This window comes from Cytobacillus gottheilii, assembly GCF_001636345.1.
Lineage (GTDB): Bacteria > Bacillota > Bacilli > Bacillales > Cytobacillaceae > Cytobacillus > Cytobacillus gottheilii.
In genome coordinates this window covers 2681025-2796367 of record NZ_KV440945.1, presented here as the reverse complement: position 1 = coordinate 2796367, position 115343 = coordinate 2681025, and the positions used below count along the sequence as shown (strand labels likewise).

General features: G+C 39.7%; 107 protein-coding genes (2 of these 107 cut by a window edge). 93 read left to right on the top strand and 14 right to left on the bottom strand.

The window, feature by feature from the left end:
• The 35 genes from flhA to A6754_RS13355 form a co-directional block, all read left to right on the top strand.
• Nucleotides 1-973, top strand: partial view of a flagellar biosynthesis protein FlhA gene (gene flhA / locus A6754_RS13525; RefSeq protein WP_066446562.1) — the final stretch only. Its footprint begins 1064 nt before the window's first position; 973 of the gene's 2037 nt are visible here — the last part of the coding sequence; its start codon lies beyond the left edge, outside the window; the stop codon is at nt 971-973.
• On the top strand, nt 970-2124 hold the full coding sequence (flhF, locus tag A6754_RS13520; RefSeq protein ID WP_066446558.1) for a flagellar biosynthesis GTPase FlhF: 1155 nt from the start codon (nt 970-972) through the stop codon (nt 2122-2124). The genes flhA and flhF overlap by 4 nt, the downstream gene beginning before the upstream one ends.
• Nucleotides 2117-2983, top strand: a complete 867-nt coding sequence (locus tag A6754_RS13515; protein WP_066446556.1) for a MinD/ParA family protein — start codon at nt 2117-2119, stop codon at nt 2981-2983. The genes flhF and A6754_RS13515 overlap by 8 nt, the downstream gene beginning before the upstream one ends.
• A gap of 8 nt (nt 2984-2991) precedes the next feature.
• A complete protein-coding gene (locus A6754_RS13510) occupies nt 2992-4092 on the top strand; it encodes a protein-glutamate methylesterase/protein-glutamine glutaminase (protein WP_066446554.1) in 1101 nt (366 codons plus the stop codon).
• 19 nt (nt 4093-4111) lie between these two features.
• Nucleotides 4112-6169, top strand: a complete 2058-nt coding sequence (locus tag A6754_RS13505; protein WP_066446550.1) for a chemotaxis protein CheA — start codon at nt 4112-4114, stop codon at nt 6167-6169.
• A gap of 202 nt (nt 6170-6371) precedes the next feature.
• Nucleotides 6372-6845, top strand: coding sequence for a chemotaxis protein CheW (locus A6754_RS13500; RefSeq protein WP_066446548.1), 474 nt, complete (start codon nt 6372-6374; stop codon nt 6843-6845).
• On the top strand, nt 6845-7486 hold the full coding sequence (locus A6754_RS13495) for a chemotaxis protein CheC (protein ID WP_066451639.1): 642 nt from the start codon (nt 6845-6847) through the stop codon (nt 7484-7486). Before A6754_RS13500 ends, A6754_RS13495 begins: the two co-directional genes overlap by 1 nt.
• Entirely contained in the window at nt 7479-7976 is a 498-nt protein-coding gene (locus A6754_RS13490; protein ID WP_066446547.1) for a chemotaxis protein CheD, read from the top strand. Before A6754_RS13495 ends, A6754_RS13490 begins: the two co-directional genes overlap by 8 nt.
• A gap of 82 nt (nt 7977-8058) precedes the next feature.
• The gene (locus A6754_RS13485; protein ID WP_082851690.1) at nt 8059-8814 is read left to right on the top strand and encodes a FliA/WhiG family RNA polymerase sigma factor; all 756 of its coding nucleotides are present in this window, start codon (nt 8059-8061) and stop codon (nt 8812-8814) included.
• Between the two features lie 197 nt (nt 8815-9011).
• Entirely contained in the window at nt 9012-9320 is a 309-nt protein-coding gene (locus tag A6754_RS13480; protein ID WP_066446545.1) for a hypothetical protein, read from the top strand.
• Nucleotides 9321-9332: 12 nt separating this feature from the next.
• Complete coding sequence (locus A6754_RS13475; protein WP_066446542.1) at nt 9333-9986, top strand: hypothetical protein; 654 nt, start codon at nt 9333-9335, stop codon at nt 9984-9986.
• Nucleotides 9987-10136: 150 nt separating this feature from the next.
• Nucleotides 10137-10838: a 30S ribosomal protein S2 gene (gene rpsB / locus A6754_RS13470; protein WP_066446540.1), complete on the top strand. Its 702-nt coding sequence runs from the start codon at nt 10137-10139 to the stop codon at nt 10836-10838.
• Between the two features lie 289 nt (nt 10839-11127).
• Nucleotides 11128-12009 (top strand): translation elongation factor Ts, encoded by an 882-nt coding sequence (gene tsf / locus A6754_RS13465; protein WP_066446537.1) that lies wholly within the window; start codon nt 11128-11130, stop codon nt 12007-12009.
• Nucleotides 12010-12121: 112 nt separating this feature from the next.
• Nucleotides 12122-12847 carry a UMP kinase gene (gene pyrH, locus A6754_RS13460; RefSeq protein ID WP_066446535.1) on the top strand — a complete coding sequence of 242 codons (726 nt, stop codon included), beginning with the start codon at nt 12122-12124 and terminating at the stop codon, nt 12845-12847.
• Complete coding sequence (gene frr, locus A6754_RS13455) at nt 12847-13404, top strand: ribosome recycling factor (RefSeq protein WP_066446533.1); 558 nt, start codon at nt 12847-12849, stop codon at nt 13402-13404. The genes pyrH and frr overlap by 1 nt, the downstream gene beginning before the upstream one ends.
• 419 nt (nt 13405-13823) lie before the next feature.
• Nucleotides 13824-14600, top strand: coding sequence for an undecaprenyl pyrophosphate synthase (gene uppS / locus A6754_RS13450; protein ID WP_066446530.1), 777 nt, complete (start codon nt 13824-13826; stop codon nt 14598-14600).
• 20 nt (nt 14601-14620) lie between these two features.
• Nucleotides 14621-15415: a phosphatidate cytidylyltransferase gene (locus A6754_RS13445; protein ID WP_066446528.1), complete on the top strand. Its 795-nt coding sequence runs from the start codon at nt 14621-14623 to the stop codon at nt 15413-15415.
• Nucleotides 15416-15447: 32 nt separating this feature from the next.
• Nucleotides 15448-16590, top strand: coding sequence for a 1-deoxy-D-xylulose-5-phosphate reductoisomerase (gene dxr, locus A6754_RS13440; RefSeq protein ID WP_066446525.1), 1143 nt, complete (start codon nt 15448-15450; stop codon nt 16588-16590).
• A gap of 50 nt (nt 16591-16640) precedes the next feature.
• Entirely contained in the window at nt 16641-17903 is a 1263-nt protein-coding gene (rseP, locus tag A6754_RS13435; RefSeq protein WP_066446524.1) for an RIP metalloprotease RseP, read from the top strand.
• A gap of 136 nt (nt 17904-18039) precedes the next feature.
• Nucleotides 18040-19749: a proline--tRNA ligase gene (locus A6754_RS13430; RefSeq protein ID WP_066446521.1), complete on the top strand. Its 1710-nt coding sequence runs from the start codon at nt 18040-18042 to the stop codon at nt 19747-19749.
• 191 nt (nt 19750-19940) lie between these two features.
• Nucleotides 19941-24263: a PolC-type DNA polymerase III gene (locus A6754_RS13425; protein ID WP_082851689.1), complete on the top strand. Its 4323-nt coding sequence runs from the start codon at nt 19941-19943 to the stop codon at nt 24261-24263.
• A gap of 169 nt (nt 24264-24432) precedes the next feature.
• Nucleotides 24433-25245 carry a hypothetical protein gene (locus tag A6754_RS13420; RefSeq protein ID WP_066446520.1) on the top strand — a complete coding sequence of 271 codons (813 nt, stop codon included), beginning with the start codon at nt 24433-24435 and terminating at the stop codon, nt 25243-25245.
• A gap of 522 nt (nt 25246-25767) precedes the next feature.
• Nucleotides 25768-26238, top strand: a complete 471-nt coding sequence (gene rimP, locus A6754_RS13415; protein ID WP_066446516.1) for a ribosome maturation factor RimP — start codon at nt 25768-25770, stop codon at nt 26236-26238.
• Between the two features lie 65 nt (nt 26239-26303).
• On the top strand, nt 26304-27434 hold the full coding sequence (gene nusA / locus A6754_RS13410) for a transcription termination factor NusA (protein WP_066446513.1): 1131 nt from the start codon (nt 26304-26306) through the stop codon (nt 27432-27434).
• A gap of 16 nt (nt 27435-27450) precedes the next feature.
• Entirely contained in the window at nt 27451-27732 is a 282-nt protein-coding gene (gene rnpM, locus A6754_RS13405; protein ID WP_066446509.1) for an RNase P modulator RnpM, read from the top strand.
• Entirely contained in the window at nt 27732-28034 is a 303-nt protein-coding gene (locus A6754_RS13400) for a YlxQ family RNA-binding protein (protein WP_066446506.1), read from the top strand. The genes rnpM and A6754_RS13400 overlap by 1 nt, the downstream gene beginning before the upstream one ends.
• A gap of 19 nt (nt 28035-28053) precedes the next feature.
• Nucleotides 28054-30228, top strand: coding sequence for a translation initiation factor IF-2 (infB, locus tag A6754_RS13395; RefSeq protein WP_066446503.1), 2175 nt, complete (start codon nt 28054-28056; stop codon nt 30226-30228).
• Complete coding sequence (locus tag A6754_RS13390) at nt 30225-30506, top strand: DUF503 domain-containing protein (protein ID WP_066446500.1); 282 nt, start codon at nt 30225-30227, stop codon at nt 30504-30506. Before infB ends, A6754_RS13390 begins: the two co-directional genes overlap by 4 nt.
• 112 nt (nt 30507-30618) lie before the next feature.
• Complete coding sequence (gene rbfA, locus A6754_RS13385; protein WP_066446496.1) at nt 30619-30981, top strand: 30S ribosome-binding factor RbfA; 363 nt, start codon at nt 30619-30621, stop codon at nt 30979-30981.
• Nucleotides 30982-31058: 77 nt separating this feature from the next.
• A complete protein-coding gene (gene truB, locus A6754_RS13380) occupies nt 31059-31973 on the top strand; it encodes a tRNA pseudouridine(55) synthase TruB (RefSeq protein WP_066446493.1) in 915 nt (304 codons plus the stop codon).
• A gap of 35 nt (nt 31974-32008) precedes the next feature.
• Nucleotides 32009-32956 (top strand): bifunctional riboflavin kinase/FAD synthetase, encoded by a 948-nt coding sequence (gene ribF, locus A6754_RS13375; protein WP_066446490.1) that lies wholly within the window; start codon nt 32009-32011, stop codon nt 32954-32956.
• Between the two features lie 195 nt (nt 32957-33151).
• Nucleotides 33152-33421: a 30S ribosomal protein S15 gene (gene rpsO / locus A6754_RS13370; protein WP_066446488.1), complete on the top strand. Its 270-nt coding sequence runs from the start codon at nt 33152-33154 to the stop codon at nt 33419-33421.
• 427 nt (nt 33422-33848) lie between these two features.
• The gene (gene pnp / locus A6754_RS13365; protein WP_066446486.1) at nt 33849-35969 is read left to right on the top strand and encodes a polyribonucleotide nucleotidyltransferase; all 2121 of its coding nucleotides are present in this window, start codon (nt 33849-33851) and stop codon (nt 35967-35969) included.
• Nucleotides 35970-36256: 287 nt separating this feature from the next.
• Complete coding sequence (locus A6754_RS13360) at nt 36257-37222, top strand: polysaccharide deacetylase family protein (protein WP_066446484.1); 966 nt, start codon at nt 36257-36259, stop codon at nt 37220-37222.
• A 223-nt stretch (nt 37223-37445) separates the two neighbouring features.
• A complete protein-coding gene (locus A6754_RS13355; RefSeq protein WP_066446482.1) occupies nt 37446-38681 on the top strand; it encodes a M16 family metallopeptidase in 1236 nt (411 codons plus the stop codon).
• 812 nt (nt 38682-39493) lie between these two features.
• Here A6754_RS13355 and A6754_RS13345 read toward each other — a convergent pair.
• Nucleotides 39494-40741 (bottom strand): IS4 family transposase, encoded by a 1248-nt coding sequence (locus A6754_RS13345; protein ID WP_066446477.1) that lies wholly within the window; start codon nt 40739-40741, stop codon nt 39494-39496.
• Between the two features lie 341 nt (nt 40742-41082).
• Between A6754_RS13345 and A6754_RS13340 the strand changes: the two genes are divergently transcribed.
• The 30 genes from A6754_RS13340 (at nt 41083) to A6754_RS13195 (ending at nt 75786) form a co-directional block, all read left to right on the top strand.
• A complete protein-coding gene (locus tag A6754_RS13340; RefSeq protein WP_066446474.1) occupies nt 41083-41328 on the top strand; it encodes a YlmC/YmxH family sporulation protein in 246 nt (81 codons plus the stop codon).
• A gap of 140 nt (nt 41329-41468) precedes the next feature.
• The gene (gene dpaA, locus A6754_RS13335) at nt 41469-42371 is read left to right on the top strand and encodes a dipicolinic acid synthetase subunit A (protein ID WP_066446471.1); all 903 of its coding nucleotides are present in this window, start codon (nt 41469-41471) and stop codon (nt 42369-42371) included.
• Nucleotides 42368-42961, top strand: coding sequence for a dipicolinate synthase subunit B (gene dpaB, locus A6754_RS13330; RefSeq protein WP_066446465.1), 594 nt, complete (start codon nt 42368-42370; stop codon nt 42959-42961). Before dpaA ends, dpaB begins: the two co-directional genes overlap by 4 nt.
• A 387-nt stretch (nt 42962-43348) precedes the next feature.
• On the top strand, nt 43349-44398 hold the full coding sequence (asd, locus tag A6754_RS13325) for an aspartate-semialdehyde dehydrogenase (RefSeq protein ID WP_066446463.1): 1050 nt from the start codon (nt 43349-43351) through the stop codon (nt 44396-44398).
• A gap of 37 nt (nt 44399-44435) precedes the next feature.
• A complete protein-coding gene (gene dapG, locus A6754_RS13320) occupies nt 44436-45680 on the top strand; it encodes an aspartate kinase (protein ID WP_066446462.1) in 1245 nt (414 codons plus the stop codon).
• Nucleotides 45681-45704: 24 nt separating this feature from the next.
• Nucleotides 45705-46568: a 4-hydroxy-tetrahydrodipicolinate synthase gene (gene dapA / locus A6754_RS13315; protein WP_066446459.1), complete on the top strand. Its 864-nt coding sequence runs from the start codon at nt 45705-45707 to the stop codon at nt 46566-46568.
• A gap of 380 nt (nt 46569-46948) precedes the next feature.
• Complete coding sequence (locus A6754_RS13310; RefSeq protein WP_066446457.1) at nt 46949-48613, top strand: ribonuclease J; 1665 nt, start codon at nt 46949-46951, stop codon at nt 48611-48613.
• A gap of 172 nt (nt 48614-48785) precedes the next feature.
• Nucleotides 48786-49523 (top strand): ClpP family protease, encoded by a 738-nt coding sequence (locus A6754_RS13305; RefSeq protein ID WP_082851688.1) that lies wholly within the window; start codon nt 48786-48788, stop codon nt 49521-49523.
• Nucleotides 49520-49732: a YlzJ-like family protein gene (locus tag A6754_RS13300; protein WP_066446447.1), complete on the top strand. Its 213-nt coding sequence runs from the start codon at nt 49520-49522 to the stop codon at nt 49730-49732. The genes A6754_RS13305 and A6754_RS13300 overlap by 4 nt, the downstream gene beginning before the upstream one ends.
• 175 nt (nt 49733-49907) lie before the next feature.
• A complete protein-coding gene (locus tag A6754_RS13295; protein ID WP_066446444.1) occupies nt 49908-52247 on the top strand; it encodes a DNA translocase FtsK in 2340 nt (779 codons plus the stop codon).
• Between the two features lie 558 nt (nt 52248-52805).
• Nucleotides 52806-53531, top strand: coding sequence for a GntR family transcriptional regulator (locus tag A6754_RS13290; protein WP_066446441.1), 726 nt, complete (start codon nt 52806-52808; stop codon nt 53529-53531).
• An 80-nt stretch (nt 53532-53611) separates the two neighbouring features.
• Nucleotides 53612-54727, top strand: coding sequence for a BMP family lipoprotein (locus A6754_RS13285; RefSeq protein WP_066446438.1), 1116 nt, complete (start codon nt 53612-53614; stop codon nt 54725-54727).
• A 261-nt stretch (nt 54728-54988) separates the two neighbouring features.
• Nucleotides 54989-56527 carry an ABC transporter ATP-binding protein gene (locus A6754_RS13280; RefSeq protein WP_066446435.1) on the top strand — a complete coding sequence of 513 codons (1539 nt, stop codon included), beginning with the start codon at nt 54989-54991 and terminating at the stop codon, nt 56525-56527.
• The gene (locus tag A6754_RS13275) at nt 56520-57566 is read left to right on the top strand and encodes an ABC transporter permease (RefSeq protein WP_066451634.1); all 1047 of its coding nucleotides are present in this window, start codon (nt 56520-56522) and stop codon (nt 57564-57566) included. Before A6754_RS13280 ends, A6754_RS13275 begins: the two co-directional genes overlap by 8 nt.
• 9 nt (nt 57567-57575) lie before the next feature.
• Nucleotides 57576-58526: an ABC transporter permease gene (locus A6754_RS13270; protein WP_082851823.1), complete on the top strand. Its 951-nt coding sequence runs from the start codon at nt 57576-57578 to the stop codon at nt 58524-58526.
• A gap of 770 nt (nt 58527-59296) precedes the next feature.
• Nucleotides 59297-60580: an EF-P 5-aminopentanol modification-associated protein YfmF gene (yfmF, locus tag A6754_RS13265; RefSeq protein ID WP_066446430.1), complete on the top strand. Its 1284-nt coding sequence runs from the start codon at nt 59297-59299 to the stop codon at nt 60578-60580.
• Nucleotides 60580-61869 carry an EF-P 5-aminopentanol modification-associated protein YfmH gene (yfmH, locus tag A6754_RS13260; RefSeq protein ID WP_066446428.1) on the top strand — a complete coding sequence of 430 codons (1290 nt, stop codon included), beginning with the start codon at nt 60580-60582 and terminating at the stop codon, nt 61867-61869. The genes yfmF and yfmH overlap by 1 nt, the downstream gene beginning before the upstream one ends.
• Before the next feature lie 207 nt (nt 61870-62076).
• A complete protein-coding gene (ymfI, locus tag A6754_RS13255; protein ID WP_066446421.1) occupies nt 62077-62799 on the top strand; it encodes an elongation factor P 5-aminopentanone reductase in 723 nt (240 codons plus the stop codon).
• A 115-nt stretch (nt 62800-62914) separates the two neighbouring features.
• The gene (locus tag A6754_RS13250; RefSeq protein ID WP_066446418.1) at nt 62915-63172 is read left to right on the top strand and encodes a DUF3243 domain-containing protein; all 258 of its coding nucleotides are present in this window, start codon (nt 62915-62917) and stop codon (nt 63170-63172) included.
• Nucleotides 63173-63392: 220 nt separating this feature from the next.
• Complete coding sequence (locus tag A6754_RS13245) at nt 63393-64184, top strand: DUF3388 domain-containing protein (protein ID WP_066446417.1); 792 nt, start codon at nt 63393-63395, stop codon at nt 64182-64184.
• A 20-nt stretch (nt 64185-64204) separates the two neighbouring features.
• Nucleotides 64205-65125: a helix-turn-helix domain-containing protein gene (locus tag A6754_RS13240; RefSeq protein ID WP_066446416.1), complete on the top strand. Its 921-nt coding sequence runs from the start codon at nt 64205-64207 to the stop codon at nt 65123-65125.
• A 66-nt stretch (nt 65126-65191) separates the two neighbouring features.
• Nucleotides 65192-65773: a CDP-diacylglycerol--glycerol-3-phosphate 3-phosphatidyltransferase gene (pgsA, locus tag A6754_RS13235; protein ID WP_066446413.1), complete on the top strand. Its 582-nt coding sequence runs from the start codon at nt 65192-65194 to the stop codon at nt 65771-65773.
• Nucleotides 65774-65794: 21 nt separating this feature from the next.
• Nucleotides 65795-67033, top strand: a complete 1239-nt coding sequence (locus tag A6754_RS13230) for a competence/damage-inducible protein A (RefSeq protein WP_066446411.1) — start codon at nt 65795-65797, stop codon at nt 67031-67033.
• A 308-nt stretch (nt 67034-67341) separates the two neighbouring features.
• Nucleotides 67342-68379, top strand: a complete 1038-nt coding sequence (recA, locus tag A6754_RS13225) for a recombinase RecA (protein ID WP_066446409.1) — start codon at nt 67342-67344, stop codon at nt 68377-68379.
• A 388-nt stretch (nt 68380-68767) separates the two neighbouring features.
• Nucleotides 68768-70327 carry a ribonuclease Y gene (gene rny / locus A6754_RS13220; RefSeq protein ID WP_066446406.1) on the top strand — a complete coding sequence of 520 codons (1560 nt, stop codon included), beginning with the start codon at nt 68768-68770 and terminating at the stop codon, nt 70325-70327.
• 196 nt (nt 70328-70523) lie between these two features.
• Nucleotides 70524-71321 carry a TIGR00282 family metallophosphoesterase gene (locus A6754_RS13215; RefSeq protein WP_066446404.1) on the top strand — a complete coding sequence of 266 codons (798 nt, stop codon included), beginning with the start codon at nt 70524-70526 and terminating at the stop codon, nt 71319-71321.
• A gap of 234 nt (nt 71322-71555) precedes the next feature.
• Entirely contained in the window at nt 71556-71816 is a 261-nt protein-coding gene (gene spoVS, locus A6754_RS13210; RefSeq protein WP_066446403.1) for a stage V sporulation protein SpoVS, read from the top strand.
• Between the two features lie 164 nt (nt 71817-71980).
• On the top strand, nt 71981-72904 hold the full coding sequence (locus A6754_RS13205) for a dipeptidase (RefSeq protein ID WP_066446397.1): 924 nt from the start codon (nt 71981-71983) through the stop codon (nt 72902-72904).
• Nucleotides 72905-73182: 278 nt separating this feature from the next.
• On the top strand, nt 73183-74919 hold the full coding sequence (locus A6754_RS13200) for a 2-oxoacid:acceptor oxidoreductase subunit alpha (protein WP_066446394.1): 1737 nt from the start codon (nt 73183-73185) through the stop codon (nt 74917-74919).
• Nucleotides 74920-75786: a 2-oxoacid:ferredoxin oxidoreductase subunit beta gene (locus A6754_RS13195; RefSeq protein WP_066446391.1), complete on the top strand. Its 867-nt coding sequence runs from the start codon at nt 74920-74922 to the stop codon at nt 75784-75786.
• A 37-nt stretch (nt 75787-75823) separates the two neighbouring features.
• Here A6754_RS13195 and A6754_RS13190 read toward each other — a convergent pair whose 3' ends face one another.
• Nucleotides 75824-76951, bottom strand: coding sequence for an MFS transporter (locus A6754_RS13190; RefSeq protein WP_066446389.1), 1128 nt, complete (start codon nt 76949-76951; stop codon nt 75824-75826).
• Nucleotides 76952-77182: 231 nt separating this feature from the next.
• Between A6754_RS13190 and miaB the strand changes: the two genes are divergently transcribed.
• A complete protein-coding gene (gene miaB, locus A6754_RS13185) occupies nt 77183-78727 on the top strand; it encodes a tRNA (N6-isopentenyl adenosine(37)-C2)-methylthiotransferase MiaB (protein WP_066446382.1) in 1545 nt (514 codons plus the stop codon).
• Between the two features lies 1 nt (nt 78728).
• A complete protein-coding gene (locus tag A6754_RS13180; RefSeq protein WP_066446379.1) occupies nt 78729-79157 on the top strand; it encodes a YlbF/YmcA family competence regulator in 429 nt (142 codons plus the stop codon).
• Between the two features lie 345 nt (nt 79158-79502).
• On the opposite strand, the gene A6754_RS13175 is transcribed toward A6754_RS13180, so the two are convergent.
• From A6754_RS13175 to A6754_RS13165, 3 genes are read right to left on the bottom strand one after another with little or no spacing between them, the layout of a single operon-like run.
• Nucleotides 79503-79880 (bottom strand): hypothetical protein, encoded by a 378-nt coding sequence (locus A6754_RS13175; RefSeq protein WP_066446371.1) that lies wholly within the window; start codon nt 79878-79880, stop codon nt 79503-79505.
• A 47-nt stretch (nt 79881-79927) separates the two neighbouring features.
• Complete coding sequence (locus A6754_RS13170) at nt 79928-80236, bottom strand: hypothetical protein (protein WP_066446370.1); 309 nt, start codon at nt 80234-80236, stop codon at nt 79928-79930.
• Nucleotides 80237-80259: 23 nt separating this feature from the next.
• On the bottom strand, nt 80260-80673 hold the full coding sequence (locus A6754_RS13165) for a hypothetical protein (RefSeq protein WP_066446364.1): 414 nt from the start codon (nt 80671-80673) through the stop codon (nt 80260-80262).
• Between the two features lie 275 nt (nt 80674-80948).
• On the opposite strand from A6754_RS13165, the gene A6754_RS13160 reads away from it, so the two are divergent.
• The 5 genes from A6754_RS13160 (at nt 80949) to mutL (ending at nt 88515) form a co-directional block, all read left to right on the top strand.
• Nucleotides 80949-81494, top strand: a complete 546-nt coding sequence (locus tag A6754_RS13160) for an outer spore coat protein CotE (protein WP_066446363.1) — start codon at nt 80949-80951, stop codon at nt 81492-81494.
• A gap of 120 nt (nt 81495-81614) precedes the next feature.
• The gene (locus A6754_RS23355) at nt 81615-82691 is read left to right on the top strand and encodes a VOC family protein (RefSeq protein WP_306806926.1); all 1077 of its coding nucleotides are present in this window, start codon (nt 81615-81617) and stop codon (nt 82689-82691) included.
• 75 nt (nt 82692-82766) lie between these two features.
• Nucleotides 82767-83384 (top strand): PH domain-containing protein, encoded by a 618-nt coding sequence (locus tag A6754_RS13150; protein WP_066446362.1) that lies wholly within the window; start codon nt 82767-82769, stop codon nt 83382-83384.
• 609 nt (nt 83385-83993) lie between these two features.
• Nucleotides 83994-86612: a DNA mismatch repair protein MutS gene (gene mutS, locus A6754_RS13145; RefSeq protein WP_066446359.1), complete on the top strand. Its 2619-nt coding sequence runs from the start codon at nt 83994-83996 to the stop codon at nt 86610-86612.
• 13 nt (nt 86613-86625) lie between these two features.
• Complete coding sequence (mutL, locus tag A6754_RS13140) at nt 86626-88515, top strand: DNA mismatch repair endonuclease MutL (RefSeq protein ID WP_066446357.1); 1890 nt, start codon at nt 86626-86628, stop codon at nt 88513-88515.
• 479 nt (nt 88516-88994) lie between these two features.
• On the opposite strand, the gene mreBH is transcribed toward mutL, so the two are convergent.
• Nucleotides 88995-90002 (bottom strand): rod-share determining protein MreBH, encoded by a 1008-nt coding sequence (mreBH, locus tag A6754_RS13135; RefSeq protein WP_066446356.1) that lies wholly within the window; start codon nt 90000-90002, stop codon nt 88995-88997.
• A gap of 304 nt (nt 90003-90306) precedes the next feature.
• Here mreBH and miaA point away from each other — a divergent pair, with 304 nt between their 5' ends.
• The 3 genes from miaA to spoVK all read left to right on the top strand — a co-directional run bounded on the left by miaA (nt 90307) and on the right by spoVK (nt 92834).
• Complete coding sequence (miaA, locus tag A6754_RS13130) at nt 90307-91275, top strand: tRNA (adenosine(37)-N6)-dimethylallyltransferase MiaA (RefSeq protein WP_066446353.1); 969 nt, start codon at nt 90307-90309, stop codon at nt 91273-91275.
• A 22-nt stretch (nt 91276-91297) separates the two neighbouring features.
• The gene (gene hfq / locus A6754_RS13125; RefSeq protein ID WP_066446348.1) at nt 91298-91531 is read left to right on the top strand and encodes an RNA chaperone Hfq; all 234 of its coding nucleotides are present in this window, start codon (nt 91298-91300) and stop codon (nt 91529-91531) included.
• Between the two features lie 352 nt (nt 91532-91883).
• Nucleotides 91884-92834 (top strand): stage V sporulation protein K, encoded by a 951-nt coding sequence (spoVK, locus tag A6754_RS13120; protein WP_066446346.1) that lies wholly within the window; start codon nt 91884-91886, stop codon nt 92832-92834.
• Between the two features lie 361 nt (nt 92835-93195).
• Here spoVK and A6754_RS13115 read toward each other — a convergent pair whose 3' ends face one another.
• On the bottom strand, nt 93196-93798 hold the full coding sequence (locus A6754_RS13115; RefSeq protein WP_066446344.1) for a trimeric intracellular cation channel family protein: 603 nt from the start codon (nt 93796-93798) through the stop codon (nt 93196-93198).
• 243 nt (nt 93799-94041) lie between these two features.
• Here A6754_RS13115 and hflX point away from each other — a divergent pair, with 243 nt between their 5' ends.
• The 6 genes from hflX (at nt 94042) to A6754_RS13085 (ending at nt 100719) form a co-directional block, all read left to right on the top strand.
• Entirely contained in the window at nt 94042-95298 is a 1257-nt protein-coding gene (hflX, locus tag A6754_RS13110) for a GTPase HflX (protein ID WP_066446335.1), read from the top strand.
• Between the two features lie 11 nt (nt 95299-95309).
• Nucleotides 95310-96578, top strand: a complete 1269-nt coding sequence (locus A6754_RS13105) for a methionine gamma-lyase family protein (protein ID WP_066446332.1) — start codon at nt 95310-95312, stop codon at nt 96576-96578.
• 611 nt (nt 96579-97189) lie between these two features.
• Nucleotides 97190-97597, top strand: a complete 408-nt coding sequence (locus A6754_RS13100; RefSeq protein ID WP_066446328.1) for a MerR family transcriptional regulator — start codon at nt 97190-97192, stop codon at nt 97595-97597.
• 38 nt (nt 97598-97635) lie between these two features.
• A complete protein-coding gene (glnA, locus tag A6754_RS13095) occupies nt 97636-98970 on the top strand; it encodes a type I glutamate--ammonia ligase (RefSeq protein WP_066446325.1) in 1335 nt (444 codons plus the stop codon).
• A 539-nt stretch (nt 98971-99509) separates the two neighbouring features.
• A complete protein-coding gene (locus A6754_RS13090) occupies nt 99510-99848 on the top strand; it encodes a hypothetical protein (RefSeq protein ID WP_156495797.1) in 339 nt (112 codons plus the stop codon).
• A 511-nt stretch (nt 99849-100359) separates the two neighbouring features.
• Entirely contained in the window at nt 100360-100719 is a 360-nt protein-coding gene (locus A6754_RS13085; RefSeq protein WP_180320225.1) for a DUF3139 domain-containing protein, read from the top strand.
• An 87-nt stretch (nt 100720-100806) separates the two neighbouring features.
• On the opposite strand, the gene A6754_RS13080 is transcribed toward A6754_RS13085, so the two are convergent.
• The 3 genes from A6754_RS13080 to ytvA form a co-directional block, all read right to left on the bottom strand.
• On the bottom strand, nt 100807-101277 hold the full coding sequence (locus A6754_RS13080) for a hypothetical protein (RefSeq protein WP_066446317.1): 471 nt from the start codon (nt 101275-101277) through the stop codon (nt 100807-100809).
• A 131-nt stretch (nt 101278-101408) separates the two neighbouring features.
• The gene (locus A6754_RS13075) at nt 101409-101642 is read right to left on the bottom strand and encodes a DUF378 domain-containing protein (protein WP_066446315.1); all 234 of its coding nucleotides are present in this window, start codon (nt 101640-101642) and stop codon (nt 101409-101411) included.
• A 77-nt stretch (nt 101643-101719) separates the two neighbouring features.
• Nucleotides 101720-102502: a YtvA family blue-light photoreceptor gene (gene ytvA, locus A6754_RS13070; RefSeq protein WP_180320224.1), complete on the bottom strand. Its 783-nt coding sequence runs from the start codon at nt 102500-102502 to the stop codon at nt 101720-101722.
• A 224-nt stretch (nt 102503-102726) separates the two neighbouring features.
• On the opposite strand from ytvA, the gene A6754_RS13065 reads away from it, so the two are divergent.
• Complete coding sequence (locus tag A6754_RS13065; RefSeq protein WP_066446313.1) at nt 102727-103311, top strand: histidine phosphatase family protein; 585 nt, start codon at nt 102727-102729, stop codon at nt 103309-103311.
• Nucleotides 103311-103622, top strand: a complete 312-nt coding sequence (locus A6754_RS13060; protein ID WP_066446311.1) for a hypothetical protein — start codon at nt 103311-103313, stop codon at nt 103620-103622. The genes A6754_RS13065 and A6754_RS13060 overlap by 1 nt, the downstream gene beginning before the upstream one ends.
• Before the next feature lie 51 nt (nt 103623-103673).
• On the opposite strand, the gene A6754_RS13055 is transcribed toward A6754_RS13060, so the two are convergent.
• Nucleotides 103674-104039 (bottom strand): carboxymuconolactone decarboxylase family protein, encoded by a 366-nt coding sequence (locus A6754_RS13055; protein ID WP_066446304.1) that lies wholly within the window; start codon nt 104037-104039, stop codon nt 103674-103676.
• A 161-nt stretch (nt 104040-104200) separates the two neighbouring features.
• Between A6754_RS13055 and A6754_RS13050 the strand changes: the two genes are divergently transcribed.
• The 3 genes from A6754_RS13050 (at nt 104201) to A6754_RS13040 (ending at nt 105744) form a co-directional block, all read left to right on the top strand.
• The gene (locus A6754_RS13050; RefSeq protein ID WP_066446301.1) at nt 104201-104479 is read left to right on the top strand and encodes a transcriptional regulator SplA domain-containing protein; all 279 of its coding nucleotides are present in this window, start codon (nt 104201-104203) and stop codon (nt 104477-104479) included.
• Complete coding sequence (gene splB / locus A6754_RS13045) at nt 104463-105491, top strand: spore photoproduct lyase (protein WP_066446299.1); 1029 nt, start codon at nt 104463-104465, stop codon at nt 105489-105491. Before A6754_RS13050 ends, splB begins: the two co-directional genes overlap by 17 nt.
• A 79-nt stretch (nt 105492-105570) precedes the next feature.
• Nucleotides 105571-105744 (top strand): asparagine synthase, encoded by a 174-nt coding sequence (locus A6754_RS13040; RefSeq protein WP_066446296.1) that lies wholly within the window; start codon nt 105571-105573, stop codon nt 105742-105744.
• Nucleotides 105745-105775: 31 nt separating this feature from the next.
• Here the strand turns inward: A6754_RS13040 and A6754_RS13035 are convergent, their stop codons facing one another.
• Nucleotides 105776-106063, bottom strand: a complete 288-nt coding sequence (locus A6754_RS13035) for a DUF4257 domain-containing protein (protein ID WP_066446293.1) — start codon at nt 106061-106063, stop codon at nt 105776-105778.
• Between the two features lie 325 nt (nt 106064-106388).
• A complete protein-coding gene (gene lexA, locus A6754_RS13030) occupies nt 106389-107006 on the bottom strand; it encodes a transcriptional repressor LexA (protein WP_066446291.1) in 618 nt (205 codons plus the stop codon).
• Between the two features lie 158 nt (nt 107007-107164).
• Here lexA and yneA point away from each other — a divergent pair, with 158 nt between their 5' ends.
• From yneA to A6754_RS13000, 6 genes are all read left to right on the top strand, one after another.
• Nucleotides 107165-107485, top strand: a complete 321-nt coding sequence (yneA, locus tag A6754_RS13025; RefSeq protein WP_066446289.1) for a cell division suppressor protein YneA — start codon at nt 107165-107167, stop codon at nt 107483-107485.
• Nucleotides 107486-107516: 31 nt separating this feature from the next.
• Entirely contained in the window at nt 107517-108170 is a 654-nt protein-coding gene (locus A6754_RS13020) for a YneB family resolvase-like protein (protein ID WP_066446285.1), read from the top strand.
• Nucleotides 108171-108369: 199 nt separating this feature from the next.
• Complete coding sequence (locus A6754_RS13015; RefSeq protein ID WP_066446282.1) at nt 108370-108603, top strand: DUF896 domain-containing protein; 234 nt, start codon at nt 108370-108372, stop codon at nt 108601-108603.
• Between the two features lie 571 nt (nt 108604-109174).
• Complete coding sequence (tkt, locus tag A6754_RS13010) at nt 109175-111181, top strand: transketolase (RefSeq protein ID WP_066446280.1); 2007 nt, start codon at nt 109175-109177, stop codon at nt 111179-111181.
• Between the two features lie 189 nt (nt 111182-111370).
• Nucleotides 111371-111808 carry a sporulation inhibitor of replication protein SirA gene (sirA, locus tag A6754_RS13005; protein WP_066446277.1) on the top strand — a complete coding sequence of 146 codons (438 nt, stop codon included), beginning with the start codon at nt 111371-111373 and terminating at the stop codon, nt 111806-111808.
• An 85-nt stretch (nt 111809-111893) separates the two neighbouring features.
• Nucleotides 111894-112115 carry a YneF family protein gene (locus A6754_RS13000; protein ID WP_066446275.1) on the top strand — a complete coding sequence of 74 codons (222 nt, stop codon included), beginning with the start codon at nt 111894-111896 and terminating at the stop codon, nt 112113-112115.
• An 889-nt stretch (nt 112116-113004) separates the two neighbouring features.
• Here A6754_RS13000 and A6754_RS12985 read toward each other — a convergent pair.
• The gene (locus A6754_RS12985) at nt 113005-113448 is read right to left on the bottom strand and encodes a DUF6376 family protein (protein ID WP_066446261.1); all 444 of its coding nucleotides are present in this window, start codon (nt 113446-113448) and stop codon (nt 113005-113007) included.
• A 172-nt stretch (nt 113449-113620) separates the two neighbouring features.
• On the opposite strand from A6754_RS12985, the gene A6754_RS12980 reads away from it, so the two are divergent.
• Nucleotides 113621-115343: the 5' portion of an ABC transporter transmembrane domain-containing protein gene (locus A6754_RS12980; RefSeq protein ID WP_066446260.1), read on the top strand. Its footprint extends 26 nt past the window's final position; 1723 of the gene's 1749 nt are visible here — the first part of the coding sequence; its start codon is at nt 113621-113623; its stop codon lies off the right edge, out of view.

The window sequence follows — 115343 nt, the reverse complement described above, 5'->3', positions numbered from 1 at the left end:
GGCAGATGCGAATCAGGGCGGTGATTTGCTCGATCGGATTGTCATGATTAGAAGACAGCTGGCTATTGAGTTAGGGCTTGTAATTCCTGTTGTACGTATACGTGACAACATACAGCTGCAGCCAAACGAATATCGCTTAAAAATAAAAGGCAATGAGATGGCACGCGGCGAACTGCTGCTCGATCACTATTTGGCCATGAGCCCAGGCATTGAAGATGACTCTATTGAGGGAATTGATACAGTCGAGCCTTCATTTGGTTTGCCGGCTAAATGGATTACAGAACAAATGAAGGAACAGGCTGAAATATTTGGCTATACGGTAGTCGATCCTCCTTCAGTTGTCTCTACACATATTACTGAAATGATTAAAATGAATGCACATGATCTGTTAGGCAGACAAGAAACAAAGCAGCTAATCGATCATTTAAAAGAAAGCTATCCGATTCTTGTTGAAGAAGTGTCACCAAGTCCTTTATCGGTAGGAGAAGTTCAAAAGGTATTAGCAAAGTTACTAAAAGAAAATATTTCAATCCGCAATTTGCCGATTATATTTGAGACACTTGCCGATTATGCGAAGGCTACAAGTGACACGGATATCCTCGCGGAATATGTGCGCCAGGCGCTGGCCCGCCAAATTACGAGCCAATATTATCAGCCTGGTGAATCCTTAAAGGTTGTTACCCTTTCCGGCAAGGTTGAAAAATTGATTGCTGATGCCGTCCAGCAAACAGAACATGGATCTTTCTTAACATTAGATCCGGGTGTATCGCAATCGATACTTGAATCAATTGCCTCACAAGTGGAACAATTATCTTTGATGGAACAGACGCCGATTGTTCTCTGCTCTCCGGCAGTAAGAATGTATGTGCGTCAGTTGACGGAAAGGTACTTTCCGCAAATTCCAATCCTTTCTTATAATGAACTTGAAGCAAATGCTGAAGTGCAAAGTGTAGGGGTGGTGAATGCTGAGTGAAGGTAAAAAAATATGTTGCAGAGTCCATGCCTGAAGCGATGAAAAAGATCAGAGCTGAGCTGGGTAACGATGCAGTCATCTTAAATTCAAGAGTCATACAGACAGGTGGGTTTTTAGGTTTCTTCAAGAAACAGAATATTGAAGTGCTGGCAGCTGCTGATTCAAAGCCTGAAAAAGAACAAAAACCAATGATCAAAAATAAACAAAGTAATCAAAAGGACATGGCAAAATTCACAATAGAAGGTCAAAAGTTACCAGTGAATGAAAATAATAATGACCCTATTCTTAAAGAATTGAACGATTTGAAAAAGCTGGTTGGAACGATGGGCAAAGAACATAATCAAAACACAGCCCATCTTCCCGCTCCACTGCTTCGCGTACATAACCTGTTACATGAGCAGGAAATTGATCAGCAAGTCATTTTTTCAATTGAACAAAACCTTCTTGAAAAATGGTATGCAAGCGGCGAGAGTGCAGAATCGTCTGTAGAAAAGTGGCTTAAGTCTGAAATGAATGAAAAGTTAACAAACATCCCATTTGGAGGCATTTCTTTTCAGAAAAAATATGTGAATGTAATTGGCCCAACAGGTGTCGGGAAAACCACAACACTTGCAAAGATTGCAGCAGAATGTGTGATGACTCATAAAAAATCAGTAGCTTTTATTACAGCTGACACGTACCGAATTGGAGCAGTTGAGCAGTTGAAAACATATGCGGAAATTTTAAATGTACCACTTGAAGTGTGTTATTCACTCGAAGAATTTAATATTGCTGCTGAAAAGTTCTCACAATATGATCTTGTTTTTATTGATACAGCAGGACGAAATTTTCGTAACAAGAAATATGTTGAAGATCTTAAGCGGACGATCGACTTTGAACATGATATGGAAACATATCTTGTCCTTTCATTAACTTCAAAGCAGCGTGATATGGAGGAAATATATACTCAATTTTCAAATATCCATATCGATAGGCTTGTTTTTACAAAAGCGGATGAAACTTCGAGCTATGGAGCGATGTTTAACCTTATTTATAAGCATCAAAAAGGCGCAGCTTATATTACAAATGGCCAGGATGTACCAGATGATTTGATCTATGCTACACCAGAAGCTATTACTAAAACAATAATCGGGGTAGATTCTAATGTATGATCAGGCTGCCAAGCTTCGTTCTAGAGTTGAAAACAATGGTGAAGGAAGTAAGACGCGTACCATTGCGGTTATGAGTGGAAAAGGCGGAGTAGGAAAATCAAATATATCCTTAAACATGGCTCTTACGCTAAGTGGGAATGGATATAAAGTCCTGCTGATTGATATGGATATTGGAATGGGCAATATTGATATTCTCATGGGAACCTCTCCACCGTACACCATTGCTGATTTTTTTCAAAACAATGTCGGGCTGGAAAGAATCATTGTCTCTGGCCCGCAATCGCTTCATTATATTGCTGGTGGAACGGGTCTTTCACATTTCATTGATTTTGATCCTATGCATATGAGCCGGTTTATGGATGAATTCCAGCAGCTGCTCTATCAATATGATTTTGTTTTTTTCGACATGGGAGCAGGTATTTCAGAGCACTCATCCAAATTTATTCTGTCTGCTGAGGATATAATTGTTGTAACTACGACAGAGCCTCCTTCCATAACAGATGCATACGCAGCAGTTAAGCATGTAAAATTGCTTAATGACCGTATCCCTTTTCATTTTATTGTTAATAGGGTACAAAACGAGAAAGAAGGAAAGGAAACGTTTCAGCGCATAAATGGTGCCCTTAAGAAGTTTTTAGGAATTGAAACGGCCTTTCTTGGTTCGATCCCTGATGATCAAAACATCTCAATGGCGGTAAAAAGACAGATTCCTCTTGTCCTTTATAATGATAGGTCACCGGCAGCAAAGGGAATCAAACAGGTTGCAGACCTGCTTATAAAGCCAATTGATGATATTCAGTCTATGAAAAAGAAAACCAATTTTGTTGCAAACTTAAGGCGTCTTCTCTTTGAAAGGTAGTGTGATTAATGAAGAGAATAAATGTGCTTATTGTTGATGATTCTGCTTTTATGCGAAAATTAATTGCAGATTTTCTCACTGAAGATCCTCGGATCCATATCATCGGTACGGCACGCAATGGAGAAGATGGGCTCAAAAAAACCATCGAGCTTAAACCAGATGTTGTCACGATGGATGTAGAAATGCCCGTATTAAATGGTTTAGATGCATTAAAGCTAATTATGGAAAAAAATCCTGTACCCGTTCTCATGCTTTCCAGTACGACGAAGGAGGGGGCAGAAAATACCATACAGGCAATCGCCTATGGTGCAATTGATTTTATTGCCAAACCATCCGGAGCCATTTCTTTAGATCTGCACAAAATAAAGCAGGAATTAATAGAAAAGGTTGTTTCGGTTAGCAGTGCAAATATAAAGCAGCTGGTGAAATATCCACTGGAAAAGAAAATACCTACTAATTCACCGCAAAATTATAGTAAAATAGAACCAACAAAGATATTAGGGCAAAAGGATGATTTTAAGTCTTCGTGGAAACCAACAGATAGTAAAATTGTCTGTATAGGCACATCCACTGGAGGTCCGCGGGCTTTGCAGGCTGTGCTCACAAGATTACCTTCCGCCATTCCTGCACCTATTGTCATTGTGCAGCATATGCCTGCAGGTTTTACACATTCTCTTGCAAATAGATTAAACCATCTATCTCAAATAACCGTAAAGGAAGCAGAGGATGGAGAGATCTTACAAAAAGGAACTGCCTATATAGCACCAGGAGGCTATCATCTGCAGGTTATGAAGAAAGGAACTTCATTGCAGGCAAAGCTGAATCAGGCAGAAGCCAGGAATGGTCATAGACCATCGGTTGATGTCATGTTTGAATCTGTGAGCATGATTGAGGGATTTGCAAAGGTAGCTGTTATTATGACCGGCATGGGATCTGACGGTTCAAAAGGTTTAATGGCCCTAAAAGAAAAGGGAAATGTAAAAGCCATTGCTGAATCGGAGGAATCATCCATCGTATACGGAATGCCTAAATCCGCAATTGCCACTAATCTAGTTGATGAAGTAAAAAAGGTAGACCTTATAGCTGAAGCTATAATCAAATATGTATAATGCCAAGGAGTGCATTCGCATGGAAATGAGTCAATATTTAGAAGTATTTATTGAAGAAAGTAAAGAACATTTACAAGCATGTAACGAACAACTGCTTGAACTCGAAAAAAATCCCGAAGACCTTAAGATCGTGAATGATATTTTCCGTTCTGCCCATACGTTAAAAGGGATGTCGGCAACAATGGGGTATGAGGATTTAGCTAGTCTGACACATCAAATGGAAAATGTGCTAGATGCCATTCGCAATCAAAAGATAAAAGTAAATTCAGAAATACTGGATGTTGTTTTTTTATCTGTTGACGATCTTGAGGCAATGGTCGAATCGATCGCAGGCGGCGGAGATGGAAAACGTGATGTTTCCTCTGTTGTTGAGAAGCTAAAATTAATTGAGCAAGGGAAAAGCCCTGCTGGAGCTCTGGCAGCTGCTGAAACGGCTGTTGCAATAGCAGAACCTCCACAATTCAGTGCAGCAAAGAGCAGCTATGATGAGTTTGAATTAACAGTGATCGAGCAATCAAATGAGCAAGGGTTTCATGCTTATGAAATTACTGTTCAATTGCGTGAAGACTGCCTTTTAAAGGCTGCACGTGTATTTATGGTATTTGAAGTCTTGGAAACAACGGGTGAAGTAATTAAATCAAGTCCTTCTGCAGATCAGCTTGAAGAAGAACAATTTGATCATGAATTTACCGTAACAATTGTGACGAAAGAATCAATTGATGACATCCAGAAGAAAGTAATGAAAGTTTCAGAGGTAGAAAAAGCAGATGTTCATGCTATTTCCGTAGAAGAACTGAAAAAGCAGGCAGCTGATGTGGAGGACTCCACACAAACAACTGTTGAAGATACTCCTGTCTTAGCTGAAGTTGTAGATATAACTCCACCTGAAGCTCAAAAGGATGATAAAAAAGCGCCAGCGAAGCAATCGAGCAACAAAACCATTCGCGTTAATATTGAACGTTTAGATATTTTGATGAACTTATTTGAAGAGCTTGTAATTGACCGGGGAAGACTTGAGCAGATTTCACGGGATTTAAATAATCAGGAGCTTCAGGAAACAGTTGAACATATGTCCAGAATTTCTGGTGATTTGCAGAATATTATTCTTAACATGCGAATGGTTCCTGTTGAAACAGTTTTCAATCGTTTTCCGCGGATGGTCCGTCAGCTTGCGCGTGATTTAAATAAAAAAATCAATCTGCAGATTATTGGAGCAGAAACTGAATTAGATCGTACAGTTATCGATGAAATTGGTGATCCGCTAGTCCATTTAATCAGAAATGCACTTGATCATGGCGTAGAAACACCAGAGGAAAGAAAAGCAAAAGGGAAAAACGAAGAAGGAAATGTTGTATTAAAAGCATTCCATAGCGGAAATCATGTCTTTATCGAAATTGATGACGATGGAGCAGGCATCAGCAGAGATAAAGTATTGGCAAAAGCTTTGAAAAATGGAATTATCACTGAACAAGCTGGAGCTGCAATGACAGATAAGCAGGTTTTTGAGCTTATTTTCGCATCTGGTTTCTCTACTGCCGATAAAATATCTGATGTATCTGGCCGCGGTGTAGGTCTTGACGTTGTTAAAAACACAATTGAATCTTTAGGCGGATCTGTGACAATCGATTCGAAACTCGGCCAAGGTTCCACTTTTTCAATTCAATTGCCATTAACATTGTCCATTATTTCGGTCATGCTTGTGGAAATTCAAAAAGAGAAGTTTGCTGTTCCTCTATCATCTATTATTGAGACAGCGATTGTAAAAGAATCAGATATTCTCAATGCACACAACCAAAAGGTAATTGATTTTAGAGGCAAGGTTGTACCTCTTTTATTCTTGAAGGATATCTTTGAAGTGCCAGTTTCAGAACAGGGTGATGAATTTTACTCTGTAGTCATTGTTCGAAAAGGAGATAAAATGGCTGGACTAGTTGTTGATTCCTTTATCGGCCAGCAGGAAGTGGTGCTAAAGTCACTTGGCAGCTATTTATCAAATGTTTTTGCCATTTCTGGCGCAACAATCCTTGGAGATGGACAAGTAGCATTAATTGTAGATTGCAATGCACTAATAAAATAAGCATAAAGCTTTAGCGGATGGTGCGTTATTCAAGCGGGAAAATTATTAAAATCGCTAAGGAAACGTACCGTAATCCGCAAAATTTTAAGGATACACCTTATTACTATACGTGCAATAAGTGAATACTGGAAAAGTGCTAAAAGTGCTTTCCCATCATGAATATAAGCTGATGTTAAGGGGTTAATAAGAGGAGTGGACATGCATGGTTGAAGAGATGACAGCTGATTTAAAATTGATCGTTTTTCAGCTAAAAGATAAGGAATATGCAATTCCGGTTAGTCAGGTGCTTTCAATTGAAAAAGTAGAACATATTACAAGAGTTCCGGGTACGGCCAATTATGTAAAAGGTGTTATCAATCTTCGTGGAATTGTAACGCCGATTATTAATCTTAGAAGCCGATTCGATTTAGAGGAAGAAGGCTACAATGATCATACACGCGTCATTATTGTGGCTGTTAATGACATGGAAGTAGGATTAATCGTTGATTCTGCTAATGACGTCATTGATATTTCTGAGGACTCTATTGAACCTTCACCAGAGGTTGTCGGAAATGTGGAAGCTGATTATGTATTAGGAGTTACGAAGATTGAAAAAAGGCTTCTTATTCTAATCGATCTGGAAAAAGTTTTAAATGTAGACGATATACCTGGATTAAGCGGAAACACAGAAGAATGATGAATTACATGAATACTATTTCATCTGTTCATTTGGACATTTTGAAAGAGATTGGTAATATTGGGGCAGGACATGCAGCGACCGCTCTGTCCACCCTTTTGGATAAAAAAATCGACATGACGGTGCCAGATGTCAAGATTGTAACTTTTGATGAAATGATGGATATGGCCGGCGGTCCTGAAAACATTGTTGCTGGCGTATTTCTTCGGATTGAGGGAGAGGCACCAGGGAGCATGTTCTTTTTGCTTCCGATTGAACAGGCTACTGCTTTTATTCAGGATATGCTGGATGACCAGCACTTCGATTTGCAGGAATGGCAAACAAATGAATTAGCACTTTCAGCATTGCAGGAACTCGGAAATATTCTTTCCGGTTCTTATTTATCAAGCCTATCTGATTTTACGAAACTTTCTCTCTACCCATCTGTACCTGCCTTAAGCATCGACATGGTTGGTGCTATCGTCAGCTTTGGACTTGTTGAGCTTTCTCAAGTGAGTGATTATGCGATCGTCATTGATACGGCCTTTAATGAAGAGCAGAAAATGGAAAAACAGGAGGTAAGAGGGCATTTTTTCCTGCTGCCTGATCCAGATTCCTTTTCAATCATCTTTCAAGCATTAGGAGTATCAGATCATGACTAGTACGCTCGAAGTTATTAAAGTTGGAATAGCTGATATGAATACCGTTAAAGCGCCACAAATCATTCGAACATCAGGACTTGGCTCATGTGTCGGTGTCATTATCTATGATGAAATTAAAAAAATTGCAGGTTTAGCACATGTTATGCTGCCGGAATCTTCCTTAGCAAGAGAACAGAAGATTAATAAAGCCAAGTATGCAGACACAGCCATTATTGAACTTTTAGCTCTTTTATTAAAAATGGGAGCGTGCAAAACAAATCTTCGCGCTAAATTAGCCGGCGGAGCACAAATGTTCAAGTTTTCCGGCGGAAGTGATTTAATGCGCATTGGTCCTCGCAATGTCGAGGCGGTCAAGAAAGAGTTAATACGATTAAATATTAGAATTATTTCTGAAGATACAGGTGGAAGCAGCGGCAGGACAATTGAATTCAATCCTGAAACTTCACTTTTAAATATACGTACTGTTAATCAAGGAACAAAAGATATTTAGTATTTCAATCAATGGCGGTTTAGCCGCTTATTATAACAATCACGATCAATAAGAACTGGAAGTGTCCCGAGGAGGGTTTGTTTTGCATCAAACGACTGAGGAGCAAATGTCTTGGCAGAATTGGGTAAATGTCCGTGATCCAGAAGCTGGTGACTATCTTGTAAAGAAATATATGCCGCTTGTCAGTTATCATGTTCAGCGCATATCTGTTACCCTGCCCAAAAGTGTATCAAGAGACGATATTAAAAGCCTTGGGTTAATGGGTCTTTATGATGCCCTGCAGAAATTTGATCCTGCTAGGGATTTAAAATTTGACACTTATGCTTCTTTCCGAATTAGAGGAGCCATTATTGATGGATTAAGAAAAGAAGACTGGCTTCCTCGGAGTACAAGAGAAAAGGCGAAAAAAATAGAGGCCGCCTCCGAAAGGTTAGAGCAGCAGCTAATGCGCAATGCAAGTATCGAAGAAGTGGCTAAAGAGCTGGATATGCCTGTAGAGGATGTTTATTCATCCATCAATGAACAATTCTTTTCGAATCTTTTATCTATTGATGAACAGCCAAGTGATGATGATCATGAAGGCTTTTCCCATATGATTAAAGATGAAAAAGCATTAATACCTGAGCAAAAGGTGTTAAAAGATGAAGCCCTAAACGAAATGACTCAATTAATTACAAACTTGAATGATAAAGAACAGCTTGTGCTGAGTCTGTTTTATAAAGAAGAATTAACATTGACTGAAATTGGCGAAGTAATGAATTTATCGACCTCCCGTATTTCACAAATCCATTCGAAGGCTATTTTTAAGTTGAGAAAAAGCTTGGATAAAGTTATATAAAATGGATATCCAATATACGTCCTAACCTAAAGAGTAAAGCCCATTTTTAAAAGTGGATTTCAAACAAATGCGCTTTTAATAGCATCATTTGCTTGAAATTCACTTTTTTATTTCATTACATAACGAACGAAAAGTACTTATTGGTTAACCTGATCCTTTTTGTAAATGACAATTACAAAAACAAAGGAAGTGAGTCCATGAGTCTTAAAGCAATTGAAATGCAGGTTGCACTTCCTAGAACCCAGGATGCCGGCAAACTGCAGGAACAGCTTCAGCAAAGAGGCCAGGTTATGCAGGATATAGCCTCTCAAGCAGCCTTAAAGGAAGAAGAACGAAAAAGGACCTCAGTAATAGCAAATTCAGATGCGAACAGTGTATCTCTAACGGACAAAGATCAAAAAGGCCAACAGCAGCAGGAACAATCTGAACGCAAGCACCAGAAAAAAGATCAAACAGTTAAAGAATCTCATCCTTATAAAGGGAAACTAATTGATTATAGCGGATAGAGGGTATAAAAGATGACAGTAATGCTATTAGTTATAAGTCTTTTCTTAAATATATTAGCCTTTGTGGCAATCATTAATTTGTATATGAGACAAACGCGGCTGATTGAAAGTGAAAAAAATCAAGCAAAAGCCACAGAGGAAATGGAAGAAATCATCTCCACCTATTTAACGCAAATGAAGGAAGAAAATGATGAGTTTTTACAAAAACTCTCTGATTTGCATACGCCAGATAAAGCTCCTGCCAAAACATCTCCTGAAAAAACAGAGAATAAAAGAGCAGAGCCCCAAAAAGATTTAGAAGATCCTCCAGCCTTTCAAGCTAGAATTGGAAAAGCATCTATGTATCAGGCTGCGAAGGTTTATCAGCAGAATAAAGCAGCAAGCGAGAATAGTAAAGCAGATATTAAAGACGAAGCAGCAAGCGAGAATAGCAAAGCAGCCATAAATGAGGAAACTGCAAATCAGAATGTTGAACCGGATGCTGAAAAGGACATTCATTCAGAAGCCGAAGAGATAAATGATACCACACAAACCCAGCAGCCAACTCTGTTAAGCCAGGCTCTGGTCTTAAAGAATCTAGGACTTACAAACAATGAGATTGCTAAAAAACTTAATAAAGGAAAAACAGAGATACAATTATTGTTGAAATTTCACGAAAAACAATAAGAATAACTTGAATATGTAAAATGATTATGCTATATTAACAAATGGTGTTAATACACACGTTCATTGATTCAGCCGAATGGTGCTGTCAAACAGTTGGCGGCTGAAGATGATATGAGCGGAGGAAATCAAAACCATTAGGAGGAAACACAAATGTCAGTAATTTCAATGAAGCAATTACTTGAGGCTGGTGTACACTTTGGTCACCAAACTCGCCGCTGGAACCCTAAGATGAAAAGATACATTTTCACTGAGCGTAACGGCATCTACATCATCGACCTTCAAAAGACTGTTAAGAAGGTTGAAGAAGCTTACAACTTCGTTAAGGAGCTTGCTGGAAACGGCGGAACAATCCTTTTCGTAGGTACAAAGAAACAAGCTCAAGATTCTGTTAAAGAAGAAGCAATCCGTTCTGGTATGTACTATGTGAACCAGCGCTGGCTTGGTGGTACTTTAACAAACTTTGAAACAATCCAAAAACGTATTGCACGTTTGAAAGATATCGAAAGAATGTCTGAAGATGGAACTTTCGAAGTACTTCCTAAGAAAGAAGTTGTTCAGCTTAATAAAGAGCATGAGCGCTTAGAAAAATTCTTAGGCGGAATTAAAGACATGAAGGCTATTCCTGATGCATTATTCATCATCGACCCTCGTAAAGAGCGCATCGCTGTTGCTGAAGCACATAAATTAAACATCCCAATCGTTGGTATCGTTGATACAAACTGTGATCCGGATGAAATCGATGTTGTTATTCCTGCAAACGATGACGCAATCCGTGCTGTTAAACTATTAACAGGCAAAATGGCAGATGCTATTCTTGAAGCTAAACAAGGCGAAGAAGTTACAACTGCTTAATCAAACACTGTAAACGGCATTCGCCCAGACATGGAGAAAGGTCTTCTGGACAAAAGATTCGTTTTTTGACAGAACGACCTTTTCCCTGAGGCACTGCCGTTATCGGTATGAAAAGTGGATAATCCACTGGATTACATTTAAAAAGGTGATAACAGGGAGCACCCTTTTATCACCTTTTTTTAAAGAGATTCAGCCATCTTTTCTTGCGAATCTTACTAATCTCGTTTCACAGCAAGAATAAATGGAAATGATAAAATTACATACTTCAACTTTTAAGGAGGATTTCATAATGGCAATTACTGCTCAAATGGTAAAAGAACTGCGTGAAAAAACAGGCGCAGGTATGATGGATTGTAAAAAGGCTCTTCAAGAAACTGATGGTGATATGGAAAAAGCTGTCGACTTCCTTCGTGAAAAAGGAATCGCGAAAGCTGCTAAAAAAGGTGACCGTATCGCTGCTGAAGGTTTAACAGCTATTAAAGTTGAAGGAAACGAAGCAGTTCTTCTTGAAGTAAACTCTGAAACTGATTTCGTTGCTAAAAACGAAGGTTTCCAAACTTTAGTACAAGAACTTGCTGACCACCTTCTTGCTAGCAAACCTGCTACAGCTGAAGAGGCAGTAACTCAAACAATGGCAAACGGTGCAACAGTTGAATCACACATCAACTCTGCAATCGCTAAGATTGGTGAAAAGTTATCTCTTCGCCGTTTCTCTGTATTAACAAAAACAGACAATGATGCATTTGGTGCTTACCTTCATATGGGCGGACGCATTGGTGTGTTAACAGTTCTAGAAGGTACTACTGATGAAGATGCTGCGAAAGACGTTTCTATGCACATTGCTGCATTAAACCCTAAGTATGTATCTCGTGATGAAGTATCTGCTGAAGAAGTAGAGCGCGAGCGTCAAGTTCTTACTCAACAAGCGTTAAATGAAGGCAAGCCAGAAAACATCGTAGCTAAAATGGTTGAAGGCCGTTTAAGCAAGTATTTTGAAGATGTTTGTGTAAACGATCAAGCGTTTGTTAAAAACCCAGATCAAAAAGTAGGCAAGTTTGTTGAATCTAAAGGCGGTAAAATCCGTGAATTCGTTCGCTTCGAAGTTGGAGAAGGAATCGAAAAACGTGAAGATAACTTCGCTGAAGAAGTTATGAGCCAAGTGAAAAAATAATTTGCTTATATGCAAATCTTGAAAACTCAGGGAACACTTTGTGTTCCCTGTTTTTCAAGACTTTTTTCTAATAAAGCATAAATTTTAGCGGAAAAAGAATGTGGAGGTTTTTATGAGCGCGCCTAAATATAAACGTGTTGTTTTGAAATTAAGTGGTGAAGCTTTAGCAGGTGAGCAAGGCTTCGGAATAAATCCATCCGTTATTAAATCGGTTGCAGTTCAGGTCAAGGATTTGGCTGAGCTTGGTGTTGAGGTCGCAGTTGTTGTAGGCGGCGGAAATATTTGGCGCGGTAAAATTGGTGAAGAGATGGGCATGGACAGAGCCAATGCAGACTATATGGGAATGCTGGCGACAATCATGAATTCACTTGCTCTTCAAGACAGCCTAGAACAGATGGGAATTGAGACGCGAGTACAAACATCCATTGAAATGAGACAAGTTGCAGAGCCATATATTCGCAGAAGAGCGATTCGTCATCTTGAAAAGAAACGTGTTGTGATCTTTGCTGCAGGCACCGGCAATCCTTATTTCTCCACTGATACTACGGCTGCACTAAGAGCTGCTGAGATTGAAGCAGAGGTAATTCTTATGGCCAAAAATAACGTTGATGGAGTTTATTCAGCAGATCCGCGCGTTGATAAAAATGCAAAGAAATATGATGAACTATCATATCTTGATGTTCTAAAAGAAGGTCTGGCTGTTATGGATTCAACAGCGTCCTCTCTATGTATGGACAATAATATACCACTAATTGTGTTCTCAATCATGGAAGAAGGCAATATTAATCGTGCTGTAATGGGTGAACCAATTGGTACAATTGTAAGGGGGAAATCATAATGACAAAGCAAACCATTGATAATGCTAAAGAGCGTATGACAAAAGCAATTGGGGCTTATACACGTGAATTAGCGGGAATTCGTGCAGGTAAAGCGAATGCTTCCTTGCTTGACCGCGTTACTGTAGATTATTACGGAGCTCCAACTCCAATTAATCAGCTGGCTGGCGTATCAGTTCCAGAAGCTCGTCTTCTTGTTATTCAGCCATATGATAAATCTGTACTTGGAGAAATTGAGAAGGCTATTTTAAAATCTGATCTTGGCTTAACACCTTCAAATGACGGCAGCATTATTCGTTTAGCTATTCCACAGCTAACAGAAGAACGTCGTAAGGAATTAGTGAAAGTTGTTAAGAAAGAAGCTGAAGAAGCTAAAATTGCAGTTCGAAACATCCGTCGCGACAGCAACGATGAGCTTAAAAAGAATGAAAAGAACGGTGAGATTACAGAGGATGATCTTCGCGGTTACTCAGATGATATTCAAAAATTAACTGATGATTACATCAGCAAAATTGACAATATTACAAAAGATAAAGAAAAAGAGATTATGGAAGTTTAATCACTTCTCAAATAGTGTTAAAACCCTCTATTTTTAGGGGGTTTTTTTACACTATGGGGGAAAAGCATGTGTCCTGCCACATCGTTCAATTCATGTGAAAAACGGCTCGGTACTCTAATTTAAAAGCATTTCATGTATTTTTTTAACAATGATGAATAGAAAACTTCATTTAAGCGTAATTTTTAAAGATAAAACGGAAAATTTTTGGTATGATTAGATGAGCTTTGAAATGTTAAGCAGTTTATACATAATTATGATCTCAGCGTTTTTATATATTATTTTATTTGAGAATGAATTTAGCCTATAATAAATAGGATTATTCCTTTCAGAAGTTCAGTAATCATCAATTCCTTTTAGGAAGCATGACCATGGCACAGAGTTCACTGAAGGCAAGTAACCTATTTTAAAGGAGTATATATATGTTCGATAAGATGAAGTTTTGGAAGAATAATATCAGCTCTTCCAGTTTGAGAGAACGGGCAGAAAAAATACAGGAAGGTGCAGTGCCTTCGCATGTCGCCATCATTATGGATGGAAATGGGAGATGGGCTAAAAAAAGAGCACTGCCAAGAGTGGCTGGCCATCATGAAGGAATGAAGGTAGTCCGGAAGATAACCCGTTTTGCAAATCTGCTTGGGATTGATACGCTGACCCTCTATGCTTTTTCAACTGAGAATTGGAAACGTCCTAAGTTAGAAGTAGAATACTTAATGAAATTGCCGGAAGAATTTTTGGGCACCTTCTTGCCGGAATTGATAGAGGAAAATGTGCAAGTGCGTATGATCGGCGATAAACAGTTATTGCCTAAGCATACTTTAAATGCAATTGAAAAGGCTATGAATGAAACAAAAGATAATGACGGTCTCATTTTGAATTTTGCGATGAATTATGGAAGCCGAGCTGAGATCATCAATGCAGTTCAAAATGTCTTAAAAGATATTAAAAGTGGTATAATAGATGAAAATCAGCTGGATGATGAGCTGTTTTCTAAATATTTAATGACGTGTGAACTAAGTGATCCTGATTTGTTAATTAGAACAAGCGGGGAAATTCGCTTGAGCAATTTTATGCTGTGGCAGCTTGCCTATTCAGAATTTTGGTTTACAGATGTATTATGGCCAGATTTTACAGAAGAACATCTTGCCGATGCAATCGAAGCATTCCAAAGTCGTCAAAGACGATTTGGAGGAGTATAATAAAGGATGTTGAATAAACAATGAAGCAAAGAAGTATTTCAGCAGTGGTTTTTGTCGCAATTTTATTGCCTATCGTCATCTTTGGAGGACTTCCTCTTACCGTTTTTACGTATATAATCGCTACAGTTGGTCTTCATGAGCTGTTAAGAATGCGCAATTTACATATCTGGTCTATACCCGGAGTTCTATCGACTTTATTATTATGGACCATCTTATTGCCGGCTGATTATCAATATATCTTAACTGATTGGAATAGCTCCCGCTTTGATATAATCATCTTGTTTCTATTCTTGTTTCTTTCCTATACTGTTGTATCGAAGAACAAGTTTCATTTTGATGATGCGGGGTTTGTGATTTTAACGGTTTTATACATAGGTGTAGGTTTTCATTTCTTTATTGAAACGAGATTTGCTGATAACGGTCTAATTTTTATTTTTTATTCCTTGTTTTTAATGTGGGCAACAGATTCAGGAGCATATCTGATTGGAAAAGCGATCGGGAAGAGAAAACTGTGGCCGGAAATTAGCCCAAACAAAACAATTGAAGGTTCGCTCGGCGGAGTTGCATGTGCGCTTATCGTAGCTATTTTATTCATGATCTTTACAGATATGAATCTATCGCCAGTCCAGTTAATCGTGATGACTATAGTATTATCAATTTTTGGACAAGTTGGAGATTTAGCAGAGTCTGCTTTTAAGCGTCATTATAAGGTGAAGGATTCTGGGAAAATTATGCCCGGACACGGCGGGGTTCTAGACCGCTTTGACAGCTTGCTGTTTGTTTGGCCATTAATTCATTTACTGCATTTTATTTAAATGCCAGCCTGGTTTTGATAGGAGAGGTAAAATTGAAACATATAAGTTTAATGGGAGCTACTGGTTCAATCGGTACTCAAACGCTAGATGTTTTAAAAGAACATCCGGATGAATTTAGATTATCGGCATTTTCTGTCGGTAAGAATTTAGATTTGGCTAGAAAAATCATTGTTGAATTTCAGCCAGAACTAGTCTCAGTTTCAGATAAAAATGATATGGAAGTTCTTAAAAGCGAATTTCCAGGCATATCTTTTACATATGGACAACAAGGGTTAACGGAAGTTGCCGTTTATCATAAAGCAGATGTATTAGTAAATGCAGTCCTTGGGAGCGTTGGTTTAGAACCCACTCTCCAAGCAATCGAAGAGAAAAAGACGATTGCGATAGCTAATAAGGAAACGCTCGTTACAGCGGGGCACCTTGTCATGGAAGCCGCTAAAAAAAATGGTGTGGCTCTGCTTCCGGTGGACAGTGAGCATTCTGCCATTTTTCAGGCATTACAAGGTGAAAAAGAGAAGAATATCGAAAAACTAATATTAACCGCATCTGGAGGCAGCTTCCGCGATAAAACTAGGGAAGAACTTCAGAATGTAACAGTCGAACAAGCATTGAACCACCCAAACTGGTCAATGGGTGCAAAGATCACGATAGACTCTGCTTCTATGATGAATAAAGGACTTGAAGTAATAGAGGCTCATTGGCTGTTTTCGATGCCATATGAAAATATTGATGTTCTGCTTCATAAAGAAAGCATCATCCATTCAATGATTGAATTTCATGACAGCAGTGTGATCGCCCAGCTTGGCACGCCCGACATGAGGGTGCCGATTCAATATGCGCTGACATATCCGGATCGACTGCCTTTGCCTTCAGCCAATCGCCTGAATTTAGCTGAAATAGGAAAGCTGCATTTTACAGCTATGGATTTCAATCGCTTCCGCTGTTTACAGCTTGCCTATGATGCTGGTAAAGCGGGGGGCAGTATGCCAACCGTTTTAAATGCTGCAAATGAAGCAGCTGTGGCCGCCTTTTTAGAAGGGAAAATTTCATTTCTTCAAATTGAGGAGTATATTGAGCGGGCATTACATGCACATCAGCATATTGCTAATCCAGGTCTTGCTGAGATAAAATCAGCTGATGCCGAAGCGAGAAAATATGTATCTTCTCTTATTTAAAATACGTCTCCGCAAGTATTAGTGAGCGTGATAGAAAAGGTGGTTAAATTTTGAGTACAGTTATTGCCTTTATCGTTATTTTTGGTGCATTGGTTTTTTTCCATGAATTAGGCCATTTGATCTTTGCCAAAAGAGCAGGTATCCTTTGCCGTGAATTCGCAATTGGATTTGGACCGAAAGTGTTCACTCATAAAAAAAATGATACGGTATATACCATTCGCCTTTTGCCAATCGGCGGCTTTGTCCGGATGGCTGGCGAAGACCCAGAAATGGTTGAAATTAAACCAGGTTATCGAGTAGGGCTTCTTTTTAATGACAAAAATGAAGTTCAAAAAATTGTTCTTAATAGAAAAGATAAGCATCCGGATGCTCGTATTATCGAGGTTGAAGAAGCTGATTTAGAACATAAACTGTTTATTAAAGGCTATGTCGAAGGTGAGGACGAGGAATTACTGCAAACCTTCTCTATTAATCGAAAAGCTGTCATTATCGAAGATTCGGTTGAAACGTTAATTGCTCCTTATGATCGCCAATTTGCTTCAAAAACCTTGCCGCAGCGTACAATGGCGATTTTTGCAGGACCGATGATGAACTTTGTCCTTGCTTTTGTTGTGTTTGTCATTATTGCCTTATTGCAGGGAATGCCAACGAGTGACCCTGTTTTAGGTAAATTAACGGCTGATGGTGCAGCATATGAAGCTGGCCTGCAGCAAGGAGACGTCGTCCATAGTGTAGATGGCGCAGAAGTATCAACATGGGAAGATATCGTTGAAATTATTCGCGAAAGCCCTAATGAAGAAATTGACTTTCACATTGACCGTAATGGCGAAGAGTTAACCGTTCCTGTTACACCTGCTCTTCAAGAGGACGAGGCAGGATCGCGCGGTGTAATCGGCGTTTATCAGCCTATGGAAAAGTCACCGTTAAAATCGATTGTATATGGTGCACAGGAAACATATAATTGGACAAAGCAAATTTTTGTTATCCTTGGAACAATCCTGACAGGCCAATTCTCAATCGATGATTTATCAGGACCGGTTGGCATTTATGTTTCAGTTGATACGGTTGCTCAAACAGGGGTCTATAACCTTATGAAATGGGCAGGTATTCTAAGTATTAACTTAGGTATTATGAATCTCTTGCCAATCCCTGCATTAGATGGAGGAAGATTATTATTCTTTGCAATTGAAGCAGTCAGAGGAAAACCTTTGGACCGCACAAAAGAAGGAATGGTTCATTTTGTAGGCTTTGCCCTTCTGATGCTGCTGATGATCGTTGTTACATGGAATGATATTCAGAGATTCTTTTTATAAAACGGGGGCATAAGGCCTTCCGGCAATATAAAATTAAGACTGAGATGGGTTAGATTCCTCGCCTTTTTAAGCGTTCAGTTAAGCTTTGGGGAAGGAATTTAACCCTTCTTTATGATAATAAAAGAGGTGCTATTAGATGAAACAGAGTATGACGTTAATTCCAACACTAAGAGAAATTCCAGGAGATGCAGAAATTAAGAGCCATCAGCTTCTTTTAAGAGCAGGTTATATCCGCCAGAATGCAAGCGGCATATACAGCTATTTGCCTTTAGCACGCAAAATGCTGCAAAAGATTGAACAAATTGTCCGTGAAGAGATGGACAATGCAGGCGCGGTTGAATTATTGATGCCGGCCATGCAGCAGGCAGAGCTTTGGCAGGAATCAGGACGCTGGTATACATATGGACCAGAATTAATGCGAATGAAAGATCGTCATGAACGTGATTTTGCATTAGGAGCAACACATGAAGAGGTAATTACAAGCTTGGTAAGAGGTGAAGTGAAATCATATAAAAGATTGCCGCTTGCTCTTTATCAGATTCAAACGAAATTCCGTGATGAAAAACGCCCGCGATTTGGGGTTCTGCGCGGCCGTGAGTTTATTATGAAGGATGCATACTCCTTCCATTCATCCAAAGAAAGCTTGGATGAAATGTACGAGCAGCTTTTTGAAGCCTATAATCGCATTTTCACACGCCTGCAACTGAATTTTAGAGCGGTTATTGCAGATTCAGGAGCAATGGGCGGTAAGGATACACATGAATTTATGGTGTTATCTGAAATCGGAGAAGATACGATTGCTTACTCGAACGAATCAGATTTTGCTGCAAATATCGAGATGGCACCAGTTGCTGCTGTTTATAAAAAGAGTGAAGAAGCAGTACAGCCGCTGGAAAAGGTGAAAACGGAAAATCAAAAAACCATTGAAGAAGTATCTTCCTTCTTATCCGTTTCTCCTGAAAAATGCATTAAAACGCTGCTGTTTAAAGCAGATGATAAATTTGTGGCAGTCCTTGTGCGCGGTGACCATGAAGTAAATGATATTAAGCTGAAAAATGTACTTAATGTCAGTGATGTTGAATTAGCAACAGCTGAAGAATCCGCGAAAGTCTTTAATGCACCAGTTGGTTCTGTTGGTCCTATTGGTCTTAAAGATGTGGAGATCATTGCAGATCAGGCAGTTGAAGTGCTTGTAAATGCGGTTTGTGGTGCAAACGAAGAAGATTACCACTGCAAAAATGTGAATCCTGGCAGGGACTTTGAAGTATCTGCTTATGAAGACATCCGCTTCATCCAAGAGGGAGATCCTTCTCCAGACGGAAAAGGCATCATTCAATTTGCAAAAGGAATTGAAGTTGGACATGTGTTTAAACTGGGAACTCGTTATAGTGAAGCAATGGATGCGATGTATTTAGATGAAAACGGAAGAAACCAGCCAATGATTATGGGCTGCTACGGAATTGGTGTTTCACGCTTAATCGCTGCTGTTGCTGAACAGTATAATGATGAAAAAGGTTTCGTCTGGCCGATGGAAGTAGCTCCATATGATTTACACGTTATCGCAGTAAATACGAAAGATGCTGATCAAGTATCATTGGCAGAAGAACTTTACGCACAGCTGAAAGCAGCTCGCTATGATGTTCTTTTCGATGACCGTGCCGAGCGTGCTGGCGTTAAATTCGCGGACTCAGACTTAATTGGCTTGCCAATTCGAATCACAGTAGGCAAAAAAGCTTCTGAAGGCATCGTAGAAATCAAAGTAAGAAGCACCGGAGACATGTACGAAGTGCACCAATCAGAACTGCTGGCAAAAATTGAAGAAATTGCAAAAGAACTGAAAAAATAAGTATATAAACATAAGAGTAGTCGTAAATAGGTTCCCATTTCTGGGAACCTGTTTTTAATATTCACAGTCAATGAAATCATTTTACCAGTATAAAAAATACATTCAGAATATAGGACATGTGATATAATGAAGACCGTCGAAAAATGTCCGAAGCTAACAGAGACAATCTATTTTGAGAGGAGTGTGAACTGTTGGGAGAGCAAAAATCTAAAAAAGAGCAGTTTCTGCTGTTAATGCAGCAGCTTGAGTTAACAGAAGATGCTCTTTTGCCATATTTCCAAAATGCTGAACTCGAAAAGGTTATTCTTGAGAAAAAGGCACGCAAATGGCATTTTCAATTCGTATTTGAAAACATTCTGCCATGTACTATTTACAGCAGATTATCTGCACAGCTTGCGAAGCATTTTTCTTATATCGCTCATACGTCCTTTTCGATCAAAGCAGTCAATCAGCAATACACAGAACAATTGATTCTTGATTACTGGAACAACTGTGTTCAAGAGCTGGAAGGAATATCTCCGCCTCTTCTGAAATTGCTGAATGAGCAAACTCCCGCCGTTCAGGGCAGCAAAGTAACCATTTCTGTCCGTAATGAAATGGAAGGAATGTCGATTAAAAGCAAGTATGCCGCTTTGCTTTCAAATATTTTTCAATCCTTTGGCTTTCCTTTGCTAACAGTTGATACTGCTGTGCAAGAGTCTGCATCAAATGATGAATATGAAAAATTCCTAGAAGCGAAGCAAAAAGAAGATCAGGAAAGAGGCTTGCAGGCTGCATTGGAAATGCAGAAGAAGGAGCAGGAAGCTGAAAACTCTGACACACCAGTACTTAAAGGTCCGCTTTCGATTGGCTTAACCATCAAAGATGATGCTGATTACCGCAAGCTGATTGATATTATAGATGAAGAAAGAAGAGTAGCAGTAGAAGGGTATGTTTTTGCAGCCGAAACGAAGGAATTACGGAGCGGACGAACACTTTTAACCTTCAAAATTACGGATTATACAAGTTCAATCATGGTTAAAATGTTTTCTCGTGATAAAGAAGACGCAGCGTTATTCCAGCTGGTGCAAAAAGGAATGTGGCTAAAGGTCCGAGGCAGCATTCAAAATGATACCTTTGTTCGTGACCTGGTTATGATTGGCAATGATATCAATGAAATCAAACCAGTACAGCGACAAGATACTGCACCCGAAAACGAAAAACGTGTTGAACTCCATCTGCATTCGCCAATGAGCCAGATGGACGCAGTAACATCAGTAAGCACACTTGTTGCACAGGCGAAAAAATGGGGGCATAAAGCAATTGCAATTACTGATCATGCGGTTGTGCAATCTTTCCCGGAAGCCTTTGGTGCCGGAAAGAAAAACGATATTAAAATATTGTATGGCGTTGAGGTTAATCTTGTAGATGATGGTGTGCCAATTGCCTATAATGATGCACATCGACTGATTGCGGAAGATACGTTTGTGGTATTTGACGTAGAAACAACCGGTCTTTCTGCTGTTTACGATACCATTATCGAGCTCGCAGCTGTGAAGATTCGCGGTGGAGAAATTATTGACCGCTTTGAATCATTCGCAAATCCTCACCATAAATTATCGGCAACAACCATTAATTTAACAGGAATAACCGATGACTTGGTTGAAAATGCGCCAGAAGTGGAAGACGTTTTGAAAAAGTTTTATGAGTGGACTGGGGATGCAGTGCTTGTTGCTCACAATGCGTCCTTTGATATGGGCTTCCTTAATGTCGGCTACAAAAAAATAGGTTTAGGGAAATCTCCTAATCCTGTTATTGATACACTTGAACTGGCAAGATTTCTTTATCCAGATATGAAAAATCATCGTTTAAATACATTAGCGAAAAAATTCGATGTTGAGTTAACACAGCATCACCGTGCTATTTACGATGCTGAGGCGACAGGATACCTGCTGTTAAGAATGTTAAAAGATGCAGCAAATCAAGGCATCGAATATCATGATCAGTTCAATGATAATATGGGAAAAGGAAATGCTTTTCAGAGAGCTCGTCCATACCATTGCACACTGCTCGCTCAAAATGAAACAGGCTTAAAGAACTTGTTTAAGCTAGTGTCCATTTCTCATATTGATTATTTTTATCGTGTGCCTAGATTGCCGCGGTCCCTTCTGCAGAAGTACAGGGAAGGACTATTAGTAGGTTCAGGCTGTGATAAAGGTGAAGTATTTGAAGGCATGATGCAGAAATCGCCAGATGAAGTAGAAGATACTGCACAATTTTATGATTATATAGAGGTTCATCCGAAAGAAGTGTATTCACACCTAATTGAGCTTGAACTTGTCCGCGATGAAAAGGCGTTAAAGGAAATCATCGGCAAGGTAGTTGAACTTGGTGAAAAGCTGAACATTCCAGTAGCAGCAACCGGTAATGTTCACTACTTAAATCCAAATGATAAAATTTACCGCAAAATTCTCGTGAACTCACAGGGCGGTGCCAATCCGCTCAATCGTCATAATCTGCCGGATGTACATTTCAGGACAACAAACGAGATGCTAGATTCTTTTTCCTTCCTGGGAGAAGAAAAGGCGAAAAAAATTGTCGTTGAAAACACAAATGCGATCGCGGATATGATCGATGTAATCAAACCGATTAAAGACGATCTGTATACACCAAAGATCGAAGGCGCCGACGAAGAAATGCGGACCATGAGTTACGATATGGCCAAAAGCATTTACGGAGACGAGCTTCCTGAAATTGTTGAGGCAAGACTTGAAAAAGAACTGAAAAGTATCATTGGTCATGGATTTGCCGTTATTTATCTGATTTCACATAAGCTTGTTAAAAAATCGCTGAATGATGGATACCTGGTAGGTTCAAGGGGATCTGTCGGATCTTCGTTTGTTGCAACCATGACCGAAATTACTGAGGTGAATCCGCTGCCGCCTCATTATGTTTGTCCGAACTGCAAAACCTCAGAGTTCTTTGATGATGGTTCGGTGGGATCAGGCTTTGACCTGCCTGATAAAGATTGCCCAAATTGCGGCGGCGTCTTTAAAAAAGATGGCCATGATATACCGTTTGAAACCTTCCTTGGTTTTAAAGGGGATAAGGTACCCGATATTGATTTGAATTTTTCCGGTGAATATCAGCCTAAAGCACATAACTATACAAAGGTGCTTTTCGGTGATGAATATGTTTACCGTGCAGGTACAATTGGTACGGTTGCAGATAAGACGGCATTTGGATATGTAAAGGCTTATCAATCTGATAATAACCTTACATTAAGGGGAGCGGAGATCGACAGGCTTGCTTCTGGCTGTACTGGTGTAAAACGGACATCCGGTCAGCACCCTGGCGGAATAATCGTTGTTCCGGATTATATGGACATTTATGATTTTACGCCAATTCAGTTTCCCGCTGATGACCGCAACTCGGAATGGAAAACAACGCACTTTGACTTCCATTCCATCCATGACAACTTGCTTAAGCTAGATATATTAGGACACGATGATCCAACGGTAATTCGTATGCTTCAAGATTTAAGCGGAATCGATCCAAAGACGATTCCTACAGATGATCCTGAGGTTATGAAAATATTCAGCGGCACAGAGTCTCTCGGTGTAACAGAAGAGCAGATAATGTGTAAAACCGGAACACTGGGAATACCTGAGTTTGGTACAAGATTCGTTCGTCAAATGCTTGAGGATACGAAGCCGACTACCTTCTCTGAACTCGTACAGATCTCCGGACTTTCTCATGGTACTGATGTTTGGCTCGGCAATGCGCAAGAGCTTATTCACAATGACATCTGTACTCTGAGTGAAGTAATCGGCTGCCGTGATGATATAATGGTTTACTTGATCTATCAAGGCCTTGAGCCTGCTTTCGCTTTCAAAATCATGGAATCCGTCCGTAAAGGAAAAGGGCTCAGTGATGATATGGAAGAAGAAATGCGCAAAAACACTGTGCCTGAATGGTATATAGATTCTTGTAAGAAGATCAAATACATGTTCCCGAAGGCGCATGCTGCTGCCTATGTATTAATGGCAGTGAGAATTGCTTATTTCAAAGTGCATCATCCGCTTTTATATTATGCAGCATATTTTTCTGTGCGTGCCGAAGATTTTGATATCGATGCAATGGTTAAAGGTTCACAGGCAATTCGAGCTAAAATTGACGAAATCAATGCCAAAGGCTTAGATGCTTCAACGAAAGAGAAAAACTTGCTGACTGTTTTAGAGCTGGCTCTTGAAATGAACGAAAGAGGGTTTCATTTTAAGAAAGTAGATTTATACAATTCCAGTGCAAACGAGTTTCTGATCGATGGAAATGCTTTGATTCCGCCGTTTAACTCGATCCCTGGACTTGGAACGAACGCTGCCTTTAATATTGTAAATGCACGCGAGCATGGCGAATTCCTCTCGAAGGAAGACTTACAGCAGCGTGGTAAAGTTTCGAAAACAATCATTGAATATCTAGATAATCATGGCTGCCTGGAAGCTTTGCCTGATCAGAATCAGCTGAGTTTGTTTTAAGGTGATAAATATTATAGAAGAAAGGACCGCTCATCACATTTGGCGGTCCTTTTTGTGTTTTGAAAGGTATCCGTAATAATCTCAGTTTATAGAAAATGAAACTTACTAAGTATCTTGAACGTATAATTGATAAAAGATGAAAAAATGTATAGAAAAGGAGGGTGTTGTTTTGATTTCAGATCTATATAAACGCAGGGAAAAGCTGGGATATGTTATTTTGTTTCTTCTATTATTAGTTTTTATCGGCTGGCTCATTTTCCAGACACCAGAAACGCAGCGTGAATGGCTGGAGTTAGCCTTTTTTCTTCTGCCGCTCGGATTCGCTGTTTCTATTATAATGATCAGCCGCTCTCATTATAATAAAGTTAAAGAAGTTAACATTCTTAATTCTCAGCGAAGGATAACTGAATTAAATCATGTGGTGATAAAAAAGGACGCTGCCATCATTCCGAGATTACTTCTTTTCGAAAAGAACGGAGAGTTTATTGGAATGCTGAAGCCGATTAATACACCATGGTGGCTGTATCCGTTATATATGTTCAGCGAGGAAGCGACTTTAATGTTCCCGCAAAGCTATGGATTTGAATCTTCAGATGGGAAGACCTTATTTACATTCAATAAAAGAGGGTGGCTGAAGCAGGTTAAGCTGTCTATATATGATCCAAATAATATAAAGCTAGGTACATACATACAGGAAGAATTGAAGGCATTATTCAATATAAAAGGAAAGATTATAAACGAAAAGAATGAGAATGTGCTAGTTATTGAAGCCTCAGGATTTTCTGGGGATTTTAAATGGTATGATGTAGAGGGCAAGCAATGGGCCAGATTCTATAATGGTTTATTTCCGCACGAGTATACGAAAATATTTAGAGACTCACAAAACGATATTGTTGAGCTATCAGATCAGCTTGAAGAGAAAGATAAGATACGACTGCTTTCAGTTATTGGTTATCTGTTTATGACTAGAATTAAACAATAAGCAGGTACAAAACCGTACATAAAAGACTTTTGAACTTGGCTCGCTTTAAGCTTGTCGCCCCTGGGCAAGCCCCCTGCGCTTTTCCGAGATCCAGCTCCGGCGGGTAGCCCCTCGAGGTCATAAGCCAATCTGTCCTAAAGGTCAAAGAACGACCTTTATGCCAGCTCGTCTTATGCTTGTCGGGGCTGAGCGACCCGCCTCCGCTTTTCCGAGATCCAGCTCCGGGGGCTAGGGGCTCGAGGTCTTAAGTCAATCCGTCTAGAAGGTTAAAGAACAACCTTCCAGCCGGCTCGCCTTAAGCTTGTCGCCCCTGGGCAAGCCCCCTGCGCTTTTCCAGTCATTTGCATTAATTTTCTGGTTATGGTATAGTTTTATTGGAAATACTACGGATAACTTCGCAAAGGAGAGTGGGGAAACCCACTCTTTCGTGTTGTGTACGCTATTTTTTAGGTAGTATATATTTAATTTCGATTGGGAAATATGACCCGATTTGAGATGTATGTGTTAAAGGAGGGGTAGTGAGTGAGCAAAGTTGCCCAGCAGGTTGAGCAGCTAGTTAATCCTATTTTGGATGAACTTCAATTAGAATTAGTTGATATTGAGTATGTGAAAGAGGGAAAAGATTGGTTTCTCCGTGTTTTCATTGATAAAGAAACAGGTGTTGATATCGAAGAGTGCGGAATGGTCAGTGAGCGACTAAGCGAAAAGCTGGACGAAACAGATCCGATTCCATACAACTATTTTCTTGAAGTTTCTTCACCTGGAGCTGAGCGCCCTCTTAAGAAAGACAAAGATTTTAAAAGAGCGATCGGCAAAAATGTGTACATAAAAACATATGAGCCGATTGACGGAGAAAAAGTTTTTGAAGGCGTTTTAACTCATTATGATGGAAATGTGATAGAAGTAGAAGTAAAAATTAAGACGAGAAAGAAAACGGTACAAATTCCTTTTAATAAGGTAGCAAGTGCACGTTTAGCCGTCGTTTTTTCATAAGACACCAACTTATGATCTATTTAGAAAGTTAGACTGTCATTATATTAAAGGGGGATAAAAATCTCATGAGCAGTGAATTACTAGATGCTCTAACATTGCTGGAAAGAGAGAAAGGTATTTCTCGCGATGTGATTATTGAAGCAATTGAAGCGGCACTTGTGTCAGCATACCGCAGAAATTTTAATCAGGCACAAAATGTTCGGATCGACTTGAATTTGGGTGTTGGCACAATGCGTGTATTTGCCCGAAAAGAAGTGGTAGATGAAGTATTTGACCATAGACTTGAGATCTCTGTTGAAGATGCACAAAAAATCAATCCAAACTACCAGGTTGAAGATATTGTCGAAATGGAAGTAACACCAAAAGACTTTGGCCGAATCGCTGCACAAACAGCGAAACAAGTGGTGACACAGCGTGTCCGTGAAGCAGAGCGTGGCATTATTTACTCTGAATACATCGATCGTGAAGAAGATATCATGACAGGTATTGTCCAGCGACAAGACCCTAAATTTATCTATGTAAGCTTAGGGAAAATTGAAGCAATCCTCCCGGCAAACGAGCAAATGCCGAATGAACATTACAAAGCCCATGACAGAATTAAAGTCTTTCTGACAAAGGTTGAGAAAACGACAAAAGGACCGCAAATCTTCGTTTCAAGAACACATCCTGGTCTTCTAAAGCGTTTATTCGAAATCGAAGTACCGGAAATTTATGATGGCACAGTCGAATTAAAGTCTGTTGCACGTGAAGCGGGAGACCGTTCAAAAATCTCGGTTCATTCTGATAACCCTGAAGTAGATCCAGTTGGTTCGTGCGTAGGGCCAAAAGGTACTCGTGTACAGGCTGTTGTGAACGAGTTAAAAGGCGAGAAAATTGATATCGTAAAATGGTCAGCAGATCCAGTTGTATTTGTTGCTAACGCATTAAGCCCTTCTAAAGTGCTGGATGTTATTGTGAACGAGGAAGAAAAAGCAACAACTGTTGTTGTACCTGATTATCAGTTATCCCTTGCGATCGGAAAACGCGGACAGAATGCAAGGTTAGCTGCAAAGCTGACAGGCTGGAAAATTGATATCAAGTCTGAAACGGATGCCAGAGAAGCGGGGATCTTTCCGCGTGAAGATACTTTACTGAGCTATGATCATGATGACTTCGAAGATGATGACAACTTCAGCTTTGAAGAAGATCAAGATTAATAGAGGTGAATGACCTTTGAATACTCGCAGAAAAGTTCCAATGCGAAAATGTGTTGCAACGGGTGAAATGAGACCGAAAAAAGAGCTCGTTCGCATTGTTCGCTCCAAGGAGGGTGAGGTTTCCATTGATCTGACGGGAAAAAAATCCGGTCGTGGCGCCTACCTTTCAAAAGAAAAAGAAGCTGTAATGCTTGCTAAAAAGAAGAACTCTTTAGCAAATCACTTAGAAGTAACAATTGATGAAGCGCTCTATGATGAGTTATTAAGCATCATCGAGACAGAAAATAGGCAATCCTGATGAGAGAAAATCAGTGGATGTCATTGCTTGGCTTGGCCAATCGGGCACGTAAAATCACATCAGGTGAAGAGCTTGCCATTAAGGAAATCCGCGGTGGCAAAGCAAAGCTTGTATTGCTTTCGGCAGACGCCTCTAGCAACACAGCAAAAAAGGTAACAGACAAATGCAAGACCTATCATGTTCCTGTGCGAATGGTGGAAAACAGGGAGATACTTGGGCATGCAATTGGCAGGGAAGCAAGAGTTGTCGTTGCTGTGCTTGATGCTGGATTTGCGAAAAAACTGTTAACGTTGCTCGATTAATTCTAGCGGGGGTGAAAACATGAGTAAAATGCGTGTTTATGAATATGCAAAACAACATAATCTTTCCAGTAAAGATGTAATTACAAAACTAAAAGATATGAACATCGAGGTCTCAAACCATATGACAACAATTGAAGACGATGCAGTAAAAAAACTAGACGGTATTTTTAATAATAAGCAAGAAAAGCAGGCAAAACCTAGCCAGCCGACCAAACAACAGCCTTCAAATAGTGGCGAAAAAGGCGGCAAACCAGCGGCAAAACCGAATCATGATCAACAAAACCGCGGACCAAAAACGGGTGGGCAAAACAAACCGTTTAACAAAAACAATAATAATAACAACAATAAAAACAATGGCAAAAACAATAAAAATAAAAACCAAAATAAAGGCAAACAGCAGCAGACCCCAGTCGCTCCTGCTCCTAAAAAAGTAAAAGAACTCCCAACGAAAATCACTTACACAGATTCCTTAACAGTAGGAGAACTTGCAAAAAAACTTCACCGGGAACCTTCTGAAATCATTAAAAAATTATTCATGCTTGGAGTAATGGCAACGATTAACCAGGATCTTGATAAAGATTCGATCGAATTGATCGCTGGTGAATTCGGTGTTGAAGTAGAAGAAGAAATTAAAATTGATACAACAGATCTGGAAGTGTATTTCGGAGACGATGAAGCTGCAGAACTAATCGAGCGTCCATCAGTTGTAACAATCATGGGACACGTTGACCATGGTAAAACAACATTGCTTGATTCCATCCGAAACACAAAGGTAACTGCTGGTGAAGCAGGCGGGATCACTCAGCATATTGGTGCTTATCAAGTCGAAGAAAACGGCAAAAAAATTACGTTCCTTGATACACCAGGGCATGCTGCGTTTACAACAATGAGAGCACGCGGTGCGAAAATTACAGACATCACAATCCTAGTAGTAGCAGCTGATGATGGTGTTATGCCGCAAACAGTTGAAGCTATTAACCATGCGAAAGCTGCAGAAGTTCCTATTATTGTTGCTGTCAACAAAATGGACAAAGAAGCAGCAAATCCTGATCGTGTTATGCAAGAATTGACTGAGTATGGACTTGTTGCTGAAGCATGGGGCGGAGATACGATCTTTGTACCGATTTCAGCTATCAAGGGTGAAGGTATTGATTCCTTGCTTGAAATGATCTTACTTGTCAGTGAGGTTGAGGAATACAAAGCAAACCCTGACCGCAATGCAGTTGGAACTGTTATTGAAGCACAGTTAGACAAAGGCCGCGGTTCTGTGGCAACATTGCTTGTTCAAAATGGAACACTAAAGGTTGGAGATCCAATCGTTGTTGGAAATACATTTGGCCGTGTTCGTGCAATGGTGAATGATCTTGGCCGCCGTGTAAAAACAGCTGGTCCATCAACACCAGTTGAAATTACAGGTCTAAATGATGTTCCTCAAGCCGGCGATCGCTTTGTTGTTTTTGATGATGAAAAAACAGCCCGCAGTGTCGGGGAATCACGTGCAACTCAAGCATTGCAGGCGCAGCGCAACGAGAAAACACGTGTTAGTCTTGATAACCTGTTTGAACATATGAAACAAGGGGAAATGAAAGACTTAAACATCGTTGTGAAAGCTGATGTTCAAGGTTCTGCTGAAGCACTTGTGGCTGCATTGCAGAAAATTGATGTTGAAGGTGTTAACGTACGCATTCTTCATACAGGTGCTGGTGCAATCAATGAATCAGATATCACACTTGCTGCAGCATTTAATGCGATTGTAATCGGATTTAACGTACGCCCTGACAATAATGCAAAACGTGCTGCTGATGCTGAAAATGTAGATATTCGTTTACACCGCATTATCTATAAAGTAATCGAAGAAATCGAATTGGCAATGAAAGGTCTTCTTGATCCTGAATTTGAAGAGAAGATCATTGGTCAGGCAGAAGTTCGCCAAACATTTAAAGTGTCTAAGGTTGGAACAATTGCTGGTTCATATGTAACTGATGGAAAAATCACTCGTGATTCCGGCATTCGCCTAATCCGTGATGGCGTAGTTATTTTCGAAGGTGAAATTGACGCTTTAAGACGTTTCAAGGATGATGCGAAGGAAGTAGCTCAAGGCTACGAATGTGGTGTGACGATTAAAAACTTTAATGATGTTAAAGACGGGGATGTCATTGAAGCATTTGTTATGGAAGAAATTGAGCGTAAATGATCATTGGCTTAGCAGCCTGTGAATGTATTATTTACGATGCACATTCCCTTAAAGAGAAAAGAGCCGTTCTGCAAAGGATTATTTCAAGGTTAAAGCAGAAATATAATATATCCGTATCAGAGGTAGATTATCAGGATGTATGGCAGCGGACAAAAATAGCGATTGTAGCAGTATCCTCTGCAAAGAAATATACTGAACTAGAGCTTGATAACGCCCTGAAATACATTGATTCTTTTCCTGAAATAGAACGGACGATTACGGATATAGAATGGCTCTGAAAATACACCTGCACAACAATGAATTTTTTCTGCAGAGTGTTAAATGCTATAGATAGACAGCATGATCACAACGAGTAACTTGATATGCTGTAGGATAAGAGGTGAAAACACGATGAGCCTTAGATCAAACAGAGTTGGGGAACAGATGAAAAAAGAGCTTGGCGAAATCATCGGCCGAAAGATTAAAGATCCGCGCATTGGATTTGTAACGGTAACAGATGTTCAGGTTACAGGTGATCTTCAACAAGCTACTGTTTATATTTCTGTACTTGGCGATGAGGAACAAAGAGAAAACACATTGCGAGGTTTAGCGAAGGCAAAAGGATTTATTCGTTCAGAAATTGGGCAAAGAATCCGTCTCCGCAAAACACCGGAAATTCTTTTTGAATTCGATGAGTCAATTGACTACGGAAATCGCATCGAATCGCTGCTTCATCAAATTCAAGATGAACAACGTTCAGATGATAAGGAATAACATGAGTTAAAAATGGATAGACACTTTTGTCTATCCATTTTTTATGAAAAATTATCCTTTTACTAGGAGGAATTGCAATGGAAGGCATCATTCCCTTATGGAAGCCAAAAGGCATGACATCACATGACTGTGTATTTAAACTGAGAAAAATTCTAAAAATGAAGCGGATAGGTCATACAGGAACACTTGACCCGGATGTAACAGGAGTTTTGCCGATTTGCTTAGGCAGGGCCACAAAAGTGGCAGAATACATAACAGATGCAGGAAAAGCGTATGAGGGTGAAGTGACATTAGGGTTTTCAACAACAACTGAAGATCGTTCAGGTGAAATGGTCGAAACGAAAATAATCACTGAGGAATTTTCTCGCAAGCAAATTTTGACTGTATTAGATGAATTGACAGGAACGATTACGCAGACGCCGCCTATGTATTCGGCTGTAAAAGTGAATGGCAAACGTTTATATGAATATGCACGCAAAGGAATTGAAGTAGAGCGTCCTTCGAGAAAGGTGAATATTTATAGTATTGAGCTATTGGATGATCGGGAGATTTTCACTGGAGAGACAATCTCCTTTCGCTTCCGTGTGTCGTGCGGAAAGGGAACTTATATTAGAACACTTGCTGTGATGATTGGTGAAAAGCTTGGTCTTCCTGCGCATATGTCAGATCTTTCAAGAATCCAGTCAGCAAGCTTTACAGTATCTGATTGCCTGACACTTGCAGAGATTGAAGAAAAAGCCGAAAACGGTACAATCGAAGAGGCTCTCTATCCTCTTGAGACGGGACTTTCTGATTTGCCGAAATATGAAATAAATGATACATTAGCAATGAAAGTGAAAAATGGCGCTGTTCTTGAGACGCCAGAGGAGCTCTTAACGATTGCCGGCCCTATTCTCGTTTCAGATAAAAATGGCAGAGCGTTGGCAATCTATATGAATCATCCCGAAAAGCACGGTCTAATAAAGCCTGCAAAAGTTTTGCGCAATGAATAGTCATTTCGGCGCTTGAATAGAAAAGGTGAGTTTTTGTGAAAGTTATATACATTCATCATCCACATGAATTAAAGCAAAGCGATTTTCCTGAGCTGTCTATAGCATTAGGCTTTTTTGACGGTGTTCATCTTGGCCATCAAAAAGTGATTCTTGAAGCAAAAAAGACAGCAGAAGAAAAGGGAATTAAGAGTGCTGTCATGACTTTTGATCCCCATCCTTCAGTTGTACTGGGAAAAAGCGTACAGCATGTTGAATATATTACCCCGCTGGATGTGAAAATTTCGTTAATTGAACATCTTGGGATTGATTATTTATTTGTTGTGCATTTTACAAAGGAATTTGCGAGTCTCCTGCCCCAGGAATTTGCTGATTCCTATTTAATTGGCTTAAATGTTACCTGCGTAACAGCTGGATTTGATTACTCCTATGGAAAAATGGGCAGAGGAACGATGGAAACACTGCCGTTTCATTCTCGCGGTCAATTTCAGTCAGCGATTGTTCCGAAGCTTGAATGGGAGGAAGGCAAAATCAGCTCCACTAAAATAAGAAGCATGATTGCTGCTGGGAAAACAGCTGAACTGCCTGCTCTGCTTGGCAGGTTCTATACTACATCGGGAACAGTCATTCACGGTGATAAACGCGGCCGGACGATTGGCTTTCCGACAGCAAATGTTGAGCACTCCGAAGATTACTTAATACCGCCAACTGGTGTATATGCCGTTAATATTCAAATAGAGGGCAAATGGCATGAAGGTGTATGCAATATTGGCTATAAGCCAACCTTCCATAATGAAAAAATGAAAAAGCCTTCTGTTGAAGTTCATATATTTGAGTTTAACGAGGATATATATGGGAAGACTGTTACCATTGAATGGCATAAACATCTGCGCAGCGAAAAGAAATTCGCTGGGATCGACGAACTCGTTAAGCAAATTAATCAGGATAAAGAAGAAGCTGCCGTTTATCTGAAAGAATTAAAATAAAGTCATAATATGATTAAAATCTAACTGGCAGAATTCAACCTGAACTCTTTTCGTGACAAAAAACGTCGATTATCCTTGCATTTTAAAAGGAAAAGATGTATTCTTAATAACGTATTAAAAAAGAACCTTTGCTTGGCAAGTCGAGTCACCGACGCTTGCTCAGTAACAGGGGATATCTATTAGGAGGTGAACCGGATGGCAATCACAAAAGAACGTAAAAATGAACTTATCGCTGAGTACAAAACTCATGAAAGTGATACTGGATCTCCAGAAGTTCAAATCGCTGTCCTTACAGAAGAAATCAACAACTTGAACGATCATTTACGTACGCACAAGAAAGACCACCACTCTCGTCGCGGTCTTCTTAAAATGGTAGGTAAGCGCCGTAACTTACTAACTTACCTTCGTAACAAAGACGTTCAGCGTTACCGTGTGTTAATCAACAAGCTTGGTTTACGCCGATAATAAGAATGCTTATAAAGCAGACTTATGTCCGGCTTTATATTCTAATGTCTTATTTCAGAGAAGCGGGATTTTTCCCGCTTTTTTATTAGCAAAAAAAGCTGCTTTTTTTATATTCAATACATAACTGATTACATTTTACAGATTAAAAAAAGTGTGCATACTAGTGAATGTATAATTGTTTTATAAAAGCTGATTTGTGGTTGATTTAAATAGTGTTTAGCTTCAGTGTCTAGTCCTTCTACAGTCATATGCGGGTCACTGACGAAAGGTCAAAGAAACGACCTTCTGTCTGCCTCGTCCTAGGCTTATCAGGGCTGAATTTGGTGCTAACGCTTTCTTTAATGAATGTTAAGCATATTGCTTTTCGATAAATTATGGGTGGAGTTTTCCTCCCTTTGTAAGTGAAATGGCAGAGAGGGGTACAAATATGGGACAAGATAAACATGTCTACAGCCTTGAATGGGCTGGTCGTAAGCTGACTGTTGAAGTTGGCCAGCTTGCAAAGCAAGCAAATGGTGCTGTATTAGTTCGTTATGGCGATACAGCTGTATTAAGCACAGCAACTGCTTCAAAAGAACCGAAAAACTTAGATTTCTTTCCGTTAACGGTTAATTATGAGGAGCGTTTATACGCGGTTGGTAAAATTCCGGGAGGCTTCATTAAGAGAGAAGGCCGTCCGAGTGAAAGAGCAATTCTTGCAAGCCGTCTAATTGACCGTCCGATCCGTCCGCTTTTCGCTGATGGTTTCCGTAATGATGTACAAGTTGTCAGCATGGTTATGAGTGTGGATCAGGACTGCTCTTCCGAAATGGCTGCGATGTTCGGATCATCTTTAGCATTAAGTGTATCTGACATTCCTTTTGGCGGACCTATTGCTGGAGTAACAGTTGGAAGAATCGATGGTAAATTCATCATCAATCCGTCTGTTGCACAAACTGAGCAAAGTGATATTCATTTAGTCGTTGCCGGTACTAAAGACGCGATTAACATGGTTGAAGCTGGTGCGGATGAAGTACCTGAAGAAACAATGCTTGAGGCAATTATGTATGGACATGAAGAAATCAAACGCTTGATTTCTTTCCAGGAAAAAATTGCTGAAGAAATTGGCAAAGACAAAATGGAAGTTGTTCTTTATCAAGTAGATCAAGAGCTTGAAGCTGAAGTTCGCAGCATTTGTGAAGAAAAAATGATTAAAGCGATCCAAGTACAAGAGAAGCATGCACGTGAGGCTGCTATTAAAGAAGTAAAAGTTGAAGTTGTTTCTCAATACGAGGAAAAAGAAGCAGACGAAGATCAGCTTAAGCAAGTAAAACAAATCCTTGATAAAATTGTTAAGGGTGAAGTAAGACGATTAATTACAGAAGACAAAGTCCGTCCGGATGGCCGTGGATTAGAAGTAATCCGCCCGCTTTCTTCTGAAATAGGATTACTTCCGCGTACTCACGGCTCTGGTCTGTTTACTCGCGGGCAAACACAGGCACTTAGCATTTGTACACTTGGAGCGCTTGGTGATGTGCAAATTTTAGATGGATTAGGCATTGAAGAAGAGAAACGCTTCATGCACCACTATAATTTCCCTAATTTCAGTGTTGGTGAAACTGGACCTATTCGTGGACCTGGCCGCCGTGAAATTGGACATGGAGCACTTGGTGAGAGAGCATTAGAACCGATTATTCCATCAGAAAAAGATTTTCCATATACAATTCGTCTTGTTTCTGAAGTATTAGAATCCAATGGTTCAACTTCTCAAGCTAGTATTTGCGCAAGCACTTTAGCTATGATGGATGCAGGTGTGCCAATTAAAGCACCAGTTGCTGGTATTGCAATGGGTCTAATAAAATCAGGTGATCATTATTCCATTTTGACGGATATTCAAGGTATGGAAGATCATCTTGGTGATATGGACTTTAAAGTAGCAGGTACATCAAAAGGTGTTACGGCATTGCAAATGGATATTAAAATTGAAGGCCTATCCCGTGAAATTCTGGAAGAAGCCCTTCAGCAAGCAAAAACAGGCCGCATGCAGATTTTAGATTCTATGTTAAGCACGATTGCAGAGCCAAAACAAGAGCTATCTCAATATGCACCTAAAATTCTTATGCTTAGCATCAATCCGGATAAAATCCGTGATGTAATTGGGCCAAGCGGAAAACAAATCAATAAGATTATTGAAGAAACTGGCGTTAAAATTGATATCGAACAAGATGGAACAGTCTTTATTTCTTCTATTAATGAAGAAATGAACCAAAAGGCTAAATCCATTATTGAAGATATCGTACGCGAAGTAGAAGTAGGACAAATGTATTTAGGAAAAGTTAAACGGATTGAAAAATTCGGTGCATTTGTTGAAATCTTCAATGGCAAGGATGGACTTGTTCATATTTCTGAATTGGCAGAAGAACGTGTTGGCAAAACGGAAGATGTAGTTTCCATTGGTGACGAGATTCTTGTTAAAGTAACAGAAATTGATAAGCAAGGCCGTGTGAACTTATCAAGAAAAGCTGTCCTGCGCGAACAGCGTGAACAACAGGAAAAGGCACAGCAATAAGCTATTTGAACCAATAATTAATATCGTTTAAGAAAGTCAGGGAATTTCCCTGGCTTTTTCCTACATATATTCAAGCGGCAGTTTTGATTTCATCTGGCTCTAGATAGTGTGATCACCCTTACTGGATGGAAAACTTGTCTGGCTGTTGCACGAGATGAAGAGCTGCTTAACACCACTTGGCTATGTAACTGTAAAAAGAGATTATGAGATAAAACTAAATGTATGCACGTATTCTTCGTTCTACCTTGTCCCCTCAAAACATACTTTGTACTGAGGAGGCGTGTGGAATGAAAAAATTAGTAATGCTGATCAGCATTTGTTTTATTTCCTTTCTAATAGTTAATAATTCATTGACGACTACATATGTTGCAAATCTAAAGACAGAAAGCATTGCAGTTACAGGTCAAACAAAACCGCTGCTGGATGAAATTAAAGAGAAAGCAGAGCAATATAATATTGCTCCTGCAGATGCAAAAATTGATCGTGTCTGGAAGGCTTTGCCTGGGTTAAATGGGGTAAAAGTGAATATAGAGGAATCATATAAAAAAATGAAGAAGGATAATGTATTTGACGAGGATAAGCTTGTATATGATCAAATACCGCCTAAAACTCATTTAAGTGATCTTCCTCCATCTCCTGTCTATAAAGGTCATCCTGATAAACCAATGGTGTCGTTTATTATTAATGTCGCATGGGGAAACGAATATCTGCCTGATATGCTTGCAACATTAAAAAAACATCATGTTTCTGCCAGTTTCTTTTTAGAAGGCCGCTGGACGCAGAATAATCCTGATCTCGCTAAAATGATTGCGGCGGCAGGACATGAGATTGGCAACCATTCTTATACACATCCGGATATGAAAAATGTATCTGCTGCAAAAGCACGTGAGGAAATCAAAAAGACAAATGAAGTAATTGAGGCCATTTCTGAAAAAAATACAAAAGTTCGCTGGTTTGCTCCCCCTAGCGGAAGTTATCGGGATGAAATCGTATCAATAGCTGCCAAAGAAGGATTAGGAACGGTTATGTGGACAGTTGATACAATTGATTGGCAGAAACCCGCCCCAGAAGTACTGATTAAAAGGGTAATGGACAAGGTGCATAATGGAGCAATGATCTTAATGCATCCAACGAAGTCAACAGCAGACTCTCTCGATCGTCTTATAAAAGGGCTGAATAGCAAAAATCTCGAAATCGGCACAGTGTCTCAGCTCCTGGACGAGCGCAGAATTTTTGCTGAAGAACAAAAATAATAATCAGCAATTTGGAAAAAGTAACTATAATGATATAAACTAATACCGTATGCACTGTAAATGGTTTGAGGGGGTCAGACCTGTGCGGCAGCAAAAGCTCCAGTTGAATACATAGGACCTTGAAGATTTCCGCACGAAATGCAGCACTGTAATAAAGCGGAAGGTGCCCTCAATTATTTAGCGGTTTGGAGCTAACAGCAAGCAAAGAACAGGAGGAAATATTTTGATAAAAAAATATACTTGTCAAAATGGGGTAAGAGTTGTACTAGAAAATATTCCGACTGTCAGATCCGTCGCAATTGGCGTTTGGATTGGAACAGGTTCAAGAAATGAACATGCTGAAAACAATGGAATCTCGCATTTTTTAGAGCATATGTTTTTTAAAGGTACAAAAACAAGATCAGCCAGAGAAATAGCAGAGTCATTTGACAGCATTGGCGGACAAGTTAATGCCTTTACTTCAAAAGAGTATACTTGCTATTATGCGAAAGTATTAGACACACATGCTAATTTTGCTTTGGACGTATTGTCAGATATGTTCTTCCATTCAACATTCGTTGATGAAGAGTTAAACAAAGAAAAAAATGTAGTTTATGAAGAAATTAAAATGTATGAGGATACGCCGGACGACATTGTACATGATATTTTGAGTCAGGCAATTTATGAAAATCATCCGCTGGGTTATCCTATTTTAGGAACAGAAGGCACACTTGCAACCTTCAATGGAGATACGTTAAAAGAGTATATGTATGAAAACTATACTCCTGAAAATGTGGTTATTTCCGTTGCGGGGAATATAGACGAAAGTTTTATTAATGACGTAGAAAAACTATTTGGTTCCTATGAAGCTTCAAAAAAAGCAAGAACGACGGAGAAGCCTTCCTTCCATCCGAATCGTCTTGCACGGAAAAAAGAAACGGAACAGGCACATCTATGTTTAGGATTTGAAGGCTTGCAGGTTGGCCATGAAGATATGTACAGCCTAATCGTATTAAATAATATTTTAGGCGGAAGCATGAGCAGCAGACTTTTCCAGGATGTAAGAGAGCAAAAAGGGTTAGCATATTCTGTTTTCTCTTATCATTCTGCTTTCCAAGACAGCGGCATTGTAACATTATATGGAGGTACTGGTGCAAATCAGCTTGATGTTCTCTATGATACAATGCAGGAAACACTGGAAAAATTAAAGGCAGAAGGCATTACCGACAAAGAATTAAGCAATAGCAAGGAACAAATGAAGGGAAGCTTAATGCTGAGCCTAGAGAGCACCAACAGCCGCATGAGCCGAAACGGTAAGAATGAATTAATCTTAGGCCGTCACCGCACATTGGATGAAATCGTGGAAGAAATTGATGCCGTGACAAAATCCTCTGTTGATGAAATGGCACAAACCATTTTTAATAATCAGTTCTCAGTCGCGCTGATTAGTCCTGCCGGGGAACTGCCTAAGAATTTATAAGCCCGGGCATTAGTTGTAAGATGCACATTCGATAAATCCACATAACAATAGTATGACTGTATATTCAAAAGCTTAGAGATGAACTTCTCTAAGCTTTTTTCATGCTAAACTCCTGAAAGGGGCTTAGCATGAATAAGCGGAGAAATATAAGCGGAGAAATTCCCCTTATTTATAAAATAACGCTAAAATTAGCTAAAATAGACGGAGAGATTCCGACTATTACCTTAAAATACGAGAAAATCAAGGTTTATATTAGGGATAGTCGGAAAAACTCCCCTTATTTTCCCCGAAAAGAGCTCAATTTTAGATTTAAGCGGAAAATCTCCGCTTATTTTACCCATCGATTTAATGAATAAGGCGGATGCGGATCCTAGCCTGCCGGGGAACTGCCAAATAATGAACCAAACTGAGCCATGCCAGATGCCAGTTTGCAGAATAGTGGATTACAAGCATATCAAATACGATCAAACAGGCTTAGAGATGGTCTTCTCTAAGCTTTTTCACTTCTGAAAGGTGCTTAGCATGAAAAGCGGGCCAAAATATAAGCGGAGAAATTCCCCTTATTTATAAAATAACGCTAAAAACAGCTAAAATAGACGGAGGAATTCCGACTATTACCTCAAAATACGTGAAAATCAAGGTTTTTATAATGAATAGTCGGAAAAACTCCACTAGCATTGTAAAAATATCCACAATGACACGTTAATGTTGATTTATATTACTTTTATGTATGTTTTTACCATTCTGGTTTCTAGGTTCTGAGCCAATAAGTCAGAGGGGGTGTAATCGAACCCAGTCATCCAAAAATTGGATTATTTTCTTTTTTTCTTATATTTTGCCATCGAGCTAGTACTTATCCCCACTGGTTTTACAATGGCCACACCTGCATCATTAAGTTCAATTTCATTTGGTGGGTGGTGGCTCTTTTGCCTTCCTTTCGATGTTCTTTTTGGTATACGGTGTAACTCTTGGAGAAAACTTTTCCATGTCCTATCGGAATGGATGCGGAGTAAGGTAAGTACTTTCCAGGTAGTCTTTTTTGTTTTCTCAACTAGCCGAATATATAAAGTGACACAGTACGCCGTCATCGCAAAGAAAATCTGATTCCAGATTCCTTGTGGTTGGGTACTTTGTAGTTTAACTAAACGTAAATGCTGTTTCATCCACTTGAAAAACAGTTCAATGATCCAACGGTGCCGGTACAATTCGGTTACTTCTTCTGATGTCAAATCCCATCGGTTGGTTACAACACGGTATTCTTTCCCCTCTTCATCCGTAAATTCAACGAGACGAAGGGGTTGTTCCATGGATCTGAAGTTACTCCCCATGACGACTAAGGCGTCTAGCTTAACCCTACCTCCATCGGGTACTTCATAGGATTTTATCACGTTCGCCTTATGCTTAGCTTGGATACGCATCGCGAATGGAATCTGGTTTTCCACCCAATAGTCCATTTTTTTGTAATCCACATAGCCACGGTCCATCACATGGGTCGCATGAGCATCTGTCACGAGCTCAAGCATAACTTCTCGATCATCCACATTACCTGTAGAAGGAATGACCATGTCGGGATAAGCTGTGCCAGGATCCGTTATGACAATCCGAGTATGGAGCTTCACACAATTACTGTGCTTTGTAAAATACGTCCATTTTCCGAGTGTAGGTCCAAGAAGCAGAGAAGAAGAATCTACGAGATGAAGACGCCCCAAAGAAGGGATCCCTTTTCCGTGACTTGTCAGCTTACTCAATTGGCTAACAGCGTCAAGAAATAACTGTCGTGGAAGAATGGAAGGTAAAGTATTGACTCGACGACATAGTTGAGAAGCACTAATACTAGTAAGGCCAAACAGTTCCTCTGTCCCTTCCATGGCACGAATACGTTCTTCTGTTTCCTCGTAGGATTTCCAATTCCCCAATTGCATGGTGACACAAATCTTCATTAAGTTAGCGGTGGTCAGTTTTTTTACACCAATGTCTAAAAATGAACACTTAAATGTTTCAAACGGTAAGAAAGATAGGAATTTACTAAATACATTCTGATCTGATATAATGTTATCCATGAAAGTCTCCTTTAGTAGCAGTCACGGATAACGTGGGTTCAGCTTCTACTTTAGGAGACTTTTTTGTTTTCGTCCATAAAATAGCCTCCTATTTTTTAATTAATAGGGGGTTATTTGTGGCCTGTGGATACATATGCAATGCTAGTGGAAAATGTCCGCTTATTTTATCCATCATTACAACGAAAAAGAGGGCTGCTGTATTAAAAGCACATATTCCACCCTCACGTTTTACCATAACCTATATTTTCTACAATGTGGGTCGTTAAATCACTTCTAAATAGAGAACTTGGTCAATAAAATAGTACAAAGAATACGAAGACTTAATAATTGGAGGCTTCCGCATGCGACTGAGTGAACTTAGCGGCAAAGAGATTGTCGATGTAAAAAAAGCTGAACGGCTTGGTGTACTGGGTCAAACAGACTTAGAGATTAATGAAACCACAGGGCAAATACAGGCATTGCTAATTCCGAATGTTAAATGGTTTGGATTTAAGCGGCAAGGCACGGAGGTGCGTGTACCTTGGAGCCATATACAAAAAATCGGCAATGACATGATCATCATTGATATTCCTGATGGAACTGAATAAGACAAAGAGCGAATAACCGCATGGAGTTATTCGCTCTTTTTATGTTGGAAAACTCACCGAATGATTCTTATGAACATAAGATGTTGAAGTAGTTCAGTAAAAGAGTCTATATGGATTCTTTAAAAGAAGGTGAGTGTTGCATGCTGACAGGATTACAAATCGCAGTTATCGGCGGAGATGCAAGGCAGCTGGAAATTATTCGCAAGCTAACCGAGCTGGATGCAAAGCTATCCTTAATTGGCTTTGAGCAATTGGATCACGCTTTTACCGGAGCGGCAAAGGAAAAACTTGATGAAGTTGATTTTTCGAATATAGATCACATTATTTTGCCTGTTGCAGGAACAAGTCTGGAAGGAAAAGTCGAAACCATCTTTTCAAATGAAAAGGTTTATTTAAATCAAGAAATATTAGACCAGACTCCTTCCCATTGCACGATTTACTCCGGTATTTCGAATGATTATTTAACCGAAATTACGGAAAAGGCAAATCGCAAACTTGTGAAGCTCTTTGAGCGGGATGATGTAGCCATCTATAATTCAATTCCCACTGTTGAAGGAACCATTATGATGGCGATTCAGCATACTGATTTTACCATTCATGGCTCAGAAATTACCGTTTTGGGTCTTGGACGTACAGGTATGAGCACAGCGAGAACATTTCAGGCCTTAGGCGCTAAAGTAAAAGTTGGAGCGAGACAGAGTGCACATATTGCTAGAATTACTGAAATGGGAATGACTCCGTTTCATATGGATGACATTGAAAAAGCTGTTGCAAATACAGATATCTGCATTAATACGATCCCGCATCTTGTCTTAACAGCTTCTGTTATCTCCAAACTGCCTGTTCATACATTAATCATAGATTTGGCTTCAAAGCCGGGCGGTACCGATTTCAGATATGCTGAAAAACGTGGAGTGAAAGCATTGCTGGCTCCAGGTTTACCGGGGATTGTGGCGCCCAAAACAGCAGGGCAGATTTTGGCTAATGTATTAACTCAGTTAATAGGAGAAGAATTACAGACAAGAAAGGAGCAGCAATCATGAGCTTAAAAGGAAAACGCATCGGCTTCGGTCTAACAGGCTCGCATTGTACGTATGATGCAGTCTTTCCTGAAATCGAAAAACTTGTTAATGCTGGCGCGGAAGTTATTCCAGTAGTTACTTTTACGGTGAAAAACACAACAACTAGATTTGGAAAAGGGGAAGACTGGGTAAAGCGCATCGAAGATTTAACAGGCAACAAGGCAATTGACTCGATTGTTGCTGCTGAACCTCTTGGTCCGAAGCTGCCGCTTGATTGTATGGTTGTAGCACCATTAACTGGAAATTCAATGAGCAAATTTGCAAATGCCATGACAGATTCCCCTGTCCTGATGGCGGCTAAAGCGACATTGCGAAATGGCAGCCCTGTCGTTCTTGGCATCTCCACAAATGATGCTTTAGGTTTAAATGGTGTTAATTTAATGAGACTAATGGCAACGAAAAATATTTATTTTATTCCATATGGCCAAGATGATCCAGTGAATAAACCAAATTCTATGGTCGCAAGAATGACTCTAATCTCTGAAACAATTGAATCCGCCATCGAAGGAAGACAGCTTCAGCCTGTGATCGTTGAACGCTATAAAGACTAGTGTAATAAAAAAGGGAGCAAGTCTGCTGCAGAAGGAGCTTGCTCCAGTTCCATTTAAATGTGAAGTACCTCTATAATACAAAAACCCGCAAAACTTTCTCCACATATTCTTATGAAGTTCCGACATTTAAAAGAAGTGGTATAAAAACGTTCAATCCACCATACTGCTGGAGATCCAAAACCACAGAAAACATTGCTAATCCTAACATAATAAAAACTTATTCTTTAATGAGTGAATATGATAAAATGAAGTGGAACTCGATCTCTAGAGTTTAATCAAACCATACAGCTTTTGAATGATGTTTATGCTGTATTGGATTTTCGCGGTTTTTACCCACGATTTATTAAATGAAGATGAAATATATGGAGACGGAAGGGGAAACACGAAGTGAGCGAGAAAAAAGGATTTCATGTAGCTGTTGTAGGTGCTACTGGTGCTGTAGGACAGCAGATGCTGCAAACATTAGAAAAAAGAGATTTTCCAATCAGTAAATTAACACTGTTATCATCTGCACGTTCTGCAGGGAAGACAGTTTCTTTTAAAGGGGTAGAATATAAACTGGAAGAGGCAAAGCCGGAAAGCTTTCAAGGTGTGGATATTGCCTTATTTAGCGCTGGAGGCAGTGTTTCAAAAGAGCTTGCTCCTGCAGCTGTTGAGCATGGTGCAATTGTGGTCGATAATACAAGTGCATTCCGCATGGATGAGAATGTTCCTTTAGTTGTGCCAGAGGTAAATGAACAAGATTTATTGAATCACAAAGGCATCATTGCCAATCCAAACTGCTCGACCATTCAAATGGTTGTAGCACTGCAGCCATTGAAAGAAAAATACGGTCTTAAAAAAGTAATAGTATCAACGTACCAGGCTGTTTCAGGCTCTGGCGCTGCAGCTGTTGAGGAATTAACACAGCAAACACAAGCGATTTTAAATAATGAACCTTTTACACCAGAAATCCTGCCAGTAAAGGGAGACAAGAAGCATTATCAAATAGCTTTTAACGCGATTCCGCAAATCGATAAATTCACAGAGAACGGTTTCACTTTTGAAGAAATGAAAATGATCAACGAAACAAAAAAGATCATGCATAGCGAAGACTTAAAGGTTGCGGCTACATGCGTGCGTTTGCCGGTAGCTACGGGCCATTCTGAGTCCGTTTATGTTGAGCTTGACAGTGCGGATGCTGCTGTTGCTGACATTCAGGCTCTTTTAGAAAAAGCGCCGGGAGTGGTTCTTCAAGATCAGCCGCAGGAACAGATTTATCCTATGCCTGCTAATTGTGTTGGCAGCAATGATGTATTTGTCGGACGTATTCGTCAGGATATAGATGTGCCGGAAGGTTTCCATATGTGGGTTGTATCTGACAACTTATTAAAGGGCGCTGCCTGGAATTCTGTTCAAATAGCAGAAAGCCTGATTAAATTAGGGTTAGTTAAATAAAAACTTCAAAAGCTAAGAGAACATTAGAGGTGTTTAGATGAAAATCGTCGTGCAAAAATTCGGCGGAACATCTGTTAAAGATGAAGAAAGCCGCAGACATGCCTTAAGGCATATAAAAAATGCGATTGCAGATGGCTATAAAGCGGTAGTTGTTGTATCAGCAATGGGCCGTAAGGGAGACCCATATGCAACGGATACGTTGCTGTCGCTTGTTCAGTCAGGTGAAGCATTGATTAATAAAAGAGAAACCGATTTATTATTATCATGCGGTGAAGTCATTTCAAGTGTTGTATTTACAAATATGCTGCGTCAGGAAGGGATCTCAGCTACATCTCTTACAGGTGCCCAAGCTGGATTCCGTACTAACAATGATCATACAAATGCTAAAATTATTGATATGAAATGTGCGCGTCTGCTGAGCGAACTTGAGCATCATGATGCAGTGGTCGTAGCCGGCTTTCAGGGATCAGCTAAGAATGGCGATGTCACAACCATTGGCAGAGGCGGAAGCGATACATCTGCTGCTGCATTGGGTGCTGCATTAAATTCGGAATGGATTGATATTTTTACCGATGTGGAAGGAATCATGACTGCCGATCCGCGTATTGCGGAAAAAGCAAGACCATTATCAGTAGTCACCTATACTGAGGTTTGCAACATGGCCTATCAAGGAGCAAAGGTTATACACCCCCGTGCTGTAGAGATTGCCATGCAGTCTAAAATTCCGATTCGAATCCGCTCGACCTATAGTGATAGCCCCGGAACCCTTGTTACAACGATTAATCGCAACAGCAGGGGAACAGATATTAAAGAGCGTCCGGTAACTGGGATTGCTCACGTTCCAAACGTCACACAAATTAAAGTGGTCGCTAAAAAAGATCAATACAACCTGCAATCAGAAGTATTTAAAGCAATGGCTAATGAAGGAATAAGTGTTGATTTTATTAATATTTATCCTAACGGAGTTACTTACACGGTTACCGAAGAAATGACAGATCGGGCGATTTCCGTTTTGAAAGGTCTTGGTCACGAACCAAATTTTGAAAAAGCCTGTGCAAAGGTATCTGTTGTTGGAGCAGGAATGCAGGGTGTACCGGGAGTGGCTTCAAAAATTGTTACAGCTTTATCAGAGCAGGGTATTAGAATCCTTCAGTCTGCAGATAGCCATACAACCATTTGGGTGCTTGTAAAACAAGCAGATCTGGCAAAAGCGGTGAATGCACTGCACGGTGCCTTCCATCTAGAAAAAGACGCAGCAGAATACGAAAAAAAAGATCAATAAGCAACCGTACGAAGGAGTGGAACAATGATTCAATTTGGAAGAGTTTCTACAGCGATGGTCACACCATTTGACAGCAAAGGCCATGTAGATTTTATAAAAACAACACAGTTAGTCAATCATTTAATAGAGCATGGCACAGATTCTCTTGTTATTGCAGGAACAACAGGGGAATCACCTACGTTAACAAAGGAAGAAAAGCTTGCTTTGTTTCAGCATGTTGTCAAGGTTGTTGATAAGCGTGTTCCAGTCATTGCGGGAACAGGCAGCAACAACACGTACGAATCGATTGATTTAACAAAGAAAGCAGAAAAAATCGGCGTTGATGCTGTTATGATCGTTGCGCCATATTATAATAAACCAAATCAGGAAGGCTTATATCAGCATTTTAAAGCTGTTGCTGAAAGCACTGCACTTCCAGTGATGGTTTATAATATTCCAGGCAGATCAGTTGTTAATATGACACCTGAAACCATTATCCGCCTTTCTAAAATCCCGAATATTACAGCTGTTAAGGAAGCGAGCGGAAATTTAAATGCAATGACAGAAATCATTGCCGGCACAGCCGATGATTTTTCTCTATACAGCGGGGATGATGGCATTACACTTCCAGTACTTGCAATTGGCGGAGCTGGGGTTGTTTCAGTTGCATCTCACATTCTTGGAGATGAAATGCAAGAAATGGTTCATGCGTTCTTAAACAATGAAAACGAAAAAGCAGCAAAAATCCATCAAAAGCTGCTTCCTGTCATGGAAGGTCTTTTTGCAGCCCCTAGTCCGGCTCCAGTAAAAACGGCTTTACAAATGCGCGGACTTGATGTTGGCTCCGTTCGTTTGCCAATGGTTCCATTAACTCAGGAAGAAAGAGCAAAATTAGCAGAACTGATCTAAAACGTGAGAATGAAATGTAAGTCATACTGCCCATGATATACCCGAACAATTAGCAGATATTTTCCAGATAATCTGCTGAATTGTTCGGGTTTTTTATATAATCGAATAATGATTTTATAAGCGATAGAGTGGATCATCTATTTCTAATATCCTATCTAATAACCACTAAGACTGTGAAACAGTATTATGTTAATCAGTTTAATACCTGTAAAAGTGCATAGTGAAATGTACTAATGATGCGGAAATTCTATTATTTTCATAAAATTCAGATCAGTATTCCTAACTATTTGCATAATTCTGGTTGTCATCATTTTCATTGTTCAAGTATAATATGGATAACTGATTACGGTCGGCTAAAGAAATATAGGAGGAAACATACATTGAACAGACAGAATGAAAGCATCAAGATTACACCACTCGGGGGAGTCGGAGAATTAGGCAAAAACATGTATTTAGTGGAAGTGGACGAGGATATTTATGTTCTCGATGCGGGTCTTATGTATCCTGAAAATGAAATGCTGGGGATCGATATCGTGATACCGGATATTTCGTATTTAGAGCAAAACAAAGATCGCGTGGTCGGAATTTTTCTTACGCACGGACATGAAGATCATATCGGGGCATTATCGTATATTTTAAGAGTTCTGCAAGTGCCTGTATATGGAACGAAATTAACGCTGGCTTTAGCACAGGCAAAATTGAAGGAAAATGAATTTAAAGGCAAAGCACAGCTGATTGAAATTCAGGCTGAAACTCATTTGGAATTTGAATCTGCGCAGGTTTCTTTTTTTCGGACAACCCATAGCATACCCGACAGTGTCGGCATAAGTATACATACATCTGAAGGTGCCATTGTTTATACAGGAGACTTTAAATTTGATCAAGCGGCTTCAAGTTTATACAAAGCTGACATCGGCAAGATGGCCAGAATTGGGGAAGAGGGGGTACTATGCCTGCTCTCTGATAGTACCGAGGCAGAAAAACCAGGCTACACAAAGTCTGAGGCGATCGTATTGAAGGAGCTAATCAGCATCTTTGAACAAGCACAAGGCAGGATTGTAGCAGCAACCTTCGCGTCAGATTTAGTTCGCATGCAGCATATATTTGATGCTGCAGCTGAAACAGGAAGAAAAGTGGCAGTAGCCGGCAAAAGCCTGAAGAAAGTCTATCAAATCGCCCTTTCTTTGAATTATCTGCAAGTGGATGAAGATATGATCATTACTTTATCAGAAATCTCAAGTTATGATGATCAGCAGGTTGTTGTAATGACGACAGGTTCTCAAGGTGAACCAATTGAAGTCCTTCAAAAAATGGCCAAGCAATCTCATCGTCATATCAATATAAAAAAAGGTGATACAGTTCTAATTGCTGCATCAGTCGTTCCTGGAACAGAGCTATTTATTTCTAAAACTGTTGATATGCTCTATAGAGCTGGTGCAGATGTTATTTCCGGAAAAGGAACATTTAATACCTCTAGTCATGGCAGTCAAGAAGAATTGAAGTTTATGATTAATATGATGAATCCCAAATTCTTTATGCCTGTACATGGCGAATATAGAATGCTTAAAGCCCATGCTAAGGTTGCGGCAGAATGCGGCGTAGAAAAAAGCAATATCTTTATCCCGGATAAAGGAGAAAGCTTTGAATATAAAAACGGCATGTTCCGTACCGCCGGTAAAATTACTGCAGGGAATGTATTAATCGACGGAAGCGGTGTTGGCGATGTTGGGAACATCGTTTTAAGAGACCGTAAACTGTTATCACAGGATGGTATCCTCCTTGTCGTTGTCACGCTAAACAAAAAGGAAAAAAAGATTGCGGCTGGACCAGAAATCATCACCAGAGGATTTGTTTATGTGAGGGAATCAGAACAGCTGCTGATTGACGCCTCTCAGCTTGTCAAAGAGGTTGTTGAAAAGAAATTGGCTGAATCTTCATTTGACTGGTCATCTATTAAACAGGATATGCGCGACCATCTCTACCAATTCCTATACGATCAGACAAAACGCAGACCTATGATTCTGCCGATCTTAATGGAAGCATAAACGAATAGGAAACCTGGCAGATCTATCTGCCGGGTTTTTTTCTCTTCACTGCTGTTTGTCAGACCTAATCAGCGGCAGTCCCTTTCTGCTCCTAAAGGAATGTCATTATATCAGAATGAAATTCCAAGAACCGCTCATACTATCCATATATTGCTTGAAGGGAGAAATATGGATGGATCACCAAATGCAAAACAATGACGGCCAAGAGCAGCCAAAAGAGGACAGACCATCACCATTAATGGAAAAAATTCAGCAGCTTGGACAAACCAATGTACCGCAGCTGTCTCAAGACTCAAAAATTCACTGCTTAACGATTGTAGGACAAATTGAAGGGCATCTTCAGCTGCCTCCTCAAAATAAAACAACGAAATATGAACACTTAATTCCGCAAATTGTTGCAATTGAGCAAAATCCGAAAATTGAAGGATTACTAGTTATCTTAAACACGGTCGGCGGTGATGTAGAGGCAGGTCTTGCGATATCAGAGATGCTTGCTTCCTTGTCAAAACCTACTGTATCGATTGTATTGGGAGGAGGCCATTCAATTGGGGTTCCGATCGCTGTTTCCTGTGACCATTCATTTATCGCCGAGACGGCAACGATGACAATACATCCTATCCGCCTGACAGGCTTAGTAATTGGAGTACCGCAAACCTTTGAATATCTGGATAAGATGCAGGATCGTGTCATTAATTTCGTAACAAAGCATTCTAATATTGAAGAACAGCAATTTAAAGATTTGATGTTTGCAAAAGGCAATCTGACAAGAGATATTGGAACAAATGTCGTCGGATCTGATGCCGTGCAATATGGGTTAATTGATAGTGTTGGCGGTGTAGGTCCAGCATTGCAAAAATTAAATGAATTAATTGATATGAACAAGGACGAAAGTGAGGGTCTTGTTCAATGATTCTATATACAATGATGCCAGAGGAACTCATTTTCCCATTAGATTCAAGCACATACAATACTCAAAAGGTTGTTACTCATAATGGAATTCCTTTGCTTGTTGAAAAACTTGAGGGACCTGAATGCAGAGTGCTTCGTGTCATGAGCAGCGATCCAAACCATTATATGAACGATGCCTATATGCCTGGTACAAAAATTACGCTAACATAACCTAGCAATTTCTAAATATGCTATAATAGATTGGAAAAACAGAGAGCAGCCTTTATGGCTGCTCTCTCGTTTCATACATAGTGAAATACTTGCTAAGGAAAAAATAATCAAGATTTAGCCTAAAAACTAGCAAAGTGGTTTATCATGGTAATAACTATAAAAATAAGGTGATATGATGGCAAAAAAGAAGAGAAGACGCTCAAAAACAACAGACACGGTAAAAAGAACAATTAAGTTTGAACTGATTGCCCTTGCATTGCTAACGCTTGCTGTCATTTCCATTGCAGGTTTAGGTGCCGTCGGCAAGACCACCGTTCTTTTCTTCCGATTTTTTACGGGAGAATGGTATATGCTTTGCCTGTTAGGGTTAGCTGTTTATGCTGCATACTTAATGTGGAAAAGAGAAACACCCTATTTACTGAATAGAAGACTGATTGGAATCTATTTTATAGTAGCATCACTGCTGCTCTTAAGCCATGTGAAGCTATTTCAGCTTCTATCAAACGGAGGGCAATTTGATAATCCGAGTGTGATTTCAAACACATGGCAATTGTTTTGGATGGAAAGTGCAGGCGAAACAAGCACAGATGAGCTTGGCGGCGGGATGGTCGGGGCGATACTATTTGCACTATTTTATTTTTTATTTGATGAAGCCGGATCAAGAATTATCGCCTTTTTACTGATTATTATCGGTTTTATATTATTAACAGGCAAAACATTCGGCGAAACAGCCGGAAAAATGATGACTTCAATCTTTTCTTTTATAAAAAAACAATGGCTGGCTTTTATTGATGATCTTAAAGAATGGATTGGCGGTCAAAAGGATAAAAGAACGGAAAGAAAGAATCAGAAGCAAGCTGAAAAAAATGAACAGCAGGAAGTTGAAGAAGATCCTGTTATAACGATTAATTCAATGTCTGAGAATATTCAGGAAGACATTAAACCAGAGCCTATGATTTCCAGTTTCGCAGAAAGAGCATATATTCAGGAAGAAGAACCATCTGCAGCTATAACAGAAGAAACTGCTGAAGCAAAAGAGGAAGAAGATCCATTGCCACCGCAAATTACTTTTACGGAAGTGGAGAACAAAGATTATCAGCTTCCGCCGATGCGTTTATTAAAGCTGCCGAATCAAACAGATCAAAGCGGGGAATACGAGCTTATTCATGCAAATGCAGCTAAGCTTGAACGCACCTTCCAGAGCTTTGGTGTTAAGGCCAGGGTCACACAAGTGCATCTCGGACCAGCTGTAACCAAATATGAAGTACATCCGGATGTGGGTGTAAAGGTAAGTAAAATCGTCAGCTTAAATGATGATTTGGCACTTGCACTTGCTGCAAAGGATATTCGAATTGAAGCTCCAATACCAGGGAAATCGGCGATTGGGATTGAAGTGCCTAACTCAGAGGTGGCTATGGTATCGCTCCGTGAAGTCATCGAGACAAAAGGCAAGGACAAACCAGATGCGAAGCTTTTAATTGGCCTTGGAAGAGATATTACGGGTGAAGCGGTGATGGCTGAACTTAATAAAATGCCCCATTTGCTCGTTGCTGGTGCGACTGGAAGCGGAAAAAGTGTGTGTATTAATGGAATCATCACCAGTATATTAATGCGTGCAAAACCTCATGAGGTAAAACTCATGATGATAGATCCCAAGATGGTTGAATTAAATGTATATAATGGTGTACCCCATTTGCTGGCACCTGTTGTCACAGACGCTAAAAAAGCTTCACAGGCACTGAAAAAAGTGGTAAGTGAAATGGAAAGACGCTATGAGTTATTCTCTCATTCCGGAACTCGAAATATTGAAGGATACAACGAGTATGTAAAACGGCATAATGCACAGGAAGATGGACAGCAGCCGCTGCTGCCATATATTGTTGTAATTGTAGACGAGCTTGCCGATTTAATGATGGTCGCCTCCTCAGATGTAGAAGATGCCATTACAAGGCTTGCTCAGATGGCCAGAGCGGCCGGCATACATTTAATTATTGCGACGCAAAGGCCGTCTGTTGATGTTATCACAGGTGTTATTAAGGCAAATATACCTTCTCGAATTGCTTTTGCTGTTTCGTCTATGACTGATTCAAGGACCATACTAGACATGGGTGGCGCAGAGAAATTGCTTGGCCGCGGTGACATGCTGTTCCTGCCTGTTGGTGCTTCAAAGCCTGTTCGTGTACAAGGTGCATTTTTATCAGATGAAGAGGTCGAAGAAATTGTTGATTTTGTCATTGGACAGCAGAAAGCACAATATCAGCAGGAAATGATCCCTGAGGATGTGCCTGAAAAAACAGAAAAAGTGGACGATGAATTATACGATGAAGCAGTGGAGCTTGTCCTTGAAATGCAGACAGCCTCCGTATCAATGCTGCAGCGAAGATTCCGCGTAGGCTATACTAGAGCCGCCCGTCTCATAGATGAAATGGAGGCAAGAGGCATTGTCGGGCCATACGAAGGAAGCAAGCCGCGATCAGTGCTTCTCGGCAAGCCGGGAGAAGAAGCAAGTTCATAGAGCTAAAGAAGAAGGAAGTGTTCGATATGGACACTTCCTTTTTCTTTTGATCAAGATAGAATTAGTTGGAGTGTCGCTTTACATAGGTGTAATAGGGCAGAAGAAGAAACAGCTAGTTTTATGAAGAACGCTTTGTCTTCCTGGTATGCCTTGCAAAAATTCATATTATGCGCCATGTGATAAAAAATAATGAAAAAGTCTTGCGGCTGTAGCGGTCGTCAACATTTGACACCCCCCCTTTACATCCGCTTTACCGCACCTAAATGTGACATACTATTAAAAACGCTTACATTTATATTTATTGCTCAATTCTAAAATCAACAGGCAAAAATGGCTGATATGGGAAATGTAAACGATATCAAAATGGCAACAGTCCCAGTATATTCCTTTGTAAATGTTAGGCAATTTTAACAATTGAAATCTATCTATCTTTTTTCGACATTTTCATGAAATACTATTCCTTTATTGGGTAAAAAGTGTTATAGTATTTTCGATTAGTAGGAATGATTGAACATCAGAGGTCTGATGTCTTGAGAAAATGGGTTGGAGGAACACTGCATGTCTATTAAGTCAGATAACCGGCATTTATACTTGCAAGTCATCGATCGTTTAAAGCAGGACATTGAGGTAGGGTTATATAAAGAAAGAGAAAAACTCCCATCTGAGTTTGACCTTGCAAAACAGCTCGGTGTCAGCAGAGCAACACTGCGTGAGGCGCTAAGAATTCTTGAAGAAGAGAATATCATTATTCGCCGCCATGGAGTAGGAACTTTTGTGAATGCAAAGCCGTTGTTTACATCTGGAATAGAACAGCTGAACAGTGTTACAAACATGATACTGCAAGCTGGCATGAAGCCCGGAACCATTTTTTTAAGCTCAGTCACCCAAGGGCCAACTGAGGAGGATATTCGTCGTTTTTCATGTTCTATTGAGGAAGAAATTGCTGTGATCGAAAGGGTAAGAACCGCCAATGGTGAGCCGGTCGTCTATTGTATAGACAAAGTGCCTGAAAAAATCCTTCCAGATACCTTCTCACATGAGAAGGAGTCATTTTTGGATGTGCTGGGAACAGATGCTGGCCGGAAGATTACATATGCCATTGCACAGATAGAACCCATTGGTTATCACGATAAAGTTTCCCCGATATTAGAATGTGATCCTGAAACTGCACTGCTTGTCTTAAAGCAAATGCATTATGATGAAATGGACGAGCCAATCCTTTACTCGGTCAACTATTTCAGAGCTGACAAGTTTAGCTTTCATGTGCTCAGGAAGCGCATCTGATTTGGGTCTGATTCAATATCATTCATGAGCCTTGGATATACTACTAATATCAAAAACAATTTCTTTAGGGGGTACAAACGTTGAAAAAGCGCAAATTTGGTTTAGCAATGTCGCTAGTCCTAGCAGCAGGTACATTTTTAAGTGCTTGTGGCGGCGGTGAAGGAAACGATGCAGCCGACGGAGATAACGGTGGCGGAGATAGCACTGAAAATAACTTTACAGTTGCAATGGTAACAGATGTCGGTGGTGTTGATGATAAATCATTCAACCAATCAGCTTGGGAAGGTATTCAAGCATTTGGTGAAGAAAACGGCCTTGAAAAAGGGACTGACGGATACAACTACCTGCAATCTCAATCTGATGCAGACTACTCTACAAACCTAAACAACCTTGTTCGCCAAAAGTTTGACTTAGTATTCGGTATTGGTTTCATGATGGAAGGTGCAGTTAATGAAATTGCACAGCAGCAAGCAGATGCACACTTCTCAATCATTGATGCTGTTGTAGATCAGCCTAACGTAGCAAGCGTTCTTTTCAAAGAGCAAGAAGCTTCTTTCTTAGCTGGTGTTGCTGCAGCACTTACAACTGAAACAAACAAAATCGGTTTCATCGGCGGTATGGAATCTGAAGTTATCGAGCGTTTCGAAGCTGGTTTCCGTGCTGGTGTACAAGCTGTAGATCCTGCGATCACAGTTGATGTTCAATATGCTGGTGCATTCGATAAAGCAGAACTAGGACAAACAATTGCTTCAACAATGTATTCTTCTGATATTGATGTAATTTTCCACGCAGCTGGCGGAACTGGTAACGGTTTATTCAAAGAAGCGCGTGACTTAAAAGCTAACGATCCTGAAAGAAAAATTTGGGCTATCGGTGTTGACTCTGACCAAACAGCTGAAGGTGTAGTTGAAGCAGGCGGAGAAGAGCATAATATCGTATTGACTTCTGCTATGAAGCGCGTTGACGTAGCTGTTCAAGACGTTGCTAAACATGCAATGGATGGGGACTTCCCTGGCGGCGAAACAACAACTTACGGTTTAGCTCAAGATGGTGTTGGTCTAGCTCCTCTTAACGAAGAACTAGAAAACAAAGCAGACATCGAAACTGCTGTAAATGAGTGGATCGAAAAAATCAAAGCTGGTGATTTAACAATCCCTGGCACACTTGCTGAATTAGAAACTTTCTCAGCAGAGTAATGATACAACAAAGGAATAAGCGGTAGCCTGTTTTCGCCGCTTATTCCTTTTTTAAGGAAAAAAACGAAGTTGTCCCAATATTTTAACAGTAAAAAGTTAATTGAAGGTCAGAATTCGATCTTTACTCTGCCTTTCACTTAGCTGTTTACAACTAAATGAAATAAGGAAGTAAACTTGGCGCAGGCCAGGTTTTTATATGAGGCGGCAAGGTCTGACCTCTAACTACTAAATGTCCCCTTAATAAAGTGAGGAGTGAAAAAGATGGAATACGTGATCGAGATGCTTAACATCCGAAAAGAGTTTCCAGGCATCGTAGCAAATGATAACATTACGCTGCAGCTGAAACAGGGAGAAATACATGCATTATTAGGTGAAAATGGTGCAGGTAAATCAACGTTAATGAACGTTCTATTCGGTCTTTATCAGCCAGAAAAAGGCGAAATTAAAGTGAATGGAAAGCCTGTTCAAATCACCAACCCTAACATTGCAAATGAATTGGGAATAGGTATGGTGCATCAGCACTTTATGCTTGTCGATAAATTCACTGTAACTGAAAACATTATCTTAGGTAAAGAAACAACATCTGGTGGACGAATTGATATTAAGAAAGCGGAAAAGGATGTACGCGAGATTTCTGAAAAATATGGCCTTGCTGTGGATCCACAGGCATATATTTCTGATATTTCTGTAGGTATGCAGCAAAGGGTAGAGATTTTAAAAACGCTTTACCGCGGCGCAGAAATTTTAATATTTGACGAACCGACAGCTGTATTAACTCCTCAGGAAATTAAAGAGTTAATTCAGATTATGAAAACGCTCATTAAAGAAGGTAAATCTATTATTCTTATTACACACAAACTAAAAGAAATCATGGAAGTTTGTGATCGTGTAACCGTAATCCGAAAAGGTGTAGGGATTGGTACTGTAAATGTAAGTGAAACCAACCCGAATGATCTTGCCAGCTTAATGGTTGGGCGTGAAGTAACCTTTAAAACGGAAAAAACAGAAGCGAAACCAGAACAAGGCGTTCTGGAAATTAAGAGTCTGAATGTAAAAGACTCCCGTGGTCTTCCTGCTGTAAATAACTTGAATTTAGAAGTCAAGGCTGGAGAAATTGTAGGAATTGCCGGAGTAGATGGAAATGGACAATCAGAACTGATCGAAGCGATCACAGGATTAAGAAAGTCTGAAAGCGGTTCAATTAAGCTGAACGGCAAAGAAATTATCAATATGCCGCCAAGAAAAGTAACTGAAGCTGGCACGGGCCATATTCCTCAAGACCGTCATAAACACGGACTTGTCTTAGATTATCCGATTGGTGCAAATATTGCGCTGCAAACGTATTATAAGCGGCCGTTTTCTAAAGGCGGAGTACTGAATTACAAAGAAATTTATAAAAAAGCGAAGAGCTTAATTAAAGAATACGATGTTCGTACACCTAGTGAGTATACACTAGCACGTGCATTATCAGGCGGTAATCAGCAAAAAGCAATTATTGGTCGTGAAATAGACCGTAATCCTGATTTGCTGATCGCTGCTCAACCAACACGCGGTCTTGATGTTGGAGCAATTGAATTTATTCATAAGCGCCTGATTGAACAGCGCGACAATGGAAAAGCTGTTCTGTTAATCTCATTTGAACTTGATGAAATTATAAATGTAAGTGATAAGATTGCTGTTATTTATGAAGGAGAAATTGTCGCTATCGTTGATCCTAAAACAACTACTGAACAAGAATTAGGATTGCTGATGGCTGGTTCGAACCAGAAGAAAGAAGGTGTGCAGCATGCAGATGTCTAATCGCACAAAGAATATTATTGTTCCAATTATCGCTGTATTACTGGGAATACTAGTAGGAACAATTATTATGCTCATTACTGGCTATGATCCAGTTGCAGCCTTTGGAGCTTTATGGAATGGTGCTTTTGGTGATTCTTACTTTACAGGGGAGACAATCAGACAAATCACACCATACATTTTAGCCGGTCTAGCCGTTGCATTTGCTTTTAGAACAGGCCTATTTAACATAGGGGTTGAAGGGCAATTAATTGTCGGCTGGCTTGCAGCAGTTTGGGTTGGGGTTGCTTTTGAACTGCCTAAAGTTATTCACTTGCCATTGGCAGTCTTAGCTGGTGCAGCAGCAGGGGCATTATGGGCATTTATCCCAGGCCTTTTAAAGGCGAGATTTAGAGTCCATGAGGTTATTGTCACCATCATGATGAACTATGTCGCGTTGCATGTTACTAACTATATCATTCGTTCTGTGCTAGCAGAATCAAGTGACAGAACAGAATTAGTTCATCAGAGTGCTTCACTGCGTTCACCGTTCTTTGAAAGTTTAACTGACTACTCCCGTCTTCACTGGGGAATTTTTATAGCACTTATTTGCGTATTTATCATGTGGTTCATTCTTGAGAAAACGTCAAGAGGTTATGAGTTAAAAGCTGTTGGATTTAACCAGCATGCGTCTGAATATGCGGGCATGAATGTAAAATCTAATATCATTATGTCTATGGTCATCTCAGGTGCCTTTGCAGGTCTTGCAGGTGCTATGGAAGGGCTTGGAACATTTGGATATGCAGCCACAAAAGGCGGCTTTACCGGGGTTGGATTTGACGGAATTGCTGTTGCCTTGCTTGGTGCAAATGGACCAATTGGAATTATCTTAGCCGCTATTTTATTCGGAAGCTTAAAAGTAGGTGCACTAAACATGCCGCTTGAAGCTGGGGTACCGAATGAACTCGTAGACATTATTATCGCTTTAATTGTTTTCTTCGTAGCTGCAAGCTACATGATTCGCATGTTTATTGATCGTATTAGTAAAAAGGGGGTGAAGTAAGTGAGCTTCATGGATATATTAGTTATCATTATTCCGTCCACTTTATTATGGGCAGCTCCACTTATTTTCACTGCATTAGGCGGAACCTTTTCAGAGCGTTCCGGCGTAGTAAACATTGGTTTAGAAGGTTTAATGGTTATCGGAGCCTTTTCGGCGATTGTATTTAACTTAACCTTTGATGATGCACTTGGCGCTTGGACTCCATGGGTATCACTACTGGTCGCAATGGCTGTTGGAGCATTATTTTCTCTCATTCATGCTGTTGCTTCCATTACGTTTCGTGCTGACCAGACTGTATCCGGTGTTGCGATCAACCTATTGGCTGTCGGGGTTTCCTTATTCCTTGTTAAATTCTTTTATGATAAAGGTCAAACCGACATTATTCAAAAAGGATTTAGTAAAACGGATATACCATTCCTAAGTGATATACCTGTTATTGGAGAATTATTCTTCTCAAACACTTACTATACTTCGTTTGTTGCAATCTTCGTTGCGGTGATTGCGTGGTTTATCATCTATAAAACACCTTTTGGTCTGCGTCTTCGTGCAGTTGGGGAACATCCGATGGCAGCAGATACAATGGGGATTAATGTTACGAAAATCCGCTATATTGCGGTTGTTCTCTCTGGTGCACTTGGAGGAATTGGCGGCGGAGTTTACGCTCAGTCTATATCATCCGATTTTGGACATGCTACTATCAGCGGACAAGGGTTCATGGCTCTTGCAGCGATGATCTTCGGTAAATGGCATCCGCTTGGTGCCATGGGTGCAGCTCTATTCTTTGGATTTGCGCAAAGTTTAAGCATCATCGGCAACAGCTTGCCGTTCTTGGAAAACATTCCAAATGTCTACTTATTAATCGCACCATATGTGTTAACAATCTTAGCACTTACAGGATTTATCGGCCGTGCCGATGCACCTAAAGCTTCTGGTGTGCCTTATATTAAAGGAAGCAGATAATAAGTAAGTCAAATAAATTATAGCCGGATGATTATTCTTTAATCATTCGGCTTTTTTGTTTTTAGTAATCAACTACAAATGGGTGGCAATCGGAAGATTTTTTCTTCCTGCTATTTAGATGAAGGAATCTGTGTGGAGTGGAAAATAAGCGGAGATTTTACGCTTATTTTCAAAATTGTGCTATTTTCGGGCCAAATAAGCGGAGAATTTCCGGTTAAGGGGGGGAAAATCGCCTATTTGCACGTTTTTCGGTTAGATAGTCGGAATTTCTCCGTCTATTTAAGCCATTTTTAAGTGATTTTAAGAAATAAGCGGAATTCTTCCGCTTATTTATAAGATTTGTAATCCTGGTGTTTTTGAGGGCGAGAATCCTTAACTCCGCACATATTTCACCGTAGAAAGCGTGGAACAGCAGTACCACTGCACCGGCTGTTTAAATAGGTTTAATTTAATAATCCGCGTTTTAAAATCATGATTCCCTCCTGTTTGTAAGCCCTAAAAAAAACTGCTTCAACCTCCCCTTAAAAACTTCAAAACGCCGTCCTAAACCCTAATTCTTGATGTGTGGAAATGATTAGCATATGATAAAAAGACAATGCTGAGGTTAGCAGAAAATATCTCTTCGCTTTTGTACATATAATAAGAAAAGATGTGTTCAAAACCTGTGCTTGGTAAACACTGTGTTATGTATAATTGCAATTTATTATCTTTAAGATGATAAATTTTAACTTATTATGGAGAAACTGAGCCTATATAAAGGAGGAAGATACATGAGCGTTATTGATGAAAAGGTACAGCAGCTAAAAGGCTTTAAGCTGCATACGGTGAAGACCGCAAAATTTAAAACCAATACGATTGTCTGGAAAATGAAATCTCCATTAAAAAAAGAGACGGTGACAGCAAGATCGCTTTTGCCTCATGTACTGCAAAGCAATAGTGAGAAATATCCGACAACAGCTAAGCTTCGATCATACTTAGATGAACTTTATGGTGCATCCCTTTTTACAGACCTTTCCAAAAAAGGCGAATACCATGTGATGAGTTTTTCTCTTGAAATCGCCAATGAAAAGTTTCTATCAGATCAAACGCCATTATTAAAACAGGCATTTGATTTTCTGGCTAATATACTTACTTCTCCAAACACAAGCGGGAGCGCTTTTGATGCCAGCACAGTAGAAAATGAGAAAAGATCATTAAAGCAGAGAATTCAGGCTGTATACGATGATAAAATGCGTTATGCTAACTATCGGCTTGTTCAGGAAATGTGCAAAGAGGAACCTTATGCTCTACATGTGCATGGACAAATTGATGATGTTGATGCGATCACACCTGAAAGTCTATATGCCTATTATGAAACGGCTTTAAAAGAAGATGAATTGGATCTATATGTGATTGGTGATATTGATGAAAATGAAGTGGCAGCATATGCAAATGAACTGCTTCAATTTTCTGATCGTACACCGCAAGTTATGGACGTACGTCAAACTTCAATCAAGAAAGCGGATACGCATACGGTGAAGGAAGAGCAGGATGTAAAGCAAGGAAAGCTGAATATTGGTTATCGCACAAACATCCTTTATGGTGAAAAAGAGTATTATGCTCTGCAGATTTTCAATGGCATCTTTGGCGGATTTTCACATTCGAAGCTGTTTTTAAATGTGCGGGAAAAAGCCAGTTTAGCTTATTATGTAGCAAGCAGGCTGGAAAGTCATAAAGGCTTGATGATGGTAATGTCAGGGATTGATAACGGCAAATATGATCAAGCAGTCGGCATTATTGAAGAACAAATGAAGGCAATGAAAAACGGTGAATTTACAGAAGCTGAAATCGATCAAACCAAAGCGGTCATCAAAAATCAATTGCTTGAAACGGTAGACACCGCTCGGGGGGCAATAGAAGTACTCTATCATAATGTCGTTTCCGAGCATTCCGTTTCGCTGGATGAATGGCTCACAGGCATGGATGCTGTTACAAAAGAGGATATTGTTGCAGCAGCAGAAAAATGTGAATTGGATACCGTTTATTTCTTATATGGAAAGGGGGAGGCAAACTAATGGAAAAACTAACGTTTAATCAGCTGCAAGAAGATCTTTACTATGAAAAACAAAGCAATGGCCTGGATGTATATATTTTACCGAAAAAGGGCTTTAATAAAACGTTTGCTACATTTACAACAAAATATGGTTCAATCGACAATCATTTTCTGCCTCATGGAAAAGATGAATATGTCAAAGTTCCGGATGGAATTGCTCATTTTCTTGAACATAAGCTATTTGAAAAAGAAAAAGAGGATGTATTTCAGCAGTTTAGCCGCCAAGGAGCATCTGCTAATGCTTTTACATCGTTTACAAGAACCGCCTACCTCTTTTCAAGTACATCTAATGTAGAAAAAAACTTAGAAACCTTAATTGATTTTGTGCAGGAGCCCTATTTTACTGAAGCTACGGTTGAGAAGGAAAAGGGGATTATCGGCCAGGAAATTACAATGTATGATGACAATCCGGACTGGCGCCTTTACTTTGGCCTAATTGAAAATATGTTTAGCACACATCCGGTGAAGATTGATATTGCGGGTACAATTGAATCGATCTCACATATTACAAAAGATATGTTATATGAGTGCTACAATACATTCTATCACCCAAGCAATATGCTCTTGTTTATCGTTGGAACAGTTGATCCTGATGAAATCATGAATTTGGTGCGCACCAATCAGAATGCAAAGGATTATAAGGAACAGCCAGCGATTCAGCGCAAATTTGATGAAGAACCTGCAGCTAGTGACACGAAGAAAAGAGTCATGAAGATGAATGTGCAGACTTCAAAATGTCTTGTAGGAATAAAAAGTCATGAAACCGCTCAAAACGGTGAGCAAATGCTAAAGCACGAATTAAGCTTAAATATTCTCCTGGATATCATTTTCGGTAAAAGCTCAGAAAACTACAATGAGCTTTATAGTAAAGGGCTTATCGATGACACATTTTCCTTTGATTACACGCAAGAGCAAGGCTTTGGATTTGCCATGGTGGGCGGAGACACTCCAGATGCAGATCGTTTAGCCGATACGCTTGAAACCATGCTTTTAAAAGCAAAAGAAAAAGGACAATTGACAGAGGAAAGCCTGCAGCGTACAAAAAAGAAAAAGATTGGTGCATTCTTAAGAGCGATTAACTCGCCAGAATACATTGCAAACCAATTTACAAGATATGCTTTCAATGACATGAAGCTATTTGAAGTCGTGCCAATGCTTGAAAGCATTACTTTAGAGGATGTAGAGCAGGCAGCTTCCAGATTTATTGAAGAAGATCGCTTTACCGTTTTTCAAGTTTTGCCGAAAGCATAAGAGCTGTACTAAAAAGGGAGGAAACTCCCTTTTTTTGTACTTTCAGAAGTGTAAATTGACTGTCTGGAGAATTGCGTATGACAGCTGTTAAATAGTCAATTGTTTGTTTTATACCGCATGCCAAATAAGCATGTTTTCATGCAGTCTCATTTCAATTGAATCTTATGTTAGAATACCTATGATGATGTTTTTTGGAGTGAACTACATATGAAAAAATTTGCATTAGTAACCGGTGCGAGCGGCGGGATTGGTCAAGCAGTCTGCCGGGAGCTTGCCCGAAATGGCTATTCATTGTATTTGCATTATAATCAGAACGCTGCGCCAATTGAAAGCTTACTGCAGGAATTTGCTGCATACGGCGGGGAATATATCCCCATTCAAGCGGATCTTTCTGAAAGCGGAGGCTATAAAAAAATTGCTGCAGACATTTTCTCCCTTGATGAAATTGTTATTACGAGCGGAACTGCGCACTATGGGCTGTTTACAGATATTACAGCTCAGGATGCTGAGAACATGATGTATGTACACGCAACTGCACCGATGCTATTAACAAAAGAACTTTTGCCTAAGCTTATTACGAAGGGCTCAGGAAGCATTACAATTATTTCTTCGATATGGGGTCAGACAGGCAGTGCTTGTGAAGTTCTTTATTCGGCTGCTAAGGGTGCACAAATAGCTTTTGTAAAAGCGCTGAGCAAGGAGCTGGCTTTAAGCGGGGTCCGTGTAAATACAGTTGCGCCAGGAGCTATTTCAACAAATATGATGTCTGGTTTTTCTGAAGAAGATATAGCAGACATCCAAGAAGATATTCCAATGGGAAGACTTGGGACTGCCCAGAATATAGCAGATGCGGTGCAATTTTTACTATCTGAAAAAGCATCCTATATAACTGGACAAGTGATTGCTGTCAACGGCGGCTGGTATACATAAGACCACCTTGTCAAAAAGTTGTCATTTTATCCGTTATTCCTTATTGTACTTGATGAATATTTTCTCTCCTCTGAATGCAAAATAGTATTGTATTACCATTAAGGAGGGATTTGACATGTCAGTACTTGATAATTGGCAACAATGGAAGGACTTCCTTGCTGATCGTCTTCATCAAGGTGAGCATCAAGGAATGGGCAAAGATACAATAAATAACGTTGCTTTCGAAATCGGTGACTATCTGGCTAAGCAAGTTGAACCTAAAAATGACCAGGAACGCATCTTAGCGGATCTATGGTCTGTGGCTGATCAACAGGAACAACATGCGATTGCCAACATGATGGTTAAGCTTGTTGAAAACAAAGGCACAAAGTAATGCATTGCTGAAAAAAAGAGAGGGCATCCTCTCTTTTTTCTTTTATATGTCTTCCGGCAGAAAACCTTCAACTATTAATAATCCTTTATCATTAGCGTTTTTCCTTTCATCTTTATTGGAAATCATATATTATAGAAGCTAGATGAAATAGAGGCATAAAAAGGATCTATTAAAAATCTTATTATTTCAGATGCTTGGCTAGTTTTAGGAGGTTTTTTCTGTGGAAAAGAAAGAATGGTACCTCGAATATGAAATTGTGATAAACAGGCCGGGTCTGCTCGGGGATATTTCCTCGCTCTTGGGGATGCTGTCCATAAATATTGTGACAATTAATGGGGTAGATGAAGGACGAAGAGGGCTGCTAATTTTAGCAGAGGATGACGAGCAAATCGTCAGGCTTGAGTCAATTTTACATACAATGGATACAATAAAAGTAATTAAAATTCGGGAGCCAAAGCTGCGTGATCGCCTTGCGGTTCGTCACGGGCGATACATACAGAGAGATGCTGATGATAAAAAGACGTTCCGCTTCGAAAGAAAGGAACTTGGTCTTTTGGTTGACTTTATGGCAGAATTGTTTAAGCAGGAAGGGCATAAACTGATTGGCATTCGGGGCATGCCGCGTGTTGGAAAAACAGAGTCAATCGTTGCGTCAAGTGTTTGTGCGAATAAACGCTGGCTATTTGTTTCTTCCACCCTTTTAAAGCAAACGATTCGCAATCAGCTGATTGATGATGAGTATAATGCAGATAATTTATTCATCATCGATGGAATAGTCTCAACACGCCGTGCCAATGAGCGTCATTGGCAGCTGGTCAGAGAAATTATGAGGCTTCCATCTATTAAAGTGATTGAGCATCCGGATATTTTTGTGCAAAATACAGAATATACCCTTAATGACTTTGATTATATTATTGAACTGCGTCATGAGCCAAACGAAGAAATTAAATATGATGTAGTGGACAAAAACAGTATGTTCTCTGAATCTGCTTTTGGAGACTTTGATTTTTAGTACGTTGGAAGGTGTTTAAAATGACAGAACTAGGCAATCGATTGAAAGAAGCCCGTCTCGCAAAGGGCATGAGTCTTGATGACCTGCAGACGGCAACCAAGATTCAAAAAAGATATTTAGTTGGCATTGAAGAAGGCAATTATAGTGTCATGCCGGGTAAATTTTATGTTCGAGCATTTATTAAACAGTATGCAGAGGTTGTCGGCCTGCATCCTGAAGAACTCTTTGAGGAATTTAAAAGTGATATCCCAACTGCTATGAATGAGGATATCCCAGAAAAACTATCAAGAGTTCAGACAAGGAAAGATATTTCAGGAGGCACTTCAAAGTTTTTTGAAATCCTTCCGAAGGTGTTAATCGCCGTATTTGTAGTCGGTGTATTTGCCGTTGTTTATTATTTCTATGAACAGTTTTCTGGAAATAATGCAACAGATCCTGCTGAACCTGAGAATACTCCAAGTGTAAATGTGGAGAATAACCTGCCTGAGGATACCGATGAAAATAATGGTTCAGACGAAAATGAAGCCGAAGATGGCACTGGGGAAGATGCAGAGCAAGAAGAACCGGTTGAAGAACCAGTTGAAGAACCAGAATCTCCTGCCCAAGAAGTAACGGTTGCAGAAACGAATGGCCAATATACAACATACGAGTTGAAAAATACGGACAAGTTCGAACTGAAGCTTGTTTCCACAGGTGAAACTTGGGTGAATATCAAAAACGGCAAAGATTATTCCTTCTTTCAGGGAATGCTGGTAGCTGGAGATGAAGCAAACTCAACGAAAACCGTCGATCTGACAAAAGAAGAGGCAGCTGTGCTTGTTATTGGAAACTCTTCTAACACAGAAATATACATTAATGATGAGAAAATTGAGTATGCTGTCTCACCAAGTGATTTTGTGCGGCAGGATATTACCATCCGCAACAGTGCGGATACTGAATAGTCATCAATCTGATGGCTATTTTCTCATGCTTTAAAATGGTGAAGTTATTACTACTGGAGGTTTAAGATGAATCTGCCTAATAAAATTACGATATCTAGAATACTGTTAATTCCTTTGTTTTTAATTATTATGGTTTACGATTTTTCATGGGGTGAAATTTCGCTCCTAGGCGTTGATCATTTGCCTGTTACGCATTTAGTTGGTGCTCTGCTTTTTATCATCGCATCTACGACAGACTGGATTGATGGCTATATAGCCAGAAAATACAACTTAGTTACCAATCTTGGAAAGTTTTTAGATCCGCTAGCAGATAAACTGCTTGTTTCGGCAGCGTTAATTGTATTGGTTGAACTGCACCTTGCTCCGTCATGGATTGTGATTATTATTATAAGCCGTGAATTTGCTGTGACAGGACTTCGTCTTATTTTAGCTGGCGGCGGTGAGGTTGTTGCTGCAAACATGCTCGGCAAAATAAAAACATGGGCTCAAATTATTGCTGTTTCAGCATTGCTTCTGCATAATATTATCTTTGAAATGTTTTCGATTCCATTCGATATGATTGCCCTTTGGATTGCCTTAATTTTCACAGTGTGGTCAGGGTGGGATTATTTCGCAAAAAATAAACAGGCATTTGTTAACTCAAAATAAAAGGCAACCGGGGGGAACGGCATGAACGCAGAAATTATTGCGGTTGGATCCGAGCTTTTGCTCGGTCAGATTGTGAATACTAACGCACGGTTTATTTCCAGACAGCTGGCAGACATTGGGGTTAATGTGTATTTTCACACCGCTGTCGGAGACAATCCAGATCGACTGAAGTCAGCGATTGAAATAGCTGAAAACAGAGCTGATCTTATTATTTTTACAGGCGGACTCGGACCTACAAAGGATGATTTAACAAAGGAAACCATTGCTCGTCACCTGAATACAGTTCTGCAAATGGATGATGATGCACTTACGTCGATCGAACAGTATTTTAATAGAACCGGACGTCCAATGACAGAGAATAACAAAAAGCAAGCCCTCATCTTAAAGGGTTCAGAAGTGCTGCCAAATGAGCATGGCATGGCACCGGGAATGATTTATAAAAAAGATGAGTGCTTCTATATGCTGCTTCCAGGGCCTCCAAAGGAAATGGAGCCGATGTTTCTTAAATTTGCTTACCCGTCTCTGCGCTCAAAACTTGGATCTTACGAGGTCATTGCTTCAAGGGTTTTACGCTTTTTCGGTATTGGCGAGGCTATGCTGGAAACTGAAATTGAAGATTTGATTGATGGCCAAAGCAACCCGACCATTGCCCCACTTGCTGGAGATGGAGAAGTTACACTAAGGATTACAGCAAAACATGCTGATCTGCAAGTAGCACATCAGCTGATTGATGAAACAGAAGAGAAGATCAGAAAACGGGTTGGCGAATTTATCTACGGTTATGACGACAGTTCGCTTATGGAAGAGCTGATCAAGCTCCTAAAAGAAAAGGAATTGACCATTGCCGCAGCCGAAAGCTTAACAGGAGGCATGTTTCAGCAGGAGTTCACATCGATCCCTGGTGCTGGCAGCCTGTTAAAAGGCGGAATTGTCTGCTATACAAACGAAGTGAAAGCTAATATTTTACAAGTAAAAGAAGAAACGATTCAAACATGTGGTGTTGTAAGCAGTGAGTGTGCGCTTGAGATGGCTGAAAATGCAGCAAAGCTGATGAACGCAGATGTCGGCATTAGTTTTACTGGCGTTGCCGGACCAGATGAATTAGAAGGACACCCTGTTGGCACAGTCTATATTGGTCTCTATCAAAAAGGGAAAAAGACCAGAGTGGAAAAGTTAAACTTAGGCGGCTCAAGAGCAGCCAATCGCATACGAAGCATAAAATATGGCTGTCACTTTTTGCTGAGCTATATTCAGGAGTAATAAGGAGAGAGGAGTGCAGATTTGCATTCCTTTTCTTTTTAATAAACCGGTATTATACTAGAAACTGCTGCTGTAATGCTTAAATTCAGATAAAAGCAGCTTCTAGCTTTTTTAATCCTTATTATGATAGAAAAACGGCATTTTTCAGCTCGAAAATATGATTTCTGCCTGTAAGACTGGAAATAAAAAAACGAATGAATGTTCGACTTTTTGCTGTACAAACGGATAAAAAACGTTTATAGTAGAGATAGATTCGAGATGAGATAAATGAACAGTTTCGTTCATTCATATAAAAGGAGGAATTTTGAGTGAGTGATCGTCAGGCAGCACTTGAAATGGCATTAAAGCAAATAGAAAAGCAATTTGGTAAAGGTTCAATTATGAAACTGGGCGAGCAGGCAGATCAAAAAGTATCTGCTGTCCCAAGCGGATCCTTGGCGCTTGATGCAGCTCTTGGAATAGGCGGATATCCGCGCGGAAGAATTATTGAAACATACGGCCCAGAAAGCTCAGGTAAAACAACTGTTGCACTTCATGCTATCGCAGAGGTTCAGGCACAAGGCGGACAGGCTGCATTTATTGATGCTGAGCATGCGCTTGATCCGGTATATGCTCAAAAGCTGGGTGTAAACATTGATGAACTGCTATTATCTCAGCCTGATACAGGTGAACAGGCACTTGAGATTGCTGAAGCTCTTGTCCGAAGCGGTGCAGTAGATATTCTAGTAATTGACTCGGTTGCGGCTCTTGTACCAAAAGCTGAGATTGAAGGGGAAATGGGTGACTCCCACGTTGGTTTACAGGCTCGCTTAATGTCCCAGGCACTTCGTAAGCTTTCAGGTGCTATTAATAAATCCAAAACGATTGCTATCTTTATTAACCAGATTCGTGAAAAAGTCGGTGTTATGTTCGGTAACCCTGAGACAACTCCAGGTGGACGTGCTTTAAAGTTCTATTCTACTATTCGTCTGGAAGTGCGCCGTGCTGAAACATTAAAACAAGGCAATGAAATGGTCGGTAACAAGACTAAAATTAAAGTAGTTAAGAATAAAGTTGCTCCTCCATTCCGTGTAGCTGAAGTGGATATCATGTACGGTGAGGGGATTTCTAAAGAAGGAGAAATCATAGATCTTGGCTCTGAAGTTGATATTGTTCAAAAGAGCGGATCATGGTATTCCTACAACGAGGAACGTTTAGGTCAAGGCCGTGAGAACGCGAAGCAGTTCTTAAAAGAAAACCCTGAAATTCGCAAGCAAATTCAGCAGCAAATTCGCGAACACTACGGTTTAGATGCTGAATACACAGTGACAGAGGAAAAAGAACAAGAAGAGTTCGACTTAATTTAAGACGCTAAAGAAGTGGACAAGGTCGATTCGACATTGTCCGCTTTTTCATTTGCTTGAGCTTTTTTATTCCTATTATAAAAGCGATGAACACGATCAAAATTTTTAGGCTAGAAGTGACCCAAAAGGCTGCAGAAAAGTCTATATTTTACTGAAACACGAACAAAGTTTTCAAAAACTGCGAAAATACTTAAATTATCATTCTGTCAAGGACCAGCAGCACTTGACAATAAATTTTCACAGCTTTACAATTAAAATTGTATATTTTACATTTTTTATAAAGTATGAAAAGCGTTTAGAAGCCGCAGTGCTGTACATTTAACTTAACATTATGTACAAGCATCACTTTTAGAAACGTAACAAAAAGTTCATAGCAAGAGGAGGTGAAATGATGGAACCAGTAACAATCATCTCCATTTTGCTTGGCCTAATACTCGGTGCTTTTGTTGGCTATTTTGTTCGTAAATCTATTTCTGAAGCAAAGATCGCAGGTGCTAAAGACGCAGCTGAGCAGATTTTAGAAGACGCTAAGCGTGAAGCTGAAGCGACCAAAAAGGAAGCCCTGCTTGAAGCCAAGGATGATATTCACAAGCTTCGTACAGAGGCTGAACGTGAAGTTCGTGATCGCAGAAATGAACTGCAAAAACAAGAAAATCGTTTACTGCAAAAAGAAGAGAATCTTGACCGTAAGGATGAAACGTTAGATAAACGTGAAGTACAATTAGAAAAGAGGGACGATTCTCTTAGCAAAAGACAACAGCATATAGAAGAGATGGAAAGCAAAGTGGACAAGATGGTACAAGCGCAGCAAACAGAGCTAGAACGCATCTCTGGGTTAACTCGCGAAGAAGCGAAGTCCATCATTTTAGAGCGAACAGAGCAGGAAGTGTCTCACGAAGTCGCTATAATGGTAAAAGAGAGCGAGATTAGAGCAAAAGAAGACGCTGACAAGAAAGCGAAAGAAATTTTGTCACTAGCTATCCAAAGATGTGCAGCTGACCATGTTGCCGAAACAACTGTATCGGTTGTTAATCTGCCAAACGATGAGATGAAGGGCCGAATTATCGGACGTGAAGGACGAAATATCCGCACACTTGAAACATTAACTGGTATTGATTTAATCATTGATGATACACCAGAAGCGGTTATTCTTTCCGGATTTGATCCGATACGCCGTGAGACTGCAAGACTTGCGTTAGACAAGCTTGTACAGGATGGCCGAATTCACCCAGCACGCATCGAAGAAATGGTAGACAAGGCACGCCGTGAAGTAGATGAACATATCCGCGAGATCGGTGAACAAACCACGTTTGAAGTTGGTGTACATGGACTGCATCCAGATTTAATCAAAATCCTTGGACGCTTGAAATTCCGTACAAGCTACGGTCAAAATGTTCTAAAGCATTCAATGGAAGTTGCACAGCTTTCTGGCATGTTAGCAGCAGAGCTTGGGCAGGATGAAACACTGGCACGCCGCGCTGGCTTGCTTCATGATATCGGTAAAGCGATTGACCATGAAGTAGAGGGAAGCCACGTTGAAATCGGTGTTGAGCTTGCTACAAAATATAAAGAACATCCAGTCGTCATCAATAGTATCGCGTCTCACCATGGTGACACAGAACCAACGTCCATCATTGCTGTTCTTGTCGCAGCAGCAGATGCCCTATCAGCTGCACGCCCAGGAGCAAGACGTGAAACACTTGAAAACTATATCCGTCGCCTTGAGAAGCTCGAGGAAATTTCTGAGTCTTATGATGGAGTTGAGAAATCATTTGCCATTCAGGCTGGCCGCGAAATTCGTATAATGGTTAAACCTGAGCAAATAGATGATCTAGAAGCACATAGACTGGCTCGAGATATCCGCAAGAAGATTGAGGAAGAACTGGATTATCCAGGACATATCAAAGTAACAGTGATCCGTGAAACGAGAGCTGTTGAATATGCAAAATAAGCGATGCGTATGCATCGCTTTTTTTGTGCTTACATATAAATGCAAATGCACCTGAGATTTTAGCTATAGTATATTCTTTGCAGCGATTTAATATGTTGATTTCTAAACTAATAAAAAGATAGTGAGATGAAATGCATAAAAGCAGGGAGAAGTGTGCTAAACTTAAAGAGCAAGTACATATTAAGAAGGTGTAAAAATGAGAATTTTGTTTGTAGGAGATGTGGTAGGCTCGTTAGGAAGAGATATGATCAGCGAGTATGTACCCAAATTAAAGGAAAAATATCGTCCCCAGCTGACGATTATCAATGGAGAAAATGCTGCAAGCGGCAGGGGCATCACAGAGAAAATCTATCGGAGCTTTTTAGAAACCGGCGCACAAGCAGTTACGCTTGGCAATCATACATGGGACAATAAAGAAATTTTTGAGTTCATAGATAAAGCCAAATATTTAGTAAGGCCAGCTAATTTTCCAGATAACAACCCGGGACAGGGCATGGTGTTTTTAAAATACAATAATGAGGAAATAGCGGTGATTAGTCTTCAAGGCAGAACTTTTATGGCAGCAAATAATTGCCCATTTGAGAAAGCAGATGAACTGATTGCAATTGCGAAGGAGAGGACCTCAATTATTTTCGTTGATTTTCACGCGGAGGCAACAAGTGAAAAGCAGGCAATGGGCTGGTATTTGGATGGAAGAGTCTCAGCAGTTGTTGGTACTCATACCCATGTGCAAACAGCTGACTGCCGAATTCTGCCTGAAGGAACTGCCTTTATGGCGGATGTAGGCATGACTGGTCCATATGACGCTGTTTTGGGAATGGAAAAAGACGCAGTTCTTAAACGATTCCTTACCGGACTGCCAGTAAGGTTTGAAGTGCCTAAAACAGGACGCTCGCAGCTTAGTGCGGTAATAATTGACTTAGATCAAAAAACAGGTAAAGCGAAAAAAATACAGCCAATCCTTATTAATGATGATCACCCATTTTATTCATAAGCAAAAATCCGTACCTATGAAGGTGCGGTTTTTTTATGGATCCGAATATAGCATTTTCCTTCTTACCTATTTAATCTTCTGCAATCCTTCTAAAAACCAATACTTTTTTTCAATTTTTAGTCCAAGCCGGAATATGTGTTTTCATAAATGAATATAGTAGCAATGGAATGGTTTATATACCTGATGTGTCTTTAAGGGGGCATACAGAGGGGAAAAAATGAGGAGGAGCTAGGAATGGAAATATTAAAAGTTTCAGCAAAATCTAATCCCAATTCTGTAGCTGGTGCGCTTGCTGGAGTGCTGCGTGAAAGAGGAGCAGCAGAAATTCAGGCAATTGGTGCGGGTGCATTGAATCAAGCGGTTAAAGCAGTAGCGATTGCACGCGGATTTGTAGCACCTAGCGGAGTGGATTTAATTTGCATCCCTGCATTTACAGATATTCTCATTGAAGGAGAAGAAAGAACAGCGATCAAACTGATCGTCGAACCGAGATAAAGAAAACTTCATATGGATGTGGCCTGTTTGCCTAACGCAAGCAGGCTTTTTGACACAAGGGAAGAAAAGAGTTATATAAAACAGACGTTGTTTCCTATTAAAATAGAAGGATTAAATCAACTGTTTGTGAAATAAACAAACTTAAAGGAGAGGGCTATACACATATGACTATATTTGATGCTCACTGTGATGTTCTTTGTAAAATGCTAATGAATCCAAAAATTAATTTTCAAAATGATGCCAGTCTGCAAGTTAACATGCATGAGCTTAAACACTCACCCATTAAAGTGCAATGCTTTGCGATTTATGTCCCTGAAGCGGTACATCCAGAATTGAAATTTATTGCTGCACTGCGAATGATTGAAATGTTTTATGAACGCATTATTCACGATAATCCTCATATGAAACTAGTCAAAAGCAAAGCGGATATTCAAAAGCTAAAAGAAGGTGAAGTCGGTGCACTTCTTACACTCGAAGGCTGTGATGCTATATGCAAAGACATCGTGAAATTACAAACCTTGCTTAGACTTGGTGTCACAAGTGTTGGTTTAACTTGGAATTACAGAAACTGTGCTGCTGATGGGGTATTAGAGGAGAATGCAGGCGGGCTGTCACAGTTTGGCAGACAAGTCCTTGCTGTACTAAATGAAAGAAACGTTTGGTGTGATGTTTCACATTTAGCGGAAAAGGGATTTTGGGATGTCATGGAATATGGACAGTTTCCGGTTGCCTCTCACTCGAATTGTTATGCTCTTTGCCAGCATCCGCGAAACTTAAAGGATGATCAAATCAAGGCGCTCATTCAAAAGGATAGTGTGATTGGGCTTACCTTTGTTGCTGATTTTCTGTCAGGGGCGACAACCGCCACCATCGATGATCTGCTCCGCCATCTTGATTACATTTGTTCACTTGGAGGAGAACACCATGTAGGCTTTGGTTCAGACTTTGATGGAACAGAACATATTGTGACTGGTATTGAGCGGGCATCCAATTACGATTATCTTATCAATGTATTGAGCAAATACTATTCACAAACACAACTAGAACAGTTTTTGTTTCAAAATTTCGTTAGCCGCATGCCGATTTAAGATAAATAATGTGAGAATGATAGAAACCTTCCCGAAAATTCAATTTTAGTTTATTCGCAGAAAATACAGAAAATATACTAATATTCTTTTAGAAAATCAGCTGTTATTTGCATAGAAAGTCTTGCTTTTTTATAAGCTTAAGACTAGAATTGAAAGCGTTTAGTACAGTCTGTGCCGCTAATTTTCATCTGCATATGACGGTAATGAACGAATGCATATTTTTTTAAATATCGAATAAATATACATACCTATTAATAATGTTAAAAGGGGTGCAGGACATGATCAATCAGCTTTCATGGAAAGTTGGGGGACAGCAAGGGGAAGGGATTGAAAGCACAGGTGAAATCTTTTCGATTGCGTTGAATCGCTTAGGCTATTATTTATATGGATATCGTCACTTTTCATCCAGAATTAGGGGCGGACATACAAACAACAAAATTCGCGTTAGCACGCACCAGGTTCGCTCAATATCAGATGATTTGGATATACTGGTTGCTTTTGATCAAGAAACAATTGATTTAAATTATCAGGAATTACATGATGGCGGAATCATTATTGCTGATGCAAAATTTGATCCGCAGAAACCAGAAGATACAAATGCTTCTCTATATTCGATCCCATTTACGAGTCTTGCAACTGAATTGGGCACTTCATTAATGAAAAATATGATTGCGGTTGGATCAACATGTGCAGTATTAAACATAGATACAGAGCTTTTTAGAGAAGTAGTTCAAGAGATTTTCGGAAGAAAAGGGCAAAGTGTCGTAGATCGAAATATGGAAGCCATTAAAGCTGGCTTTGATGCGATGAGAGAAGCTCTATCCGGCCAAACAGGCATAATGGAGCTGGCAAAGGCAGATGGCCAGAAACGGTTATTTATGATTGGAAATGATGCTATCGCATTAGGCGCACTAAGTGCTGGTGTGCGTTTTATGGCTGCTTATCCAATCACGCCAGCTTCTGAGATTATGGAATATTTGATTAAAAAACTTCCCGCAGTAGGCGGTTCTGTTATTCAAACAGAAGACGAAATCGCGGCTGTTACGATGTGTATTGGAGCGAATTATGCTGGTGTGCGTGCACTAACAGCCTCTGCCGGACCTGGCCTTTCGCTGAAAATGGAAGCCATTGGCTTATCAGGAATTACTGAAACGCCGCTCGTCATTATTGATACTCAGCGCGGCGGTCCATCGACAGGTCTGCCGACAAAGCAGGAGCAATCCGATTTAATGGCAATGCTTTACGGAACACATGGAGAGATTCCAAAGATTGTCATGGCTCCAAGCACAGTGCAGGAAGCATTCTACGATACAGCAGAAGCATTTAATCTTGCAGAAGAATATCAATGTCCAGTTATAATGTTAACCGATTTACAGCTTTCGTTAGGAAAACAGACGGTTGAGCCGCTTGATCTTAGCCAGGTAGAAATACGCCGAGGCAAGCTGTTTAGTGACGAACTCCCTGAAATTGAAAATAAAGAGTATTTTAAAAGATATGAAGTAACAGAGGATGGTGTTTCACCAAGGGTAATTCCTGGCATGAAGCACGGCATCCACCATGTAACAGGTGTAGAGCATGAGGAAACAGGAAAACCATCTGAATCGCCAGCCAACCGAAAAGCACAGATGGATAAAAGGCTGCGCAAGATTAAGAATATCCGCTTCAATACACCAGTTTATAAAAATACACCACATGAAGAAGCTGATTTGCTGCTTGTTGGATTTAATTCCACAAGAGGGGCAATTGAAGAAGCACAGGAACGATTAGAAGCAGACGGTTTTAAGGTGAATCATGCTCATATCCGTCTTATTCATCCATTCCCTGCAGAAGAACTTTTGCCTCTTGTTCAATCTGCGAAAAAAGTGGTTGTAGTTGAAAATAATGCTACAGGGCAATTGGCAAATATCTTGAAAATGAATGTCGGCTATGCGCAAAAGGTTCATAATCATTTAAAATATGATGGAAATCCATTTTTGCCGCATGAAATTCATTCTGCATGTAAGGAGTTGTTCTAAATGGCGACGTTTAAAGACTTTCGCAACAATGTAAAACCAAACTGGTGCCCTGGCTGTGGCGATTTTTCCGTGCAGGCTGCTATTCAGCGTGCAGCTGCAAACGTTGGCCTTGAACCAGAGAATTTAGCTGTAATTTCAGGAATAGGCTGTTCTGGACGTATTTCCGGCTATATTAACTCCTATGGATTTCATGGAATTCACGGCCGCTGCCTGCCAATTGCTCAAGGAGTGAAAATGGCGAACAGAGATTTAACCGTTATTGCTTCTGGCGGTGATGGAGATGGATTCGCGATTGGGATGGGGCATACAATTCATGCGATCCGCCGTAATGTCAATCTGACGTATATTGTCATGGATAACCAAATTTACGGTCTGACTAAGGGGCAGACGTCACCTCGTTCAGCATCAGGTTTTAAAACAAAGTCAACGCCACAAGGCTCCATTGAACCTGCTATTTCTCCTATGGAAATGGCATTAACAGCAGGAGCAACGTTTGTTGCCCAAAGTTTTTCTACTGATTTAAAAGATTTAACAGCGTTAATTGAAGCTGGGATTAAACATGATGGCTTTTCATTAATCAATGTGTTTAGCCCATGTGTGACATATAACAAAATTAACACCTATGATTGGTTCAAGGAGAATCTGACAAAACTCTCAGGTATTGAAGATTATGATCCTGCTAATCGGGAGCTTGCCATGCAAACACTTATGAAGCATGATGGACTCGTTACAGGGCTTATCTATCAAAACACAGAACAAAAATCCTATCAGGAACTTATAAATGGTTATTCCGAAACGCCGCTTGCACATGCTGATTTAAAGCTTGATCAGGTGCATTTTGACAAACTTGCTGCGGAATTTATGTGACCATCTTTAAACCGCCTTCTTCTGAGGCGGTTTTCTTTTACATTTTTAGTACCAGAAACAAATTACAGCAGAAAAAAGCAAGAAGGACAGTTATAACAAACGTAAACGATAAGTGAGCAGCAAGCACAGGACCCAAACTGGCCCCGATTAAAAGGGAAAACGAATAGAAGGAAGTTGCCAATCCTCTTTGCGCTTTTGCCGCGCTGCCTATAAAAGAAATAACAGAAGGAATCAGCAGGGCTATAGACGCAACAAATGGAATGGATAGCACCGTAATCATAACAGGATATTCGCTGAATAAAATAAACAGCAATAAACTGCTAAGACATAAGAGAATGCCCATAATCATTGTCATCTTTAAGCGTAATTTCTCAATGATTTTCCCTGTAAATACGGCAAGAATGGTTCCGGCTAATCCAATGGTTCGGATGATGATCAGCTCTTCATCCGTAAAACCGTCTGCACTAAGCATTCTGCCCAAACTGTCATAAAAAGCAATAAAAGAAAGGAGCAGGGTAAACGTAATTAGATAGCTGTTAAAAAGCTGTTTATTGGAAAATGGAATGGTCAGCACTTTGAAAATATGAAAACCTTGCCCAGGATAAACGGCTGTTTTAATATGAACTTTATTGCTAAAAGCGAATAAAGCGATATAAAAAACCGCAAAAACATAAAAAACAATTTCCCACCCATAGAAAAGAGTAAGAGCAGAACTGACAATCTGCCCAAAAATCCCCGCAACTAAAAATCCGCAATTGATAAGGGACAGAATTAATGTTCTTTGTTTTTCATCTGAATATAGTTCAAATATATAGGCAAACGCTACCGGTGCAAAGCTTCCGAGAAAGAATCCCTGTACACCGCGAAAGATAAATAAACTTTCGATATTAAAAGATAATCCTACCAGCAAAGTAGAAAGACCAGACATCAAGAGTCCGGAAACAATTACTTTTTTTCGGCCGTATTGTTCCGATAATGGTCCAAATAAAAGCAAACCGAACGCATAACAGACGGTAAAAATACTGCTTCCCCATATAATCTGTTCTTCAGAAGCATGAATTCCCTGAGCAATTTCCGAATAAATAGGAATTAACGTATAAATATTACTCGCCACAAAAACACCGGTCACAATTAGCAGCAGTCCCACTACTTGCAAACGCCCCATCTTCTCACCACCTATAGCATCCTATGTACTTTAGGCATAAAACTTATTTTGTCTATCTAAATTCTTTATTATAAGAACTTACTAATCTAAAGTCATAAACTCCATTCTATTGTGTAAACGCCTTATAGGCTTTATACTATAATAATGTGCATAGAAGTTTAAAAAGCACGATGAACTTATGAGCGAAGGGTTTATTGGACAAGTTTTGAGATAGATGAAAGGAGTTCCAAAATGAACGAAAAACAACGGTTAGAAGGACAGCAAATTGCAGCAGCTAATCCAGCGGACAAAAAATCCGAAAAGGATTACAGCAAATATTTTGAAACAGTGTATACTCCACCTTCCTTAAAGGAAGCGAAAAAACGGGGAAAAGAAGAAGTAAAATACCACAAAGACTTTGATATTCCTGAAGAATTTTATCATATGGGTAAAGGGCGTAAGTTTTATATCCGCACATTTGGATGCCAGATGAACGAGCATGACACAGAAGTTATGGCCGGGATCTTTGAATCTCTTGGCTATGAAGCAACGGACACTGTGGAAGATGCCAATGTTATTTTATTAAACACTTGTGCTATTCGTGAAAATGCTGAAAACAAAGTATTTGGTGAACTTGGCCATTTGAAGCATTTAAAGAAAAACAATCCAGATCTTTTACTAGGTGTCTGCGGATGTATGTCACAGGAAGAATCCGTAGTAAACAAGATTCTAAAAACATACACGCAAGTAGATATGATTTTTGGCACACACAATATTCACCGTTTGCCAAATATTCTTAAAGAGGCATATCTTTCAAAAGAATTAGTTGTTGAGGTTTGGTCAAAAGAAGGCGATGTTATTGAAAACTTGCCGAAGGTCCGCCGCGGAAATATTAAAGCCTGGGTTAATATTATGTACGGCTGTGATAAATTCTGTACATATTGCATCGTTCCTTATACACGAGGCAAAGAGCGGAGCCGCCGTCCGGAAGATATTATTCAAGAGGTGCGCCAGCTTGCAGCGCAGGGATACCAGGAAATCACTTTGCTTGGTCAAAATGTAAATGCGTATGGTAAGGATTTTGACGATATTCAGTATGGTCTTGGCGAATTAATGGATGAAATCCGCAAGATTGATATCCCGCGTATTCGTTTCACAACAAGCCATCCGCGTGATTTTGATGACCGTTTAATTGAAGTGCTCGCAAAAGGCGGCAACCTCGTTGAACATATTCATTTGCCAGTACAGTCAGGTTCGACAGATGTCCTAAAAATTATGGCTCGCAAATATACAAGAGAGCAATTTTTAGAGCTAGTTCGTAAAATTAAAGCTGCGATTCCAAATGCAACCTTTACAACAGACATTATTGTTGGATACCCAAATGAAACCGACGAGCAGTTTGAAGAAACGTTATCTCTATATCGCGAAGTGGGCTTTGAAGCTGCTTATACATTTATTTATTCTCCTCGCGAAGGTACACCTGCTGCAAAAATGGTAGACAATGTGCCAATGGAAGTGAAAAAAGAGCGTCTGCAGCGTTTAAATGCGCTTGTAAACGAATTCTCAGCAGCATCTATGAAGAAATACCAAGATGAGATTGTGGAAGTTCTTGTTGAAGGGGAAAGCAAGAACAACCCGGATATTTTAGCAGGCTATACAAGAAAAAATAAATTAGTAAACTTTAGAGGACCAAAAACATCGATCGGCAAGATTGTAAAAGTAAAAATAACCGATGCAAAAACTTGGTCTTTAAATGGGGACATGATTTTAGAACAGGAAACGGTAGAGGTGAACTAAGGTGGCTAAATATACAAAAGATGACATTATTAAGCGTGCTGAAGAGCTGGCAAGAATGATTGCAGATACAGAAGAAGTAGAATTCTTTAAACGTGCTGAAGCACAAATTCATGGCAATGAAAAAGTAAAAACCTTAATGACTTCAATTAAAGGGTTACAAAAGCAAGCAGTAAACCTGCAGCATTTTGGCAAAGAAGAGGCTCATAAAAAAACAGAAGCCAAAATTGCATCCATTGAAGAACAGCTTGATAGCATCCCAGTTGTACAAGAATTCAAACAATCACAGCTGGACGTGAATAACCTTCTGCAGACAGTGGCATCTGCCATCTCAAACAAAGTTACAGATGAAGTCATCTTATCCACTGGGGGCAACCTTCTCAGCGGGGAAACGGGTGCTCAAATCAAAAATACAAACTGCAGCCATCATTAAACGAAATGCGAAAGCGCCTTGCTCAGCCCCGACAAGCTTAAGACAGGTTGGCATGAAGGTTGAACTTTACCTTCAGGACAACATGGCTTAAGACCTCGAGGGGCTAGGCGCTGTAGCTGGCAAATCGAAATGCAGTAACCAAAAACCTGGTTCCCATATGGAAACCAGGTTTTTATCTATTTAAAGGAGAAGCAAATATGATTCGCGGGTTGTGGCGGGATCATGATTGGCTTTTCTTCTACTAGCTCAGGCACCTAAGCGCCTCCGCTTTTCTTATTGTCTAGCTCAAGGCGCTAGGGACTCGAGGTAAGCTTGTCGTCCCTGAGCAAGCGCCTTCCGCTTTTCTTATTGTCGAAGCAATTCAACGGCGTTGAGGAATTCTTTACGGTATTCCTGCTGTTCGATCAGGGCGCTATTCAAAGTGGCGAGAAGCGATTCATTTAGTATTTTTGTTCCATTATCATTTTCGCGACTATCCAAAAAATTCAGGAGAAAGGTGTAAACAAGAAGCAAGGTTGAATAATTATCAACATATGTTAAGCTGATGGCTCGGCCGCCTTTTCCGCCCGCTGCATGATTATTAATCGACGGAATCCCAGCTTCAGCTGCAACATCAAGCAGCTCCTGCGGAATTCCCAGCTCCTTGAGTACATCGGGATTAATTTCTACAGATTTTGACTGTCCAACTGCATTTGTATTTGAACTTGAACTAGCATTTAACATTTGTACTCCCCCCCTTCATTTTTGGATAATCTATATTTTTATGCTTCTTAAGCTTCGTTACCTTGAGTTTGGTTGTTTACTTTTACTGCAACTGCTCTGGAATCTCCAGCGTTTGCAATATTGAATTGAGCAGAAAGAATTGGGACATTGATTAAAGAAGCGTTGATTGCAAAACCGCCGACTGAAACAGGTACTTGCGGATTTACATCTGCTTGAACGTTCGCTTGAGCTGCAAATGTGAATGCTTCAAATTCATCTCCAGTGCTTACTGCGCTGTTCTCGTTTGCTGGGCTCACAGCTGGACGGTTGTTATCGTCATGGTCAAATCTGCATCTGTTTGATCCTCTTGTTAACATTTATCATTCACCTCCTTAAATAGTTAGGAATTATTTGAGTTATTATTTCCTGAGTTTTGTAGATTTGTAAGGTCTAAGTCAAATAAAGTGTTTCCGTTCCAGGACATTTTAATTTTGTTGTTATCATCTGATGTTTCAAAAACTGGAAGCATGTTGTTTAAATTTAATCCTGTTAGATTTAATGGATTGGATGGATTGTTTCCAGATTGATCGTCACCTAGGATATTGCTTAAATTAGACAGAGGATTTTCTTGATTAGCTGAACCTGTTCCTTGTCCTTGTCCTCCAGTAATGTTGCCAAACAGTCCTGAGAAGAAATTGCTGAAAGTCCCCGCTAAATTCGTTGCCAAGTTTTGTGCAAACTCCTGAGCATCTGTTCCTGTCATTTCTTCACCATTTACTGAAACTCTGAAATTAGATCTCTCTTGATCTGGCATATCTGCTCACCCCCTTTTCTTTAATATATACTATTGAAGAATAAGCCAAGCTGTCTGTGCATTTTGATCAAGTAAAACGCACATTTTGTGATGAATGCTATATGATTTATGGAAAAGATGACTGTAGTAACGACTTGACCCGGCACATTCGCCCGCTTTCGGCATAGGATAAATCATGCCAATACTTTTACCTAACATTCCTCAATAATTGTCGCACACTAGTCTAATATCCCGCATAGGATGAATTGAAAATGAATGAGGAGGGTTCGCTCGCAATGGGAGACTACAGAGAGATAATTACAAAGGCAGTCGTTGCCAAAGGACGTAAATTTACACAGTCCAATCATACAATCTGCCCTAAACACCAACCGTCAAGTATCCTTGGCTGCTGGATTATAAACCATAAGTATGAAGCAGAAAAGGTTGGGAAAACAGTTGAGATCTGCGGCAGCTATGACATCAACGTTTGGTATTCTTATAGTGATAATACACAGACAGAAGTAGTAACTGAACGTGTGGAGTATACAGATGTCATTAAAGTAAAATACCGTGACCCTGATTGTCTTGATGATTTAGAAGTAATTGCAAAAGTTCTTCAACAGCCAAATTGCATTGAAGCAGCTATTTCACCAAATGGAAACAAAATCATTGTAAATGTAGAAAGAGAATTTCTTGCAGAAGTGATCGGCGAAACTACTGTATGTGTCGCTGTTCACCCAGAATCCTGCGACTGCGATGATGACGAGTGGGGCTTTGATGTAGACGACGAAGAATTTGAAGATTTAAATCCTGATTTCTTAGTAGGAACAGAAGAAGAATAAAAATTAACTAGGAGGTTTTACTTCCTAGTTTTTCTTTTTTGCGGAAGTAAAAAGTTCCCTCCATCTGCCAATCATTTCTACATCTTTTGACTGAGCTTTTAAGGAAGTCATTTTTATATAATGAAAGCAGATAAAGCGGAGGGAATGATACATATGAAAATATTGCAGCTTAAAGTACAATGTTTCCATTTAGAAAAAATGAAGGAATTTTATCATGGTATTCTTGAAATGAAACTTTTAATGGAAAGAGAAAACGCGTTTGCCGTTCAAGCTGGAAGCACAAAACTTATTTTTGAAAAAAATATAAATCTGCCTTTTTATCATATTTGCTTCCGAACTAACGATGAACATTTTGATTATATGTTTGAAAAGCTTGGTCATGTAAGTGCTTTGCTTGCCAATGAAAAAGGGGAATATCGGATGAACTGGGAAGGGCAGCAGGCTTATTTTACCGATCCAGATGGAAATATTATAGAAATGCTTGTCAGATCTCCTTTGCACAATGGAGAAAAAGGAAGATGGCAGGATGTAGGTGAAGTTGGAATGCCTGTTTCAAGTGTAGAAGACATGCAGGCTGAATTAAAACCCTATATTTATGATCAGTTTATGAAGGAAAGTGAAACATTTGCTTTTTTCGGCGATCGTGAAGGAGTGCTCGTGATTGTAAAAGAAGGAAGGCCTTGGTATCCGACTGACAGACATGCTGTTATTTCGTCCTTTAAAATGGTTGTTGAAGGGAAAGAGAATGGGACCTTTAAACATCCTGATTTTCCATATGAAATAGAGACCCGAAAAAAATGGGAAGGATCTATGCAGGCTATGCAATTTCGTATGGCTAGACCGACTAATCAGCTTAATAAGCTCCAGCATTTTTATATTGATGGCTTGGGGTTGAAAAAGCTAGGAGACTTTAACCACGGGGGATACGAAGGTTTAATGATTGGACTGCCAGATAAGACGTACCATCTTGAATTTATTCAAACGGAAGAGAAAATGGAGCTGCCGGAACCGACGAAGGAACATTTGCTTGTTTTTTATATGCCTGATCACCATGAATGGAGAACTGCTATTGCTCGATTGAATGATATGGGGTTTACAGAGGTTTTTCCGGAAAATCCCTATTGGGGACGAGGCGGTATCACAATTGAAGATCCAGATGGCTGGAGAGTGGTTTTAATGAATACCCCTGGGATCTAATGAGGAAAAGGTCCTGTTATCTCTTTCAGAAGAATATGGTAAAATATTTCTATCAAACTTAGGAAGGCTGATAACATGTTCAAAAGAGTAGCTTCAGATGTTTTAGGTTTAAGTGATATTGGTTCCGTTATCGGACCAGCTGATTACGACAAGGTTGACGCCGACGATTATATCCTGCATGAAGATAATGAAAAAATCTACTTTCTCATCAAGTCCAAAACGGATGAGTATTGTTTTACAAATCGTGCGCTAATTCACTTAGATGGCACCAGTGCAATCAGTAAAAAAAGATCTTTAAAGCGCTACAGCTATAGAGAGAATACGATTTCAAATGTCATGCTTGAAACCGCTGGCACCGTCGATTTAGATGTCGAAATTAAATTCGTTATGGCCGGCATTAGTTTCTCAATTGATGTACATAAAAAGCATATTGAAGAATTAAAAGATCTATATAAAGCATTAATTCGCATTTCAGAAATCTGCACCGAAAACGAAATTTCAATGGGGTATGCTGAGAAAAGCTTAAATATCGCTTCAACAACGATTAGCCGCTATGCATCCAGCGAACAAAGCAACATCAACGATAATTTTAGAGTGCTCAATGAAACAGCCTTTAACTGGCTCATGAACAGCCGTAAAAAATATAATGTTAAAGACTTTGGCTATGTGTTTGAGAAGTATATAAATAATTAAAACGCTGTAACAGAAGCTTTGCAAATGGAAAGTTAGCAGAATACGAATACTGTTTCATAAAGAACACTTGGTGCCCCAAGTGTTTTTTTTGCGAATTTAATAGTCTTTCGGAAAATAAGCGTAGAAATTCCGTATATTCTGGGAAATGCCTCCATTTCCCGTAAAATAGACGGAGAATTTCCGCTTATATGAGCAAAATCATTAAATTTTGCCCCATATTTAGGACTTAACCGGAATTTCTCCGTTTATATTTGCTTATTTAGCCCTATTTTTCATAATAACCGGAATTTCTCCGCCTAAAAACAGCGATCCTCCGCGAAAAATCGACCACGTATGCTATTCCTTTAAACAATCACTTTTTAATACTGCCATCCAAAAACATAAGCAGCAAAGGCAAAATCGCCAATCCGCCTTTCTGGTTCAACAGCGAAATCATTTTTTCTCAAACCAGTCATTTAGAGGTATGGTTTGTGCACTTTTCCAAAAGAGCAAAAAAAATTATGTTATAATAAAGAGAATAAAAATTTGAACCAAAGCATAGAACACACATGCTTTCTTATATGAAACATGAACGATATTCTAGCAATCTAACAGACCGTGGAGGATATTATGGCTTTAACGTATACGCCAATGATACAGCAATATTTAAGAGTAAAGGCAGATTATCAGGATGCCTTTTTATTTTTTCGTTTAGGCGATTTTTATGAGATGTTTTTTGATGATGCCATTCGTGCGTCACAAGAACTTGAAATTACATTAACGAGCCGTGAAGGCGGAACAGAAGACCGAATTCCAATGTGTGGGGTGCCATATCATTCAGCGGCAGGCTATATTGAACAGCTTGTGGAAAAAGGCTATAAAGTGGCGATTTGTGAGCAGACCGAGGACCCTAAGCAAGCGAAAGGCGTTGTGAAAAGAGAAGTCGTTCAGCTGATTACACCAGGAACCATGATGGAAGGCAAAGGGCTGACAGACAAAGAAAACAATTACATCGCGAGCATCACCGCTTTTGATCACCAAACATTTGCGTTTGTCTGTAATGACCTGTCAACTGGAGAAACGAAAGCAGCGTTCTTAAGCGGCAGTTTTGATACAGTCCTAAATGAACTGTTTCTCTCTGGAGCAAGAGAAGTCGTTGTTGGAAGTGATTTTTCAGAAGAATGGCAAGCAAAAATCAAAGAACGCAGCCAGATTACATTTTCAATAGAAAATGATGATCAGCAGCAGGGTCATTATGTTCCTCTTTTAGAAAAACTGGAGAAAAATGAACTTCGTTTAGCTTCTTCCAGACTGCTGAACTATTTGCACAGAACACAAAAAAGAAGTCTAGATCATCTTCAAGTCGTCGAAGTTTACCATATCGACGAGTATGTGAAAATTGATTATTACTCAAAACGCAATTTAGAATTGACCGAAACCATTCGCTCGAAAGGGAAAAAAGGGTCACTTCTATGGCTGCTTGATGAAACCAAAACAGCAATGGGAGGTAGATTGCTGAAGCAGTGGATCGACCGTCCATTAATGAATAAACAAGAAATCACACGCAGACATGATTTGGTAGACACATTGATTTCTGCTTATTTTGAACGAGAAGAGCTGCGTGAAAAGCTGAAAGAGGTCTATGATCTGGAGAGGCTTGCAGGACGCGTAGCGTTTGGAAATGTAAATGCCCGTGATTTGATTCAGCTCAAAAAATCACTTCAGCAGATTCCGCATTTAAAACAAATGGTTCACGACCTCTCAACAGAAGAAGCGGAGAAATTGGCGGAACGTCTTGACTCGTGTAAAGAAGCAACAGATCTGCTTGAACAAGCGATTGTGGATCACCCGCCATTATCCGTTAAAGAAGGCAATATTATTCGCGATGGCTACCATGGTGAATTGGACACATACAGAGATGCGAGCAGAAACGGGAAAAACTGGATTGCACAGCTTGAGCGCCAGGAGCGCGAAAAAACGGGCATCAAATCGCTGAAAATCGGCTATAATCGCGTGTTTGGCTATTATATAGAAGTAACAAGAGCAAACCTTCCGCATTTGCCAGAAGGTTTATATGAACGAAAACAAACATTAACAAATGCAGAGCGGTTTGTAACACCAGAACTCAAAGAAAAAGAAGCATTGATTCTTCAAGCTGAAGAAAAATCAGTTGAGCTGGAATATGAATTGTTCGCTATGGTTAGAGAGCAAATTAAAACTTTTATCCCGAGATTGCAAGCTCTGGCGAAAACGGTAAGTGAATTGGACGTGCTCCAATGCTTTGCTGCCATCAGTGAACAAAGGCATTATGTGCGTCCGCACTTCTCAGCTGAACGAAGAGTTTACATTAAGGAAGGCAGACATCCAGTCGTAGAAAAGGTGATGAAGGCACAGGAGTATGTGCCAAATGACTGTCTTATGGACCAGGAAAGAGAAATTTTATTGATTACCGGTCCCAACATGTCAGGGAAAAGCACCTATATGCGCCAGATTGCTTTAACGGCAATTCTCGCACAAATTGGCTGCTTTGTTCCTGCAGAAAGTGCTGAGCTGCCGATTTTCGATCAGGTATTCACGCGTATTGGAGCGGCAGATGATTTGATTTCAGGCCAAAGTACCTTCATGGTTGAAATGCTTGAAGCAAAAAATGCCATTGTCAATGCAACACAAAATAGTTTAATCTTATTTGATGAAATCGGAAGAGGCACATCCACCTATGATGGCATGGCGCTTGCACAAGCGATGATTGAATACATTCATGAGCATATTGGTGCGAAAACCTTATTTTCTACTCATTATCATGAATTAACAGTTCTGCAGGAAGAACTGCAGCAACTGAAAAATGTTCATGTGAGTGCAGCTGAACAAAATGGCAAAGTTGTTTTTCTTCATAAAATTAAGGAAGGTCCTGCTGATAAAAGCTACGGAATTCATGTTGCACAGCTTGCTGAGCTTCCAGACGAACTAATTGCCAGAGCCAATACCATTTTAGCTGGATTTGAAAAGCAGCATCAGGATCAGCAGAATCAGCCTCAACGCGAAACGAAACAAGAGCCTGTTATAAAGGCTCATGAGCCATTAGCGCAGCTGTCCTTTTTTGATGAAAAAGAGCCAGAACCAAAACAGACCCAGCTGTCTTCAAAAGAAAAGAAAATTCTGCAGCACTTAAAATCAATTGAAATACTTGAAATGACGCCGATGCAGGCATTTAATGAGCTATATGAGCTTCATAAAAAAATAAAAGGCTGAGGAGGTGCATGAAATGGGAAAAATCATACAGCTGAACGATTCCCTTTCAAATAAAATCGCAGCCGGTGAGGTTGTCGAACGGCCAGCCTCTGTTGTCAAAGAACTGCTGGAGAACGCCATCGATGCAGGAAGCACCATCATTGAAATTGAACTGGAAGAGGCTGGACTTGCCAAAATCAGAATAATTGATAATGGCGAAGGAATTGCTGAGGAAGATGTTTTAAATGCATTCCATCGCCATGCGACGAGTAAAATTAAAGATGAAAATGATCTTTTCCGCATTAAAACGCTTGGTTTCAGAGGAGAGGCTTTGCCAAGTATCGCCTCTGTTTCCAATGTGGAACTGAAAACAAGCACAGGCGATGCAGGAACACGCCTAGTTTTATCAGGCGGAAAGGTAGAAGTGATGGAAAAGGCTTCTGCCAGAAAAGGAACAGATATTAGTGTAACAGACCTGTTTTTTAATACACCTGCACGTTTAAAATATGTCAAAACCATTCATACAGAGCTTGGCAATATTACAGATGTCGTTAACCGGATTGCTCTTTCACATCCTGAAGTTTCGATTAAATTGATTCATAATGAACGCAAACTGCTTCATACAAACGGGAAAGACGATGTTCGGCAGGTCTTAGCTGGGATCTATGGCCTCAATATCGTCAAAAAAATGGTACCGGTGACGGCACAATCATTGGATTTCACCATTAGTGGCTATGCAGCTTTGCCAGAAGTGACTCGTGCATCCCGAAACTATATCTCGACCATGATTAATGGCCGTTTTATTAAAAACTATTCACTGGCGAAAGCCATTCAGGAAGGGTATCATACGTTGCTTCCGATTGGACGCTATCCAATCGTGCTTCTGAATATCGTTATGGATCCGCAGCTTGTGGATGTCAATGTTCACCCATCGAAAATGGAAGTGCGCCTCAGCAAGGAAAACGAATTGACTGAGCTGATTAAAACTTCGCTTCAGAATGTATTTAAAAAGCAGGAGCTCATACCAGCAGGATACTCCAGACCGATTGCTGTGCCTAAGCCAAAAGACGAGCAGACTTTTTTAGAGCTTGATCATTTGCCGGAAAAAGCTTCAGCATCACTGGTAAAAGAGAAAGAGCCGGAATCAATTGTTTCTCATTCAGAGTATGAGGATGTACCTGCCATGCTTGAGCAGAGATCACCTGTTGAGGATAGACCTATAGAAAGAGAAGCGGAAGCACTTGAAGAATTTATTCCTGCAGAAGTTCCAGAACTAGCATGGGTTTCAACTGATGTCGTTCAGCAGACAGATGAATCATTCTCTACTGAAAGTGCAGCACCACGTGTGCCGCCTCTGTATCCGATCGGGCAAATGCACGGAACATACATTTTTGCACAAAATGAAAAAGGCTTATATATTATCGATCAGCATGCCGCTCAAGAACGGATAAAATATGAATTTTTTAAAGAAAAAGTTGGACAAGTCGCTAAAGAATTGCAGGAGCTGCTGATCCCGATTACACTTGAGTATTCAACAGACGAAATGCTTAAGATAAATGAGTATCAGCATGAGCTGGAAAAAGTCGGAGTGTTTCTTGAGACATTTGGACCAACCAGCTACATCGTTCGTGCGCATCCGCAATGGTTTCCGCCTGGTGATGAACAGGATATCATTGAAGACATGATTGAACAACTGCTTTCCATGAAAAAAGTAGATGTCAAAAAGCTGCGTGAAGAGGCGGCGATTATGATGAGCTGCAAAGGCTCCATCAAAGCAAACCATCACCTGCGTAATGACGAAATTCAAGCTTTACTGGATGAACTTCGCCAAACAAACGATCCTTTTACATGTCCGCATGGCAGACCAATCATTATTAATTACTCGGTTTATGAGCTGGAAAAGATGTTTAAGCGTGTGATGTAACCAGTAATTGATTAAAGAAGTAGCCCTGGTAAGGTGAGTGATCCTTATCGGGCTGCTTTTTTTACTATGGAAAATTTATGAGAGAGTAGTCATTCTGAGGGTTTGATAGGAAAGTCTCGGAATTTGATAGGAAAGCCGCCGAGTTTGTTAGGAAAGCAGAAAAGTTTGTTAGGAAACGAAAGGATTTTGATAGGAAAACACAAATATCTAATTAGAGAACCGGTGCATTCATAAGGAAAACCAAAAGAATAGCTAGAAAGGTCCACAAATCTATCAGAATAACCCCAAAACTTAGTAAAAAGCCTCAAATATTTAAATAGAAACCCAAAAAGCGCGTAAATTCATTAAGCAAAACTATGTATTCTTAATAAAAAGCTTCAAAATTGCATCATTACCATATGTAATTTTCACAAAAAAGCAGAAAAATGCCCGAATACCCCCGCTAAAACAATCTCCGGACATTTTCTTTTTCAAAAAACTTATTTCACTGCAGTCTGCAGTTTATCAATAAACTTTAAAGCTCTTCCAGTGCCAATTGCCACTGATTCAAGTGGACTTGGCGCCAAATGGACAGGCACAAAGATCTCTTTAGAAATCCATTCTTGAATTCCATTTAGAAGGGCACCACCGCCTGTTAAGATGACACCGCGATCGACTATATCGCCGCTCAATTCAGCTGGGCTGCTTTCTAAAGTCGCGCGAATTGCTTCTAAAATATGAAGCAATGATTCTTTCATTGCATCGCGAACTTCATAGGACGTTAATGTAATCGTCTTTGGCAGTCCTGTTACAAGATCCCGCCCGCGGATATCCATCGTTAATTCCTCATGATCGATTAAGGCATGTCCAATTTCAATCTTTATCTGTTCTGCCGTTCTTTCTCCAATCAAAACATTAAATTCTTTGCGGACATGCTGAATGATATCCTCATCAAGACGATCGCCGCCAATACGGATTGAATGACAAGCTACCACGCCGCCAAAGGAAATAATCGCAACCTCAGTTGAACCGCCGCCAATATCAACAATTACATTGGCAACTGGCTCGTCCACCGGCAAATCCGCACCAATAGCAGCAGCAACAGGCTCCTCTATTAAATGCACCTTTTTAGCGCCGGCATTTTTGACTGCATCATGAATGGCTCTTCTTTCCACGCTCGTAGAACCTGACGGAGTGCAGACAACCACATTTGGTTTGCGGATCGCAAAACCGAGTTTTTTAGACGCTTTGTTCATCACATGCCGAATCATTTCTGTGGTTGTATCATAATCGGCGATGACTCCTTCTTTTAAAGGGCGGATGGCAACAATACGGCCAGGCGTTTTTCCAATCATTTCTTTCGCTTCGTGTCCAACAGCCAACACTTTATTTGTAGATGTGTCTATTGCCACAACAGAAGGCTCATTTAAAGCAATTCCTTTATTTTTACTGTATACAAGTATATTAGCAGTTCCTAAATCAATTCCAATTTCACTTGAAGATAACATCTTTTTCACCCAATTCTGTTTTCTTTTGAAGATCTATTGTAGCCTTCACATAAAATAACACGGATAGATGCTAAAACCCGTGTTTGTTATTGAAACGTTAATGAAATGTAATCTATTGTGAAAATTTTTCATGAATTGTAATGAAGCGGCGCATAAACAAGTGCTAAAATGTTTATAATGGTTAGATGTTCAAGGCTCAGCACAAAATAGATACGTTTAACTCTGAAAACCAGCGGCTGATATGGTACGATTAGGTTAGACCAATAAATCGGTCATTTAGTTTAAAAAGGCAGTGTGAACGATATTGAATGAAAAACAGAAGCTTCTAGTAATTATTGGGCCAACGGCATCAGGTAAAACAAACTTAAGCATTCAGCTTGCTAAAAAGTATAATGGTGAAATTATTAGCGGCGATTCGATGCAAATTTACAGATCCATGGACATCGGGACAGCAAAAATCAGTCCTGCTGAGATGGAAGGAATCCCTCATTATTTAATTGATATTAAAGAACCTGATGAAGCGTTTTCTGCTGCAGAATTTCAGCAGCTTGTCCGCCGGCAGATAGATGAAATTTCATCGCGCGGCAAACTGCCGATCATAGCAGGCGGAACAGGTTTGTACATACAGTCGGTTATTTATGATTATCAATTTTCAGATGCTCCATCTGATGAGGAATTTCGAAAAGAACTTGAAAAAAAAGCAGAGGCACAAGGACATGACGCTCTATATGCAGAGCTTGAGAAGATTGATCCATTGAGTGCGGAAAATATCCATCCCAATAATGTGAGGCGTGTCATTAGAGCGCTGGAGGTATACCACTGTACGGGAATTCCTGTGTCACAGTGGCAGGAAAAACAGCAGCCGGAATTACTATATGATACCTCTATCATTGGTCTTACGATGGAGCGGGATTTGCTTTATAAACGCATTAACAGCCGCGTAGATCTTATGATGAGAGAAGGGCTTCTGCAGGAAGTACAAGGTCTTTATGAAAAAGGAATCCGCAATTATCCATCTATTCAGGCAATAGGCTATAAAGAAATTTATGATTATATTGAAGGCAGAGCAACACTTGAAACAGCTGTTGATAATTTGAAACAAAATTCAAGAAGATATGCCAAAAGGCAGCTGACTTGGTTTAGAAACAAAATGGATGTGGAATGGTTTGATATGACAAACGCTCTAAAGGAAGAGCAATGGCAAAAAAAATTCGCTGAAATTTGTTTCCATATTGAAGGAAAGCTTGGAGTTAAATCGAATACATATTACTAGAGATAAAAGAGGAGGATACATGATGAAAACATCCATTAATATTCAAGACCAATTTTTAAACCAGCTCCGCAAGGATAATGCGAATGTAACCGTTTTTCTTCTAAATGGTTTTCAAATTAGGGGGCAAGTGAAGGGCTTCGATAATTTTACTGTCTTATTTGAATCAGAAGGCAAGCAGCAGCTTGTATATAAGCATGCTATTTCCACTTTCGCTCCACAGCGAAATGTTCAGCTTGATATGGAAGGCCAAAAATAACAACGAAAAAACTGCCGCAAATCAATTTTCATCTTTTGCGGCAGTCTTTTTTTTATCTTTTAAAAATTCACCCCGCCATTTTTTCTGTACACAACAACTTTTCCTGCATTCAACTTTTCCTTACTTGAACAAATATATTGGCCGAGTTTCAATTTGTACTAATGATTTTACGTTTAACCGAATATATATAAACAAAGTTTATGATAAAACTAGATCAGACATCACACCAAAACCTTTTCGCACGGAGGGAATTCTTTCAGGTTCAAGTGTAATCTGAAATTCCTCTAATTCAGGCAATGGACCTTTACACACACAACTTACATCTGTGCCTAAGAATGAGAGGTGAAGGCATTTGGATCAGCCGATTCGCTTAAAAAATAATGGGCAAATCAGCATCGTTCTAAATTCGCAAAAAAAGAAAACATATACAAAAGAAATGCCGGATGCACCAGCAGCACCAAAGCAGCTCCCTGCAGAGCATAGTGCGCTAAAGGAAATAGAAGAAGAGCTTGGTGCATTGGTTGGCATGGAAGAGATGAAACGATTAATAAAAGAAATTTATGCTTGGATATACATTAATAAAAAGAGAGAAGAAGCAGGCCTGCGAGCTGGAAAACAAGCACTTCATATGATGTTTAAAGGCAATCCAGGCACAGGAAAAACGACAGTAGCAAGACTGATTGGCAAACTGTTTCTTAAAATGAATGTGCTATCGAAAGGGCATCTGATTGAGGCAGAAAGAGCGGATCTTGTAGGAGAATATATTGGCCATACCGCCCAGAAGACAAGGGATCTAGTTAAAAAAGCATTAGGCGGTATTTTGTTCATTGACGAAGCTTATTCACTTGGGCGCGGAGGAGAAAAGGATTTTGGAAAAGAAGCTATTGATACACTTGTAAAACATATGGAAGACAAACAGCATGAATTTATCCTAATTTTAGCAGGTTATTCAAGGGAAATGGATTTCTTCTTAACCTTAAACCCTGGTCTGCATTCCCGTTTCCCGCTTGTTGTAGACTTTCCAGATTACAATATTGATCAGCTGATGGAAATTGCTGATTTAATGCTGAAGGAGAAAGAATACACATTAAGTCATGAAGCAGAAAAGAAATTAAGAGAACATTTGTATGATGTGAAAAACGGATATAGTTCTAATAGTTTTTCGAATGGACGCTATGTGCGGAATGTGATTGAAAAATCCATCCGCACCCAAGCTATGCGTTTATTAATGCAAAATATATATGACCGCCATGAACTGATGACGATCAGGAGTAATGATCTTGTAATCGAGGAAGTAAAGTAGGCAGCAGAAAATATTTGTAATAAAAAAGACATGAGCTGAAATTTTTTCACTCATGTCTTTTTCTATAGAATGAACTCACTCGGGGCTGGGCAAGGCGCCTTCCGCTTTTCTAGGTGTCCATCTACAGGCGCTAGGGACTCGAGGTCTTAAGCTGATCCAGTCAAAAGGTTAAAGAGCAACCTTTCACCTGGCTCATCTTAAGCTTGTCGTCCCTGGGCGAGCGCCTTCCGCTTTTCTAGGTGTCTAGCTACAGCGCCTAGCCCCTCGAGGTCTTAAGCCAATCTGTCCAGAAGGTTAAAGAACAACCTTCTAGCCATCTTGTCTTAAGCTTGTCGGGGCTGAGCAAGGCGCTTCCGCTTTTCTATGTTCCCAATCGTTTTGTTGGCAGTTTCCATTTATACGTATATGAAAGAACACGCAGTGCTGTAATAATTGCAAATAATGCATACAGTTCAAAAGAATTGGCTGCTATTTTGAGGCCAATTGCCAATCCGCACAAAATGGCCCAAACAGCATAAATCTCCGAGCGGAGGACGAGAGGTTTTCTTCTCGCCAGCACATCACGGATCATGCCGCCGCCGCTTCCAGTCAAAACAGCTGCAACCAACACAGCGCTGAGCGGATGATTCATTTCTGTTGCATATAGCGCTCCTTGAATGGCAAATGCCGATAAGCCAATCGCGTCAGTAAAATTGCCCCACCGCTGCCAGTGTTTTAATAACCGATTCGGAAAAAGCATGACAGCTGTAATGGAAAGCAGGGCAATCTGAAAAAACATGCCTTGTTCCCATAAGGCTGAGACAGGTACACCGATCAGCAAATTTCGAATTGCCCCGCCGCCAAAAGCAGTCACAATTCCTAATATATAAATACCTAAAATATCATATTCTTCTTCCATCGCTACAATGGCACCGCTTACTGCAAATGCAATCGTACCGATCATACTTAAAACATCCCAAGCCATCTTCGTTCTCCTCTATGCTGTAATATCTCTGTGTGCAAACATATAAATTTTACCACGTATAATGTGTTTTACAACTGCTTTTTACAGAAAAAAGATTTTTTATTTTAAAACCAAGCAGATCCTAGATTTATTGCATGTTTGCCTGTGACAAGGGGAATGTAAACATAAATTACAATCTGGATTAGTGAATAGAACAATAATCTGATATGATATTCACAGAATCGAAAGGAAAGAAGGAGACAGATGGAACAAAAGAATGAACGTGAAAAAGTAATCCTCGTAGGCTGCCAGACAGAAGAGGATGATCTGCATTTTACATATTCAATGGAAGAACTAGCTTCTCTGACTTCTACAGCAAAAGGTACAGTGCTTGCTGAATTAACGCAGAAAAGAGAACGGGTGCACCCCTCTACTTATATCGGCAAAGGCAAAGTTGAAGAACTTTCTGCTCTGCAGGAAGAGCTGGAAGCCGATCTGATTATTTTTAATGATGAGCTTTCGCCAAGTCAGGTCCGGAATTTATCTGCCAATGTGTCTGCACGAATTATTGATCGCTCACAGCTTATTTTAGACATTTTTGCAACGCGCGCCCGCTCGCGTGAAGGGAAGCTGCAGGTCGAGCTAGCTCAGCTTCAATATATACTTCCACGCCTTGCTGGACAAGGGACACAGCTTTCAAGACTTGGGGGCGGAATTGGAACTAGAGGACCTGGTGAGACAAAACTGGAATCAGATCGCCGTCATATTCGTCGCAGGCTCGATGATATTAAAGAGCAATTAGATTCGATTGTTAAACACCGGGAGCGGTACAGAGAACGAAGGAAGAAAAATAAAGTTTTTCAAATTGCACTGGGTGGCTACACAAATGCCGGTAAATCAACATTATTTAACAGGCTATCCGAAGCAGACTCTTTTGAAGAAAATCAGCTTTTCGCCACATTAGATCCAATGACAAGAAAAATTGTGCTGCCAAGCGGTTTTGTTGCACTGCTGACAGATACGGTTGGCTTTATACAAGATTTGCCGACTGCGTTAATCGCTGCTTTTCGCTCAACGCTCGAAGAAGTGAAGGAAGCTGATCTGCTGATTCATGTCGTTGATATGTCTAACCCGGATTACTTTCAGCATGAACAAACAGTGCAAAAGCTGATTGAAGAACTTGAGGATGAAAAAATTCCGCAAATCACGGTTTATAACAAAAGGGATGCTGTCCATCCGGATTTTGTGCCAACTTCAGGCAGAGATATGATTCAAATCAGCGCTTTAGACGGGGAAGACAGACTGCTCTTAAAACAAAAAATCGAACAGCATATGCTGCAGATGATGGAAGAATACCATGTATCTGTTCCTTCAAGTGAGGGCAAGCTTCTGTCGCAGCTGAAAAACGATACCGTCTTGCGCGAACTCGTTTTTAATGAAGAAACACAAGAATATATGTGTAAAGGTTTTTACATGGCTGACCATCAAATAGCGGGCAGCTTAAAACAATATAAAATCTAGAGGAGAACACCATGTTTCAGCATTTATCATTTCAAGAAAAAATTCAGCCGATCGTAAAAGAAGCTGAAGAACAAATTGCATCTGTACTAAAGAAAATCGATGAGCGGATTGACGAAAACCAATATCGCGTCTTAAAAAGCTTCCAGGATCATCAAGTTAGTGATTCGCACTTTATCCCTTCAACTGGATATGGGTATGATGATCATGGCAGAGATACACTTGAAGCCATTTATGCGCAAACGTTTGGCGGGGAAGCTGGACTCGTCCGTCCGCAGATCATATCAGGAACACACGCCATTTCAATCGCCTTATTTGGCGTACTGCGTCCTGGCGATGAGCTTTTATATATAACTGGAAAGCCATATGACACTTTAGAGGAAATCGTCGGAATCAGAGGTGATGGAGTCGGGTCGTTAAAAGACTTTGGAATTTCATATAATAGTGTTCCTCTAACTGATGAAGGAAATATTGACTATCATGCTGTTAAAAAAGCGATTCAGCCTAATACGAAAATGATTGGCATTCAGCGCTCGAAAGGCTACGCAACCAGACCATCCTTTACAATACAGCAAATCAAAGAAATGATTACATTTGTAAAAGAAATGAAACCAGATGTTGTCGTATTCGTTGATAACTGCTATGGTGAATTTGTAGAAGAGCAGGAGCCATGCCATGTTGGAGCCGATTTAATGGCTGGATCTTTAATCAAGAACCCGGGCGGCGGTTTGGCAAAAACCGGCGGCTATATTGTCGGAAAGAAAAATTGGGTTGAAGCCTGTTCTTATAGAATGACTTCTCCAGGTATTGGTGCGGAAGCAGGAGCTTCTTTATATAGCCTGCAAGAAATGTATCAAGGCTTCTTTCTTGCTCCGCATGTTGTCGGACAGGCGCTAAAGGGTGCAATCTTTACAGCTGCAGTTTTGGAAAAGTTCGGCATGAATGCCACTCCGAAATGGGATGAACCAAGAACAGACCTCATTCAGGCTGTCCAGTTCGATGATCCTGACAAAATGATTGCCTTTTGTCAGGCCATTCAATTTGCATCACCCATTAATTCGCATGTTACTCCATACGCAAGCTACATGCCCGGCTATGAGAACGATGTGATTATGGCAGCCGGCACATTTATTCAAGGTGCAAGCATAGAACTAACTGCGGACGGTCCTATCAGACCGCCATATGCAGCCTATGTTCAAGGCGGACTGACATACTCTCATGTGAAAATGGCTGTCTGCATTGCATTGAATCGATTGCTCGAAAAAGGTTTAATATCATTATAAAAGGGAATGTTTGAAAGGCAGCTGCCGTGCAGCTGTCTTTTTTTCATACATAATGTGGGATCTTAAATGATGGGATTAGAAAAGGATGATGAAAGTGCCTGTCAGCGGATAGAATGGTGGCTGAAGGGAACTATGGCGTGGGGAAAGTGCCTGTTAGCAGGGAAAATAGAGCCTGAAGGGAACTAAGTTGTGGCGAAAGTGCCCGTCAGCAGAGAAAAGGGAGCCTGAAGGGAACTAAGTTGTGGCGAAAGTGGCCGTCAGCAGAGAAAAGGGGGCCTGAAGGGAACTAAGTTGTGGCGAAAGTGCCCGTCAGCAGAGAAAAGGGAGCCTGAAGGGAACAAAGGAGCACCCAAAGAGCCCGTCAGCATGAAAAAGAGGTTCTGAAGGGAACTAAGGCAACGCGAAAGAGCCCGTCAGAACCAATCTATCCACACCATCTAAAAGAATAAAAACCAAAGCATAACAGTCCTTGCAGGAAAACATAATAGGTAAAGAGAATGTGTAAATATCATGTGTTAATTTTTTATGTCATAAAATATAACATTGTGTTGACAGGAAATCTAACATTACATATAATAAACACATGAAATCAAATAAAGGAGGAGAGACGATTGACTGGAAGTGAAATTCGTCGCTCCATGCCGCTCTTTCCAATTGGAATCGTCATGCAGCTGACCGAGCTTACAGCGCGTCAGATCCGCTACTATGAGGAACACCAGTTGATTTCTCCGGCAAGAACTGACACAAACAGAAGATTATATTCTTTAAACGACATTGACAAACTATTAGAAATTAAAGATTTAATTGATCAGGGCATTAATATGGCTGGCATCAAACAGCTGTTTTTAGTGAAAGAAGATCAAACTGTTTCTGGGGAACTAAATAAGCAAGAAGAAAAAGTGAGACAGGAGTTAACGGATACTGAATTGAGAAAGCTGCTTAGGAAAGAATTGATGCAAGCTGGCCGTTTCAACCGGACTTCTACCCGCCAAGGCGATATGTCCCGCTTTTTCCATTAAAATATTAAACTTGTAATTCATTAAGGGAGGAAAAACCAGTGGCAAAATTTACAAAAGAAGATATTACACGTATTGCAGAAGAGGAAAATGTAAAGTTTATCCGCCTGCAGTTCACTGACATTTTAGGAACTATTAAAAACGTTGAGATTCCAATTAGCCAGCTTGAAAAGGCTTTGGATAACAAAATGATGTTTGACGGATCTTCAATCGAAGGATTCGTGCGTATTGAAGAATCTGATATGTACTTATATCCTGATCTTGACACTTGGGTTGTATTCCCTTGGACAGCTGAAAAAGGAAAAGTGGCACGTCTAATCTGTGATATCTATAGCCCAGATGGAACTCCTTTTGATGGAGATCCTCGTAATAACTTAAGAAGAATTCTAAGTGAAATGGAAGAGCTGGGATTCACTGATTTCAATCTTGGACCTGAGCCTGAATTTTTCTTATTCAAATTAGATCAAGCTGGTGAACCAACACTTGAGCTAAACGATAACGGAGGATATTTTGACCTTGCACCAACAGACTTAGGTGAAAACTGCCGCCGTGATATCGTACTTGAGCTTGAAGAAATGGGCTTTGAAATTGAAGCATCTCACCATGAGGTTGCACCTGGACAGCATGAAATTGATTTTAAATATGCTGATGCCCTAACAGCGTGTGACCAAATTCAAACATTCAAGCTAGTTGTTAAAACAATCGCTCGTAAGCACGGATTGCATGCTACATTCATGCCAAAACCATTATTCGGTGTAAACGGTTCTGGTATGCACTGTAACGTTTCTTTATTTAAAGATGGTAAAAACTCTTTCTACGATGAAAATGGCGAATTGCAATTAAGCGAAACAGCTCGCAACTTCATCGCTGGTATTATCAAGCATGCACCTAGCTTCACAGCTGTTACAAACCCAACAGTTAACTCATACAAGCGTTTAGTGCCTGGTTATGAAGCTCCATGTTATGTTGCATGGTCTGCTAGAAACCGTTCACCGCTAATCCGTATCCCGGCTTCACGCGGCGTAAGTACTCGCGTAGAAGTCCGCAGCGTAGACCCTGCTGCTAACCCGTACCTAGCAATGGCTGTTCTATTAAAAGCTGGCTTAGACGGCGTGAAAAACAAATTAACTCCTCCAGCTCCAGTAGACCGCAACATCTACGTTATGAGCAAAGAAGAGCGCGAAGCAGAAGGTATCGTTGATCTTCCATCAACACTTGCAAGCGCACTTGATAACCTTAAGAAGGATGAAATCATGGTTGATGCTCTTGGAGAGCATATCCTTGAACACTTCCTTGAAGCAAAAGAAATTGAATGGGATATGTTCCGCACTCAAGTTCACCCATGGGAGCGCGAGCAATACCTGCAAATGTATTAATAAGTGGAATCCCTTGATGCGTATAGCATCAAGGGGTTTTTATTTTTGAACAATAAGTCAAATTCATATTCGCACAAATCCCCCCCAACAAACTATGCAATAATCTTTCCGCCATTTTCCAGAGTGTTTTATTTTAAGGATACTATTACCTATTTCTTTAAAGAATTTCTTATATTAGCCTTTTTCTATTTAATCCCCATACACATATCCATTATTCCACTAGACTTTAGTTTGTTTTAATAAATCACTCAAATAGGGTACTCATAAAGAAAAACATCCAATTTTCATAGACTATTATTTTTGTCTAGCTGCCAAACAATGTAAAAATGACTCATTTTATTTTTGAGACAAAATTCAAGGGGACAAGCATAGACAAAAAACTTTAAATATTAATAGTATAAAACATATTAAGAAAAGGAAGGTGATTTGTATTGAAGATTGAAAACTATATGAAAAAAAGGAGATTATGGAAACAAAGTAAACAACCTATTTTGCGAAATGGGAAAAAGGCTCCTTTTCCTCCAGCTTGGAGAAATCCAATGCTATTTCCAATTACAGATCTGGAACCAGAATCAGAACAAGCAATCGAACTAGAAATGGAATCAGTACAAGAAATAGAGGTTGAATCTGAGCAAATACTAGATCCAGAACTAGATCCTCTTGCATGTATGACCACTGCACAGCTTCGTAACTTTTTTGCAAACAACCCTGCAGGAAGCTTTGTTGAGGTAAATTATCTAGGATACAATGGCACAGTATTAAAAACAGCATGTGGATTTATTAGCCAGTTTGATGGATTTGAGCTAGTGCTCACACCAACTGAAGCTGGTTATCCAATTGTGCGTATACCAGCGAACATCATCTGCAGTATAAATTAAACATGACCAAAAGATAACCCTTAAAAAAGTATAAGCTAGAAAGACACCCCGTAAATGTTAGACATTAACGGGGTGTCTTTAAGAAGAAACGTCGTTTGGAGTAATTAATAGGTGGAAAATTTCGAAAAATAATTATGATGGGTTGAATGGATTTGGGAATTGCTGTAAGATTAAGGTGGTTAGAAGATGAAAAGGGGGATTTCTATGGGATGGTTCTACCTTGTTCTAATTGTTCTAACGACAGGATTTGGTCTTTGGGGATTGGTTTCTAGAGAAAAGTGGCTGAAAAAACAAGCAGATAAGCTTAAAGACCAATAAGATTTCGTGCAAATATTTTTCTAGCCTAGATAGTGTTTTATTCACAGCTCTTTCCAAGATGTAAAAATTTTAAAAGTTGACCCCAATACTATTGCTGTTTGATGGGGTCTTTACTATTGTTTAAAAATTATATAAAGTATCTAAGTTTTTAAAGGATTCAGAAGGGTACAATTTGATTCAAATGGAGGCAGTTATGAATCAAACAAATCAGCTGAGTACAAAAGTCAAAATAGTGTTATTGTTTTTTGCCTTTTTAGCTAGTCTTATCATCATTGTTGCAGCCTTGATATGTTATAACATTTACCAAGAGCAAAAAGAATTAAATGAATTACAGTTAAGGGTTGAAGAATATGTTACTTCTAAATACAAGGAAGCAAAGATAGAAGAAATGAGTACTGAAACATCGCTTAAAGGCGAACAGCTTGCATATATTGTATTTGAGGATGAACCAAACTCTACTTATATTTATGGAGAAGACACAAGCGGAATCATGCAGCTTGGACCTAACCCGCCAGAAGGTGAGAAGGAGAATTATAAATATCTTGAGAATTAAGTCCAATTTGTAATAGTGGCTTTATTTTCATTCGGTAGCCACATTCATGTAAAAATACTTAAAGAGTACTAATGTTAAAAGAATGAATTAGTTTTGGTCATCCTCAGACACCCAAGTGTTAACTGATATCTCTTTTGGAAGGATCTTTTTTATTTCTTCCAATGTGGATGTATCTATTTTATAGCCTATGAATTCAGTTCCATAATGCTCTGCATTAAAGGTAGAATGACCATGTTTGCTAAGAAATACAGAAAACCATTTTAATCTTTTAGAAGGTGTCAGATAGTCTGTTATTATATATTTTTTCACTTGTTTAGTAAGTTTTCCTGAGAAGATTGACATGTTGTGTTCTGCTCTAAATGTTAGTTCAGTACTAAGCTCTGTGTAAAGCTCGTCTAATACATCCTGATCCGAGCTCCAGCAATGTATTTGGATTTCATCGCTAGCGGATAAAAAAACAGACATCAAGGGTTTCCAATAGCTATAATCATAGGATATTCTTTCATCTAAGACAGTATATTCGATGGTATTGACTTCAAAATGTATATTAATAGACATGTTTTAACTCCTTTAATCAGATAATAGGAGTTTAGCAAGAAATATACAATTATGATAGTCCAGGTTCATGTATATGTTCTTTTTTGACTCAGAAAAAAACCGAGCCAGCTATTCCGACTCGGTTCTTTCTATTAGTGATTCGTTCGATATGAACGATTTGTTTCTTCTGCTGTTACCGGCTTAAACAACAGCCCAATGGATACTAAACCAGCTATACCGACTAATCCATATACAATACGTGAAGCAATGGCTTCTTGTCCGCCAAAGATAGTGGCAACAAGGTCAAATTGGAAGAAACCAACGAGCCCCCAATTGACAGCTCCGATAATTACGAGTACTAATGCAATTTTTTGCAAGACTGACATGGTTTTGCCTCCTTTTATCGTGTGTAGTATAAGCTTACTATTTATATACACTTATAAAAGAAAGATAAACATATTCATTATGCGGCAAGATTTGCCAATGCACTTTTGATATCTTTATAGACTTTAATCTTCCTTAACTGTTCGATATATGTTTGGGTGGAAACTGCCATATTAGGTGAAAAACCAGTAAGAACGAGTTCAATACCGAGCAGATTAAGCATTTTATGTATATTTCCAATATTGATTCCGAATTGATCATCAAAAAAGGCGAGCCCTGATAAATCAATAATGACAATTTGATTATGTCTAATGATTTCTGAAGCCGAAATCTCGTTATATAAGACTTCAACTCTCTCAAATGTGAGGGAACCGATTAGAGGGATAACCGAAATGGAGTTTGTAATTGGTACAATAGGGGTGGAAAGTCTTTGCACTTCTTTAAGTGTGTCTTCCAGCTCCAGCTTCGTTTCGTATTGTTCAGTAACATCTTTTTGCACGCCAATAAAAAAAGTGCGATCGGTATTATCTATATATATTGGATCAATAATTAATTCATTACGAAACGGTGTACCATCCTTACGGTAATTGATAAGGTCCACATGAATGGACTTTTTTTCTTTGATGCCCTGCGAAATAGATTGAACAACAGCACGTTCTGTATCTGCTCCCTGGAGAAAACGGCAATTTTTCCCAAGAACATCCTCTTCGGTATAGCCGGTTAGGTTCGTAAAGCCTTTATTAATATAGACGATCGGATTATCATCTTTTTCAGGATCAGTAATTACCACCCCGACATTTGTTGCATCTAAAGCTTGTTTGAGAAATGGTGTAAAGATGTCATTCATATGTTCCCTAATCACTAAAACTCTCTCCCCCTTCATTAATTGTTATATTCTTATTAAAACATACCTTGAAGTAAAATTGTAGCGAAGGCTATTGACTACTTCTTTTACATATTAAGAAATTGAACATATTATTATGCCTCATTTATGCTAAAATTATATGAAGATTTTACTAGTGTGACACAATTCATCATATCTAATAATTTTACATAAAAAAGAAATAAATGAGGAGATGATTACTTTTGACAGTTCTATGTATTGTTAGGCACGGACAGACTGATTGGAATGCAGAAGGAAAATTACAAGGAAGCACAGACATTCCTTTAAATATGAATGGAGTAAAACAGGCTGAGCTGTGTGCTGCCTATTTAAACCAAGATAAGTGGGACATTATTCTAACCAGTCCGCTTTCAAGAGCAAAGAAAACAGCTGAAATCATTCAGAATCAAGTTGGGGTACCATTAAAAGTAATGGAGGATTTCACGGAAAGGCATTTTGGTAAAGCTGAAGGCATGACACCGGAGGAGCGTCAGCAGCATTTTCCGGATAAGAATTACACAGATATGGAAACAGTGGAGGAGTTAACCCCCCGGCTGCAGGAAGGATTAATGAGAATCAGCAGGGAATATCCGAATCAGAAAGTTTTGCTTGTGGCCCATGGTGCAGTCATTCATGCAATCCTAGCTGCGAACGCATTAGATGCTGAGCTATTTAATCAAATTCGTTTAGAGAATGCTTGCCTTAATAATATGACTTTTAAAGAAGATAAGTGGTCCATCAAAGATTATAATGTGATCCATCATTTACAGGAAAGTGAGGAAAAGTAATGAAAACCTCTACGATTTTAAAGTGGATAACTGGTGGTTTTGAAGCGGCGCTGGGCATTCCTTTTTTGGGAGGATTATTAATTTTAAGTACGGCATGGACACCGTTATTTGTCATGCTGGTACTACACATCGTGACACTTGTATTCAGTGCAAATGAAGGCGAAAAGAAACATGGCAGCATTTTAGGCATTGTTACCTCTGTTGTTGGGTTTATTCCTGTAATAGGAATGGTGATGCATATCATCACCGCCATCTTGCTTATGATTGATGCAGCAAAGTCGAACAAAAAGGCCGAAATAGAAGATTTTTAAGTGAACGAGCCACCGTCAGCAGTGGCTCGTTTTTCCGTTATGCATCAGTACTTATTGTGTAAGATTATTTAAGTCTTGGATGCAATCTTGAACCAGTGTAACTGCCTGACTCATAGCAGCGCCGCCGCCAAATGCCGCCGTAACGCCAATTGCTTCATAGATTTCCTGTTCACTGCACCCTTGGTCCAGACAGCCTTTTGTATGATAAATGATGCAATATTCATCCTGAGAGTAAAGGCTGATCCCAAGAGCGATTAATTGCTTGTCTTTTTGAGATAGAGTTCCCTCGCGAAAACATTCCTCAGTAAAAGCATTAAAGTGAGAAGCAAGTTCAGGCATCTTTTTTGTAAATGTGCCAAGTCCCTCTTTATAATGCAGCAATGCTGCCTCAGTTTGGTTAGACGCATGTAAATCCATGAGATTCATCTCCATTCCAATTTATTTAGCATCGTTAGTATAAACCATTGGCTTCATCCTTACCCGAAAGCTTTTTAGAAACTATTTCCACTATATAGAAATCATAATTTCCACTGTTGATCGGCAAAATGAGTGTATACATTTCGAAAGTGGTGATCAATTTGGAATACAGCCAATATAGTAATGAATACCAAGCGGGAGACATTGTTTATATTTTTTATCGTAATCCGCACACACAGGATGTGGCAAATATTCAGGAAGCTGCTGTTGTTAATAATCCCGAAGATCCTCAATCTTTAGCTGTCTTTGTATATGAAACGTATTATCCGCTGACAAATGAAATGGCGGTATATTCAACACCTCAAGAAGCAGAGGCTGCTTATCAGGAATACTTCGGGAATATAGATGGAGGAAATGGATTATATGATGAGACCTTTTAAGCCGCAGCTCGTTTATTTTGAGCCTAATGCACTTGATTATCCTTTAGGAGAAACTTTATACGATCGATTTAAGGAAATGGGTCTCGATATCCGTTATACAACCTCTCATAATCAGATCCGCAATTTACCAGGAGAGAATGATTTTCAAAAATACAGAGTGGCGAAATCCACATTAGTGGTTGGTATTAGAAAAACCTTAAAGTTTGATACCTCGAAACCATCTGCGGAATATGCCATTCCATTTGCCACTGGCTGTATGGGTCATTGCCATTATTGCTATCTGCAGACGACGATGGGAAGTAAGCCGTATATTCGTACTTACGTTAATGTGGATGAAATCTTGGATGCAGCTGATAAGTATATGGAAGAAAGATCACCAGAAATTACACGGTTTGAAGCATCCTGTACATCGGATATTGTTGGAATTGATCATCTGACACATAGTTTAAAAAGAGCTATTGAACATTTCGGCAGGTCAGAACATGGAAAACTTCGCTTTGTTACAAAGTTTCATCATGTTGATCATCTGCTGGATGCAGAGCACAACGGAAAAACCCGGTTTCGCTTTAGCGTGAATGCCGATTATGTTATTAAAAATTTTGAGCCTGGCACATCACCGCTGGCAAAGAGAATTGAAGCAGCGGGGAAGGTAGCCAGAGCAGGGTATCCTCTAGGGTTTATCGTTGCGCCAATTTATCTGCACGAAGGATGGCAGGACGGATATTACCATATGTTTGAACGCCTTCATGATGAATTACCCGAGGATGCGAAAAAGGATATTACATTTGAGTTTATCCAGCACCGGTTTACCAAGCCTGCAAAAAAGGTCATTCAGAAAAACTACCCAATGACAAAGCTGGAGTTAGATGAGGAAAAACGCCGCTACAAATGGGGAAAATACGGAATAGGCAAGTATATTTATCAGAAAGACGAACAAGAGGAAATTCAAAAAAGCTTATACGCTTATATGGAGAAATTCTTTCCTAATGCAAAATTGGAGTATTTTACATGAGTGATTAAGGTGAAGAAAGCCGATACTATTTGTGGGTGAAAGAAATAACGCCTACTAACATCGATGTGGAGGGAAATACATGAACATTCGTGAAGGTATGATTCCAACTGCACTAGGTACGGCTGTAACAGCTACTGGATATGCACTTAAGCAAAAGCGTGGCAGCAACAAAATGATGGCTAACACATTATTTGGATTTGGACTTGCACACGTAGTTTTAGGTGTTATTGACCTTGTAGAGCATCGACGTTAGAAAGGATGAGGCGTGCAAAAGACTTGCACGCCTATTCTTTTTTCTCTCGCAGCTTTAATAAGTCCAATCCTTTTAGGATAGCCTCTCCGCCTAATCCAGCGATCATGGCAGTAACAATAACTGCTATGACAGATTCAGGATTTGCAGATAAAACCACTAGTACAGCCGCTAATGACCCCATAATAACATCTTCAAAAAATCCCAGATAGATAAATCGTTTTGTTTTGCGCGGCTTGATCAGCTTGCCGTTTTTTTGAATATGTGCTGCTACACCGACAAATGCACCGATACAGAAAGAAAGTAACATGTTCAATAACATAGCCCTTCACACTCCTAAAGCCGAGATTTTTTGAAGCGACCTTAGTTAGAATCATGTTGTATTACCAGTATATAGGAATTTTCCAAAAATAGCATGGTTAATTATAACGAATTTTCAGACAACTATATAGGTGATGCGGCATGTATATTGAACCCTACGCATAGAACAAAAGTTCGGTTTGGTGATTTTTTATATCGTGGCAATGAAAAAAGGCGATTGACAGGTCGGAAACAACGATAAAAATAGCTGGATACTATATTTGTATATACCTTTTAGCAGATAAAAGAAAAAGCATGCAGGTATTCTGCATGCTCTGTTTGCCATATTAATGCATTTGACGATAAACACCAGTAACTTTTCCTAAAATTGAAACATGACGAAGGATGATTGGTTCCATAGTTGAATTTTCGGGCTGAAGCCGGAAATAGTCTTTTTCTTTGAAGAAACGTTTAACAGTAGCTTCGTCATCTTCAGTCATTGCGACTACAATATCACCATTATTAGCTGTGCTTTGCTGTTTAACTACAACATAGTCACCATCTAAAATGCCAGCTTCTATCATACTATCACCCATAATCTCCAGCATGAAAACATGCTCATCTGGAGGTGCAAGACGCTCTGGAAGGGGAAAGTACTCTTCAACATTTTCGATTGCAGTAATAGGCTGACCGGCAGTAACTTTTCCGACAATAGGTACGTTAATGGTATTTACCTTCGGGATATGAGTTTCCTCAAGATCCAATATTTCAATTGCCCTAGGCTTTGTAGGATCCCTTCTAATTAATCCCTTGCTTTCAAGTCTGGCTAAATGGCCATGCACTGTAGAACTGGAAGCAAGTCCAACAGCTTCCCCGATTTCTCTCACAGAAGGCGGATACCCTTTCTGTCGGACCTCATCTTTAATAAATTCCAAAATATCCTGCTGTCTTTTTGATAGTTTCAAATTGGATCACGCACCCTTTATTAATATCTTGTCCTTATTATACCATTCTTTTAAAACACATACAAACATAAGTTCGAATTTTCTGTTGACCAAAACAAATGTTCGTATTATAATAAACTCAACGAATACGAACATACATTCTTTATGAGGTGAAGGTTATGAAAAAATTGTGGAATTCTTATTGCTATGCTATTATTCTTGTATTTTTAAGTATTGCAGGATCACTTATTCTTTCTTTTCAACTAGAAGATCAGGAAGACGATCAATATATGATTGTAACTGTTAATGAAAATGACTCGTTATGGGGAATTGCTGAACAATTTGCAGAGGAGCATCATTTTTCTACTGCTGAATTTGTTCAATGGATGGAAACTCATAATGGCATTACAAATGGAAAAATTCATCCCGGTGATACCGTTTCTATTCCGGTAAAAGCTGATGAAGATCAATATATAACAGAATTGGCCAGCCGTGAATAGGAATAGGAACTAATAGAAGAAGGTGCAATACATGAATGCAATTATTTACTGCCGTGTCAGTACAAATAAAGATACTCAGGAATCATCTTTGCAGAGGCAGGAAGAGGAATTGCTTCATCTTGCAAGTAAGAACGGATTTCTTCCAGCTAGAATTATAAAAGAAAAGGCAAGCGGATACGACCTTGAGCGAGAAGGAATCCTTGAATTGTTATCGCTAATCAAAGAAGAGAATATTCAGGCAGTCTTAATTCAGGATGAAACAAGGCTTGGCAGGGGAAATGCCAAAATAGCCATTCTTCATTGTATTCTGAAGGAAAATATTAAGTTATTTAGTGTTTCGCATAACGGGGAACTACAGCTTTCAGAATCAGACTCAATGGTACTGAAAATAGTGGGAATGGTTGAGGAATATCAGCGAAAGCTGCATAATGTAAAAATTAAACGCGGAATGCAAAGAGCGATCGAAAAAGGCTATAAGCCCCAAAAAAACTTAGCTAATCAAGGAGAAAACGCAGGAAGAGAACGTATTGAAGTGCCAATCTCTGAAATTGTCCGCTTACGTAAAAATGAGTTAACATTTTCTGAAATCGCAGCAACCTTAAGAGGGTTTGGATATAATATATCAAAAGCTACTGTACATAGGCGTTATCAGGAATATATAGATAAACTTAATAATGAACAATAAATCTTTAGATCTTCATATTGTCCAGCGAAATAGTAAACAATTTCACAGTATGTACTGGACTTATCGGAAAAAACCTTTAATCCGCGTTTTCTCACTTCGGAAGCCTCTTTCTATACGAGTAAGACTTCATCCTTGTCAATTTAACTATTTTCTAATAAAATGACATTTATGCTAATGAAATAGTAAAGGAGCTGTCCATATGCTGCCAAAGGACAAACTCGCCCGCATAAATGTTCTAGCAAATAAGGCGAAAACAACTGGTTTAACGGAAGCAGAAGCAAAGGAGCAATCAGCTTTGCGTAAAGAATATTTGCAGACATTCCGCTCTTCCATGTTTAATACACTCAAGAGCGTAACAATCATAGATCCAGAAGGAAATGATGTAACACCTGAGAAACTAAAGCAGGAAAAGAACAATAACAAACTGCATTAAATTGCTTAAATGAGGCTGGGGAATAAGTATTTAACACTTCCATAGAACCGAATGGTTAGGAAGTCATCTTTCTAATCATTCGGTTTTTTTACGATTATAAAATGTATTTTATTAGCATGAGTGAAATGGAGCGGAGGACACTCGACTCCTGTGGGCAATAGAGGAAAAGGTGAGACCCCGCAGGAGCTTGCTCTGAGGAGGCTCAGCTTCCTCCCCACGGAAAGCGAGGGTCCGCAGCGCAGGTGGAACGGACTTGTTTAAATACCCAAACCAAGATATTGAAAGTTCGTGTTTTAGAAAGATTTATTTAGTTTTGTCCCAGCCTCATTTATATGAAAAACCAAGGAATACACCATTAATGGCATGTGTTCCTTCTTTTCATTCTATTAAATTGGTGGCGTTATCATTTTATTAAAGGAATGGATGAACATTTGTCTTTCCTGTTACATAATGCAAGTTTTATTGTGACAAAATAGGAAATATCATGTGTTTTTGGTTTCTATCAGTTGTCTTACCTCTCGAATGTCTATATATTAAAAGAGAAGATATTTTTCTCGAAAGGATGTAATTTATGTTTAATCAAACAGATGCTTTATCAATTAGTTCTATTCGAACATTATCCATTGATGCGATAGAGAAGGCTAATTCCGGACACCCTGGTATGCCAATGGGTGCTGCACCAATGGCTTATACATTATGGACTCGATTTATGAATCATAATCCGAAAAATCCAAAATGGTTTGATCGTGACCGTTTTGTTTTATCTGCTGGACATGGCTCAATGCTTCTTTACAGCCTATTGCATTTATCCGGTTATGATGTGGCGATGGAGGATATTAAACAATTCCGCCAATGGGGAAGCAAAACACCAGGCCACCCGGAATTCGGCCATACACCAGGAGTAGATGCAACAACTGGACCACTTGGACAAGGTGTGGCAATGGCAGTTGGTATGGCGATGGCAGAACGTCATATGGCAGCTGTTTATAATAAAGAAGGTTTTAATGTTGTAGATCATCATACATACAGTATTTGTGGAGATGGAGACTTAATGGAAGGTGTATCTGCTGAAGCAGCATCTCTTGCAGGTCATCTTAAGTTAGGTAAACTTGTTGTTCTTTATGATTCAAATGACATTTCGCTGGATGGAGATTTAGATCGTTCATTCTCTGAAAGTGTTGAGCAGCGTTTTAAATCTTATGGCTGGCAGTACATCCGTGTCAACGATGGCAATGATCTTCATGAGGTTGCTAAGGCACTTGAAGAAGCAAAGAGTGATGAAAACCGTCCAACGATGATTGAAGTAAAAACAGTCATTGGTTTTGGTTCTCCGAATAAATCAGGTAAATCTGATGTACATGGTGCACCACTTGGAGCAGATGAACTGAAATTAACAAAAGAAGCGTATAAATGGACATTTGAAGCAGATTTCCATGTGCCTGAAGAAGTTTATGATCATTTTAAAGCAGCAGTTGCTGAGCATGGCCAGAAAAAAGAGCAGGAATGGAATGACCTATTTGCTGCATACAAAGAGAAGTATCCTGAGCTAGGAAGCCAGCTGCAATTAGCAATCAACGATGAACTTCCAGAAGGCTGGGATAAAGATGTGCCAGTTTATGAAGAAGGAAAAAGCCTTGCAAGCCGTGCTTCTTCAGGAGAAGTATTAAATGCAATTGCTCAGAACCTACCGACATTCTTTGGAGGATCTGCAGATTTAGCTGGTTCTAATAAGACAATGATTAAAGGAACAGAAGATTTTACACCAGAAAGCTTTGCAGGCCGAAACATTTGGTTTGGTGTCCGTGAGTTTGCAATGGGTGCTGCATTAAATGGAATGGCACTGCATGGCGGAGTAAAGGTTTTTGGAGGAACATTCTTTGTATTCTCTGACTACTTGCGCCCAGCGATACGCCTTGCTGCATTAATGAACCTGCCTGTTACTTACGTATTCACACATGACAGTATTGCAGTTGGTGAAGATGGTCCTACACATGAGCCAGTTGAACAACTTGCAGCTTTGCGTGCAATGCCAAATCTTTCAGTCATTCGCCCTGCTGATGGCAATGAAACAGCTGCAGCATGGAAGATTGCCATTGAATCAACAAACAAGCCGACAGCTCTAGTACTGACTCGTCAAAATTTACCGACAATAAAAGATACGGATAAAAACGCCTATGAAGGTGTATCAAAAGGCGGATATGTAATCTCTAAAGCAAATAATGAAAAAACGGACGTTCTTTTATTGGCTGCAGGATCTGAAGTTGGATTAGCTGTAGAAGCTCAAAAATCTCTTGAAAATGAAGGGATTTATGCATCTGTAGTAAGCCTGCCTGCATGGGATCGTTTTGAAGCACAGTCAAAGGAATATAAAGAAAGTGTAATTCCGAAAACTGTAAAGAAACGACTTGCTATTGAAATGGGATCATCACTTGGATGGCATCGCTATACTGGCGATGAAGGCGATGTGCTTGCCATCGATCAATTTGGTGCATCAGCTCCTGGTGAGAAAATTATGGAAGAATACGGATTTACCGTTTCAAATGTTGTTGCTCGTGTGAAAGCATTGCTTCAAAACTAATAACATTTAAATAGTCGAAAGAGCGCTATAGTATTAAAGCGCTCTTTCTTTTGAATACCGAATGAATATATCTCTTCAAGAATAACTCATTCGACAAAAGTAGTGGAATTTTGCGACGTTTTCAGACAGTAAATTTATTGACATAAAGATATAATGACTCAAAAAGGTTTGTCCCATAAGGAGGGCCTTATGAGAGATTATCAAATATATCTAATTGAAGACGAATTTGCCACGCATTATTTTGGTCGTGAACGGATGTTTTATGAGTTATTTGAGGAATATGAAAACACAGCTGGAAAGCTAAACAAAATCATAGCAAAGCAAATTCAATATATTACTAAACCTATCCCAGGTCTGCGATTGCACCAGAATATTCATTTAGAAATGCAGCAAAAAATGAATTTTAAAATGGACAAATCAGGGAATTATATCATTGATGGAAAAAAGAGCAGTGCAGCATTAACCATTCATGATCGTTATCTCTCAATAGAAGCAAGAGGAAACTATGATGCAGAGACTATGTTTTTTGAAGTACTGCGTAAATATGAGGGCTCTTTTCTTGCTATCGATATGGAACATGGCCGCTATGGATGGCTAAAGCCTATAAAAGAAAGAAAATTCGTCTAAATAAGAGAAAAATAAGAGCAAATATTGTATAATAGCCTTTGGTCTAGTACACTGTATGATAGACAACATGAAGGAGGAAGAAAGAATGAGTATGGGTATGGTTATTCTAGTTGGCGTACTTGCATTGCTTGCAGGTGTGGCACTAGGGTTTTTCATTGCTCGACGCTATATGATGAGCTACTTAAAGAAAAATCCACCAATTAACGAACAAATGCTAAAAATGATGATGATGCAAATGGGTATGAAACCATCACAGAAGAAAATTAATCAAATGATGAATGCGATGAATAAGCAGCAAGGGAAGTAAATACTAGAGCTTTAGAATTAGATGTGTTTATCTAATCCTTTTCTAAAAATGAAACGATGGCGAAGAAGACTTATTCCTGCTATAGATATGATAGATCATTCTTTATCGTTAATCTTTCATTGGCTTGACTTTCAAAATTTGCACAAAAAGACTACTTATCCTGCTGAGATAAAATTCAGGATAAGTGGTCTTTTTTGCGTTAACTAGAGTAAGGACCAGCTGCACAGCAAATTCGCAGCTCAGTTCCAAGAAGATATTTTTGTTCGAAACCCAAATCTGTATTTGAGGGATCGAAACACTCGAGCCTTGGCTCTGATATATAAACTTCTGAAAGTCTCGCAACTCCGCTCCGAAACCCATCAGTTCTGAAAATCTCGCAACCCAGTTTCGAAACCGAAAACATCTGAAAGACTCGCAACCCAGTTTCGAAACCAATACCTTCTGAATGACTTGCAACTCAGTTTCGAAACCAATAACTTCTGAAAGTCCCGCACCCCAGTTCCGAAACCGATACCTTCTGAAGGTCCGAAACCCAGTTCCGAATGCAATACCTTCCGAAAGTCCCGCAACCCAGTTCCGAAAGCAATACCATCTGAAAGTCTCGCAATCCAGTTACGAACCCAGTCCGTTCTGGGATCTCGCACCAAATATCTATATACAGCTTTGAAAAATTTGCAATTAGGTTGTGCATTAGAGTAAATTTTCCAGAAATAAAATCTTTCAAAGAATCCCATTGCCAAGTTCGCCATATAACATTTTTAAAGAAATACCCTTGGACATGAAAAAAAACTGAAAATGAGTTTTCAGCTTTCATTTACCTGAGCAATTAGCGATGGCTCGCTTAGTACAAGGTAAAGGAGAATGATGTTTGATTGGTCACAGTTTAATCTTAAAGACCTAAGTCCTCAATTCTTGTAAAGAGTTCGTTCGCTTCTTGAATGGTTGTAAATAGTTCAGAGTTTTCAATATTGGAAATCACGAGGTTACCATTGTCTAACAGGGTATTGATTTCTGCCAATAAAGCCTCGTTTTTCTGAACAAAGTCTGCATGCAGCTCTTCTGCTAATGAGGGAATGTCAGTAAGCTGAATAAATTCTTCAATTTCTGTTTTAACATGCAGAAGCTGTTCTTCAAGTTCAGTTTGAACAGCAGAATCCGTTACTGCCTCCTGAAGCAATTCTGGTGCTTCTTCGGCAAAGGAATTTAGTGTCTCTATATGTGCAGTTGCTTCATTTATATAGTCTAACGAATTGTTTACTTCCCCTAAAAATGAACATCCGCTTAAAACTGCTGCTAGGATACTGATGAACAAAAGTTGTACGAGTCGTTTCATTTTACCCGCATCCTTTCAATGAATTTCTTGCTATCTTATCTTACGGTTGAGCAGGGAAAAGGTTTCAGGTTGTTACCGACAAACAGCTTTTGGATTTAAATTTAATCTTTCTTATTTTTTAAATATTTGATAAACTAAGTTGGTTATTATGGAAGAACGTGGGGGACAACATATGAGGGTTTTTACGGATTTAATGTGGTTTTTTAAACAAGAAAAAAAGGCGTATATTACAGGTATTATCTTACTATTATTTGTGGCGGTTCTTCAGCTGGTTCCGCCGAGAATTGTTGGTATTTTCGTTGATCATATCATTGGTCATACGCTCACTGCTGAGACTATTCTTTTTTGGATCGGTGTTTTGGCAGTTTGTGCACTTGCCATGTATGTGCTGCGGTATTTTTGGCGGATCATGATTTTTGGTTCATCTGTTAAGCTTGCCAGGCTGCTGCGGAACAATCTTTATCACCATTTTACTAAGATGTCCCAAGCTTTCTATCAGAAGAAACGCGTTGGTGATTTAATGGCACATGCCACCAATGATTTATCGGCCATTCAGCAGACAGCCGGTGCTGGAGTATTAACATTAGTTGATTCTTTGGCTACAGGAGGAGCTGTAATCATTGCTATGGCAGCAACGATCAGCTGGAAGCTCACTCTCATTGCGCTGATTCCAATGCCGTTAATGGCGATTTTAACCAGCTGGTATGGAACATTGCTTCATAAACGTTTCCACAAAGCACAGGGAGCTTTTTCAGATTTAAATGATAAAACACAGGAAAGTATTTCTGGTATTAAGGTCATTAAAACATTTGGTCAGGAAAAAGAAGATATAGAAGATTTTCGCAAACAATCTGAGGATGTTGTAAATAAGAATATATCAGTTGCAAAGGTGGACGCTTTATTTGATCCGACCATCAGCATTATTGTGGGTGTGTCTTTTTTTCTATCCATCGCTTTTGGAGCACGATTTGTTCTTGCAGGGGAAATCACAATTGGAGAACTTGTTTCTTTTACAACGTATTTGAGTCTTTTGGTATGGCCAATGCTTGCGTTCGGATGGCTGTTTAATATTGTAGAGCGTGGAAGAGCATCATATGACCGTGTTAGAGCATTATTGGCAGAGAAAGTAGACATTCAAGAAGATGCAGATGCCAGCTCAGAGGTACCGAGCGGAAACCTTCTTTATCAGATTGATTCTTTTACATATCCGGGAGCCAATGTTCCCGTCCTTAAAGATATTCACTTTGAACTAAAAAAGGGGCAGACTTTAGGAATCGTAGGGAAAACAGGTGCAGGCAAAACAACTTTATTAAAACTGCTTACACGGGAATTTGAAGGGGAAAAGAGTGAGATTCTTTTTAATAACCTTTCAATTAAGAAATATAAACTCGACAGCTTGAGGGCAGCGATTGGATATGTTCCGCAAGAGCATTTTCTATTTTCCACTACTGTTGCCCAGAACATTGCTTTTACAAGTCCAAAGATAGATACGGAACGAATCTATGATGCTGCAAGGATATCTCATATTCATGAGGATATCCTGCAATTTACAGACGGATATGAGACGGTCGTAGGGGAACGTGGCGTTTCGCTTTCAGGAGGACAAAAGCAGCGGATTTCAATCGCCAGGGCTCTGTTGATGAATCATGAAGTTCTAGTGCTGGATGATTCGTTATCAGCAGTTGATGCTAAGACCGAAGAAGCAATCTTAAGTTCATTAAAGGAAGAAAGAGAAAATAAAACAACGATCATAACGGCTCATCGTTTAAGTGCCATTCAGCATGCTGATCTAATTATTGTATTGGATGGAGGAACCATCATTCAGCGCGGAACACATGAAGAGCTGATGGAAATAGAAGGCTGGTATAAAACAATGTTTTTACGTCAGCAATTAG

What these genes read in the sequence shown, in the direction of transcription:
- A6754_RS13515 (WP_066446556.1), top strand. Translation starts at nt 2,117, where the DNA reads ATGTATGATCAGGCTGCCAAGCTTCGTTCTAGAGTTGAAAACAATGGT.
- A6754_RS13510 (WP_066446554.1), top strand. Translation starts at nt 2,992, where the DNA reads ATGAAGAGAATAAATGTGCTTATTGTTGATGATTCTGCTTTTATGCGA.
- A6754_RS13505 (WP_066446550.1), top strand. Translation starts at nt 4,112, where the DNA reads ATGGAAATGAGTCAATATTTAGAAGTATTTATTGAAGAAAGTAAAGAA.
- A6754_RS13500 (WP_066446548.1), top strand. Translation starts at nt 6,372, where the DNA reads ATGGTTGAAGAGATGACAGCTGATTTAAAATTGATCGTTTTTCAGCTA.
- A6754_RS13495 (WP_066451639.1), top strand. Translation starts at nt 6,845, where the DNA reads ATGAATTACATGAATACTATTTCATCTGTTCATTTGGACATTTTGAAA.
- A6754_RS13490 (WP_066446547.1), top strand. Translation starts at nt 7,479, where the DNA reads ATGACTAGTACGCTCGAAGTTATTAAAGTTGGAATAGCTGATATGAAT.
- A6754_RS13480 (WP_066446545.1), top strand. Translation starts at nt 9,012, where the DNA reads ATGAGTCTTAAAGCAATTGAAATGCAGGTTGCACTTCCTAGAACCCAG.
- A6754_RS13475 (WP_066446542.1), top strand. Translation starts at nt 9,333, where the DNA reads ATGACAGTAATGCTATTAGTTATAAGTCTTTTCTTAAATATATTAGCC.
- rpsB (WP_066446540.1), top strand. Translation starts at nt 10,137, where the DNA reads ATGTCAGTAATTTCAATGAAGCAATTACTTGAGGCTGGTGTACACTTT.
- tsf (WP_066446537.1), top strand. Translation starts at nt 11,128, where the DNA reads ATGGCAATTACTGCTCAAATGGTAAAAGAACTGCGTGAAAAAACAGGC.
- pyrH (WP_066446535.1), top strand. Translation starts at nt 12,122, where the DNA reads ATGAGCGCGCCTAAATATAAACGTGTTGTTTTGAAATTAAGTGGTGAA.
- frr (WP_066446533.1), top strand. Translation starts at nt 12,847, where the DNA reads ATGACAAAGCAAACCATTGATAATGCTAAAGAGCGTATGACAAAAGCA.
- uppS (WP_066446530.1), top strand. Translation starts at nt 13,824, where the DNA reads ATGTTCGATAAGATGAAGTTTTGGAAGAATAATATCAGCTCTTCCAGT.
- A6754_RS13445 (WP_066446528.1), top strand. Translation starts at nt 14,621, where the DNA reads ATGAAGCAAAGAAGTATTTCAGCAGTGGTTTTTGTCGCAATTTTATTG.
- A6754_RS13430 (WP_066446521.1), top strand. Translation starts at nt 18,040, where the DNA reads ATGAAACAGAGTATGACGTTAATTCCAACACTAAGAGAAATTCCAGGA.
- nusA (WP_066446513.1), top strand. Translation starts at nt 26,304, where the DNA reads ATGAGCAGTGAATTACTAGATGCTCTAACATTGCTGGAAAGAGAGAAA.
- A6754_RS13400 (WP_066446506.1), top strand. Translation starts at nt 27,732, where the DNA reads ATGAGAGAAAATCAGTGGATGTCATTGCTTGGCTTGGCCAATCGGGCA.
- infB (WP_066446503.1), top strand. Translation starts at nt 28,054, where the DNA reads ATGAGTAAAATGCGTGTTTATGAATATGCAAAACAACATAATCTTTCC.
- A6754_RS13390 (WP_066446500.1), top strand. Translation starts at nt 30,225, where the DNA reads ATGATCATTGGCTTAGCAGCCTGTGAATGTATTATTTACGATGCACAT.
- rbfA (WP_066446496.1), top strand. Translation starts at nt 30,619, where the DNA reads ATGAGCCTTAGATCAAACAGAGTTGGGGAACAGATGAAAAAAGAGCTT.
- truB (WP_066446493.1), top strand. Translation starts at nt 31,059, where the DNA reads ATGGAAGGCATCATTCCCTTATGGAAGCCAAAAGGCATGACATCACAT.
- rpsO (WP_066446488.1), top strand. Translation starts at nt 33,152, where the DNA reads ATGGCAATCACAAAAGAACGTAAAAATGAACTTATCGCTGAGTACAAA.
- pnp (WP_066446486.1), top strand. Translation starts at nt 33,849, where the DNA reads ATGGGACAAGATAAACATGTCTACAGCCTTGAATGGGCTGGTCGTAAG.
- A6754_RS13360 (WP_066446484.1), top strand. Translation starts at nt 36,257, where the DNA reads ATGAAAAAATTAGTAATGCTGATCAGCATTTGTTTTATTTCCTTTCTA.
- A6754_RS13345 (WP_066446477.1), bottom strand. Translation starts at nt 40,741, where the DNA reads ATGGATAACATTATATCAGATCAGAATGTATTTAGTAAATTCCTATCT.
- A6754_RS13340 (WP_066446474.1), top strand. Translation starts at nt 41,083, where the DNA reads ATGCGACTGAGTGAACTTAGCGGCAAAGAGATTGTCGATGTAAAAAAA.
- dpaA (WP_066446471.1), top strand. Translation starts at nt 41,469, where the DNA reads ATGCTGACAGGATTACAAATCGCAGTTATCGGCGGAGATGCAAGGCAG.
- dpaB (WP_066446465.1), top strand. Translation starts at nt 42,368, where the DNA reads ATGAGCTTAAAAGGAAAACGCATCGGCTTCGGTCTAACAGGCTCGCAT.
- dapG (WP_066446462.1), top strand. Translation starts at nt 44,436, where the DNA reads ATGAAAATCGTCGTGCAAAAATTCGGCGGAACATCTGTTAAAGATGAA.
- dapA (WP_066446459.1), top strand. Translation starts at nt 45,705, where the DNA reads ATGATTCAATTTGGAAGAGTTTCTACAGCGATGGTCACACCATTTGAC.
- A6754_RS13305 (WP_082851688.1), top strand. Translation starts at nt 48,786, where the DNA reads ATGGATCACCAAATGCAAAACAATGACGGCCAAGAGCAGCCAAAAGAG.
- A6754_RS13300 (WP_066446447.1), top strand. Translation starts at nt 49,520, where the DNA reads ATGATTCTATATACAATGATGCCAGAGGAACTCATTTTCCCATTAGAT.
- A6754_RS13295 (WP_066446444.1), top strand. Translation starts at nt 49,908, where the DNA reads ATGGCAAAAAAGAAGAGAAGACGCTCAAAAACAACAGACACGGTAAAA.
- A6754_RS13290 (WP_066446441.1), top strand. Translation starts at nt 52,806, where the DNA reads ATGTCTATTAAGTCAGATAACCGGCATTTATACTTGCAAGTCATCGAT.
- A6754_RS13280 (WP_066446435.1), top strand. Translation starts at nt 54,989, where the DNA reads ATGGAATACGTGATCGAGATGCTTAACATCCGAAAAGAGTTTCCAGGC.
- A6754_RS13275 (WP_066451634.1), top strand. Translation starts at nt 56,520, where the DNA reads ATGTCTAATCGCACAAAGAATATTATTGTTCCAATTATCGCTGTATTA.
- A6754_RS13270 (WP_082851823.1), top strand. Translation starts at nt 57,576, where the DNA reads ATGGATATATTAGTTATCATTATTCCGTCCACTTTATTATGGGCAGCT.
- yfmF (WP_066446430.1), top strand. Translation starts at nt 59,297, where the DNA reads ATGAGCGTTATTGATGAAAAGGTACAGCAGCTAAAAGGCTTTAAGCTG.
- yfmH (WP_066446428.1), top strand. Translation starts at nt 60,580, where the DNA reads ATGGAAAAACTAACGTTTAATCAGCTGCAAGAAGATCTTTACTATGAA.
- ymfI (WP_066446421.1), top strand. Translation starts at nt 62,077, where the DNA reads ATGAAAAAATTTGCATTAGTAACCGGTGCGAGCGGCGGGATTGGTCAA.
- A6754_RS13250 (WP_066446418.1), top strand. Translation starts at nt 62,915, where the DNA reads ATGTCAGTACTTGATAATTGGCAACAATGGAAGGACTTCCTTGCTGAT.
- A6754_RS13240 (WP_066446416.1), top strand. Translation starts at nt 64,205, where the DNA reads ATGACAGAACTAGGCAATCGATTGAAAGAAGCCCGTCTCGCAAAGGGC.
- pgsA (WP_066446413.1), top strand. Translation starts at nt 65,192, where the DNA reads ATGAATCTGCCTAATAAAATTACGATATCTAGAATACTGTTAATTCCT.
- A6754_RS13230 (WP_066446411.1), top strand. Translation starts at nt 65,795, where the DNA reads ATGAACGCAGAAATTATTGCGGTTGGATCCGAGCTTTTGCTCGGTCAG.
- rny (WP_066446406.1), top strand. Translation starts at nt 68,768, where the DNA reads ATGGAACCAGTAACAATCATCTCCATTTTGCTTGGCCTAATACTCGGT.
- A6754_RS13215 (WP_066446404.1), top strand. Translation starts at nt 70,524, where the DNA reads ATGAGAATTTTGTTTGTAGGAGATGTGGTAGGCTCGTTAGGAAGAGAT.
- spoVS (WP_066446403.1), top strand. Translation starts at nt 71,556, where the DNA reads ATGGAAATATTAAAAGTTTCAGCAAAATCTAATCCCAATTCTGTAGCT.
- A6754_RS13205 (WP_066446397.1), top strand. Translation starts at nt 71,981, where the DNA reads ATGACTATATTTGATGCTCACTGTGATGTTCTTTGTAAAATGCTAATG.
- A6754_RS13200 (WP_066446394.1), top strand. Translation starts at nt 73,183, where the DNA reads ATGATCAATCAGCTTTCATGGAAAGTTGGGGGACAGCAAGGGGAAGGG.
- A6754_RS13195 (WP_066446391.1), top strand. Translation starts at nt 74,920, where the DNA reads ATGGCGACGTTTAAAGACTTTCGCAACAATGTAAAACCAAACTGGTGC.
- A6754_RS13190 (WP_066446389.1), bottom strand. Translation starts at nt 76,951, where the DNA reads ATGGGGCGTTTGCAAGTAGTGGGACTGCTGCTAATTGTGACCGGTGTT.
- miaB (WP_066446382.1), top strand. Translation starts at nt 77,183, where the DNA reads ATGAACGAAAAACAACGGTTAGAAGGACAGCAAATTGCAGCAGCTAAT.
- A6754_RS13175 (WP_066446371.1), bottom strand. Translation starts at nt 79,880, where the DNA reads ATGTTAAATGCTAGTTCAAGTTCAAATACAAATGCAGTTGGACAGTCA.
- A6754_RS13170 (WP_066446370.1), bottom strand. Translation starts at nt 80,236, where the DNA reads ATGTTAACAAGAGGATCAAACAGATGCAGATTTGACCATGACGATAAC.
- A6754_RS13165 (WP_066446364.1), bottom strand. Translation starts at nt 80,673, where the DNA reads ATGCCAGATCAAGAGAGATCTAATTTCAGAGTTTCAGTAAATGGTGAA.
- A6754_RS13160 (WP_066446363.1), top strand. Translation starts at nt 80,949, where the DNA reads ATGGGAGACTACAGAGAGATAATTACAAAGGCAGTCGTTGCCAAAGGA.
- A6754_RS23355 (WP_306806926.1), top strand. Translation starts at nt 81,615, where the DNA reads ATGAAAGCAGATAAAGCGGAGGGAATGATACATATGAAAATATTGCAG.
- A6754_RS13150 (WP_066446362.1), top strand. Translation starts at nt 82,767, where the DNA reads ATGTTCAAAAGAGTAGCTTCAGATGTTTTAGGTTTAAGTGATATTGGT.
- mutS (WP_066446359.1), top strand. Translation starts at nt 83,994, where the DNA reads ATGGCTTTAACGTATACGCCAATGATACAGCAATATTTAAGAGTAAAG.
- mutL (WP_066446357.1), top strand. Translation starts at nt 86,626, where the DNA reads ATGGGAAAAATCATACAGCTGAACGATTCCCTTTCAAATAAAATCGCA.
- mreBH (WP_066446356.1), bottom strand. Translation starts at nt 90,002, where the DNA reads ATGTTATCTTCAAGTGAAATTGGAATTGATTTAGGAACTGCTAATATA.
- hfq (WP_066446348.1), top strand. Translation starts at nt 91,298, where the DNA reads ATGAAAACATCCATTAATATTCAAGACCAATTTTTAAACCAGCTCCGC.
- A6754_RS13115 (WP_066446344.1), bottom strand. Translation starts at nt 93,798, where the DNA reads ATGGCTTGGGATGTTTTAAGTATGATCGGTACGATTGCATTTGCAGTA.
- hflX (WP_066446335.1), top strand. Translation starts at nt 94,042, where the DNA reads ATGGAACAAAAGAATGAACGTGAAAAAGTAATCCTCGTAGGCTGCCAG.
- A6754_RS13105 (WP_066446332.1), top strand. Translation starts at nt 95,310, where the DNA reads ATGTTTCAGCATTTATCATTTCAAGAAAAAATTCAGCCGATCGTAAAA.
- A6754_RS13090 (WP_156495797.1), top strand. Translation starts at nt 99,510, where the DNA reads ATGCTATTTCCAATTACAGATCTGGAACCAGAATCAGAACAAGCAATC.
- A6754_RS13085 (WP_180320225.1), top strand. Translation starts at nt 100,360, where the DNA reads ATGAATCAAACAAATCAGCTGAGTACAAAAGTCAAAATAGTGTTATTG.
- A6754_RS13080 (WP_066446317.1), bottom strand. Translation starts at nt 101,277, where the DNA reads ATGTCTATTAATATACATTTTGAAGTCAATACCATCGAATATACTGTC.
- A6754_RS13075 (WP_066446315.1), bottom strand. Translation starts at nt 101,642, where the DNA reads ATGTCAGTCTTGCAAAAAATTGCATTAGTACTCGTAATTATCGGAGCT.
- A6754_RS13060 (WP_066446311.1), top strand. Translation starts at nt 103,311, where the DNA reads ATGAAAACCTCTACGATTTTAAAGTGGATAACTGGTGGTTTTGAAGCG.
- A6754_RS13055 (WP_066446304.1), bottom strand. Translation starts at nt 104,039, where the DNA reads ATGGATTTACATGCGTCTAACCAAACTGAGGCAGCATTGCTGCATTAT.
- splB (WP_066446299.1), top strand. Translation starts at nt 104,463, where the DNA reads ATGATGAGACCTTTTAAGCCGCAGCTCGTTTATTTTGAGCCTAATGCA.
- A6754_RS13040 (WP_066446296.1), top strand. Translation starts at nt 105,571, where the DNA reads ATGAACATTCGTGAAGGTATGATTCCAACTGCACTAGGTACGGCTGTA.
- A6754_RS13035 (WP_066446293.1), bottom strand. Translation starts at nt 106,063, where the DNA reads ATGTTATTGAACATGTTACTTTCTTTCTGTATCGGTGCATTTGTCGGT.
- yneA (WP_066446289.1), top strand. Translation starts at nt 107,165, where the DNA reads ATGAAAAAATTGTGGAATTCTTATTGCTATGCTATTATTCTTGTATTT.
- A6754_RS13020 (WP_066446285.1), top strand. Translation starts at nt 107,517, where the DNA reads ATGAATGCAATTATTTACTGCCGTGTCAGTACAAATAAAGATACTCAG.
- A6754_RS13015 (WP_066446282.1), top strand. Translation starts at nt 108,370, where the DNA reads ATGCTGCCAAAGGACAAACTCGCCCGCATAAATGTTCTAGCAAATAAG.
- tkt (WP_066446280.1), top strand. Translation starts at nt 109,175, where the DNA reads ATGTTTAATCAAACAGATGCTTTATCAATTAGTTCTATTCGAACATTA.
- sirA (WP_066446277.1), top strand. Translation starts at nt 111,371, where the DNA reads ATGAGAGATTATCAAATATATCTAATTGAAGACGAATTTGCCACGCAT.
- A6754_RS13000 (WP_066446275.1), top strand. Translation starts at nt 111,894, where the DNA reads ATGAGTATGGGTATGGTTATTCTAGTTGGCGTACTTGCATTGCTTGCA.
- A6754_RS12985 (WP_066446261.1), bottom strand. Translation starts at nt 113,448, where the DNA reads ATGAAACGACTCGTACAACTTTTGTTCATCAGTATCCTAGCAGCAGTT.